The sequence below is a fragment of the Enterobacter cloacae complex sp. 385G4 genome (assembly GCF_057320665.1).
On the sequence record NZ_JBXWDD010000010.1, the window covers coordinates 1 to 111,272 of the forward strand.

The window sequence follows — 111,272 nt, forward strand, 5'->3', positions numbered from 1 at the left end:
GTCTGTCCTATATGTGAAACTGGTGGCGGTTCCTATGTAAGAGCATCTGTAAACGGCGCTTATCGCAAAAAGGCCCATTTCAGGTTTGCGGGGGATGACGATATCAGCGCACATCACCCATCTTGTGATTTTTATGGCGATCGGCTTTCTAATGAGGTCAGTCAACATCTTGTATCGTTCACTACGGAACGCACTAAAATCACTCATGTGATCAGAAAGATGGTGTGCGCAGGCATTCAAGAAAACATCTTCACGCAAGAGGCAATGCGCAATATGAGGCAATGGTTCTTTGCTAAACGTTGCGAGTCAGCTTTCGAAATTGTCTTGAGTGAAGAGCAAATCGATTGGCTGGCCTATATCGTTGAGCTGCCTGTTTATCCATATGCGTGGCCCAGAGATGAAATTATACCTTTCCATCCAATGCAGGCTATCGTGCCTGGTTTCGATTGGGGTAAGGCTATTGCGAGAGAAACGGTAAGATTGCATCAAAAGACGTTGAAGCGACTGGAAGAACTAAACCTTCACCGGAAGCACATTGTGGAACTGCAAAGTTATGTCTCAAAAACCAAACATGCCACCCTTTTAGACCCTGAGCTATTGAAAGAAGAGTATGCAAAGACCCTTCAACTAAACTCTTTCATTATCAATAACTACATAGAATTTCAGAATAAATCGGTTAAAGACAGAGCAAATGGAGAGGAAAAGTTGCTCGCATTTTCAGCCTTGCTGTTGTTCGTTGCCGACTGGGATATCGATGAGGCAATTGCGAAGTTTTCTGTCATTGCCAATGTTCGGCACGTAGAGGATTTGCTTGCCGGCAACTTCATGGGCTTGAACCCTTATTTTAAGTTTTCAATTGCTAATACTGCCAAAACACTACAGGACAACTGGCCGATTGATTATCGGGAACTGGAAGAATGGCAGGTCGAACAGTCTATGAGAGAGGCGTATGTAGAGCACAGTTTGAAGTTAGCGACGCCTCTGCCTCAGTTAAAGCCGGATTTATACGTGACGAAGCATTTAGAATTTGAGAGAAGAGAGGCTGAGTCAGAGCGCTGGATAGCTAGTGTTCTCTCTAATAGTTAGGGCGTTTATCTGAGTAAAACACAACCCGTTGACATTGGCGGTCACAAATTGAGGATTTCTATAAGAGTCCGTTGATCGCCACTTTCCCCACCCCTCCAACCTACTCCAGCCCAGGCGTGACAAGGCATTTAAGCCAATTACACCCATAAGAAAACAAATAAATAACACATCAACGTAAAGTCAACGCTTTCCCCTGATTTGGTCTAAAAAGTTGATGTTTTCGCACGCTATCTCTTATACCCAAAATCCTGCGCACCAGAATCCATCTCCCTGCGACCAAAACGTCAAAAACGACTCGTGATACCACCCAAAAACAGACACGCTCAGAAGCGCTCCCGTTGCGTTATATTGGGCATCTAAACAAGTTGTTTTCAGGTACAAGAAAACAAGTTAACCACACCCATAGGAAACCCAGAGACGCCATTACTCACAATCCCGGAAACATCCACCTCTTCTTGTCAGGCTACCGAAAAGACCCACCTCTTTGCCACAGGCTACAGACCACCCACCTAATCTTCCCAGGCTACCGAGAACGCAGCTCGCGCACGCAAACCCCTACACGCCATTGCCCAATACACGGAGAAGAACAGCCAGAACGAAACCCCGGACAAACCCAGACCAGAACAGGAACCGTCGCAATCTCGCTTACCCACCATTACCCCGAAAGAGAACGCAAATTCCTGAAAAGCAGGGAACGCCATTACTTCATATGCGGAGAACAACAAAAGCGCCCTACTGCCATTACCCACACTCCCATCTCTTCACGTAAACGAAGAGAAAAGCGCACCTGCCATTACTCCATACACGGAGAAGAACACTCCCCAAAACGACGAGAACAACGAAACCACATACGCCGGTAGAGAGAACAAACCACCCATTTCACCCAAAGGAATACTCGCCGTATAGAGCGTTATCAGGGGGAAGGTTTGCACGTCCATAGGAGAGAAAATCCGTAGAGATTTAACTGGAGGTATAAGTGGGAAGGGGAAGAGAGGTATCGCTACTTTCTCCGTAGAAATTCAAGCCATAGTTTTCATCCCCCGTAACGTCCCTTTCCACCCCTTCGGTCAGCCTTCGGGCCATCCAGGGAAAAGGTCATGTCCCTTTTCAGGAACGGGGGCGTCGCCGCAGGGAAAAGGCTGGAGGTTTTCAGGGAAACGGTGGGAGTGCCGTTATACGAACCGGGAAAAGGCTGGCTGCCGGTCGGGAAACGGGTACATCCCGGTACAGAGCGAGGGACGGCTGCGGGAGCGGTGCGGGAAATCCTCGGGAGTGCGCCTTACTCTTCGCTCGCCTGAAAATCGCGGGGGAGTGTCGTTCCCTCTCGTGCAACTGCTGAACTCCATTCTGCCAGACCATCCTCGGGTCTCAAGCGATTTCAGTAGGTTTTCGGGGAGAAGAAAATTCTGCCCACCAGCCCTGCGGCGCGCGTAGAGCAGAAGATCGTAAATACTGGCTCCCGTGTCGTTCCCGGATGCTCACTGCCAAGCCTGGCTTTCCCGACATAAAATCCTTTTTCGCCTATGTCTTATTGCGATAATAACACCAACAAGAAAACAACGTGTTTAGACAAAGGGGAAACACATGTACAAGCATCTGAATATCAGCATCACTCTCTGTGGCGAGGAAGAGTCCCCCGAGTGTGAGATCTCCCTCGATGACGTTATCCGTTCCCAGGATGTTGCTGGTCGCGTGGCGACGCTCATCTCTGAAGGATATAGAGAAGGGACGTTTGATTTCCATATCGAGGACAACCCAATGCCCGTCGCGTGGAACTGCACGACGTCAGAAACGAAGTTAGGGTGAAGAGATGATTAAGATGCCTGTGATGGTTGAGGTGTGGAGCGTGGATTCCCTGGCTGAGTGTCTGGATGCTGTGGGGCCGGAGTTGTACCGCAAGTTGTGGTCTTTCGTCCCGGCTGAAGGGGAATCACCCAAAGGGAAGGATATCTGGCATCTGCTCAGTGAAGATGAACAGCGGGAGCTGGTGGACGCGGTACACATCGAGTTCCCGGACGACGAAGATTAAGAGTGAGGCCACCAGCACGGTGGCTTTTTGCTGTTTGCAACCTCCGGGGCAGCGCAGCACCGTAACGCTATGCTTTGTAGCCGTTTTCTCGCTGGTATTATTTACACCAACAAGAAAACAAGTTGTTTACGGAGTGAATTATGAAAAACGCGATGATCACCAAACTGAGCGCGGGCCAGCCACGTAAAGAAAAACCAACCGTAATGAGCCAGCTGACCCTGCTCGATATCATCGCCAACGGCACTGCCATTCGCCTGTTCAAAGAGACGCTGGTCTCGTTCGACAATGGTTCCCGCACGCGTTACGTAATGAGTGTGCGTCGCCAGAGTGGAAGAGGGTGGATGGCAAAACAGATCATCTGGCCAGAAGGAGAGCTGGAACAGGCGCTACTGGAGGCGAACAAAGTAGCCCAGCAAGAAATCCAGCGTGCCTCTCTCCTGGCGACAGCCTGACATGTGCAAAAGCGATTAGTCGTCCCTACGACAGCCCCGTCCATCCTTCGGGGCTTTTTTGCTTACCTGTATTGTAAGTGCTTACCTATGACAATAATATAATCAGGTCAACAACAGGGAGACCAAAAATGACTGTAATTCGTAAAAACCTGGTTCTTGATTTGTACTATGCGTCAGAAACAACCTCAGGCGGAAAAGTTGCAAAACTGACCGCTATTCTGCGTGACAGCACGAACGGGACTGAAGTGCTCACCACCACCCTGATCCGCACCGGGACAGAAGAGGATTGGGTGTACACCGTAGGCTTCCAGAGCATCAGCGACGCATCCGAACCAATGCTGCTGAAACTGGAAACGTATTTCCGCGGCGTAGACAAAGAGATGTTTGAGAAGATGATGGTGAAAGCAGACGAGCTGTACACCTCCTACTTGAACCCGAGCAACACCTGGCTTGGACAATACGGTCTGCGCATCGTGTCCAACGAACCGGTTGAAAACTACATCCCGGAAAGCGTATTCGCTTAATCCCTCCAATGGCGCGTACCCCGCGCCATTTTCTTATTCCCGATAACAAAATGTTTTTTGCCTTATCCATAGTGCGATAATTACACCAACAAGAAAACAAGATGTTTACGCATTGAGGATATGCACATGACCGATTTCACTATCTCCCCTAAAGCTGAAAACGTATGGCTGGAATCCTGGCTCGACCTGTCGCCGGAAGAACAGCAGGAAATGGATCACGTTGAACAGGACGAACAATGTGATGCCCGCTTCTTCCGCTTTGAGGACAGCGTTTATGATATTGCCGACTTCATGCGCGATGACCGCTTCCCGGACTGGCACGCAGGCTACCCATTAAATGCCTTCGCCATGCTGATGATCCGCGTGGATGGCTCCGGCGATACCATCGACGTCGGTTTGCTCCACTAAGAGAACGAGGCCACCCATGCTGGTGGCCTTAAATGACCATCCTGTTTCCCGCAGGCTAAAAACACCCACCTCTTGTCGCCAGGCTACCGAACAACCCTCCGACTCCCTGCCGGCCACCAGCTGCCGGAACAGAACGCTTGGACGCCTTATGCGCGTAGCGATAATTAAACCAACAAGAAAACAAGTTGTTTAAAGGATTATCACCATGAACTTTATCGCTACTGTTAACACCCCTGCGCATGGCCATATTTCTGTGACGTTCTCTGATGACGAGAAAAGCGTGCTGGGCGCCTGGCGTGACAATGTAACCATCGAGCTGTCCGGGAAAGAGAAACAGCAGATCACCAATGACATTATCTGCAACCGTCGCCATAAACGCGTATTTGAAAAAGCGTATGTCTCCACTTCGGGATTTGGCGTATTCATCTTCCCGGTACGCAGCGGTCGCTTCTGCCAGTCAAAACTCATCGAGTTCGCCACGCAGATCGCGCTATGGGTTAAAACAGAATCCGGGTTCGACTTCAGCGAACAGGAAGCAGTGGGGGAGGGGATGCGTATCGCCAACAATGCCATCAAGTGCAAAAACGTCACCTACGAAGCAGGAATCGACTCGTGGAGTGTCTCGTGCGGGGAATACGTGAAAGAGGTGTACGGAAAGAACCGCATTCACATCCTGACTGGCAAGTAAGAGGGGAGGGGCTGGAAACGCCCCTTTCTTTTCGTCCACCAGCTGCCGCAGGGATATTCAGAAACGGCCAGAGGGCTGTCCGGGGAACCGAAGGGAAACGGCCAGGGAATTTTCGGGAAACGGCTGGGTTTGCCTTTATGTAGAAAACAGAGCGGGAGAAGCCCAGAATCCTGCCAGAAAATATCGCAGGGGCGCTGGGGTAACGCTGGTGGAGTTTCAGCCCCTGAGCCATCCAGATAGCTTTCGCTATGTGATTATGTGAATCCGTGGGTAAACCACTGCAAGCGCGTACACGTCGCGCCAACGTGCCAATGATACGCGAGCGCCCACGGATAGCGCCAACATTGCCGACACGTCCCGAAGGATAGCGCGGATCACGTCGCCAGCTATCGCCAGACGATCACGCCCACGACACGACAAAATAATCCACGCGCTAAAACGCTGTAAAACGCGCTATAACGTGTTTTTTTTGTGGTTAATGGGCATATACCACCACACATAAAAACGCGTTAAATTGGCGCATTTATGGCGCTTATTTTGGGTCTGTTTTGGCTGACTTCAGACAATAAAAAACGCGCCAACAATGGCGCGTTATGGTGTGCGGATCTTGAAACGAAAAAAGCGCCCATAGTGGGCGCTTTTGTTTAAATGCTGTTTTGCAGTTTTCCGATCATTTCAGACAAGCGCAAATATTCACGCTTGCGCTTACAGTCTCTTTTACTGTTAAGCAAATCAGAAAACGTAAAATTTAATTTGTCACGTTGCGCTTTTAAGTCGTCGATTAATTCAAGTTTATAAGCGCGATATTTTGCGCGATATTCCGCGCGGATCTGGTCATAACTAATCATGATTTTTATCCTTAAAACTAGCGCCCATAGTGGGCGCTATATCCATCTAATTACGCTTTGAAAGCATCAGCCAGATAGTTATAAAAATCATTCTTGATAAAGCGATATTGTTGCGATCCGTTTTTAGCAGCGCCCATTCCTTTGATTTTCTCGACCAGTCCGAGACGTTCACACAAATTGATAAGCTGATTGGCTTGAGTGTAGCCAGCGTCTAATTTAATCTCACATGCTTTTTTAGCTTCATTCATTAAATCGAATACAGCGCCATTTGTGAATGTCTCCATTTCATCATTAATCATTTCGATTAATGCGAATACGCGAGATCCGGACATATCAGCGACGGAATAAACGCATTTGCCAGACTTGATAGATTTAACCAGATAAACCAATTTTTCGAGTGAATAGCTATTGGTCATAGCTTCGCGGAAAAACACTTCTGGCGCTTGTTTGCTTGCTTTAATCGCGTAGTAAAAGACACCAGCTAATTTCTCATCATTAACAGCGTTTAAAACGTTGTTGGTGAAGTATGCAAGTTTGGTAGTCGCTGCAAGCATGTTAGCTTTATCTGCTTTTGTGTGCGTACCATTCTGATAATGATTGTTATAAGTCTGAGTAGCATTATTGGCTGCAACTTGTAATTCATTAGCGATAACTACAGCAGCGTCGATGATGGATTTTTTAGAGATAGCAACGTTAGACATGATATTAATCCTTATGTAATATTGATAACTTAATTTGTTATTTGTTTATCGTTAGCGTGTTCGCTTTCGATGTGACTAATTATCGATATACAGAAATTAAAATCAAGAGTTTTTTACACGGGAACGAAAAAAATTTTCTTCAATAAAAATCAAAGTCTTAGAAATAAATCGCGTTTTCTCGAAGGTGTTGCCTAAATAAATTCCCTATTCGGTCATTCACCCTTATATATTTAAAACGGAATCGGGATTAGGGGAAATAAATATAACGGGAAATGACACATAAAATAATAACCGGACTTAGCCGGTTATTACCCTTATAGATTTAAAACGGTAAAATCCGTTCGACCCAATCGAACATGACGACTGTCTTCCGACCGTCCCCCATGTTGAGCGTGACCTGGCAAGCGTCAACGCCTGAAGACACACCCTCAATTTCACGGCCATCCGCCATGTAGACCCTTATAGACTTCTGCATCTCATGAGCCTGGCGACAAATTTTGAAGAAATCACGGCGAGATGGCCGATTGTCCACATAGTCTGGGTGTACCGTTGTCCGACCCGTGAAATCGTGCGCAATGCCTTCTGTCACACCTGATTCAATCGTACTGATTCGCTCAAGTGGGAGCCTTATACGATTTTCTTTGTCGAACGGGGCAGGGCAAAGATCGACTTTGTTGCGCGACGACATGAGACCCTGAACGTACATGCAGAACACCTGACCATCTTCCATCGTGACCCTTACAGGAATGAGAGACTTACGCCAGAACATCAGCGCCTTCTCCACGTTGGTGTAATCGCGCGGCCAGACTTCTGCAGGAATCCCGTAGGTGATGTCAGTAATATTCGTCATATCGTCACAGTGTCGTTGGTAGGATATCGATGTCACCTGCGTTGCTGGTGAACACCCGGAAGACTTTCGTCTCGCCAGCTTTGGTGATGGTCTCGCGTTCCTGACGAGCAGGGTTCAGTGCGCACAGCCCGGCGCCTTCCAGTGAAGCGCCAACAATCCATTGCCCGGCATCAAGATGGAACGTCGCTTTTTCACCGGTCTCAAGTTTCGCAACCGTCTCACCATTGATGAAGATGGATGCGTCACAGCCCGCACCTATCATACCTTTGTCCCTCATAACCACCAGCGTGGTTGGTGCAGACGTCTGGTATTTGAAAACTCTGGCCTGCGGAGCCGGTTTTGCATCAGCTACAGACACAGGGCGGGATGAACATGCACTCAGGAGTAAAACGGGGATGGTAATCAGTGGAAGTAGAACGTGTTTCATGGCTTGAACTAAATCCTTATCACTTCAACGAACAAGGCGTCTTGCGACGCCCTTAATGCTTAATCGAGACGTTTGAGAATATCGGCCAGATCTTCTTTGGTCATGCCAGAGGATTCGTAAATCTTCATGACCTTTTCACGGGCCTTTGCAGAAGCCTCTAATGACGTAGCTGCCTTATCAAAATCAGCCATCGTCATGTTGGACAGCACCAGATTGATGATGTCTGCCTTTGACAGCTTAATATTGCGTTCACGCAGTCGATTCTGAAAGGTTTCCAGCTTGTCGTTTGCTTTTTCGGTTAACTGAACCTGGCAGTGTATAGCGCGTTTCTCGCTCATGCTTACTCTCTATTCAAAACAGTGAAATCGAATGTGCTACCCACCGGCAAAACGCCCTCGGCAAACCCAGGCGTCGTGTCGATAATGTGCTTCCGCTCATATGAATGCGACATGAGATATTTGTTGCTCACGTCGATAAAGTCGGTAATAAAGCACACGTTAGCCTGATTCTTTTTGGCTCGAAGACCGCGACCAACACGTTGGCGCATCTCAACTTCGGCTTTGCCGCCACCACCCAGAATCACCGCCCCTACGCTTGGAACGTCGACACCAACATCCAGAATGGTTGAACCAATCAGAACATCTATCTTGCCTGCCGCCAGACTGTTGAGCTTTGCTTGTCGGGTAGTCTGGTTTGATTCTCCGTAGATGAAATCGACCTTCAGGCCGCTTTCCTTCATCATTTCCATCAAAATCTGACCATGACGCTTCAAACGAACCAGCGTCATACAGTTCAGACCGTGACTTTTGTACATTAACGCTTCGCGCACAATAGCCTCGTTGCGGCCCAGATTGTAAACGATGCCTAACTGATAGGCTTTCTGGTAAGCCGTACTCATTCCAACCCGAAAGTTCAGGTGTTTCGAAGCAAGTTCGGCCCTAATCCGCACCTCGTCTGGAGTGTACGCGATTTTATGATATAGAAAGTATGGTTTCGCTAAAATACCTCGATCGATCAAATATTTCTCCGTTACCTTTATCTCAATGCGGCCGGCAACGGCCATGAGACGCATATTTGCCTCGGTCGAGTCCTTCATGAACGGCGTAGCTGTCAGCGCCAGACGGTAATCGGCATTGATGCACAACCTGGCGATATCGTAGAAGTTTGAACCAGATGATTCGTGTGCCTCTTCCAGAATCAGCAGAGAAACGCTGGACAGAAAGCGCTTAACCAGTTCCCGGCGCTTCAGGTGGTACTGTTTTTTCTCCGGTGATGCGTCGCGCGGTGGTTCTTCGAGAAAACTGGCCAGGGTCTGCACCGTGGCAACGTTGATATGGCGCGAGACCTGGAACTCACCAGATCCAATCACCCCAACTTTCTGACCTTTCAACCACGGCTCGCCATTCTCCGCGCGGTAGTCGATGGATTTCTGGAAGTTCTCTGCCATCTGGAACATCAGAACCGAGCGCGTGGTTAAAAACAGCGTCATACGACCAATGCGAGCAGCTGCCTTACACGCTACGTTCGATTTACCGCCACCCGTCGCAATCTGGGCAATCATCATCCCTTCGCGCACCAGTGTTTCCACAGTCTGATCCTGATACGCATAGTCCGGGTTATACGGAAATGGGTTAACTACCGGGTTCGGCTTGCCAAGCGCGGGGGCCTTTTCCTTGCGCACATGCACGCATTTGATGCCAGCTTTCAGAAGGTTGGCCGCTACTGGCTTCGCAAACCCAGCCGGGAACGCGTTTTTGCTCCAGTTGAACATCGTGCTGGTTCCTTTCCAGTCACCAGCCTCCACTTCATAGCTCAACATCTCCTGAACGAGCCGTTTCACGTTGTCATCAGCGCCAGAAATCAGCGCATTGACTGCATTCGATACAATCCGAACTGTCATAAACCTCTTTCCTTCGTGCCTTTTGTATGGTAATTGGCTATTATGGTAAGTAAGTACTTATACAATGGATTGTATCAGAATTATGGATGTGAAAATTACGATTCTGCAGGTGGAAGTCGCGAACCTGCGTCCGAATCCCTGGAATACCAACTCCGTTGGGGCGCAAAACTTCGAAAAACTGAAAGGCTCTATCGAAAAATTGGGCTTTTTTAAGCCAATTCTGGCGCGGGAGCTGGACGGGGGCGTTTTTGAGATCCTCGGTGGCGAACACCGCTGGCGTGCCGCGATGGAGCAGGGCATTTCAACGGTTCCCGTCATCTCCGTGGGCAAAATTAACGACCTGGTGGCCAAACAGATGTCCCTGGTCGATAACGAGCGCTACGGCGAAGACGATCAGGTCGCTTTGCAGCGCTTAATCGAAGAAATCCAGTCTGAAATCGACTACCGGTTGTCCGATATCGCCCCGTATGACGACGAAATGGCGGCAACACTCGCCAAAGCGTCAGTTATCGATCTTGAAGCGCTGGAAGCGCTCTCCCGTGGCGATGACGAGCCGGTCGATGAGGACAAACGCGAGAAAATCGAGCGAGTCGGCGCTGAACACCAGACGATGCGCTTCAAAGTGACGTTTGATGCGTCAGATCGCGTCGCCGACACCATCAAAACCATCATCAAAGAGCAGGGAATCAATACCGGTAACGAAATGGAGAACGCCGGGGAAGCCCTGGTGTGGCTGGTCGACTACTACAAGGAGCGTATGTAATGAGCAAAAACTTTGAAATCGTCTATCGAAACCCGGCAGAACTCATCCCGTATGAGATGAACGCCAAAAAACATGACGAACAGCAGATCCGCGACCTGGCGGCCGCCATCAAAAAGCGCGGGTTTGACCAGCCGATCACGGTCGACAAGCACGACGTCATCATTACTGGCCACGGTCGTCGCGAGGCGGCACTTCTGGCTGGTCTGGAGCGTGTGCCGGTCATCGTTCGCGACGATCTGAGCGAAGAAGAAGTGAAGGCGAAGCGTCTGGAAGACAACCGCCTGGCCAGTATTGACTACGACGCTATCAAATTGCAGCAGGAACTGGAATCCCTGGTGTTGGGTGACGTCGAGGTCTTCGGTTTTGAGGAGCGCGAGCTGAACGTGCTTGTCGGCAGCATGACCGAAGAGATGGAAACCGGCTCTCTGGTGCTCGATCTGGGCGAAGAGACGGAACGCCAGAAAGAAGAGCACACCGAGATCAGTCGCGAAGTAGCCTCTGAAGAAGTCCGCGTCATCGACGTATTGGGCTTTAAAACGCTCCCTGCTGGCTCTGCCATTGTGGTTGGGGATTTGCTTGCCCACATGGAAGAAATCACGGGAGAGAGCGGGGTAGACGCTTTCGTGGCGTATGCGGAGAAAGTTTCTTCTGGGGAGCTGGCTGCATGAGCAAATACACCATCAACGTATCGTTTCAGACCCGCGTGAACAAAACCACGCGCACGCTGGAGATTGCCGAATCGTTCGGTCTTGGCCTTGACGAAAAAGAGTGGACGCTTTACGACAATCTGGAGCTGGAAGTGAAGCAGGGCGATGTGGTGTACATCACCGGCCAATCCGGTTCCGGTAAATCCGTTGTGCTGCGCGAGCTGCAACGCCAGATGAAGGATGAAGGGCTTTCTGTAGCCTCCATCGATGACTTTACCTTCGACAATGAGGTTAACGTCATCGACCAGCTGGGCAAAACCACCAGCGAAGCGCTGGGGCTGCTGTCTATGGCCGGATTGAATGACGCCTATCTATTCGTGCGCAAGCCATCCGAGATGTCTGACGGCCAGAAATACCGTCTCAAGATCGCCAAGCTGATCGAGTCAGGTGCAAAAGTCTGGGCAGCCGACGAATTTGGCGCTGTTCTCGACCGTGTAACCGCCCAGGTTGTGGCGTCGAACCTCCAGCGTGCCGCCCGTAAGGTTGGTGCGACGGTAATGGTGGCGACGACCCACGAAGACCTGAAGAACGCGCTGCGCCCGGATATGCAGATCACCAAGCACTACAAAGAACGCGTGAAGGTGGAATATGCCTGATTTGAAGATCGTAGAGCTGAAGCCATCGAAAGAGGCTGACAACAACAACGTTGAAGTCATCCGCCTGCTGGAAGAAGCACTCCAGTACGCCAGAGAAGGCAAAAGCCAGAGCCTGGCGCTGCTGATGATTAACAACGACGGCAGTGTTCTGGATTGCTGGCATAACGGTGGGCGTCCATACGTCATGGTTGGGGCGATGGAATCGCTTCGCCTGAACTTCATCAATGCCAATATCGAGCGCAGGTGATCGACATGACAGACATCATCATCAAACGCTACCGCCCGGAAGAGTTCCCGCGTCATCTGGACTTTCTGGAGCGTATGACCGTTACCAAAGGCACGGTTGAAGACTGGCACGCGCTGAAGTCGCTGCACTACAAGACGGATGGTAAGCCGTTCGCGCCAACGTATTATCGCTGCGAACTGGACGACCGGCTGGTGGGCGTCGTGGTTATGGCTTACCCGAAACTGCTGCTGGCGCCTCGCCATCGCATGTTTCCTAAGCTGAAGCCAACCACCAATACCACCGTGGCCAACCAGTATTGGGGGCGGTACGTGAACAACAATTTTGCGGTGATCAGCCGTTCCGTTGTGGACACTCAGTACCGCGGCGTCGGCGTCTCCTATCGAATGATTAACCTGGTTAGCAGGATGCACGACCGGCCAATCATCGAGATCCAGTCGTCGATGAGCAAATACAACCCGTTCGCCATGAAAGCAGGGTTCCAGTTCATCCGTCCGGAGCGTCCGAAGAGCTATGAGAGTGCGTTGCGCGTCTTCCAGCGTCATTTCCGTTCCGACCCTGGTGACAACGAAGCGATCGTCAAAGAGCTGTTCGCCATGAGTGAGTCTCGCCGTCGTCGTGCGCTGCGTGATCTGGTCGCTGACTACCACAAGAACAGTTCCCTGGCCAAAGCCGGGCGTAATCGTGGCACGACGATTCAGGACATTGCCGACAGTCTGGTGGACGAGGCCAGCATCGTGAAGCTGCTCAAGGACATTCACAACCTGAGCTTCACGTCTCCGCTGTATGGCGTGTACCGAAACCCGGACTTTGGTCGTCAGCTGCCGGACACGCTGCCACTGCTGGCATTCGACAAACAGCCTTTGAATAAACCTCTTGAAATTGCATTACCGGCATAAGGATTTGCCATGACGTTGACCGACAAACAAAAAGACATCATCAAAACCATCAATTTAGGCCATGAGCGTGGGCATCTGCTCGATCTGGACGAGCTGCTTGAAGTGCTGCCGTACAAAACGACCAAACAGAGTATGCAGTTCTCTATCCGCGCACTGGTGAAAAAGGGGCTGGTGGAGAAAGGAATGTGCCGCCAGCGCGGTGATTCCGGCTACCACCGTCGCACGCTGGGACTGACCACTTTAGGTCGTGCCCGAGCCAAATTACTGGTGATGTAAGTCGGTCTGGGAGCCTGTTTGAGAGCCTGCTTCCGTATATATAAATACTAAGTGACTTATTAAATATATACGGAAGCAGGTTCTGAATACTCCCCAGCCCGGTTTTAAACACCCAGAAAACAAATTGGTTAGGCACAGAATTAAACAAGTTGTTTAGGAGCGCAAGGATGCGCTCTGAGTGTTTTAGAGGGATCTATGACTGTAGAAAAAGACGAGAGCAAAACTCGCCTGACACCAGCTGAGTGGGCAGAAGCCGAAGCGAAGTGGACTTCCGGCGAATACACACTCTCCAAGCTGGAGGAGGAGTACGGCATTCGTCGTGAAACGCTCTCCAGACATTTCAAAAAGCGTGGATTAGAGAAAGGCGCGGACTCCGTTGGGAAGATGGTGCGCGAGTCGCTCAAATCCGACGCAGAGCTGCGTGCGAAGGCGCGTGCAGAGAAAATCGAAGAGCGCCGGACTCGTTACGACGATTGGGCGTTCGCACTCGGTCGTATGGTGATGCATGAGGTGGCCACAGCCAAGAAGGACGGCAGACCACTGGCAGCCATCGAAGATGACCTAAAGAGTCTCCAGCGTGCCAGCGGCACACTCGCTAAGTGTTTCGAAATATCCTCGAAAGCGCTCGGTATGGATCGCGCAGAGAACGAAGACGACGAAATCCCGAACCTGGTATTTGGCGAACTTACGCCTTCCCAGGTGGCGCAGCTGCGTAAGGAAGATGATGAGCCGGATCTGATTGATGACGATCTGCTTGAGTCACTCGAAGAGGAAGCACTGAGCGAAGCAGAGGGCGATTCTGACGCGTCTGGTGATGAAAGTGATGGGAGCGTCTAACTATGGCCATCCCGTCGTCTCTGAGTCTCGTACAGCTGCATTCCGGGCAGATGCAAGTCTTTCAGTCGCCACATCGTTTCAAAGTGGTGTGTGCGGGTCGGCGCTGGGGTAAATCCCGGTTGTCGATCTCCACCATCATCCGCGCGGCAGCCAAAGAGAAAAAGCAACGTGTCTGGTACGTCGCACCGACTTACCAGATGGCTCGCCAGATCTTGTGGGATGACCTGCAGGAAGTTCTGCCTCGTAAATGGGTTCGTAAGAAAAACGACACCACGATGACCATCGTGCTGAAGAACGGCTCTGAAATCGCGCTGAAAGGTGCGGATAAGCCCGATACGCTTCGTGGTGTGGCACTGCACTTCGTGGTGCTCGATGAATTTCAGGATATGAAGCCTGACACCTGGTACAAGGTACTGCGTCCGACACTGTCCTCTACCCGTGGCGGTGCGCTGATCATCGGTACGCCAAAAGGCTTCTCCGAGTTCCACAAGCTGTGGACTATCGGTCAGAACAAAGATTTGCAACGCAAAGGGCAGTGGAAGAGCTGGCAGTTCGTTACGGCCGATTCTCCGTTCGTACCGAGCGCGGAAATCGAAGCGGCGAAGAACGATATGGACCCTAAATCGTTCGCGCAGGAATACCTGGCCAGCTTCGAAAACATGTCCGGACGCGTTTACTACCCGTTCGACCGCAATGTGCATGTGAAGCCACTCCAGTTCAATCCGAAACTGCCGATCTGGGTTGGTCAGGACTTCAACATCGACCCTATGTCATCGGTCATCCTGCAGCCGCAGCCAAATGGTGAGCTGTGGGCCGTGGACGAGGTTGTGCTGTTCTCTTCCAACACGGCTGAAGTGTGTGATGAGCTGGAGCGTCGTTTCTGGCGCTGGAAGTCTCAGGTCACTATCTTCCCTGACCCGGCAGGTGCGTATCGCCAGCACGCACGCGGTGAATCGGACGTCGATATCTTCAAGGAAAAAGGTTTCCTTCGAGTCGATTATCCGAAGAAGCACCCGCCGATCGCAGACCGTGTTAACGCAGTGAACCGCATGTTGATGAGTGCCTCGGGCGAAACCCGGTTGTACATCGATCCGAAGTGCAAACACCTCATCGACTCGCTGGAGAAGGTGATCTACAAGCCAGGCTCACGCGATATGGATAAGACTGGCGGCATCGAACACAGTGCGGATGCGTTGGGTTATCCGGTTCATCGTAGGTATCCGGTGAAAAATCGTGTTATTCTTGGTGGATCTAGATAGGTAAGTGCTTACCTAAACGCAAAGGAAAAGCAAATGGAATTGACTGACAAGCAAATCAAAGACCTTGTGGCACGACGCCACCCTGAATATGAGAAGAAAAAAGAACATTGGGACTTCCTCGCCAGCACCTACGCTGGCGGGCGTGCCTGGTTCAACGACAATATCTTCCGTTACTTCAAAGAGGGCGATCAGGAGTTCAAAGAGCGCCTGGAACGCGCTTATCGCTTCAACCACACTCGTGAAGTGGTAAACCTCATCAACAAATACCTCTTCAAAGAGGTCATTCACCGCAACACTGATGAAGCGCCGGAGCAGATCCGCAATTTCTGGAAGCGAGCCACGCGCCAGAACACCTCCATCGATGCGTTTATGGCGGCTATCGATCTGCAATCATCCATTTATGGCCGTATCTGGGTTGTCGTGGACAGCACCATGAACGTCGATGTTGAGTCTGTTGCAGACGAGAAGAAAAATGATGCGCGTGCCTACGCTTACTGGATTTCGCCGCAGCAGCTGCTTGATGTTGCTTGGGATGAAGACGGCAATATGTTGTGGGCGCTGATTGTTGAAATCGCGCGCGACGACGAAGATCCGTTCACTTCAACCGGGCAGGAATACCAGCGTTATCGTCTGTGGACGCAAAACGAGTGGTATCTCTTCCGTGAAGAAGTGAAGAAAGGTTCCGGAAATAGCGGTCGTCGTCAGGCCAAAGTCGTTCTGGAGGATAGCGGCCAGCACAATCTGGGCGTGGTGCCGGTGTTTCCGGTGGACTGCATTGGCGAAAGCGAGTCTCCGTATTTCAGCCCGTCGTTGATTGACGATATCGCCTATCTTGACCGCGCCGTGGCCAACTACCTGTCGAACCTTGACGCGATTATTCAGGATCAGACATTCAGCCAGCTGGCGATCCCGGTTCAGTCACTGCTGCCGGGCGATGAAAACCACACCAAAGTGCTCGAAATGGGGACAAAACGCGTCTTCACCTTCGACTCTGAGAGCGGTAATCAGCCATTCTACCTGTCTCCAGACCCGAAACAGGCTCAGATGATCATCACCACGATTAAGACGGTGATTAACGAGATCTACCATTCCGTTGGTGTGGCAGGTGAGCGAACCAAGCAGGATAACGCACAGGGCATCGATAACTCTTCGGGCGCAGCGAAGATGTACGACTTCCAGCGCGTTAACAGTCTGCTGGTGACAAAAGCAGAGCGCCTCGAAAGGGCAGAGCGCCAGATGATGCAGCTGGCAGCGAAATGGATGGGTGTCGAACTGGATGAAGACCACTCTCTGATCGCGTACCCGGAAAGTTTCGACATTCGCGGTCTGACTGACGAATTTGCCGTTGCTGAGAAACTGTCTCTGCTCCAGGCGCCTGATTCTGTTCGTCGTCATCAGATGGAAATGCTCATCGAGAAGGTCTTCCCGAACATTTCCGAGGCGATGCAAAAGGAATTTCAAAAAGATCTCTTGAAATTTCCTCCAAAAAATGATCTTAATACCCTTGAAAATAAGTCAGTACTTACTTATGATCGAGATGCAGCCCAAGAAAGCGGGCAAGATCAACCCAGAGGGAATGGGGACTCATCTACTCAAGAGACCGAGTGATAAGTAACGAAAAGGAATTTCTATGAATCTGTGGCAAATGCTTATGGCCAATGGTGGCCTGATGGATGTAGCTGAAGCGCATGAGCGCGGAGGTGCTGGTGGCGGTGCTCCTGCTGGAGACAATGAACAGGGCAATCAAGACCCAGGCAAACAGGGCGAGCAAAAAGAGCAACCGAAGGGTGACGACGACGAGTATGCCGGTATGACTCAGGAAGAGTTGCTGGCAGAACTGCGTAAGTCCAAGAAAGCCGGTGCTGACCTGCTGAAAGAGAACATGAAGCGCAAGGAGAAAGAGCGCACATTGGCCGATCAGCTGGCTCAGTACGGTGATATTGACCCGGCGCGTGCTCGCCAGCTTCTCGAAGCTGAACAAGCCGCAGAAACCGCACGTAGGGAGGCGGAGCAGGCTGAACTGGAACGCCGTGGTGAGTTCGATGCTGTGAAAAAGCAGATGATCGAAGCGCACCAGGCTGAACTGGCACAGCGCGACGAACGCTACTCCACTCTGGAGAGCGAGAACGCCGCACTGAAGGCTCAACTGGTCGAAATGACTGTTGGCGCTTCCTTCAGCGGCTCTGCCTTCCTGCGTGACAAAGTTCTGATGACTCCGGCTAAGGCTCGCGTTATCTACGGCTCTCATTTCGAAGTGGGTGAAGACGGTAGTGTTGTGGGCTTTGATAAGCCAGCCGGTCAGAAAGAACGTGCAGTTCTGGTTGACGGTGAAGGCAAACCGTTACCGTTCGAATCCGCGATTGAGCGCATTCTGCGTGCAGATCCGGAAGCTGACGCACTGTTGCGCAGCGAAGCCAAGCAGGGTGCTGGTTCCAATAGCAAACCGACCCACAAAGTAAACCAGCCGAAGAGCAAGTCGACTATGGATAAGTTGACCTCCGGTCTGGGGAAAATCGGACTCAAGTAACATCTTAAATCATAGGGAAATGAAAGATGCCATTACTGCGTGATGAAGCTGAAAAGCTGTCTAACAACGAACTTGAGCAGGGTGTGATCGAGACCATCATCGATCGCGATGACCTGTTCGCTGTTCTGCCTTTCATGAAGATTAATTCTAAGGCATACCTCTACAACCGCGAAGCTACCCTGAGCGAAGCAACCTTCATCGATGTGAACGACACCATCACCGAAGGCGCTGCAACCTTCACCGAACATGTTGCGAAGCTGCGTATCCTGGCAGGCGACGTAGACGTCGACAAATTCCTGGCGACCACTATGTCCGACACCAACAACCAGCTGGCAATCCAGGTTCGTCAGAAGGTGAAAGGTCTGGCTCGCGCATTCCGCCGCAACCTGATTCTGGGCGACTCCAGCACCAACAACAAAGCGTTCGACGGTATTCCGAAGCTGATGCACGACGATCAGAAGATCGACATCGAAGGCGCTTCCATGACCTTCTCCATGTTCGACGAGCTGGTCGACGCGGTGAAAGATCTGGGCGCAGACTGCATCATGATGCGTTCCGAGCACCTGCGTGCTTACCGCGCTCTGCTGCGTACCGTTAGCCTCGGCCCGTCCGAAATCATGATGGAAAACTTCGGCCGTCCGATGCTGTGCCACAACGGTGTACCGTTCATCGTGAACGACTTCATCCCGACTGACGCGGGCAAAGCAAGCATCTACTGCCTGCACCTGTCCGAAGAGAACGGTGTGACTGGTCTGTATGGCGGTGAAAACGCCGGTATCGTTGTTGAGAACATCGGTACTGTTCAGAACAAAGACGCAACCCGTACCCGCGTTAAGTGGTACTGCTCTCTGGCGAACAAGCACGACAAGGCTATCGCCGCGCTGACCAACGTAAAAATTTGATCAGTATGGTAGGTAAGTAATTATCTACCGTTTAGGGGTGGGCTATACGCCCACCCTTTTTGTAGGAGCGAGAAATGCCAGAACAAAAGATGAAGATCACGGAAGAGGCGTTTGCGGATTTCACGGGGCATATGTGCCGTGCCGGATTCACCAATTCCATCTCCAACGAGCCTCTGAGCGAGCGCCAGCAGAACCATCTTGCGGCTTGCTTCCGGGCAATTCCGTTCACTCAGTCTGTCACCATTACACCGGCTGCGCCGTCCGTATTGGCGGGTAAAACCGTTCAACTTAGTGCAGGTATCACCATGAGCAAAAGCGCAGATTCATTCACCTGGACGTCGGCCAATGACCAGGTCGCCACAGTCAGCGGTACGGGTCTGGTTACTGGCGTGACTCCGGGAAAAGTGAAGATCACCGCCACCGGTAAGCAGACTCAGCTTTCTGCGTCAGTCGAAGTGACCGTTAAGCCTGTCAGCGTGGAGTCCGTTACGGTAACGCCAGACTCTACCTCTGTTGAGAAGGGGAAATCGGTCAAGTTGCGCGTTGATGTACAACCGTCAAACGCAACCAATAAAAGAGTCACCTGGACTTCCAAAAATAGCGACAAAGCGACCGTTGACCAGAACGGTAACGTAGCTGGCGTAGCCGTTGGTACGGCAACCATTGAAGTGGTTTCGCAGGATGGCAGCCATAAAGCTACTGCTACGGTTGAAGTCACTGAGCCTGTCGTTGCTGTTACTTGCGTCTCTGTCGATCCGAGCACCACCAGCGTTGAAGCCAACAAAACGGTACAGCTGACCGCGAACATCGAACCGGCTGGCGCAACCAATAAGCGCGTAACCTGGGCGTCAAAAAATACCGAGTTCGCGACGGTTGATAGCGCAACTGGACTTGTGACCGGTGTGGCTGCAGGTACTGCCACTATCGAAGTCACCACGGAAGACGGTAGCCACAAAGCCACTGCGACCGTTGAAGTGACCGCAGCACCGGCTGCGTAACCAACACATGGGCGGCGATGCCGCCCATTAAGTGAGAAGAAGAATGAAACCAGCAAAAATTCGTTTATTGGAGCCTCAATTTTTGGGGTACACGGGCATTCTCTGCGGTATCCAGTTTGTCGACGGCATCTCGGTTGCCGAACTGCCATTCATCGATCAGCAGCGGATTTGTGCCTCCATGCGTGCCACTACCGTTGAAGGCAAAAATGTATCTCCTTCTGCCGCGTACAGCAGCCGCAATGATTTAACTGCGGACGACATTGTCGAGACGGCGGCCCCGGATATTGTGCCAATGAAACGTGGTACGGCTGAAGTGGAAGCCAAACCGGTACAGCGCTTTACTCGTGAAGAGCTGGAGTCGATTGCGGACTGTGAAGGTATTGCGGGTCTGCGTCAGATCGGCAACCAGATTGGCGTGAAAGCCAAAGGTATCGTTGAAATGATCGAAGGCATCCTGAAAGCACAGGGCGGTGAGTAATGGCGCAGATCGACACGTACCGTAGCGGGGAAGCAGTTTCCCTGTCGTTTGCATTTAACGTTCTGGATATTGAGTCGGCCACGTATACCGTCAGAGATGGCGCAGGTGCGATCATCGTCGATAACGAACCTCTCGATATTACTGAGGGGCAGATGTCCATTCCGGTTGTCGTGTCGGCCGAACACAACCTGCTTTCAGATAAAGAGCGCGATCTGCGACACGTCATTGTCAAAGCGGTGGCATCCGGGCTGACGCATGAAGAGCGCAAGATGTACGTTCTGCTGAATAGCTTCGAGCTGTCAATTCCAGGCCAGTCATTCGCAACGGTCGCAGACACCCAGATGCAAGCTATCGATATGCTGAACGGCGACACCCTGTTAGCTGATGGCGAAGGGCTGATGCGCAAACGTCTCATTGAGGCCACCAGACGCGTCAAAACGCTGCCGTTCTCAATCCGCAAAGTCCTGCGTATCGACTTCGACCGGTACGATCGCCCGCAAAACATGCTGAACGTCTATGACATTCCGTGGGGCGCTGACGGGGCATATCGTCACGATCTGATCGATTGGGAGCAGATGACGCCTGAGAAATTCGACGAGTTCCCGGACTACTTCAAACAGGCATTAATGCTGGCCGTGGTTAATGAAGCCTGCGAAATCGCTAACGGCAATGACGTAGCGGCAGCCCGCGAGGACGGCATTCTGTCTGAGTCCATTGGTGAAACGACCAATATGTACCGCACCGGCAAAGCGGCAAATGTGCATGTGGCTCGCAGTACCTGGCGACTGCTGGTCAGTTACATCAATAACCGCATGATTGTTCGCCGTGCGTAACGCCAGTCGCATTATTTACTTCTGGTCGAAAGGCTCAAGACGAGCAATCGCGCCTTCGCCTGGTAATGAGTGCGGCTGCCAACCACAGGGAGAGTGCATGAACATTTCATGGCAAGCAGAGATAGCGATTTACCGTCTGGGTTCCAAGAACGTCTACGGTGAAGCGCAATTGCAGTTCGTCAGGAAGACGAACGTCGGCGTCGTTAAGTTTGAGCAAAGTAACGAGAAGTCATCGGTACGTGCGGACAGCTCCGGCAGTCGCGGTAAAGCGAATCTGGAATTGTTCGATGCTGTTCTGGTGATCCCACTTGAGGCCGCAGTGCAGCTTGATGACGTTCTCATTCTGGAGGGGCAAAAGCTGAAGGTATCCAGCGTGCATCGTCGCTGGGGACTGCGTGGGCGCCCAGGGCATCTGGAAGTAGGGGCAAACATATGGGTCTGAAGTACGACGCGCATCAGTTTAAGCGTGCTGGCGACAGGCTCAATAACAGCCAGAAAGCCTTTAAGCGTTATCTCATCCGTGACATGGAGAAGCTGGCGCGTCTGGTTGAGCGTCTGGCGCGGGCAATGGCCCCGCTGGAGACCGGCTCACTCGAAAGCGCGATCTTCGCGAGAGTGGTCAAAGAAGGCTATACCGGGCTGCGTATTGAGTTATCGGTATCTGGAGCCAAACCACGCGAAGGGCATCCGGGCGTTGAGGTTGGTGATTATGCGGAGTACATGGAGTTGGGCAAGTATCGTCTAGGCTATCTCTCCCGCATGAAGAGCGTCACCAACCCGCCAGTCGCTGGTGTGAAGCCACGAGTTGGGCCTTTGTTCCTTGAGAGAGCCGTGCAGATCAGTGAGAAGCAGTTCACTCAGACGATAGCAGAAGCGGCAAGGAAAGCAGGTTTTACGAGAGGTTGATGTGTTTATTGAAGCATTTGCGAGCCTGATGCAGAAGGCGAAGATCGGTACAGTCGGCACTGACATTTTCTGTCACTACATGCCAGCCAATGTGAAGTCCGGTGTTCTGTTGGTTACTCCCAATACGGGGATCACCATTGACCATGAGTTAAAAGGCTTCTATCACGACTCTTTCACCGTCATCGTGCGTAATGCGACGATCACAAAGGCGGTGGCGAAAGCCAATAAGATCATGGACATGTTCCCGGTCGAAGAAACCGTGTCAGAGGGCGTTTACTTCCGGTTGGTTCGGCCAATGTCGATGCCGATTACTTATCCCAAAAACGAAGGTTCGTTGATTGAAGCGGGTATCCCGATTGAATTTGCGGGCTATTTGTTGAATTAATAAAATAAGTAAGTATATACTTACCATTGGCACCATGAAGGTGCTGATTTAACGGAAAAAGGAGTTTTCCAACAATGTCCAATACCCATGTAAAAAACATCAAACTTGGCGCCTGCAAAGTGTCGTTTGGTGGCGTTGATCTGGGTTACACCAAAGGCGGTGTTCAGGTTGAAGTTGCGACCGAAACTCTGAAAGTCACCGTAGACCAGCTGGGGCAGACCACCATCTCCGAGCTGGTGCAGGGTCGTAACATCACTATCACTGCGCCGCTGGCCGAGTCTGTGTTGCAGAATATGGTCGATCTGATGCCGGGATCTACCCTGAGCGAAGAAGATAACTCTGTGACCATCACTTCCGCACAGGGCGTCAACCTGATCGACGTAGCCAAAGAGCTGGTTCTGACCCCGCAGGATACCACCGACTACGTTCTGACCATCCCGAAAGCTGCGACCGCTGGTAACTTCACTATGACCTACCAGTCTGATGATGTTCGCGTGTTCTCCGTTCAGTTCACCGCTTACCCGGATGACGACGGCGTGCTGGGGAAAATGAGCGGCCCAAAGCCGGTTAAAACCGTCTCTATCTCTCCGGAATCTCCGGAAGTTAAAGCCGGTGAGACCGTGCAGCTGACTGCCCAGATCACCCCTGCAGATGCCGGCGACAAAACCGGTGTGTGGGAATCCGACAATCAGGAGAAAGCCACCGTTGACCAGACTGGTCTGGTTCGCGGAGTAGCTGAAGGTTCGGCAAATATCTCCTTCACCAGCAATAGCGGCGGCAAGAAAGCGACCAAAGCAGTAACGGTTAATTCTGCCCAATAATCGCGACGTAACTAAGCAGAGGCTCAGGAAGAGCCTCTCCTTTAAAAGGACTTTAACCAATGACCAAATTACTCGATCTCGACTCCATTCTGCCTCCGAAGAAAAGCATCAAGTTCGGCGGTCAGGAATACCCAATCGTTGAAATGACTGTTGGCCTGTTCGTCTCCATCAAGCAGATGGAAGGCAAAGACCTCCAGAACATGTCGCCTGTTGAGCAGGTAACAGCTTACGCCGACCTGGTTCGCAAGGTCATCCCATCCGTACCTGATGCAGTGCTGGAAAAACTGACTGTTCCGCAGCTTCAGCAGATCTTCACCTTCGCTATGGAAGTGATTGATGAAGAGAACGAAAAAGCGGCTGGTGAAGGGGCAAAGTAGTTTCCCGCGATGAATCCGGGATAAAGACCGTCTCGATAGATCTCGGGTTCTATTTCAGTCGTGTAGTTGCTCACTACGCCGTGTCGCCAATAGAGCTGCTGGGCGTCCCTCTCACGATGTTCTGGATGCTCAGTCGCAACATCGACCGTCTACGTGCGGAAGAGGATGTCCGCAACCTACAAGTCGCTCGCGCTGCCCAGGCAGATGGAGAGGGCGTGAAGGCGTTCATGGAGGGTTTGCAACTCAGGATTGGAAGACCAGTCGTTACCGATAAAGTCTACGATCCACGTAAGGATAAGGCAGACCCTGACGCCAAAGAGCAACTGATGCAAATTTTTGGCAGAGGATGACAAGGGAATGTCACAAAACGTAGAGTTTATCCTGTCGCTGGAAGACAAACAGTTTACAGCGTCAATTGACCGGGCGGGTAAGCTACTTACCAGATTCGGAGAGCAGGCCACGAAGCCAGCTCAAAAAATTAATAGTCTGGAACGCTCGCTGGGTTCGGTCTCCCGCATCATCGGCGTTCTTGAATCTAAGCTCGATGCCACGGCAGACAAACTACAGGACGTAGTTGCCGGCTTCGAGCTTGTTTCTGATGCTTCTCGTAAAACGCGTAGCAATATCACCAGTCTCAACTCAGGCTTAAAAACCCTGGTTGAAAGAGTCGACCACACAACCTCATCCGTCAACAAACTGACTTCCACGCTGCGAAAGGTTCAGTCTGAACTCAATGAGTTTTCAGATTGGGCAACGTTTGCGAGCAAAAGCGCTGGCCGCTTTGGTACGGAGGTAAAGGAAGCCTCTGCATCCGTCAGCGGCATGAATACACGCCTTAACACCACAACTAAGCGATTAAGTAATTGGGGCGTCACGACCAACCAGGCTGCCGAAGGGCTTAAAAAGGTCCGCGATCAGATGGATGCGGTTATCAGTCGCCAGCAGCTGATTAGCAAGCCGGTACGTGTCCGGGCGACGGGCGATGGGAATGGCTCTGGTTATGGCGGAAATGGTCGCCGCGGCTGGTCTTCCGGTCATGGCGGCAGAAGCTATGAAGGAGGCATGTTCTCCGGGCTGCGCGGTAACATTTTTCTGTTGGGTGAGATCGGTGATGCGGCCCGAACAGTAACCGACATTCTTTTCGGTTGGCAGAAGCCGATTATTGAAGCCGCTGCCGAGATGGAGCGTATGCGCGTCATGCTGCGCGGTCTGAATAAGGACAAGGCCAACCCTGGCCAGGCGGCCGCTGACGATATGCAGTACATCGTCAATATGGCACAAAATGCCCCGTTCGCTATGCAGGCGCTGACCGACTCCTTCGTCAAATTCCGTTCGGCTGGTCTTGATCCTACTGACGGCTCTTTGAAAGCGCTGGTGGACTCGGTCGCACGTTTTGGCGGGGACAGTGAACTACTTAAACGTGCAGCCGTAGCTGTCCAGCAGATGTCCGGTAAGGGCGTCGTGTCGATGGAAGAACTGCGTCAGCAATTGGGTGAAGCCGTTCCTAACGCGATGAAAGCGATGGCAGACGCTGCCGGTATCACTATGGGGGAACTGACCAAAGCAGTTTCCACCGGTACAGTGGAAGCGAAACAGGCGCTATCGCTGATGTTTGTTGGGCTGCGTGCTGAAAATGAAAACGCGGCCAAAGACATGATGCAAACCTACACCGGTGCGCTGGCGCAGCTGCAAACCTCATTCACGTTGTTTGCTGATCGCATCGGTCAGGCGGGCTATCTGGATTCTCTTTCCAAGGGGATGAAAGAGCTGGCTTCCATCATGAACAGCGCAGAAGGCATTTCCTTTGCTAATTCTATGGGAGCTGGCCTTTCCACTGCTATTGACGCCCTGAGAGAGCTGGCTCAGTGGTTGGCGAAGAATCAGGAACTGATCATCAATCTCGGTAAGGTTGTGGCCGCGATGGTGGCTTTTAAACTGATGCGAGCCGGCATCATGGGCGTGATCGGCACAGCCGGACAGATGGTGAATACGTTCGCGACGATGTCGACTGTTCTCCAGGCGCCGTTCAATCTTGGCGCGACGGCCATTACCCGATTCAACCGCGCAGCTCGATTGGGTCTGGCCCCGATCCCATCACTCATTTTTGCCATTCGTGGTGCGATTACGGGTCTGCAGGGAGCATTCGCCGGACTGACTGCGTTCATCGCAGCCAACCCCATTGGTGCAGCATTTACCGTTGCTACCGTAGCTGTTGCCGGGCTGATCACGTATATGACCATGCTCCGCAGCGAAACGTCAAAAGTTGTGGACGAGATTCGCAAGATCCCGGAAGCAATGACGGCGGCCAAACGTGCGCAGATGGCAGAACGTGCAGGCAAACTTGAAAAAGAAATTCAGGCAGACCAGCAAGCCCTGAAAACGGGGCAAGGGCTGAACTATGTCTCTCGCACTGTCGGTGCTGTGACCGTTACTGAGTCGAAGGCTGATATTGAGGCTCGCCTGAAAAAGAATCAGGAAGAGTACAAAACGCTCACCGGCACGATCGCGCTTGGGGACGGCGCTGTAGCGAAGCGTCTGGCAAAAGAGGCTGCCGAATCCCAGATTGAAAAAATCCGCGCGGATAACCAGGTATTTTCCGCGACATTCGTGAAGGCGCGTCAGGATGCACTGGAACAGATCCAGAAAATCAATGACGACAAATCTCTCTCTGACGAAGAGAAGAAAAACCTGCTCAAACCGCTTCGCGAAACGGTAAACAAGTCCTATCTGGAACCAGCACAAAAGCTGGTCGACTCTTTGTCATCACGTAAGACTGCTACCGAAAAGCAGATTGCACATTTTAGCGACCTGCTGGAGAAAGCCAAAAAGGAGGGTAATACCGAGCAGGTACAGAAGCTGCAAGGCAGTATTCGCGGCTATCAGGAGCATCTGGAGGCGGTTGCTCAGGAACTGACTCAGGCAGAGTTTGAGCGTGATAATGCAGCCAAAACTGGTAAGGGCGTCCTTTCCAACCAGGGAACGGTTCTGGGCCTCGGGACGACCGATAAAGCTGCTCAGAAAGCTCTGGTTCAGTTTATGCGCAACCAGATGGATTCTGGAACGTACCAGCGAACCTTGCCAGACGGCACACCGATGATGGACTTTGAGGGTAAGCCGATTATTGGGCCTAAGCAGCTCAAGACTCAGCTGAACCTGCAAAAAGCCTCAAGTGCCAGTTCTCTGGAGAAAATGAGCGACGAGGAGCGAACCGCAGCTATTGCCGCTCTGACCAAAGCGCGTGAGCAGGACGCAGCAGCAGCAGAAAAAGCGGGCCAGCGTACAGCAAACGCTGCCCAGCGTGCAGCGAAGAAAGAAGAGAGTGCGCAGCGTAAACTGGCGGCCGGCTACCAGAAAGCATTGGATAAAGCCGATCAGCTGATGGGGCAAATGGGTGAAAGCTCTAAAGCGACCGTGTCGTTTGATCAGTCTCTTCGAAATACCACAAAATCACTGACTGACCTTGCTAACGCTGTTCCGAACGAGTTCATCACTCAGGAGATGATCGACAAGGCAAAATCTCGCCTGGCTGATCTGGCGAATGCGAGCGACGACTATCGTGAGATGTTCAATCGCCGCAACGTCGAGCAGATGATCTCTACCTGGGCGCCGGAGTCCGACTCCATCATTAGCGCAGGGTATACGAAGTCTCGTGAAGAGAAGGTGGCTGATTTCAACGACACCTACAATCGTAATCTGAAAGCTCTGATGGATCTGCGCGAACAGGCTTCCGACCCGAAAATCGTGGCCCTGTATACGAAGCAGATCAACCAGCTTGTTGCCGCTGGTAATACCGCGCTCATTAAAGAGACCGGGACTGCTACACAAAAGCTGGCGCTTGAATATGAAAACCTGGCCGAGCAGTTGGAAAGCAGCTGGAGCAATCTCTTCAGTAGCCTGACAGACACGCTCACCGACTTTGTCATGAAGGGGAAAATGGATTTCTCCAGCCTGGCCGAATCCATTCTCCGTGACATCACCAACATGGTTATTAAGACGCAGATCACTCTGCCGCTTATGAACATGCTGGGCATGGGGACGGCGGCGGCCGGCAGCTCTCAAAGCGGAAACCTGCTGACAGGCGTATCTTCAGCCGTCGCGAACCAGGGCGTCCGTATGAACGCTGTCAATGGTGACAAATCTGTAGGTGAAGCAACGAAGGAGACCTCCAGCTCTGTTTCTGGTCTGGGGCAGACGACCCAGCAGACAACAAATGCGATCGGCTCGGCAACGAACGCGATCGGCAGCTGGGTAAATGGATTGTTCACCAGTACTGAGGCCAAAGATGCCGAAACTAAAGCGGTGAAGACTTCGATCTTCTCTATGCAAAACCTCAGTTCTGTAACCGGTGCTCTTTCTGCCGCATTCGCCATGCTGGGCGCGAATGCATCGGGTTCAGGTAACAAGTGGTTGGGCTTTGGTATGACCATCGCCTCTGGGTTGGCGTCTGCTTGGGCAGGAGGTGGGTTTGACAGCGCATCTTCTGGCTCATCCAGCTCAACATCAGGTTTTAACAACCTGACCGGTTCAGCCGCGGATGGAACGAGTGGTATTCCAGATATTCCGAAGTTCGCTAACGGTGGCATTTTCGGCAAGGACGGCGTTGTTCCGCTTCGCGCTTATCAGAACGGCGGGATTGCCAATTCACCGCAGCTTGCGCTGTTTGGCGAAGGGGATATGAACGAAGCATACGTACCTCTGCCTGATGGACGAACCATTCCGGTTACGCTTAACACCGATGGGTTTAAAGGTGGTGGAAGCGTTGTGTCCCCGGTTTCCATTGCGATCAACGTCAACAGCGATGGAAGCACAACAGAGAGCGCTAACACAGAGAGTGCATGGAACAATGCCGCACAGCGAATGAAAGCGATCGCACTCGAAACCATCGCTCAGGAAAAGAGACCAGGCGGATCACTTAACCCGAACTCGAAACGTAACTAACCAATTGCTGCCCTGGCGGGCAGCATCACAAGGACGTGAAATGGAAAGAAAAACCTTCACTTGGTACCCGGATTACGAGTCTGAAAAAACCGTCAAACCGAATGTGACAGTTTTAAATTTTGGCGACGATTATGAGCAGCGCCAGAGCAAAGGGCTTAATCGCATTAAAGAAGAGTGGTCTCTAACCTTCACAAGAACACATGATGTGATTAACGCCATTGACGATTTCCTGACAGAGCGGGCCGCGGTCGAGTCATTTTATTGGACGAACCCGAGAGGCAAGAAAATCATTGTGGTGTGCGACAGCCACACGGTGAAACGCTATCAGGGGCATCTCTTACTCACAGCTACGTTCAGACAAGTGTTTGAGGGTTGATTTATCCTACTGGATAAGTAAGTGCTTATTTACTATTATTTGTAGGCGCTGACAGGATGTTGGCGCCTGTTAATTTCAAGGATGAAACAATGGGTATTAAAGCTGATATTCAAAGCTTGTCACCCTCCGCGCTCATTGAGCTGTTCGAGCTGGATATGTCGAACACCACTTCTGGGGGCAAGCTGTATTTTCACGCCGGCACGAACGAACTGATGGAGCCAGTCGTTTGGCAGGGGGTGACCTATGAACCGTGGCCAATCAAAGCATCAGGCTTTGATAAGACTGGTCAGGGTACTTTGCCGCGTCCAAAAATTCAGGTTTCGAACTTTGCAGGAACCGTCTCGGCTGAAGTCCAGGCCAATGATGATCTGGTTGGTTGTCGTGTAATTCGCAAGATGACGCTGGCTCGTTTCCTCGATGCGGCCAACTTCAAAGACGGCAACCCTACCGCCGATCCAAACCAGCATTTCCCGGATGAAATGTGGTTTATCGAACAAAAAACTCTCGAAACACATGAGGTTGTCGAGTTCGAGTTGTCCAGTGTGTTCGATCTAATGGGCGTGCAGCTGCCGTATCGCCAAATTATCAAAAATACCTGTCCGTGGAAGTACCGTGGCCCCGAATGCGGCTACACCGGTCCGTACTTCGACAAGAATAACCACCAAACCACGATGTCAGGCGCGGATTACTGCACGAAACGCTACGACTCATGCAACGCTCGTCGAAATTTCTTTGCCAATGGCGTTATCCATTTTGGCGGTTTTATAGGAGCAACGCGTTATGGGTAATAAAGCGCTCCCTGAGCTTGGTTCGGACGTTATGCAGCAAATCTATCTCTGCGCCATCAATCGCTACCCTAACGAAGCGTGTGGCTTTCTGGTGCGTACTCATGGCGATAAATATCGCTTTATGGAAGCTCGGAACGTGTCGGAAAACCCGCAAAACACTTTCGTTATTCACGTCGACGACATCATGGCCGCTGAAGATGCAGGCGAGGTGATTGCTATCTGGCATTCACATACTGATGAGTCTGCGGAAGCGTCAAATGCCGATCGTGCAGGCTGCGAAGCCACGGAAGTACCGTGGATGATTCTGGCTGTTCGCAAGAATGTTGAGGGGGATGCTTCTTTCCACTTTAGCGAGATGAACGTGATCACCCCGGATGGCTTCGAAATGCCCTATGTAGGTCGGCCGTATGTGTTTGGCGTTTTCGATTGCTGGATGTTGTGCCGCGACTACCTTAAGCGCGAGTTCGGCGTCGACCTTAACCCCAATGCCCATTTGCACATTCCATCGTGGTACACGGGCGACAACGACATTCTTGATCAGAACTATCGCAAAGAAGGATTAGTGCGCCTGGCCCCAGGGACGGAACCACAGCCAGGAGACATCTTCTTCATCCAGTACGGGAAGATGCCTGATCACTGCGCGGTCTATATCGGAGAGGGAATGATTCTCCATCACCAAATCGACCGTCTTAGCTGCCGGGCTTATTACGGAGGAATGTACCAGAAACATACGACGCATCACCTGCGTCATAGAGACTTACTCAAGGGAGATGAGACGTGTCTGAGTTAGTTCATGTTCAACTTGGCGGCCCGATGGCCAAACACTTTGGCCGCCACTGGCATTTGAAGGTGCGTAATACCAAGCAGGCGCTGGATTTAATCGACGCAAATCGACCGGGATTTAAAGCCTGGATGAAGCGCAACATTAAACGATATGACAGTTACCACATCCAGATCACCAACAAACAAGGCCACAAATGGTCTGTCGACGAAGGTGAGTACCAAATGATGGGTCAGTCTGAAAACATCGCGAAGATCCGCATCACGCCAGTTCCTCGCGGTAGCGGCGGCTCTGCATTTGGGTGGTTTCAGACCGTTGTCGGCGCAGTCCTGCTAGTTGCCTCAATCTGGGTTCCCGCCCTCGCACCGTTGGGATTGTCTCTGATGATGGGGGGTGTGGCGCAGCTGATCTCCCCACAGGCTACGAACGATAGCGTTCGGCAGGCAGACAATTCCAACTCGTTTTATTTCGATGGGCCGCAAAACACCACCAATCAGGGCAATCCGGTGCAGCTCATCTACGGAGAAGAAATTTTGGTTGGTTCGCAGGTTGTGAGTTCTTCAATCACTATCGACCAGCTTATGTAATAAGGGATTTTTGAACATGGAACAGTTCAAGAAGAAAAGACTTCCTCTCCTGATCGCAGGTGCAGGCGGTAAGAAAAGCAGTGGCTCAAGCCGCACACCGGTTGAAGCGGATGATACCGTTAACTCGCGTGCTATGGCATCCATCCTCGATCTGCTCGGGGAAGGTGTTATTGGTGGCCTGGTAGATGGCGCGAAGTCGATTTTTATCGATGATCTGCCGATCCTCAACGAAGACGGCTCTGCAAACTACAGCGGCATTACATGGGATTTTCGCGATGGCTCGCAAGACCAGACGCCTATGGCCGGTTTTGATTTCGTCGAGACGCCGAAGTCCATCAACATTCAGTTGAAAAAAACGCATGACGTTACGGTCTCCATCGACAACGATGAAGCCGATCGCGTTCGCGTCATCCTCAAGTTTCCTTCATTGCGTAGCGTGGATAAAAAATCCGGGGATACCAATGGTACGACCGTCCAGTACAAGTTTCAGATCGCCAACGGCGACGGAACATTCTCTGACGTGGTTGCCGAAGGAGAGAAAAGCGTTGAGATCTCGCTGACAGCGAAGAAAACAGGCGTTTACTACCGCAGCTATGAGCTGAAGCTGCCGAAACCTGGCCGGGCATATAAGGTTCGCGTCATCCGGCTTACTGACGACAGTAAAACTCAGTATCTGTATAACGACACCTGGGTTGACTCGATCGGTGAGATCGTTGATACGCCAATGAACTACCCGAACTCCGCTCTGGTGGGACTTAAGGTTAACTCCGAGCAGTTTGGTAGTTCTATGCCTTCTCGTTCGTATCTGGTTCGCGGTTTAAAAATTCGTGTGCCGTCAAACTACAACGAAAAAACTAACACCTATGAAGGCATCTGGGATGGCACCTTTAAGCTGTTGTCATCTTCGAACCCGGCGTGGATTCTTTTCGACGTACTGACAAACGCACGTTACGGCCTCGGGCAGTTCGTTTCCGAATCCATGATCGACCTGGGGCAGCTCTACCAAATTGGCCGCTATTGCGATGAAGAGATCGACGATGGTTTCGGCGGTAAAGAAAAACGCTTCGCTATCAACACTCAGATCACGAGCCGACAGGACGCTTACCGACTGATTCAGGACATCGCTGGAGCGTTCCGCGGTATGGTTTTCTGGGCTGGTGGTATGGTTAATGTCATGCAGGATAGCCCGTCTGATCCGGTAATGATGTTCACTAATGCCAACGTCAAAGATGGTTTATTCAGCTACAAAGGATCTGCTCGCAAAGACCGTCCTTCCGTTGCACTTGTAACCTACAACAACAAGGAAGATGGCTATAAGCAGAACATCGAATACGTTGAAGACCAGGAGGCGATGCGTCGCTATGGCGAGCGCAAAACTGAAGTCGTGGCGTTTGGCTGCACCAGTCGTGGCCAGGCGCATCGAGTCGGTCTGTGGCTCCTGTATACCGCTCGCATGGAGTCTGACGTAATCACCTTTACTGCAGGTCTGGATGCCTCTTTCTTAATGCCTGGCGAGACTGTTCTGATTCAGAACAAATATCGCGCCGGCAAACGCAATTCCGGGCGCATTATGGCGTTCAACAAAAACAGCATCACGCTCGATGCGCCGGTAACGCTGAAGAAAAGCGGCAGCTACATCCGTGTCATGAATCAGGAAGGTAAAATCGTCGAGAGAGACATTCTTGAGACCGGTGAGAACCTCACCAAAGTTACCTTCTCAAAATCGCTGTCGTCAGGTGACATGCCTGTGTTGAACGGCGTCTGGACTATCACCGAGCCAGATCTGGAGCCAATGCGTGTGCGTGTAATTAACGTTGCGCAAGGTGATGCCCAGGGATCTTTCGATGTTACGGTTGTCCAGAACAACCCATCGAAATACGAAGCCATCGACAACGGGGCGACGTTGATTCCGGAAAACAATACTGTTCTTGACCCGACTTTCTCGAAGCCGACAAATTTGCAGGTTACGGAAGGGACGTATATTTCCAGCCCGGGCAACCTTTCAATCAAGCTCATTGCTACGTGGGAAGGTAAATCTGCTGAATACTGGATCAGCTGGCGACGTTCTGATGCTAACAACGTTTCTAACTGGCAGTCGGCACGCGTAACGGAAGAGCAATATGAGATCATCAATATTGCTGAAAACGGGCAGTACGACATCCAGCTGTACGCAGTGTCGTTTAGCGGTAAGAAGACGGAGATTATCAGCACCGTATACAAAGTGCAGGGAACGATGACTCCGCCTGACGCCCCGACTGCTTTGACGGCCGTTGGCGACTACCGAAATGTGATTTTGAATTGGGTAAACCCAGACTCAATCGACCTCGAACATATCAACGTATATGCATCCCAGACTAACAATCTGGACACAGCCAAGCTGATCGCTGAGTCTGCCAGCACGACCTTTACCCATGCAGGTTTAGGGGATAGCGAGACCTGGTTCTATTGGGTACGCGCAGCCAATAAACGAGGCATGTTGAGTCCACCTAACTCTAATCTGGGTACAGAGGCTATGACGAAAGACGTGCTTTCTTTCCTGACAGGTAAGATCACGTCTTCTGAGCTGGGGCAGGAGCTGTTGGAGGAAATTGACACCAAAGCCTCTCAAGAAGCCGTTGACGCCATCAATAAGCAGATGGAGGAAAGCCTCAAAGAACTCGACCAGTCTGTTTCCGATCTAGACGGGAAGCTGTCAGAGACAAGCGAAAGACTTGAGCAGGCCCAGAATGACCTGAAAACAGAGGTGTCTGGCACGCTCGATAAGATTAACGAGGTGCTGAGTCAAGTCGAAGACTCAAACGCCGCCCTGGTTGAATTGCAGGAAACTGTGTCTGAACAGGGTAAAGCAGTGGCCGGCGCGGTTGAAGCGGCTCAAGCGGCTCTGGACAATTCATCTGCCTTAATTGCTGAAGAGCGAGAGGCCAGAGTAGAGGGTGACAAGGCGAACGCCAAGCAGATTGAGGCGATGAAGTCTTCTGTTGATGATAGCGTAGCCGCTGTAGAGGAGATGAAAAAGACCGTTGCCGAAGTCGAACGTGCCAGCGCAGAAGTGACGACTAATATCGAGGCATTGGCCAAAACCAACATCGACCTCGCGCTGCGACAGGACGAAGACCAGCATAAGCAGATGGTCAATAATGCCAAGATTGCCACCACTCAAAAGACCTTTGCTGACGATATGTCTGCGATGGCCTCCAAAGTGGAAGAGATCCGCGCAGAGATTGGTGAGGACATCCGGGCATCGATTACCGAAGAGACAACGGCTCGTGTTGAAGCTGATAAGGCGATCGCAACACAAATCACCAAGTTGGAAGCCCAGATCAATGATGATATTTCTGCGGCCATTGTTTCTGAGCAGGAGGCCCGAGCCACTGCGGATGAATCCCTGTCCAGGCAGATTACGTCACTGCAGGCGAAGGTAGAAGGTGACATTAGTGCGGCTCTTACCGAAGAGCAGATCGCCCGAGCTTCGGGGGATGAGGCATTATCCAAACAGATTACCAGCCTCAAGGCCCAGACAGGTGAGGATATTAAGGCGGCAGTTGCCAGTGAAACGAAAGCGCGTACTGACGCAGATAGCGCACTGGCAACTCAGATCAGCACGTTAAAGGCCCAGACTGCGCAGGACATCAAAGCAGCGGTTGCTACTGAGACTAAAGCTCGTACCGATGCCGATTCGGCGCTGGCCGGGCAGATCACAAGCCTGAAAGCCCAGACTGGCAAGGATATTAATGCAGCAGTTACGTCCGAGGCGAACGCCAGGGCAAATGCTGATGGGGCGTTGGGATCACGTATCGATACGCTAAAAGCCTCTGTTGACGGTAACTCTGCAACGATTAAACAACAGGCGACAGCTATTGCGGACACCAATAAAAAAGTCTCTACAGCCTGGACGCTTAAGATGGAGACATCGACAAGCGGTGGGCAGAAGTATGTTGCCGGCATTGCGTTGGGGATCGACAGCACTGGTCTGTCTCAATTCCTTGTTCAAGCCGACCGTTTTGGGTTGGTGAACTCAGTGAATGGAAAGGTTACAACGCCTTTCGTCATTGAAAACGGTGTGGCATATATGAGCGGAGCTTGGATACAAAATGGCACTATCGATAATGCAAAAATAGGGCAGTTCATTCAGTCTAACGACTTCCAAAGCGGTGTCAGAGGGTGGAATATAAACAAAAATGGCTCTTCTGAATTTCAGAACATCAAAGCCAGAGGGGAGATTATTGCAACAACGGGAAGGATGAGTAATGTCGTAATTGATGAGACATGTACTGTTAAAAAGCTATTCGCTGAAAACATCTATGGAGACATTATTACAGCATCATCCAATTTGACCGATAAGGTTTGGGGAAATGTTAGTGGCACTAGCTCAGGTACGCGTTACCCAATTGCAACCATACATGGTGCACCTTTCGAAAGAGTTTTTTTATTTTTAGGGACAACTGCTGCGCATACCATTTGGCGACAGAACGTTACAATTAGATGTGATGAGTCGATCGTTTTCCAATATGACACAGGAAACGATGGTTCAAGTGGCGATTCTACAAAAAAATGGAATAACTTGTTATTAAGGATACCGGCTTCGTCGTATGGCACGACCCAAAACCTGACAGTTCAGTTCCCAAACAGGGGCGATAAGGGGTATCTCCAGTTCACAGGAATTCTAATGCTATATAAAATTTCTGGTTCGGTGACAATTCATTAATTACAATGATAGGTATGTACTTACTTATGCGGGCGGGAATGCCCGCACTTTCAAGGAGCGAATATGTGGTACAGGGAAGGTACTATCACATTTACAAAGGGAAGTGACACACTTGAGGGCACTGGTACGTTTTGGAACGTCACTGCCAATGGTGTATTGCCGGGTATGATTGTCATCGGACCCGATAACAGGCTATACGAAATTAAGCGTGTGCTAAATGACACCCGCCTGACACTCATGGAGCAGTACACTGGTGAGACCCAGAATGAGGTCCCATGCCGGATCATCACTACCTATGAAGGCGATCTGACCCAGTTCAGCGCCCGCTTTACAGCATTGATGACCCGAATGTCAGCCGACTCGAAGACAATGAGAAGCTGGTTAACTGCCATTGATGAAGTGACACTCGAACGCGAGGATGGTACTGAGGTAACGGTTAAATCGCTCACCCAAATCGTCGATGAGCACAATGCCAACCAGCAATGGTACAGGGACAATGCGGATGCAATCGATGCCGCGGGCGACAAAGCTAAACAGGCCGCCGCCAGCGCAGCGGCAGCTGCCAATAGCGCAAGCACTGCCGGAACAAAGGCGACTGAAGCCAGTAACAGTGCCGCAGCAGCAGCTGCATCCGAAGGCGTTGCCAGCGAAGCCGCTAAGAGTGCAAAGACCTCCGAAACGAATGCAGAAAGCCATAAAGAGACTGCTGTAGCTTCAGCTGCCACCGCAACGGAGAAAGCCGTCGAAGCAGGGGCATCTGCTTCGAGTGCCGCAGCGTCAAAAAATGCCGCGAAAGCTTCAGAAACTAACGCTGCTGGCAGTGCTGTCTCTGCTGCGGATTCCGCGACCGCAGCATCTAATTCCGCCGCAGCTGCTGAAGTTTCTGAGAGCAATGCCGCCGCATCAGAAAGCGCAGCAGCGGGCAGTGCAGCCGCCGCTCTTGCATCTCAGAACGCATCCAAAACATCTGAAACAAACGCGGCGCAGAGCGCCGATGGGTCGGCCACCAGCGCTGCCGCGGCTAAAGTGTCTGAGACCAACGCTGCCGCCTCGGAAACCGCCGCCTCCGCGAGCAAAGTGGCTGCCGGTTTAAGCGCTGACGCGGCGGCGGGAAGCGCCGCTACAGCTGGTGAGTATGCTGATGCGGCAGAGGCTAGCAAAGACGCGGCCGCATCAAGCGCTGGTGAGGCTAAGAAGTATGAATCAAGCGCAGCCGCATCAGCTACAACCGCAAGTGATTCTCTGGCAAGTGTTGAAGCAAATGCAGCAGAAGCCGCTGAGTCGGCCACACTCGCGACAGCAAAAGCGTCCGAGGCCTCGACTTCGGCGGCTGAGGCCAAAGCATCTCAAACGAAAGCGAAAGCATCTGAGGACAAGGCCTATGAATATGCGCAGAATGCGCAGTCCAGTGTCGCCAGTGTGAAATGGAAGGGTACATCCGCCGAACTTGACTTGACTTCTGAAACGCCCAAGTGGGTAAAAATCTCGCGTGCGCGTATGCCGCAAGCGACCAGCACTGTCTACATCGAAGTGATCGGTGGCGCTGGTTATGAGGCCGATAGCCCAGGCCAGGCGGCGATGGCTGATATTGTCCTGCGAACCGCGGACGATGATCCGCGAGGTCTCAATGCGGTTGCCTATTTAACGCAGGACTCCGCCGTAAATAGCTTAGCTACCGTGAATACCGACGAAGATAATTACGACATCTTCCTCCATGTGGGAGCGGGCGCTAAGAAGTTGATTGTTAACCTACAATTCTCCGGCGCCGCGGTAGAAACACTGGATGTAATCGAGTCGGTTGACTCGTTGCCGGAAGGTGCGGTCGAGGGAACGGTATATCACCGAGTACTTTCAGACATCAATGGCTCCATCTCTGGCTCTTTGGTTGGAAATGCCGCTACCGCCACGAAACTGCAAACTGCAAGAAAAATTGCAGGTGTAAATTTTGACGGTTCTTCCGACATTAGCATCAGTCCAGCCAACATAAATGCAGCAGCAGCGGTTAGCGGTTGGCTGAATAGTGGAAATGGTTCGCCTTTTACAACTGCCCAATTCGTAACATGGCTCAATGAACAAGGTGCTTTTGAATACAAATGTTGGATCGCCCGGTGCTCATGGGCATACGCGGGCAACAATTATATTGACGATACCGGATGCGGCAGGATTGATCTCTCTGGGTCAGTAATTGAAGTTTTTAGTAATGCAAATACAAGTAGCTACACAATACGTGTCACAACCCCCACAACCACAGGGCATGGGGGAATTACTAACGCCGAGTTTATATACATTAATAATGGTGATGGCTACGCGCCTGGTTGGCGACGTTTGTATAATACTCGCAATAAACCTACGCCTGCCGATATTGGCGCTCTTGCTTCAAACGCTAATGCCGTATCGGCGAGTAAGTTGCAGACACCGAGAACCATTAACAACGTCTCTTTCGATGGCACGGCAAACATCAGTATCCCGACACTAGTTTCTCGTGGCCGAGTTACGGCATTGGGTGCTAACACTCAGGGTGCAATGCCTGGCATCCAGATGTATGAAGCCTACAACAATGGTTACCCCGTAGCGTACGGGAATGTTGTTCACCTCAAAGGTTCGGCAGCTGCTGGCGAGGGAGAACTTTTAATTGGCTGGAGTGGTACGAGTGGTGCCCATGCTCCGGTTTATGTTCGTTCGCGCCGAGATTCAACGGATGCCAACTGGTCGGCTTGGGCGCAAATATATACCACTCTCAATAAGCCAACCCCTACGGACATCGGGGCGTTACCAATTGCGGGAGGGGCTTTAATAGGTGCATTAACAACACCAGGCATGTTAACAACGGGTGATATTACTTTTAGGAATCTCGTTAACAGGCATATCCGTTTTGAATACACTAAAAATGATGGGACTACAGCAGTAGACGGATACATCTTCAAAGATGGAGTGGATCATTCTTCACGACGCCAGGGTATCCGCATCAACTGTGGAACTCCTAATAAAGTCTCTGGCAATACTGCTTCTTCCGGAGATTTTGTATTCGGTGAAGATGGCGTATTTACCCTCCCTGGCGGCGGCACCATTAATCAAGATGGTTTGAACCAAAATGTATATTGCATGAGTGCATTGAGCACGACTGCAACAGGTTCAAAAAACTTCCTGAGGAAAATGCGTGGCGGCAATGCAGATACTATATGGCATGAAACTGTTCAGGGCGGCGTTTATCGTTTAGCAACTGGTAATACAGACTCACAGGAAGAACTGCAAATTTCAACAGCGCAATATGCACGTTTCCGTGGCGAGGTTCAGGTCTCGTCAGTTAAAGGCGATGGGGGTCAATTCAGAGCAGTAAGCGGGAATTTTGGTTTCATTATCAGGAATGACGGCGGAAACACCTACTTTCTTTTAACTCCTTCAGGTAATGCATATGGCGGATGGAATGGTCTTCGTCCGTTAACCATCAATAATGCTTCTGGACAAATGTCAGTATCCAATGGGCTGTCTGTTTCTGGTGGGGCTGTTATTAATGGTGCGCTTGGAATAGGCGTGGCTAACGGGTTAGGGGGAAACTCTATTGTTCTTGGCGATAATGATACCGGATTTAAGCAAAATGGGGATGGAGTTCTGGATGTATATGCTAACAGCGCTCATGTGTTTCGGTTTATAAATTCAACCTTACAAAGTAATAAACCTCTTTCTGTTTCTGGCGACATTACCTCCAGTGCATGGGTTTACGCCAACCGTTTTGCCATTAATAGTGGTTCCGGCTCGTGGATTAGTATGCGCGATCAGAACGTTATCTTTGGACGTAATGCTGTGGCGACAAGTTCAGCACAGGCGTTACTGAGACAAGATCATGCCGATCGTAAGTTTTTCGTCGGAGGTCTGGGTAACAGCCAGTTCGGTTTTTACATGATAAATAACTCGCGTACTGCAAATGGTACCGATGCTCAGGCATTTCTTCAAAGCGATGGGGTATGGTATTGCGGCGGTAATGGTAGTTTCAATGATGTTTATATCCGTTCTGACCGTAGAAGTAAGCGCAATATCCGTAGAATTGATAGTGCGCTCGACAAGCTGGAGCAGATTGAAGGTGTTCTTTATGAGATTAAAGTTTACGACCGATACGAGCAGTCTGGTGGTCTGATCGCGCAGGATGTTCAAAAGGTGCAGCCAGAACTGGTAACGGTTGACAAAAATGACCAATCTGGGGAAGAGCGTCTGCGTCTGAACTACAACGGCGTCATTGGGTTGTTGGTCGAAGCGGTAAAAGAGCTGCGCGATGAAATCCGTGAAATCAAGGAGAGCAGATAATGGCGATTGGATCAGGATGGGTCGGATCTTCCGCAGTGAATGAGACGGGGCAACGGTGGATGTCAGCTGCCGGTAGAGCTGTTCAGGTTAGTCCTCCTTTCTGGATAAAAACCTTGGTAGGCAAGTCCAGAGAGCAGGTTATTAATGTGTCAGCGAACAACAACTATTCTTGGTCTACTTTGGTGAGTCAGATCAAATCATTAGGGGTGAAGGACAACGCTTTCAGGGTCAATATCACCGGAACCATTGTGTCCAGTTCCACCGGTGCGCCATGTCTCAATTTTACAAGCGAGCTTGCCGGCTGCGCTTATATTTTGCTTGTGATTAACTCGGGACAAATGGTGCTGGGGCGCGGCGGAAATGGCGGCGGCGGCGGAAATGGTGATGCCAACATCGGTAAGCCTGGCGGTCCTGCAATCACCAATGCCATCGGAACTAAACTTCGCATACAAAATAACGGCATTATTGGAGGCGGTGGCGGTGGCGGTGGCGCTGTAGGGGCTGGTAATAATAAACCAACATATTCAGGCGGCGGCGGTGGGCGACCATTTGGTATCGGTGGTACAAAAACCTTCCCCAACGGTGGCGGCAACGGTAGCAATGCTTCGCTTACGGCACCAGGTGCAGGGTATACTTCCACAAGCCTTGGAACATCTATTGGCGGGAGAGGGGGGGACTTGGGTTCTGCTGGTGCTACTGCTTCGCATTCTGGAGGTGGGAAAAATATCACTCCGTATGCAGGTGGGGCTGGTGGTGCTGCTGTTAATGGTAATGCCCCAACGTGGGTGACCGTCGGCACTATTTATGGAACTCGTGTTTAAACTTGATAATAAGTAAGTGCTTACCTACTAAAATATTTGATAATGTGTTATAAACCTGCCATCCCGATTTGACTTTTCATGGAGGAAATAATGTCGAACGAGATGGCAGGCGTAACGCCAGAGCAGGTAGAGCGCATTGCCGCGATTGTCGCCCGCGAGGTAGTCGGCAAATTGGGCAAAGAACTGCGCGAGGAGATTGGTCAGGAAGTTAACGATCAGCTTAAGACCTACTTTGGCGATATGACCCCGGCACAACACAGCATCCAGCATTCAAATCTGGACAAACTTCTTAATCGGCTCGACTCCATTTCCAGCGGGTTTTTTGGCGGCATTGTCTCAAAGATTACGTCGTTCCTGATTACCGTACTGCTGTTGGGGCTGGCCGCTTACGGCGTTAAAAATGGACTGCAATAAGGAGATCAAGGATGAAAACTCCAAGAGGTATTCGCAACAACAACCCTGGCAATCTTGATAAAGGTTCGCCGTGGCAGGGCTTAGTCGACAACCCTTCAGAACCGCGCTTCTGCACTTTCAAAGATCCCGTATGGGGGATTCGGGCATTGGCAGTTACGCTCATCACCTACCATGACAAACGTCGAGCCAAAGACGGCTCAAGCATCGACACGATCCGCGAAGTTATTGAGCGCTGGGCGCCTCCGCATGAGAACAACACTTTGGCTTATGTGAATGAGGTGGCCAAAGCTGTTGGTGTCACGCCGGACATGGTCATCGATTTACATGACTACGAGACCCTAAGACCGCTAGTAGAGGCGATCATCAGACACGAAAATGGACGAGGTCCGCTGAAAACACCAAATACCTGGTACGCATCCGAACTTATCGAAGAAGGTCTGCGACGTGCCGGCATCGTCAAACCGATAAAGACTGTAAAAGCTGTTCCCGTTACCAAAGAGACTGCCGGTGCGACCGTTACGGCAGGTATTGGCCTGGCGCAGCTGGCCGATGTTATGCCACAGGTATCGGTGGCAATGGACAAGGCACAGGGCCACATTACCAGCGGTGACACAATCCGCATCGTCTTCGGGATCGCAACTATCGTCGTGGCCGGCTTCATTGCCTGGTCGCAGGTTAGAAAGCATCAGAAAGGAATCGTCTGATATGTTCGGCAGCCTATTTTCGAAGCTAAAGATTGCTCTGATTACCGCGGCTGCCGTTCTTTTAGTGCTTGTAGGCGCGTATACGATGGGTGGTCGTGCGGCGCGGCAAGCAATGGAAGAAAAGGCGCGGCAAGACGACAGAAAACGGCTTCAGAACACAGTGGATATGAAAAATGAAACGATTAATGAAGTCAGGGCTAAGGATGCTTCTGCCATTCATCGCGAGCTTAGCGATAAGTGGATGCGTGATTAAACCCCAGACCGTGGGGGTACAATTCTGCGATGCCGCAAATCCTATCTATATGAGTAGAGAGGATTTTATGACCGAGGAAACAGAGCGACAGCTGCTTATCCACAATACGATAGGTGAAAGGTTGTGTAAGTGGGAGCACCGGAGCTGAGTCGATGATTTATGGGCGCCAGAAATTATGTGGCGCCCCCAATTTACCTTTTATCCTAAAGGTGGCATGTTCACCCGCATACACGCCTGTTCACGAAACCTCATGTTGAACCATTTAGCAATTTGATGTAGATTTATTAGGCATCCACGTAAGTGGGACACATACAAGCTACGCATACTCGTAGCCTTTAACCCCAGAAGGGGTGCCGCAATGACACTTGTGTTAACGGCTAAGGTGGACACATGCTGAACGAGAAACGTTCTATACAAACTATTCGCGATTGCACGAGTATTATCGAGACTCATGTGCTGCATCAGCACAAGCTCGAAGTACGTAAGCTCAATAACGACGCTATTGAACCTGAAGACTCACGCTTCATCGTTACCTTCAAAGACGATGTCGAGCGCGCTGGTGCAAGCGTGAAACCGTTGGCTGAAGCAATTTACCTGAATGGTCGTGTTCGTTTTGTAGTGAAGCCAGCCAAACAGTACCCTGAGCTGTCTCGTTTTATCGAGGCTTTTTCGGAGGTTATTGAACATTCTATTCGCCGCTTCTTGCGTAATCATGGTAGCATTGTCAGTACGGTTAAGGCTGATGACTCTGCTACAAGATGGCTCCTACACTAGATACCGCATATTCAAAAGATCTAAGCGAGTTTCCTCATCAAGGGGAGACTCGCGTTGCTCGTTTTGGCTTTCTCATTAACGAAGCCTCCCTCTATAAAATCTCAGAAATTGAAATCATCGAGCCAGAAGATGACATTTGCCTGTATGTCTCTATGGAGCGTGTCGGCGCGCGCGACCAGGGCGACCTGAGTGAATTTATCTTAGATCGAGCTGATGAAGATGCCCCTGAAGAAGAGATCATCAAAGAGGCGCTCCAGTCCGGACTGCTGGACGAAAGCAAAAACACGATCGCCGGCAGGATAGCTCTGCGTGGATATAGTTTTGTTGAAGACGGCAACGAGATCGACTGTTACCAGGTAGCAGGGGTCGAAACCGTCAGAGCGCTTCGTCAGCGAGGATTGTGTCACCGTACCTATCTTTTCCTTCTTCATTGGTACGAACATTTGGTCTGCGACGATAAACAAACCATTCCTGGCGCTAAGATCTGGGCTGGCCCTCTCATGCGTACCGGCGATGTGCGTATATACAATGCCAAAACAGAAACGTTCGAGGACGTGCTGGGTGAATACGGCATGGGAAAGAACACGGGTTTTTTGCCTTGGAATCGTGGGTTACTGCTCGATCCCGAACTCAGTTCATGGCTGCCTAACAAAGTTCAGGTCAATGTACAGAAGTTCATTGTTCTAATCATCTCTCGTTGCTCAAGAGCACCTGTCGGCCTATACACTAAATAAACAGTCAGGCGGCTGTGTGCCGCCTTCTCGCCAAAAGTTGTTTACCTCTTCTCATTCTTTATCTCAAGACCCCCTCTATCTCGATAATACCTACCATTTCACCTTTACACCGCAGCCGTAGGCATTTAGGCTATATCGCATATAAGAAAACAAGTTGTTTCATACGACAATAATTCACGCAAAGGGAACTATTCAATGACCAAGATCATTGTGGTTGGCGGCACGAAGGGTGGCCCGGGTAAATCGACCCTTGCCCAGCAAATAGCGGTTTGCCTGAAAGTAAAAAAGAAAAAGAAAACCCAAATTACCGACATCGACATCCAGCGCACCACTACCAGCTGGTGCGAAGACCGTCGACAGAATGAAGATCTCGATCTCATTCCTTTCGCTTACGTTCAGGAAGACGTCGTTAAGCATCTCAAATCGCTTCAGGGGCGCTTCGATTACGTGGTTGTAGACGCAGGGGGCTTCGACTCCGAAATCCAGCGACAAGCTATGCTGATGGCTGATGTTATCGTCATACCGCTGCGCCCTAAACGTCGTGACCTGAAATCGCTGCGCGACATCGACCCGATTATCGACAATGTACGCAATGTGAATGAGAAGGTGAAAATACGTGCCGTTATCAACCAGTGCCCGTCACTACCTTCCCAGGTGTCGCGTATTCTGGCCGCCAAAGAAATCGTTGAGACGTTTGGTATCGAAGCTGCACCGGTCAATTTGTACAACCGTAACGTTTACGATGATGCAGAAGAGGCTGGTCGCTCTATCTTTGAAATGACTGGCGCCGAACGCGACAAGAAGGCAGAAGCCGAGTTTGAACAGTTTGTTGATTATATCTTGAGTCTGGAGGAAGAGTAATGTCCATGAAGATGGGAGACCTTGCTAAGCGCAAAGAACCGGATGCTCCGGCCAAAAACAGCACGCCGTTGCGCCAGCCAGTCAGACCACAGGGCCGCCCGACTCGTGGGAAAGAGAAAATAAAGAGCCGTACCATGTCGCTGGAGGACGAATATTTCGATCTGCTGGAGATGATGAAATTCATCCCTCGCTTTGAGAAGTTCACCCGTTCTGACGTGATTCGTGCAGCCATTTACCATCTGGCAGAGAAGTCGCCGCAGGAAATCGAGGACATTGTGAAACTGAACGAGGCGATCACCGCTGCTGACGTCACGATGCGTACCGACGAAATCAAGCGCGAGCTGATGAAGAAAGGTTAATATAATGAAATTCCTGAATAGACATTTCGGATGGTTCGTAGGTCTAATGTTAGCCATTATAGCCGCCGTGATCTTTGGAAAGGTTATGGGGTTGTTGGGAATTTCAAACCAAGGTGTCATTTCTGTTATTGGCTCAATGATTGGTATGGTATGTAGTTTCTTGTATCGTAATACATTGAATTATATAAAATCAGAAGAGTACAGAATAAAATTACAAGAGATAAAAGCAAAGCATGAAGACAATTTAAAGAAAGAGCAAGAGCTTTTGAAAAGGAAAACTATTTCCGAGCTTTATCTTTTATACGAGAAAAAAACCTTCCTTAAGGTTAAGTTTTTATCGGTGCTGATGATTTTCCTCGGTGCTTCAGTGGGTTACTTTTGGGGCTTTAGCCCCATTGTAACTATTATCGGGATTGTGGTCTTTGTTTTACTTGAACTGAAAGAGCGCGTTCTGACATATCGTATTTCCAAAGGGTTTTACGGCAACAATAGTACAGAGGCCATACAGCTTTTAAAGTTTATCGAGAATAATATCGACAAGATCGATGATGGTGGCAGCGGCAGAAGGCGTAAAATATTTAATACCCCTGCCTCGGAAGAAATTCCAGGGGAAGAGTTGGGAAAGGGGGTTTTAGATGCCAGATCATGATTTCTTAAGCCGGAATTTAAATCGGGCAATAGATATTCTTTTTTTGGGGTATCCGCTTAGAACAGCTTTTGGAATAATAATTGGTGCTTTGTTTTGGGTTATTCTTCACATTTTAACCCCTTTCCTGTACGCCAAAGGTTTTGTTGTAGACTGGGTATACAACACTGGTTGTTTTGTCCTTGGCGTCTTGGTTATGAATGTGAAAACCATTATTGAGGCATTCAATGGTGATGCGATCAGCGAGAGTTACGGCAATGCTTTGAGAAACATTGATAAGCGACAGGATTTATCGGAGACTCAAAAAAGTTTCTACCGCAATCAGTTGCTGAATCAACACATTTCTAGTCTCACAGAAAAGCAGATGCAAGAAGTTGAACAAAGAGTTATCGAAAAATAGATAAAGGATTTTTATAACCTGCTTCTGTATATAAATACTTAGTTACTTATTATTATTTATACAGAAGCAGGTCTTTACTCAGCTGGCTTCCCAGACACATTCCCTTCAGTTGCCACTTCCAAAAGCTGTCTCCAGTCGTTATGATTCGTTCACTCAGATAAGTAAGTAACTACCTACCATAGCGAATCACATGAGCCAGATTTTCTTCAACACTATCGACAACGACCAGTACGCCTTCATGAAGGAGTGGGACACCGCTGTCATGGACAAGTGGGTGGCCGAAAACATCGGTCTTTCGCGCTGTAAGGATGAGGCCGAGTTGTATGACTCCAAGTGGTTCGACTACCGCGATATGCACCCGCTAATGGCGACATGTTTGTTCACCGAAGCATACAAGCGGCAGTACTCCTACATCATGCTGTCGCATGGACGTGAACACTTCGAGACAGCACCGTTTACAACTGGCCTGAAGCGTTTGCCATATCAGGAGCTATCCACAGCCAATAAGACCTCTCTCTGGAAAGCCAGGCAGTTCGCAGATCGTTATTGCTGCTCTTATGACTACTTCATCTCCACCGTTCTCTCCGCAGCTGCACGCCGGTTATGGGACAAATTACCTCGCCCACAACATCTCTGGCAGCCAGAGCTAATCGAGATATTCGAAGAGAAGTTAGCTAAACGCGCTGTAACCCGTCTGGATGACTCTCTGGTGAGTTTTAAGCATATGGGAGACATGCAGCAGGACCCGATTCAGGAAAGCTATTTTGAGTGGGTTCTGGAGCGTTTACGTGGCATCACCCGGGATAAGCGCATACGCATAATTTTTTCTGCCATCTGGCTCATGGAAGTTGTGCCTGAGCGAGTTATCTACGCCCACTTTCCGGAAGAACTGGAAGAAGCGCGGCGTTTCTGTTGATCCCCTATCTGGCTTTTTTAGCATTAGAAAACAATTTGTTTAAGAACTAAAGGAAAGCACATGACCGAACTTTGCCACACAGGACGAGGGTTGTCAGAAGAGTTCGATGACGACTTCCAGAACCGGCTCGCAGCCTATTTCTGTCGCGACCATGAGTTTCTAACTCGTGCAGGCGATTTGGTTGCACCTAACCAGTTCTCCAACGCTGCTAATGCCCTGCTGGTTAATATGGTGTCTGGCTATTACAGAATGTACAAAAGCGCACCTTCGTCGTCGGCCATCCTCGATATGCTCAAACGCGCCAAACGCGATAAGACGATCCGCGAAGAGCTGTTCCCCGATGTTGTTGAGGCGTTTAAGCGGATTCTCGCTGAGAAGCTGTCAGACACGGCGTACATGGTCGACCAGGTCGCAACGTTCGCCAAAAGCGTGGCGTTCGACGACGCGCTAATCAAAGCGGCTGAGATGAAGGAGAAGGGCGATTTCCAGGGCGCGATGGCAATCATGGCCAAAGTCCAGCAAATCGGCTCTAACGAAGCGACCGGCATCTACGATTACTTCTCTGAGTCAGCAGAGCGTTACAAGACGCGTGAGTACGAGGCATCCGACGATTACGTGCCAAACAGCATCACAACGGGTCTCCCCCTGCTCGATAAACTGCTTTACCAGAAAGGCTGGGCCAAGCGTGAAATGGTGCTGTTCATGGGCTTCGCGAAGTCTGGTAAATCGACGGCGATGGGTGAGTTCTCTGTCAACGCCACGCTTGCCGGTTACAACGTCCTGTATCTGTCGCTGGAAGTTCACACCTCCATTCTGTCAGATCGCTTTGACGCCCGTCTGTCTGAGACTGAAATGTCTAAGCTGGTGGAGCGCCGCGACGACGTCCATCGCAAACTTGCAGAGCTTGGCGCGACGAAAGGCGTGGGGAGCTTGTGGATTGTTGAACGACCGTCCGGAAGCATGTCGCCCGCAGATCTGGATCGTATGTTGGGCAGCATGAAAGCCAATGGCATGATCCCCGACATGGTCGTGGTCGACTACGCCGACCTGATGCGTGCCAGCTACGACCTCCGCGACGATCGCGCCAACATTCGCAGCATCTACACTGACCTGCGTGCGCTGTACGACAAACACAACGTTGCCGGCATCACTGCATCGCAGACTAACAGGGAAGGTGGTGCTTCAGAGGTGGCCACAATGATGCACGCAGCGGACAACATCGAGAAGGTGCGTATAGCTGACCTCGTTATCACGATCAACAAAACGGAAGAGGAAGAAGCGAAAGGCGAAGCGCGTCTGTACTTCGCTGGTTCACGTAACCAGAAAGGCGGCGTAAGCATCCGCGTTAAGCAGAACCTCGAACAAATGCGATTCATCGAACGCATTATGGACGTCCTCTAAAAAAGAAGGCGTGGGGAAACGCTCTCCACGCCGGTCTCCATAAGAGAACAAATTTTCTCTTTTGCCAAAGCCACAAAAGAAAAAAACACATGAGCCTTTATGGTATTCAAATGCCGAGGCTTATCAAGATATTACCTGTAAATAGTAGGGTTAAGAACGTGAGCGACTTGAAAGAATTACTGACCGAGCTGGATTTTGAGCAATGGCTCGATATGGAAGGAATCATCTACCGTCGTGGTGGCGTCAGTACTCGTGGCCGTGAGGTGAATATCAAGGAGTGCCCGGTATGCGGCAGCTCAAACTGGAAGGTTTATTTCAACCTGACCAATGGCGTCGGCAAATGCTTTGCTGGTGATCATCCCGAAGAGGTTCAGTTCAACAAGCTGGTTTTCCTCAAGCACTACAGCGGCAAATCCCGTCGCGATTTTGAAGAGTACGTTCAGAACGCGCTGATCTCACAAGGATGGGCGCCGAAAAAGGAAGAGGTCGTGCTGGTCAGCAAGGTTGAACTCGAAGGGCCAGTAGCTCTCCCGCGCCATTACGAACTCCCCATTGACGGTCGCCTTCCTGATTATCTGGTGGAGCGCCAGATTTCCCCGGAGCTGGCCAAATACTTTGATCTGCGTTACTGCGTCGAAGGCAAGCACGCATACGTCGATCCGTACACAGACCAGGTCAAAGGGCAGGTGTTTGATATGCGTATCCTGATACCGGTTTACGATCTGGATGGCGTGATGAAGACCTTCCAGGGGCGTGACATTACCGGTGCAGCAGAACGTCGTTACCTCTTCCCCATGCAGCTGCCGGCGTCGGGTAAGTTTCTCTACAACGGCCACAACGCAGTCGGAAAACAAACGGTCGTTGTGTGTGAAGGGGCATTTGACGTAATGGGCGTGAAGCGAGCCGTTTTCGACGAAGAGACGCTGCGGGATTACGTAGAGCCAATTGGCACGTTCGGGATGCACTTGTCCGGAAATATGAATGAGGACGCTGAAGATCAGTTGGGTGCGTTCCTGACGCTCAAGGCGCGTGGATTACGCAACATCATCATGATGTGGGATAGCGAGAAGCAAGCGATCCGCAACACCATGTCGGCGGCCAAACGTCTCGCCAGCATCGGACTAAATGTCAAAGTGGCCTGTCTGGGCGAGGAAGGTCTCGACCCTGGCGACGCGACGCCAGAGCAGATCCTCAAAGCCTACTATCGTGCAAAGCCCTACACCAAACAGCTTGAGCTGCAAAGTAAGGTGCTGGGTATCAAGGCTCTGGTGTAAATTAATTCGAAGCGGTCAGACGACGGAGAACATGGGAGCAGATGTCGTCAATCGCTTGGATAAACTCTACCGAGTTAAACGAGCCATCATCGTTCGGTATTAAGCTTTTAGGGTCGAAATTTTTCCAACCATCACTTTCGCTATAGGTAAAGCTCTTTGAGTCGATATGCGAAAATACCTCGATAGTGCTATATGGTTCGCCATCCATCCCTTCACCCGTACGAGCACTAATGTAGAATGGCGCAATAATGTCTGACATAGCTCCCTCGTTTTTCACGATTCGAACTCTGAGACCACCAGCTTCTAATTTTTGCCGAATGGAAGTTCGGCAAAATTCATCAAAAAATTCATTACCTTCGATGATAATAACATCATAGCGTTGTTTGGAATCAATGCCCAAAACACTAGGTAAAAAATCATTACTATGGAAGAGATGCCCTAAAAGGGACTTTAACTCTTCAGTAAAGTTGAATATCCGATTCTTTTCTGGATGAGTGTTGATAACCTCATAAATGAGACCTGAAGCGATGAGTTTGTTGAGCGATCGTAGATTTAGTCCATTTTTTTGGGAGGTGAGATCTACTTGCGCGGCTGCCGCTGATTTAAAGCCTCTGATGTGCGAGTTTGTCGTAATGTAGAGCTTGCGAGCATACTCAATATCGAAGCAGGTTAGCTCGCTCAATGTATGGATGAAAAACATTTTTTCATCGTCGCTAAGACTGCTTCGAGCCAGACTGACCGTTAGGCGGATATAGTATTCAGTTTTTTTATCTTCATCATCAAGCACCAGCTTTTTGACCAACGCTGAGAAATGTTCTCTGGATATATCAACCTCATCTTCGCAGATTTCACCTATTCCCATTATGTAGCGATTGAATCGGTCACGGCACATTTCAGCGTTTATCTCTGAAAACAGCTTAAACATTTGCTCTGCCGCCTGTATGTGAGGCCCTGCAATTGGCACCATTTTGGCAAACTCCAAAAAAGCATCTTTCAATCCCTTTCGGTGTTGCGTCACACCTTTAGATAACGTTGTCATAGTCGTAAGCCTAGTAGGACTTCATGATTTAATTCTTTGAAATCATATAAAAATGCCCCGAAGGCGACAACGGCCAGGTCAGTGTACTTATCCATTAAATGAAACCATGCCGCCAATGATAAGTAGATACATACTTATTTTTCTGTAAGAATATGCGCGACGAAGGAATTGAGGAACCTTTATGAAAGCAGATATTCAGAAGTCCGTTACCGAAATCATCGACAAATCAGGCGTAGAAATTGATACAGAAGAGCGCCAGAACATTATCGATGAGGCGCTCCAAACTGCGCTGGAACACATCGCCACGTCTGTGAGTACCGCCCCTCTTGGGGAAGGCTCGAAATACATGCGGGTCTGGGTTCGTTTTGGAGAGTCCCCAGAGCTGCCTGGTGTTAAGCAGAAACGCGCGGCACTCGTCACGTTCACTCGCGAGATGAAAGATGCAACGATAGAAGTACGCGCCGGTGCATGGTACGACGGCCGCGTTGTCTACACCAATCAGGCGGTGTGTGATGAAGGTGAACGGTTTGAGGATATTGTCGACGCGACTCTTCGCGCAATCAAAGGTAGAGCCGGTGTAGATGATGACCCGTCCATCGCGGCGTTCCTGAGCATTGTCGAACTGCCTGAAGTTACTGAACGCGTTACCGATCTGACAACCCCACCTGGTTTGCTGGAGTTGGTGGTCAGTGGCGATACCAAAAAAGCCGTTGAGCGCATTCGAGAGGTGGAATACGGCATCATCTGCGATATGTGCCGCAGCGACTTAGACCTTGTGCGCATCATTGTCGATGCGGGTCAGGCATGTGACGGTGTGCTCGCCAGTTTTGCTGGGCAGGTGGCACGCCTGGCCAACGAGCTGCCGATGATTAAACAGGAGGCAAAATCCTACGCCGCCCACCATGCCAACGATTTACTGGAGCCATACCGGTTCGAAGCCGCTCAGGACAAAATGACCGGCTGGGCGACCTGGTAAGCCTCGATAAACCATTTAGCCCCCTGGTGGGGCTTTTTAAAACTGTGCTCAATAAGTAAGTACACGACTACGGTTAGAAGCATGTCCACAAGAACAGATTTGTCGAAAATCCCGTCTATCTCCGGAAACAACGGTTATTCGCTGCGCTGCCCAGAAGTGAAGATCAACGGCCATGAGGCCCATTGCAGCTATACAGTCTGCCAGCACACCATCCTCGCCTACAAAGAGAAGCGTCTCCCGGCTACATCGTTCCAGTCCTGCGCTGCGGCCATTGCTGCTGGAAAATGCCAGGCGCTGAAGATGATGGTCGAAGAGATCCGCAAAGGTGAACAGCTCTACTTCATCGATATGACTGCGTTTATCAAAGAAGTGGAAGAGCAAAACGACCACGCCAGAACGCTTACCCGTAAGCGCAACACCATGACGATTAACAGTCTGGTTAAACGCACGAAGAAAACAGAACCAGCCAAACCCGAAACCACGTCCACCGATTCACTGGCGCCCGTCACTGATGTGTACGCGGCACTCATTGAAGAAGCAACCAAAGAAAACACATGAAAACTCCCGAGCGACCGATGGAGGTTAAACACTAATGGAAAAACTGATCGCCCTAAAGCACAAGCTGGATGCCATAAAAACGATGGGAACCAACGCCAAGAAAGAGGCGCTGGCCAACCTTGATGAATTTGAGCAGAGCATGGTCTCGCTAATGCTCAACCCATTCATTCGATTCGGTGTGAAGAAGTACAAAGTGGCCGAGCCACTCGATACTTCCGTACCCAGCGACCAGAAGGTAATAGAGCTGCTGGAGAAGCTGGCGGCGCGCGAACTGACCGGGAACGCGGCCATTACTGCTGTTGAATCACTCGTTGCCTCAATGTGCGCTGACGGGCAGGACGTGTTTCGTCGCTTCCTGCTGAAAGATCCGAAAGCCGGTGTCGGTATCAGTCTGTGCAACAAGGTGTTCGAAAACCCAATTCCGAAGTTTGAGGTACAGCTGGCGTCTCCGTACAAGGAGAAAGGCGACAAATACCCATTTAAACCAAATCCCAAGGCCAAGTGGCCAATGATCGGCAGCCTCAAACTCGATGGTCTCCGGGTTATCTGCGAAGTCATCGTTGACGAGGAAGAGGTGAACTTCCTGACGCGTACCGGCAATCCGATTACGTCACTCGATCACCTTAAACCAGCCATGCTGGAGCGAGGCAGGTTCTCCGGTTTCAAGCACATCTTTTTCGATGGTGAGGGTACTGCAGGTACGTTCAACCAGTCCGTGTCGGCGCTTCGCAAGAAGAACGTGAAAGCCATTGGTGCCGTTTACCACATCTTCGATTTCTTCTTACCGGAGTGGCGTGCTCAGGCAAAAAGCAAAGAGTACCTGAAGACCGGCATGAAGCTGAAAGAGCGCCTGGCTATGCTGGTGGCGTTGTTCCGCAACACTTGCGGGGAAGATTACGCGCAAGATGTCCACCTGCATCCGTTCTACATCATCCATAGCCATGAAGACTTTATCGAACGCTTCATGAAGCGCCTGGACGAGAACGAAGAGGGGGAGATGGGCAAAGATCCGGATTCTGTTTACGAGTTCAAACGCACCCGCAGCTGGTGGAAGCTGAAAGACGAGGATTCCGAAGACGGTGAAATCATCGACTTCGAGCCAGGCGACCCGGACTCAGGCTTTGCACATACGCTGGGCAAGATAGTGATTCGTCTGGAGAACGGCGTCATCGTTCGTGCCAGCGGTATCAAGCATAAGTACCTGGACGAGATCTGGAACAATCAGGAGAAGTATCGTGGACGCATCGTTGAGGTTCACTGCCATGAGAAAACGCCAGACGGTAGCTTACGCCACCCACGTCTGAAGTGGCCGAAATGTCTGCGAGATACCGAAGACCGTATTGGAGATAAAGACTGATGCTCGGCTGGATGATTGTATTTTTGGTCGTTGGCATTGTTATCGGCAGTCTGGTTACGTCCAGCTGCATCAACGATTACGTAAAAGCCGGTGTCATGCAGAGACGTGGCCGCATTTACCGCATTGTAGATATCACGTACACACTGAAGGAGATTAAGGATGATCATGTTAAGTAAACGGGAGAAAGAAACTCTGCGTGAAATCAGCCAGTGGAAGGAGTTCTACGCTAACTGGAAGCCAAAGACCCGCGCCAAACTGGAACGCATGAATCTTGTCGCTAACGTTTCGCCAAAGAGATGTGTGGAGAACTATCAACTCACTGAAAAAGGTCACTCACTGTTGCAGCAATTGACTGAGGCGGGGGCGTTCTGATGATTCCATACATCCTATTATCTTTTGCTGGGGGCGTGGCCCTCGGCTTCAGTATCTGTCGCGACCTGGTCAGGCAGGAACTGAAAACCAAAACGCTTCGCATCGGTAAGCGGCTGTATCGGGTTGTTCACGAGACGGGAGTACGGAAATGAGCAATTTGACCTCTTTCGACTGGTGGCTGGCAACCTACCTTGTAGCGGCCGGCTTCGGATATGCCTTTTACATTGGTCAGTTAATCGTAAAGCTACTGCTGATCAGATTTGCCAGTCATAAACGCATAGATGACGGTCTGTGCCGCCTGGGTTCTCTGCTGGAGACTCACTACGGCGAACTGAAGGAGAACGAAACTATCACTATTCAAGCGAAGCGTTTTACGGCCATCATCACGAGAACGCCGGAACAGAAGGTGAGCTTGATCAAAAAGATAGCAACTGAACGAGCTACAGAAAAATAAGTATTTACCTACTTATCTATTATGTATAAGATTCTTTTGTTTTCGTTGAGACGCGACTGTTTGAACGTTAAATATAACTGCAAACGAAGATACGTACCTGGCAGTAGCCTAAGAAGCCAAACACCAGCGAGGTCAGTTTCCAGCCTCGTCACCGAAATGGGACACACTGAGCGAGTGTGATTGCAGAACGCAGGATAGGGCATGTTGCACCACCCATGCCCTATTCGATGAAGTAACAGGATGGGCGGTTGGTTTCCTCATTCCATTCCATCATCCCGGTTTCAGCCAGCTGACCGTCCATCCTGTTACGTCATTTCCATTACTTATGTCGTTTAATCTTGGGTTAAAAGCGGCGACGTAACTCGGCTGGCTTGGTTAGCCAGCGCACAACGTTGAGGTCACTGTTTTTCTTTTAATCATACAGGTGATTCCACAGAGCTGTAGTGACTGATCAATATGTTGGGTCGAACATAAATCGGTTCAGTGGCCTCAACGTTGTGAAAGCAGGATTCTTTAACCCCCTGGTGAAATATTGTTGCCTATGTAGCCCCTGGTTTCACAACATGGATGATTCCATACATCCAATAAGATCGAAGAATCTGGCGGCCATCAACCGCCGAGAAGGATTCCAGATCTTCGCTCTATGTGAGCGAGCCACAAGCCTCGTCTGGCACTAACGTAAAGTGCAAGTTGCGGGAAAGTTCTTGGTTGCCTGGTTGTCCATGAACAAGTACCGCCGCGAAAAATGATGGTGTAGCTCAGTGGTAGAGCGGTTGACTGTTAATCAACTGGTCGGTGGTTCGAGTCCACCCACCATCGCCAACATAGCGCTGAACGGTTTGGAGTTCGCCACCACCGTCCGAACGGAAAGACTCCGCAAATGTCGCCAGACCGTTCAGCGCTGTGATAGACACGGCAGACGTTCTTAACCATTGCTTCTTAGCATCGTAGCAACTCTTTTTTAGCGCAAAAATTAAAGGGGCTTCGGCCCCTTTTTTGCTATATTGTCTCTTCGTAAAATAGCAGGGAGAGCGTAGATGTTTTGCCCTATGTGTCGAAAAGAAGTGGAAAAATTAGAGGACAGTCACTTCTTACCAAAACAAATTTATCGCCGTGCGCGTAATATGGTCGCAGAAGGCAAAAATTTGAACATGACAGACAAGGACGGTAATACCTATATCCTGTCAAAAGAAGTTAAAAGCTATTTGTTATGCAAAGATTGCGAAGGCAAGCTATCGAGGTATGGTGAAAACAGCTACGCCCGCATGTGCTTGCCGCCACTAAACCGCGCGGATGTTTCTAAATTCTTCAAAATAGCCAAAGGGAAAGTCATCCCATTTTGGAATAGCGCCAGTTTAGACCCCAAAATAGCACCTAACGTTTCCATCGGATCGGGGTTCTTGCAAGGCATAGATGCTGATAGCATTTACTACCTGGCGATCAGTATCTTATGGCGTGCTACCTTCGATGTTTGGAACGGTTGCATACCAATTAAAATAAATGAAGAAGCGAAAGAAGAGTTGAGAGCCTACTTGCTCGATCCTGAGAATAATGACCTGAGCTATAAGGTTGAAATCGCGCCTTCGTTTTGGTTTCCACGATACGGAACCTTCTTCCCTGTTGAGACGAAAAGACCTAACTTTTATTTTTTTTCTATATTTGAGTTCGACTTCTATATAGACCTTACAGCTAAAGTTAGAAAGCTATCTGACAATGTGCCTTTGCATGTTTTGGCCGATCCCTATCGTTGCAAGTACGCCTATGAAGCATTGAAGAGGACAATCGTGAAAGCAAAACCAAGAGGCAAGGTAGACAAGACTATCTCATGGTAGGTAATGACTTACCTATTATTTGTCGGTATAGTTCTTTCAGTTACTCACTTGAAAGGACTCAATATGGGAAACAAACGTAAACAGGCGCGTCGCGCAGCTCGTCAGGCACTGAAGTCAAAGCCACGCATCCACGGCTACGAAATTGACACAATCATCGTTGACGAGCTGGCTGTCGCCCCTGCTCTGCCACCAAAACCTAAACGCGACAACTCTCCCATCGAAGCGCGAAACGAGGCCCAGGCCCACTATCTTATCTCCCTCGACACCAAATCTCTGACGTTCGCCACTGGTGAAGCCGGTTGCGGCAAAACCTACCTGGCTGCAGCCGTCGCAGCGCAGCGTCTGCTGGATAAGGAAGTCGGGAAGATCATCGTGACGCGTCCGGTATTGCAAGCAGAAGAAGATCTGGGCTTCCTTCCGGGCGACATGAGCGAGAAGTTCGCTCCGTTCTTCCGGCCCGTCTATGACGTGCTACAGAAGCGTTTGGGTGGCTCATTCCTTGAATATTGCTTAAAGCCAGAGGTGGCCAAAGTAGAGATTGCCCCCTTCGCTTACATGCGTGGGCGCACGTTCGAGAACGCTGTAGTCATTCTCGATGAGGCTCAAAACGTTACAGCGTCACAAATGAAAATGTTCCTGACCCGTATGGGCGAGAACGTAACTGTCATTGTTAACGGGGATGTGACGCAATGCGACCTGCCAGGCAATGTTAAGTCTGGTCTGGAAGATGCACTGGAACGTTTTAAACCTTCCTCCCATGTTGGCCTTATTGAGTTTGCTACCGAAGACTGCGTGCGTTCTGAGCTATGCAAAGTCGCACTGGAAGCCTATCAGTAAGGGAAAGCCAATGACCAAAGAGTACCTGCCACACCAGAAACGTGTCATGGATGAACACGAAGAACTGTGTGGCCGCATCAAAAAACTGGAGGCGTTCATTGCCGGCGACGAGTTTGCTCGCCTGCTGTATGTCGACCGCATCATCCTAATTAAGCAACTGGACACGATGAAGGCTTATGACCTGATTCTTCGTGCCCGAATCGCTCGTTTTTAACGTAAGGAAACCAAAATGACCGATATGGATATCGAAAAAGAGATTGTGGCCAAAGGCAAAACGGCCGCGCGTGTTACCCCGGAACGCATCGAGAGTATCATTATCGAAGAGCATTACTTCACTGCCTATGACGGTATACGAGCCGCCAATATGGGGGTGAACACTGCCTGGACTGCTCATCCGTCTACAGATCTTCTGACCTTCTGCGTTCTTGTGCTGGAGAACGGCTTTACCGTAACCGGCGAGTCTGCGTGCGCCAGCCCGGAGAACTTTGATCCGGAGATCGGGCGTAAAATTGCACGCCAGAACGCGATTGCCAAAATCTGGCCGCTGGAAGGCTATCTTCTCAAGCAGCAGCTGCATGAGGTGAAGTGATGAAGGTCGTTATCTACGGACGCGATAATTGCTCATACTGCAAACGTGCGGTCGAGCTGGCGAAGCAGCTGCACGGCCACGGTTTTGGTGATTACGAATACATCGATATTGTGTCTGCCGGCATCGACAAAGAGAAGTTGATCGACCTGGTTGGCAAACCGGTGGAAACCATACCGCAAGTGTTCGTTAATGGTGAACCTGTCGGCGGCTATACAGAATTTGCTGCTTTTGCGAGCACTCTGTAATACAATACGGCTCCTTTTGGGGCCGTTTATTATTTGTCGCTTTCATCAACACAGCGTACACTTAGTTACGAGCCATTGAGTAGTTAAGAGGTTTTATGCGTTTAGAAAATTGCCTGGAAGATATGAGTGTCATTAGCAATGCCCTTGCTACTGTGACCTCTAACGCCTCGCGCTTTTCAACTGCAAAGCCTAAAGCTAAATCTGGGCGTGCCTTTATTGAGCCGCTTGGCTATCGACGCTTCCGTGGCAGGGTTAAGCACTCTGCGAAATTTGCTGGATTCAAAGAACAAGCCTATGTGAGAACCGCAGGTATCCCTGTTCAAGAGAACAGCGATGCTGCACAGCTGGCAGAGATCGAAAGCAAGCTCGCAGAATTGACGGCAAAACACGTTCGCCTGGCTCATGCCATCTCTGGATGGAAAGCGGAAAAGATTCGCACCAGCTTCGGTGAAAGCCGTTACGAAGAATTGAAGAACGTTGATCTGACCATTCGTGGTTTGGAGGGATTCGTTAACAAGTTGATTCGTGACTCTGAGCAACCTCATCCCTACTTGAAACGCCTGAGCGATTCTGTAACTGAGTATCGTTTGGCTATCTCTGATCTGCTATTGATTTTAAATCAGTGTTTTACCGACGTAGACATCATCGAATCGCAGACTGGCCTCATCGACGAGGACGTCTTCGCCAACTTCTCATTCCATTGAGGTTGATCGATGAAGGTCACATGGAACAGTGCCAGTTACGCCCAATTTTTACAGCCGATCTTCGATAAAACGCCTGATTTAAAGATCACGTTACTCAACGATTTCACGTCGCTTAAACAAGGCATGTACCCAACCGTATTCGGGAAAGATGGCCCGTATACGGCTCCGGGTGCTATTGTGTCCTCCCGCGTTTATCACGTTCATCTCTTATTCACGAAGCAAGAACGAACCAGTAGCCGCAACAGATTCAATTGCACAAGCGACCGCGCACTCGTTTACAGTCAACATGCACATTTCCAAGATGTGTATAGCCTATTGGCAATCTTTCCTAACAACGCACATCAGTATGCGAAAGATCCAAAAATTATGGCCGATATCGCTGCATACGCCGCTGCATTTCAAGCGCTCACTAATCCGTGACAATCACGCTAATAAAATCTCAGAATTTAAATTTCCAGCCTTAAATGATTCCATACCTATTAAGTATGGAATCATTGTACAAAACAGGCTATTTTATGGTTGATCATACAAAAACTTATGCCTAATATACTGTTTATAAATACAGTAAAAAGGCTTCACTCAGTGAGTGGACGATGAAAAACACCTTTGATAAAGCACGCGCAGCAGAAAACACCTCTCGGGAAGCCATCGAGTACCTCGAACGCGCTTCCGGTTTGTCGGCAGTGTCGACCGCCAAATTCGACGGTGACATGTCGTTTTCTTCCGCCTTCATGTTATTCACTCGCTTATCTTTACTGATAACGAGACGTCGACCTGAAATAGCCGTTCATTGTGTTTTGATACATGTAATGCCGCATATCTCTGATGTAAAGGTAAGTGATATAAGTAGGGTCTTGGTCAACCAGCTGGTGAACCCACTGATACTGGAAGGCAAGATCGTCCAGGGCAGACGCGTGTTCTCCCTGATGAAACAGTTCCTGAGCTGGTGCGCTTTTCAGGGGCTGATTGATACATCACCGTTGAATGATATGTCGCTCAATAGAGTTGCCGGTGGCGCAAAGCCAGTGCCGCGCGAACGTAAACTGACCGACGCCGAGGTCTGGGTATTCTGGAACGTCTGGGATTACTTCAATGTGTGCGAAGGCACAAAGTGGGCGGCCAGGCTCTGTCTTGTCGCTGCCAGACGCCCCGACGAAGTGCTCCGCGCCAAAAAGGATGAGTTCAACCTTCAGCGCGATGTATGGAATCAAGGTACACGAAACAAATCGGCCAGACAGCACGCGCTGCCGTTAAGCCCATTGATGCGTCAATGCGTGGAAGAGTTGTTCGAGTACGGGAAAGGCAGCCAGTGGCTCGTTCCTTCGAATAAGAAGAAGGGCGTGGATACGCCAATGTCTAAGGTGGCCATTGCCCAGGCACTGAGAAGGATACTGGAACGACCTGAGTTGATGGAGGTTGAGTCATTCACCCCACGCGATCTGAGACGTACAGCGCGTAGTTATTTCCCTGCTCTGGGGATTAATCAGGAGGTGGCCCGTAAGATTATGAACCACAGTCTTGAAGGGATAGATCGCGTCTATGATCGCCACGATTATATGGATGAGATGCGAGACGCCTTGAATAACTTCTCAACGTACATCGCATCTATCGTTAATCAAACAGACTTAGACGAGATAGACCACAAATTCAAGGGAGATCGTCTAGCCACGGAGCTTATTCGTGTAAATTTCTCACAGTGACTTGATGGCCTCTACCACCTTTTCTGACGCACCCTGTTGACCGTCAAAACGGTTACGGAACGCTTCTAGAACGAGTTTTTCATCAGCGGAGAGAGGTGCAGTGCCCTCTTCGCGAAAAAACTCAAGCAGCTCAGGATGACGTTCTTCCAGAACCATCAGCATCAGTCGAACCGGATCTGCATCCAGCGCTTCGGCTAATGCTCGAACCTTATCTACTGGAAGTGGGATTTTGCCGCTTTTGATGAGAGAGAGATTGTTGGCGTTCTTGTACCCAACCTCTTTGGCAATGGTAGCCTGACTTTTAGGCGAGATTGTGATTAACGAGTCAATGTAAGCTGCGTAGCGACCTTGTTTGATCTCTGTTTCGTTGGTAGCCATGTAGTGAACCTTGCGTGTTTTGTTTATCTCTGGTAAGTGCTTACTGATATTACAGCAAAGGCCAGGGTTGTAAAGACTTATCTATTTAATTTCGGTAGGCACAAAATCCCGGCATACCGCCATTATACTATGGTTTTTAGGCGATTTGTCACTATTCGCTTACAGAAATAAGTAAGACGTATCTGATATAGTTGCATTCCATATTGATACAATAGGTAGTAGTATTGCCGAACTTTCAAATGTGTTCAGTTGGATGATATGAAATGAAAAATATAACTTCTAAATTGACCGCCCTTGAGGTTGGACACGCATATGCGATTGGACTGGATGGCGTCGCGACGATCCTGACAGAACTAGAATCTGAAGAGCTTCCCGTGGAAATGGTTGATACGACGGTTTTCACTTTTGAGCTAAAAAATAAACATTTCACTCTCATCAATACCGGTTGCGGCTCCCTTGCCGTGAGAACCATTTAAAACACATTCCTGCCTATAGATGCCTGTACGAACAGCTTAGTTGCCTGTTCGTACAGTGATAAATTACGCACATCAGAAAACAAATTGTTTTAATAACAAGGAAATTCTCATGTCCAAAGCCATGACCAGATCTGTGCTGAAAGAGGTACAGGACTTTCGCGACTGCGTAAAACGAGTTGTAGCGATGCTATCAGGCAAACAGATACCTGTTGCAGAGCGAGGCAATGAAGCATATGTCCGCTACAACCGGCGCGGCGAACCAGTGCTGGTAAACATCCCATCTATACCGGACGACGCGTCACCAACCCTCATGAACGCAGTACGTGGTTTTCTCGACCATGAGGTAGCCCATATCCTCTTTACTGATCCGAAAGTCGCAATGAAGATGCGCGAGAAAGGAAAGGCTCCGTCTACCGGGCTTTGGAACGCGCTGGAAGACGTTTTTATTGAACGCAGAATGGGACAGGTATTCAACGGAACTCGTCGCAATTTGCTGGCCACACAGAACCTGGTGATCGACAAATACTTCAAGGGCAAAGTGTCAGAGGCGGTTTCAATCTGCCACGGCAACCAGCGTGAATTGTTCCTGAAATTCTTCCTTTGCCCGGTCGTTCGCGCCTGGGATGGCCAAAGCCCTTTCATCGACTTTATGGAAGAACACTGGCACCTCATCGAGAAGCCTGTGGCCTTGCTCAAAGAGCATGGTATCGACGTGGCCGTTCGCAATATGTCGAACACAGAAGACTGCGTGAAGGTAGCAGCTGCTATCGCCCAAATCATGCAGGATATGAAAGACAAGCCAGAGGGCAAATTACCAGAGCTTAAATCGTCTGCTAGGAAGCCGTCGAAGAGTGAGGATGAGTCAGAGGAAACCCCAGAAGCCGGTGACGAACCGACTCATAGTGAATCAGCACCAAAGCGTACCAAAGGCGAAGACGACGACAAGGAAGAGCAAGAAGATGATGCCTCAGAAGAGGAAGAGTCTGGGGATTCTGATTTGCCCGAATCAGTAGATAAGGACTTACCTACAGAGGATAAAGAAATTAGTGATACAGAAAGTAAATATACAGAAGCAGGCGAAGAGGAATCAGGAGACACCCCAGAATCCGATGATGCCGGCATGGAATCAGGTGATTCTGATGACGAAGGTGGTAGTGATGACACTGGCTCTCCAACGCCTGGTGATGGCATTCGCGAAGACGCCGATGACTCCGATGGTTATGGCTCTGGCGCCGCTGGCGATGGGGATAGTGATAGTGATGACGGCGAAGAGGAAGATGATGCCGCCGATCAAACAGACGGCGAAGGTAAAGAAAATGAGGATGCTGCGGAAGCGCCTGAAGACAGTGAGTCAGGCTTTGTTCCTGCTCCGGATGAAATGACTCTGGAGGACGCACTCAAGGCGCTCGACGAGATGGAAGACGGAACAGGCGAAATGACCGAAGACGCACTGTCGGCCACCATCAGCAAAGAGCTTATGAGCACCTCACTTTCTGAGTATCGCCCATACGATCGTTCATACGACTTTATCGGGTTGATTGATGAGGCTGAAGAGCATGTAAAGCGCACCAGAAAGACGTTCGGCGCAATCCCGATGCACTCACCGGTCGATCGCTACCGCATGGTTCCGGAAGGCAGAAGGCTCTTTGAACTGAAAATCGAAAAACATCTGTCTGCAGGCGTTTCTTCGACTCTGGCCAAAGACCTGGAGCGAGCTATCGCCAGCCGCAATCGAGTTCAGTTTATCCCAGGCCAGAGACGTGGGCGGATACATGGCGCGAACCTGTATCGTCTGGCAATGAACGACGACCGCGTGTTCCGCAAGAAAGAAGACCACAGAGCGGTGAACGCGTGCGTCCAGCAAGTGATCGACTTGTCCGGCTCAATGGGCGGCAGGAAGATTCAACTGGCACTCGCCAGCGCCTACACCATTGCGGATGCTCTGGATCGTATCAATGTGCCTAACATCATCACCGGCTTTACCACGTTTGGTAGCCCAGATTATGAAACCATGTCGAAGCGCGGGTTTACTCGTTTCGAGGCGCTAATGCTGCCCATTATCAAAAACTGGAATGAGAAAGCTAACTCTCCAGAGATCCGCGCCCGCATGGGCTGCGTGTGTGAGACGTTCCCCCTGCTCAATAACGTCGATGGTGAGAGCGTCGCGCAGCTGGCGACTCTGTTTGCAGGGCGAATGGAGGACAAGAAGATCATGCTGGTTATGAGCGACGGGGCGCCATGTGCTGCAGGCGATGGATTCCATCAGCATTTGCGAACCGTCACCAAAGAAATTGAGACGTTGAGTGACATCGATTTGATGGCTATCGGCGTTCTGACCGACGCACCACGGCGTTACTACAAAAATTACGCACTGGTAAACAGCGTAGAAGAGTTAGGGCCGTCAGTCGTCACAGAGCTATCTCGTATCATTCTTGGGTAATTGCTTTACCCGTAAAAATAAGTAATCACTTACTATACAGCCTATTATATTTATATAAGATATACCCCACGAACGACAAACAGTAAGGAAAAACACATGACCGCTACTGCACTACAGCAAGAAGAACATTTGCCGGAAGCCATCGTCTGCAAGTGGTGTGGCAAATCCTTTCATTACCTGAAATCCCATATCTCTATGGGCCGCTGCGAGAACATTCCTGAGTCCGCGAAAGGTCTGGACGTGGACGAGGTGGTGAAAATGTACACCACTGCGTTTCCGGATGAACCAACGATCTCTCGCACGGCACTGGCCAAACTCAATGAGAAGCGTGCCGAAAAGCATTCAGGCGAAGGAAAAGTAGCGGAGATTAGCGCACACCCGGGCTACGCAGGAACGGTCGAATACAAGACCGAACTGGTGGCCGCGCACGAGCTGCTTGGCGTAACGATCAAAGAGCTGGGAACGCCACGCGGAAAACCACTACAGGTGACAGTCAATGTCAACACGCCATATCCGGAGTTCGTACCGGAAGCGAAGAAGAACTATGTGTATGGCGACTTCGACCTGATTAAAGACATCTTCATGATGCTGGAAATCGGAATCCCAGGCTATCTCTGGGGTCATGCAGGAACCGGTAAATCTTCTCTTCCTACGCAGCTATGCGCCCTGCTGAATCGACCACTGATCCGCGCCCAGCATACGGCGTCTATGGAAGAAGCACACGTTACAGGCCAGATCCTCGCTCGCGATGGCTCCACCTACTTCGAGCCGGGTTTGCTGGCGCTGGCGATGAAAAATGGCTGGGTGTACCTCGCTGATGAATATGACTTCGCGTTCCCGCAGATTCTGGGTGTGTACCAGCCAGTTCTTGAAGGAGAACCGCTGATCATCAAAGAGGCAACTCCGGACTGGCGCCGTATCACTCCGCATAAACGCTTTGCCTTCATTGGCACTGGAAACACTAACGGCTCTGGCGACGAAACGGGTCTCTATCAAGGAACGAACATCCAGAACGCGGCGAACTTCTCGCGCTTCGGCATTGTTTCGAACGTGAAGTACATGAGCACTAAGGCTGAAGTCAACATGCTGGCTGAGGCTGGCGTCATCCGCGAATACGCCGAGAAGATGGTGAAATTCGCGAACCTTGTCCGTGAAGGTTATGAACAGCATCTGATCAGCCAGCCAATCGGCCCTCGCGAGCTGCTGCTGTCCGCAAAAATCGGAATGATGCGCGGTGATTTCTCTGCCGGCATCGAAAAGTCGTTTATCAATAAACTTCCATCCACGTCTGCACAGGCAGCGCGTGAAGTGGTTCAGAAGATCTTCGGTTAATCGTGCGTAAAGGATGTTTCGGCTCTCTTATCGCAGCGTCTGAAACTGGCCGGGCTTGTCTGGCGTGTCCGGATAGGCCCGAGTGCCACCAGTCAGCCAAAGAGGTTGCGATTTCGATGTATGGGAAGTTCGTTGGCTTCCCCAATGACAAAATCAAGAAAACCAGAAAGGTAAAAACACATGAAGGCTCTGATGGTCAGAACTGACTTCTCCCTGGGAGAGTCGGCTCTAAAAGCAGAAAACGCGGTGAAAATCGCGAGAGACGCTGGCTACACCGCTGTCATTTCCGCTGACAGCATGAACATTGCCAGTGTGATCCCCTTGCAACGTGCCGCTGGCGACGACATGGCGGTTATTTGTGGTGTTAAGCTGAATGTTGTCGACGATCCGACATACGAGCACCGCGCCCGCCTTGCGAAAGAGTCAGGGGGATGTATGGAATCATTGGTACGTGATCGCAGCTACTGCTTCACGGCACTGATAAAGAACGAGCAAGGTTATCGCGACGTGTGCGAACTGATGACCTTAGCCAACAAGCGCGAGCAATTCTACTTTGTCCCGCGTCTGGCGCTTGACCAGCTGGCGGCCGCATATGCCAAAGGCAACATCATCCTGCTGACGTCTGACATTGGCAGTGTATTCCAGCGCCGGGACTTCGCAAAGATTATCGGGACGCTGGTGACAGCTGGAGGACGCGATAACTTCTACAGCGTGGTTTATCCGCACCCTACCCCATTCTACGACCAGATTAACGTCCGGGCGATGAAAGTGGCGAGCGCACTGAAAATAGAGCCAGTGGCGTTCTATCCCGCTTATTACGAAGCGGTCGACGACGCTGACATTAAAGACATTGCGCACATGGTTACGAACAACATCAAAATCGACCAGCCGCATCGTCTGCGTATTCCCCACCAGCGAGATAACGCCGTTAATGGTCGCCGCCATCTCCTTGAAGCGCTGAAAGCCTTCTCCGTTCGAATGGATGTGCCGGTAACAGCTGCAATGGCCTCAACAACGCAGGACACCATTATTGAAGCCTGCACATGGCGCTGGCATGAATTGTCACCAGCACTGCCCAAGATGGCAGACGACGAGCCTGCAACGCTGATGAAGCTGGCTGTCGCGGGGCTGCGCAAGCGTCTTACTACCAAAGAGTTTGGCTACACACCACCGGCTTCTGAGCACCGTGTGTATGTTGATCGCCTGAAGTACGAAATGGACACTCTGACCCGCCTGGGCTTCTGTGGTTACTTCCTGATGGTGCGCGACCTGATGAATCACAGCCGTGAAACTGGCATTCCTGTCGGGCCAGGTCGTGGTTCCTCTGCCGGTTCTCTGGTAGCGTGGTGCATCGGCATAACCAACGTCGATCCTATCCGTCACGGTCTTCTGTTTGAGCGTTTCATTAACCCTGAACGTCTCGACTTGCCGGATGCGGATCTGGACTTCAGCCAGGCACGTCGACATGAGGTGATCGAGTATCTGAATGAACGCTATGGCGAAGATTACGTTGCAGGTATTCCGAACTTCACCTATCTGGGCGCGGCTTCGGCGCTGCGTGACACTGCACGTATTTACGGTGTCGACGCTGCGGATATGGCGGTATCCAAAGAGTTCAAGAATCTGGAAGACGATAGCCTGTCACTGGAAGAGCTGCGCGAGCAACTGGCCAGCCTGGACAAATACGCCACGAAAAAACCGGAAGCGTTCAAAGCGGCGTGTAAGCTGCAAAACCTAATGCGTGGTTTTGGCCGTCATGCAGCGGGGATGATCGTCGCTGGCGTTCCATTGGTAGAGCGCACGCCCGTCGAGCTGCGTGGCAACGCTCGCTGTATTGCGTTCGATAAACGTTACTGCGAGGCGATGGGGCTGATTAAGCTGGACGTTCTCGGTCTGGCAACGCTCGATCTGCTGGATAGCGCTAAACGCTACATCAAAGAGAGTACCGGGGAAGACATCAATCTCGATGCCATCCCACTGGACGATCGCAAGGTTCTGGATGGGTTCGCTGCAGGGTACACGCAGGGCGTATTCCAGCTGGAGTCCGGCCCCATGCGCAAGCTGCTTAAAGATCTGGGCAGTGGCATTGAACCAATGAGCTTCAAAACCGTTGTCGCCACTACCGCACTCTTCCGACCAGGCCCGATTCAATCCGGCATGTTGGACGACTATGTCTCCGTGGCCAAAGGCTTCATGGCTCCACAGTCGTTGCACCCGGTACTGGACGAACTTACCGCGGAAACCAACGGCGTGATTCTGTATCAGGAACAGACGATGAACGCGACACGATTGCTGGCCGGCTTCACGATGGCCGAAGCTGATGGTGTGCGTAAAGCGATCGGTAAAAAGGATATGGAAAAGATGAAGAGCATGGGCGAGAAGTTCGTCGTTCAGGCTCAAGCTGGTTGGATCGACGTTGAGATGGAAGACGGCACAACGCAGCGTATTCACCGCGCGGAACACTTTAAATGTGAGGACGGCGCACTGCGGACGGTCGAAGAAGCGCTGGAGGCTGGTGTGAAATTGCCTATGGCTGCTGTACGCGTTACAGGGTCACAACCGGGCTTGTCTGAAACGAAAGCGAGGGAGATCTGGGCTGCCTTCGAGAAGAACGGTGCGTATCAGTTCAACAAATCACACTCCGTTGCCTACTCGCTGATCAGCTATCAGTCTATGTGGTTAAAGACACATTACCCTGCTGAGTTCTTCGCTGCTGCGCTCACCATTCTGGGAGAGGATAAGCACCAGGGGCTGGTTAAGGATGCGCTGACCTATGGCATTCGCGTATTACCACCAGACGTTAACGTGTCATCTAACCGAATTGAGATCCGCACGCTGGAAGACGGCAGCCAGGTACTGTATGCGCCATTCTCTGCTGTGAAAGGCTGCTCTGAGAACGGATGCCAGGCCATCATGAGAGCGCGTGAGAAAGTTGGCGGCAAATTCGAGTCACTTGAGCAATTTGAGGAAGCGGTCGAGAAGCGTGCGTGTAACAGCCGGGTACGCGAGTCACTGCAAAAAGTAGGTGCGTTCGCATCGATTGAGCCTGGCAGTCTGCCAGCGACAGATCCGGAACGACTGCGCGACCAGGCAGAGTTGATGGGCAATCTGGTGATCGACGCTGTAAAAGCCTCTCGACCGTTCGAGATGAACCCTAAGCGCTCTGCTGAAGTGAATGTACTGATGACTCGCATGGCGGCAGAAATGGGTCTGGGAGACGACCTGATCCGCCCAAGCATTGGCATTAAGCCGAAAATCATGATCATTCTGGACAACGCGAACGGCAATGATGGGCGTACCGGCTACTTCATGGAGAACGGCTACGACGACTTTAAGGCGAAGTTGCTTACTGCAGGCGATCTGCGCATGGGCGATCTCTACGTCACCGGCGTGTGCAAAAAGGTAAAGGACAAAGAGAAGGATTACACCAAAGACGAGATCGGCCAGTTCACCGACTTTATGCGTGAAGAGATCAATCTGGTGCGTCCGACCTATGTGCTGACGTGTGGCAGCCGGGCGACGTCGCTCTTCAACAACAAGAGCAAACCATCCGACCTGGTTGGACGCAAAGAGTATCTGCCAGAGCTGGATGTGACCGTTTTCTACGGATTTAACCCGAACATTTTGTACTTTCGCCCAGAGGAAGGCGAAAAGCTGGAAGCAATTCTGGCAGAGGTAGCGGAGACTATTAGCAAATGAACAAAGAGAACACCATGAACGAGGCTCAGAAGATTGCACAAGCGCTGGCGGCTATCCCAGCAGATTTTCGGGATAAGGCAGTTGCAGCCACCATGCGGTCGCAGTTCTGGGAAATCATCGACTGCCCGGTCACGTTAGATCTGGCGCTGGCGCTCAAAACGCAAGATCCGAAGGCGTGCCAGTATCTGCTGGAGATCTACGAATCGGATAACCCAGAGGAACAGCTGGAGGCGTTCAAAGTGTTCCGCAATCGGCTGGTACTGAAGGTGGCCAAAGAGTTTATGGAAGTGAACAAGATTGGCGATGTGAGACAGTACAGGCTGAAGCGCCAGACCAGAGTCACGCTATCCAATATTTTTGGTAAGAAAGTCGCTTAATGAAATGGCCCGATTCTTTCGGGCATTTTCATTAATAGTTATATATGTTATTTCTTATGATCTCTTGAATTTGCACATTGACGGGGAAACAGCTTTCCATTTCATCTTTAAAAATAGAACTCTCACCTCTAAAGTGATATGCCAAATTTGAGAAGTAATCTAGCAGTCGGTCTAAATGAAGATCGCATAGTTCCATATATTCCTGAACTACAGGGTATTGCATGACAAGTAGTTTATTATCAGTTTTAAGTCTTAAAAATTCATCATAGTCATTAAGCAATCTATTCAAGGAATGAGGATAGGTCTCCCAGGCAACAGGGAATTTAAAATCCTCTTCCGGCAAACCTGATTCTTCAATTTCTTCATTTACTTCGTTAATGACTTTCATAAGTTCATGTTTTGAACTCGTTGCCATCTCAACAACTTCCTTGTCAAGCTCGGTCATCCATAGCTTCGACCAATCCTGCTTGTGCATTGGACGAAGACGATGCTTGTGCGATTCAAAGATAATATTAGTTTTTGAATCCTTATTTTTTCGTGCCTTCTCAGAATAGTTATCAAGGCTTTCACTATCTAAATGACGCCAGTATATTTCAGGCTCATCTTTAATATTCATTTCATTAAGACTTACAAGCACAATTACTACCGGCTCATGTTGAGAACTCCAATAGCCAAGGTTATCAAGACCAACTCTAACACTTAAACTTTCTTCCATCTGTCTTGAGGTAGTTTTAACCTGAACAGAAATAAAAGCCCCTGTTGATTTGGTGTCATCTGCAAACATTTCAACCTGAGCATCAATTCCCATGTCAACACTCAATAGTCGACAAGGCCAGCCAAAGTATCGTGATATCCAGTAGGCGAATAAATACTCCCCGGCATGTCCGTAGGCACTGGATTTTGGGTAAATCATCGCCTCTTTTGGTGACTGGTTGTTTGTCTTTGGTGATTTCATTTTTAATTCCTTGTTAAAGCTCAATCTTCCCCTTTCGCCCCAAAAATGTCTACCGCCAATCATGGCAGTAACCCTCCATTTGTTTGATATAATCAGATACACAAAAGTAAGTTGGAACCTATCAATATGAACACCGATATCTACGAAAAAATCATGTCCGACCTGGAGTTCGACCGCGACAATCTGGAGGAAGTCTGGCGTCAGCAACCGCGCCTCTTGATGGAGTACGGCTCTAAGCTGGCGCGGGCAGAACGAGAGGTCGCAGATGCAAAACTCTCCCTTGATGCGATTGAGGCGAAAATCTACGACAACGAGCGTAAGAACCTGAGCATGAACGGAATTAAGTTCAATGAATCCGTACTGGAGGCGAAGGTTAGAACTAACCCACAATACCTCGCAAAGCGCCAGAAACTCGACGAAGCACGGCACATTGCAGATCTGTACAAGCACGCTGTAGCCGCCTTCTCACACCGCCGCGACATGATTGTCCAGGCGTCCAAAATGGCTATCGTAGAGATTGAACGTTTGGGCGCCGAACGTTTCCACCCCCCCCGTTAATTTATGCTAGATCGTAAGTAAGTACTGATCTATCATTCTTTTCGCTCGAAAGAGCCAAGAGTAAACGAAAGCCCAACGCGCATAGCGCCAATGGCCACAATCACAACAAGGAGAAATACATGTCTAAGTCATTACTTGATCTGCTTAACAAGACCCGTGGCGATATTGCTTCTAAACGTGGCAATAACGTTGATGTGACCCGTCTGAAAGACGGCAATAACTATCTGCGCATTTTCCCGAACAAGGACGACCCGAATGGCCTGTTCTTCCAGACTTTCGGTATGCACTACGTTAAGCATCAGAATGAGGAAGGCAAAGATGTAACCACCGCCTACATCTGCGAACAGCACACCCACGGCCACGCTTGCCAGCTGTGTGAGATGGTTATGGAAGGTCGTGCTCGCTTTAAGGGCAACAAAGCGATGGAAGAGCGCATTAACAGTATGCGTGCTACACCGCGTTATCTGGTCAACGGTGTTCTGTCTGCGCGCGAAGACTTTGCAGACGCAGAGAAATGCCAGCTGATTGAGCTGCCGTCTACGGTCTTCGACGATATCTGCAAAGTGATGTCCGAAGATATTGCGGATGATATCGGCAACCCACTGAGCAAAGAAGAAGGCTATGCGTTCCTGATTAAGCGTACCGGTTCCGGTCGTGACACCAAGTACGACGTATCCCCGAAACGTAAAGTCTACAAAGGCGACATTCCTGAGAAGCTCTGGACTACCCAACACGATCTGATCGCATACGCGAACCAGGCTGACGAAACCCGTCTGCTGTCTACTGCTCGCACTATGGGTCGTCTGATTGGTATTGCGGCTCCGGCAGCAACAATGTCCTCTCCGGCCATTTCTTCCGCTGCGAAATCAGCTGCTGCTGAACTGCCAGGCTTTGGCTCTATCACTGGTCATACGGAAGGTGCAGCTGCTGTCGCTACAGCACACACTCCGGCTCCAGAGTCCACCAGCCTGGTTGATGAAGAGATCCTGCGTGCCGCTGAAGCTGAGTTCAAGCCGGAAACTAAACCGGAAGAAGTTAAAGCTCCGGAAGCCGCCGCAGCTGCAAGTGCTTCAGCATCTGCTGCCGCTGCATCTGCACCAGCTGACGAAGGTCTCGACGACCTGCTGGCTGAACTGGACGCTCTGTAATCCCATAACGTGACCAGTAAGGCGTCTACGGACGCCTTACTTTTTGGAAGGAGTGTACCGGTGAATTATCTCTTTGTGGACGGTAACAGCCTGGGCTATTACCACCAGCAATCCGACAAATTACACAACGGCGAGATGGAAGTTCAGGCGGCTTTTGGCTTCGTGAAGAACGTTCGTCGTTACGCCTCAATTCTCCATGCCCGCCCAATGATCTTGTGGGATGGATTCAGCGACAAACGTCGCGACTTCTACCCGGAGTACAAAGCGAATCGCGATGACGACCCGGATATGAAGAAGATGAAAGAAGGCTTTGCCATCCAGAAGCCGTACATCTTGAAAATGATGACCGCGCTGGGCGTTAACCAACTCATTGCAAAGGACGCAGAAGCGGACGACCTGGCTGGAATGCTGGTCTCTCGCCTGGCTCCGCAGCCGACCGTCGATCACATCTACCTGCTGACTGGCGATGGCGACTGGCTCCAGCTGGTTCGCGAGAATGTGAGCTGGGTAAGCCTGCGTGAAGATGCCAAGCACAAGCAGGTGAACTTCGAACAGTTCGCAGAGTTGACAGGTCTGCCAACACCACGCGCGTTTCTGGAAGCGAAAGCGTTGCAGGGCGATAACTCGGACAACATCAAAGGCGTCGGTGGCATTGGTGATGGTGGCGCGAAAGAGCTGCTTCATGAATGGGGAAGCGTGGCCGCAATGGTACGCGGCATTAACGACGGCTCTATTGTCATCAACAAAGGTCGCTATAAGACGGCATTCAACAAGCTGGCAAAGAACGCCTTCAACGAGAAGACGGGCTGCCGGATGCTCGAAGCCTTTAAGCGCAACATGATGCTGATGAACCTTATCGACACAAAATTCCCACCCAGCGAAATCGAGTCGATTAAAGGCGCACGCGACATGAATGCCTTCGAACAGATGTGTTACGAGCTGAATTTCCGGTCGTTTCTGGAAGATCTGGAAGTGTTTGTTCTGCCATTTGAGAGGTACTGCTGATGCTGAAATCCATCATTAATGGCGGGGCAACTACGCCAACCATGCTGGCTAAGGAGATTGTCTTCTGCCACGGCGAGCACGCTGTGGTGGCGCTGCCGAACATTCTGGGCGCTGCTGGCATTTCTGCTACTGAGCGTGAGTTCGCGCTGGTCAGCGAGCAGGTCGTGAAGATCATCGCTCGCGTCGCCAAACACCTGAACCACGACGCAATCAAGTTTGACGAAGCCGCTGCTTCGAAGCGAATCAACGAATCAAAAGGAGCCTAATCATGGCAAAAGGCAAATCCGCACTGGCACTGGCGCTGAAAAAGAAAATCGGCAGCAATGACGAGATCCAGAAGGTCTCCCACTGGATTGACTCCGGTTTCCCTCCACTGAACAAAGCCATTTCCGGACGTTACGACGGTGGTTTTCCGTGTGGGCGTATCGTTGAAGTCTTCGGGCCACCAAGCGCCGGTAAAACCTTTTTGGCGACGGCTGCAATGGTGTCAGCACAGAAACAGGATGGTCTGGCCGTATTCCTTGACCACGAAAACAGTTTCGACGTTGGTCTGGCGGTAGCGAACGGACTGAACGCCGACGAAGACGACGGTCAGTGGGTCTACAAACAGCCGGATACCTTCGAAGACTCCGTCGAGCTGATCGGCACAATCCTCAAGCTGGTGCGCGACGAAGAGCTTATCCCGGAAACAGCCCCTATCTGCATCGTTGCCGACTCTCTGGCGTCGATGGTTCCGAACTCGAAGGCTGAGAAGTTCGACAAGATGGCAGAAGGCACTGCGAAGGACAAAGATCAGCTGAACATGAACGACAACACGGCGCTGGCGCGCGCGACGAGTGCGAACTTCCCTACTCTGGCGCTTTGGGCGCGTAAGTACAACGCGTGCATCATCTTCTTGAACCAGGTACGTACCAAAATTGGCGTGATGTTTGGCGATCCGACTACGTCTCCGGGTGGCGACTCTCCGAAGTTCTACGCGTCGGTGCGCATCCGTCTGGGCGCATCCGTTATGAAAGATGGCAAAGAGAAGATCGGACAGGACGTTGGCGCCGAGTGCATTAAAAACAAAGTCGCACCTCCGTTTGGCAAATGCTCATGGAAATTCTACTTCGACCCGACTCGCGGGCTGGACGTCATCGAATCGCTGGTTGAGTACATGCTGGAGGAAGGATACCTGCCCAAGAACGCCAGCGGACGTGTGGAAATTGGCGATAAGAAATACACCAAATCGCAGATCGTCGAGATGTACCGCGAGAAGCCACTTCCGGAAATCATCGCAGCACTCCAGGCGATAGACGAACGGCGAGCGAAAGAGTCGTCCCCAGCAGAGACAGAAGAAGCGTAATCACAAGGCGTCCGTTGGACGCCTTTTTTATACTTGAAAATATATAAGTACTTACTTATCATTTCTACACCAAAACGACAAAAGGAAACACATGATCAAGGGTTATCTCATGGCTGTTTCAGCGGTGATATCAGTCTGCTTTATCTACGGTTTACTGGTTCCATCGCTTATCTCAGCTAAAAGCGATCTGGCCTTATTTATCGGACTTGCCATCGCTGTAGTCTTCCCGGTTGCCTTGTTAAAAGCTGGCCGCAGGTATATCAACTCACTCAATAAAACTAAGGAGAAGTAAGTAATGAAGAAAGGTTTACTGGCGGTGGTTTTGGCTGCTATTTGCACAATGGGTCTGACCGGCTGCGATCGCGTGGAACCGGGATACGTTGGCATTAAGGTAAACAAATTGGGTGAAGACAAAGGTATCGGTGAAGTTGTCGGCGTTGGCCGTCAGTGGACTGGTCTGAATACCGAGCTGTACACCTTCCCCACTTTCAAACAGATGAAAACCTACGATGAGCCGTTCACATTCCAGATGAGCGACGGTACAGCCATCGGCCACAAAATTGGTGTGGCATATCTGGTTAATCGCGACAAAGTAACTACCGTATTCCAGACCTATCGCAAAGGTGTTGATGACATTACCGACACTGATCTGCGCCAGAAGATTGCGGACTCACTGAACCGTCTGGCCAGCCGCATGACTACCGACACGTTCATCGACGGTGGCAAGGCGTCTCTGCTCGACAATGCGCTGAAAGACATTCAGGCAGAAATGTCACCGGTAGGTATTGAGGTTATTAGCCTGTCATGGGTGGGCAAACCAGACTACCCGGACACTGTCATCGAATCTATCAATGCCAAAGTGACCGCGAACCAGAAAACGCTCCAGCGCCAGCAGGAAGTTGAGCAGCGCAAGGCAGAAGCGAACATGCTGCGTGAACAAGCCGAAGGTGAAGCCGACGCTATCCGCAAGCGTGCTCAAGCAGAAGCTGATGCCATCAAGTTGCGCGGTGAAGCATTACGTCAGAACCCGAACGTCATGGAGCTGGAAGCCATCAACAAATGGAATGGTCAGTTGCCTCAGTACATGACTGAAGGGGCTAATACTCCGTTTATCGCGTTGAAGTAACAGCCTTTTCAAAGATACGGCGTCCACTTGGACGCCTTTTTTATTTCCGTATTATCACCAACAAGAAAACAAATTGGTTACTAATACGGAATTACCATCCGTAGAAGTACAAAGTGACAACGCCACATAGTTGTTCGGCAACGGATGAGAAGGAGATCGGGAATGAAAAATTACAGCGAGATGACGGACTTTGAGATTAACTGCCTAGTCGCGGAAGCCACCGGCCATCGACCGCTTATCTCACAATATGGCTGGAAAGGCTCACAGGAAGGCGATTACACCGCAGTGGTCGCCATCGGCCCGAACGGAGCCGGAACCTTCGACTGGTGTAACGATCCGGAAGATGCGTGGGACATTATTTACCGACACAGAATCGGCGTAATCCCCGCCAGACAGCCAGGTGAGTGGAGAGCGGCCCACAGAAAGGTGGATAGCTCAACGCCACAACATCTGATCCAGAACCCTAACCCTTTCAGAGCGGCAATGACCGTGTTCCTTTTAATGCAGGAGAAAAAGCGTGAAGAAACTGTATGACGCGGCCAACGCTGCGCTGGATGTCGTGGATACCGAAATTGCCCAGGGCTTCCCGGAGCCAGAATGGGCGACGCAGCTGCGTGAGGCAATTGCAGAGATGAACGCACGGAACCTTCAAAAGATGAAGCCGACTGGCAGCGTTTCATCAGAATGTACGCGGAAGAGATTGGCCCGACGCCAACCGCTGAACAGGCCATGCTGCTCAAGTACTTCAAGGAGGCTGGAGAGAATCTGCCGGTTGATGATACACCGCACTGGTTTCACGCCGCCTGGCGTAAGTTCGACGTGATCTACACCCGCGGTCTGGGAAGCAAAGATATGGTCGTCTGGCATCTGATGCACATTGATAAAGCTGTAGACCGCACGCTGGAGAAGTTCTTTCCTCCAGCCTGAACACAATGATTGTGCGCCGCATGGCGCACATCAATATAAATAAGTACTTACCAACAAGGAGAAAACACATGAAGATTTTGGTTCGCATTTCAGCCAGCACCGACTATGACGTTTACCCGTTGTTCATGGTCAAGAGTGATGGGCTGAACGATGAAGAAATTCAAGCGGCAATTGATCGCAATCTCGTTGAGTACACAGGCATGGATGCAGATTCTGTGTATGTCGATGATGACGGTGTTTGTTGGCACAACGGTAGTTGCTGGTACGTCGACGACACGATGCCGGTAAGCGATGAAGACGCGGCTCATCTTGAGCGTATCTTAGGCATCAGCACTTTTGAGTGATATTTACAGCAAAAAATATATAAGTTAGCATCTACCTATCATGAAAACTGTATTAGACACTTTATTACTTATTGTCTCGATAGCTTTTGTGCTCGATTGCATCTTCACCGGAGCAATCCGTAAAGCGCTGGCGCCTGTTAATGGCGCGATGGTTAATGCGCTGGCCGTAGTGCTGGTATTCGACTCAGCATTCGGCGTTATCAAAGGAGTCGTGGCATGAAGAAAATAGCCCTGGCTCTGGCGCTGCTCTCCCTCCCTGTCTACGCGGACACGCACGTCTATGAGTGTGAGATGTCAGTGGCCGAAGTGAAAAACGACGTGATCCGCAATGTCGTCAAAGCCAGCTACGGCGCGATGGTTGTGGACAGCGGCGAACAGTTTTATGTTGTGCGCGATGATCGCGTCCTGTCTTCCCCCTATCTCACCAAACGTAACGGCAAACTGTCTGGCGTGGGTGAAGATAAGTTCGTTTACAACAAATCAGGTGATGTCTACGGCGTTCACGCGAAGAACGCCAGCTACCTTTTCGATGACTGCAAGGAGGTTCGTTGATGGCGGTTACACTGGCAGGTCTGGAAATCGAAAAAACAAGCGGCTACTGGCGTGCCAAAGGGTTTAAGCAACCCGGCGAGCTGGAGCGACTCGAACGTGAGGACGGCTTCATTGTCCACCAGCGTCGTGAATGGCGCATGTACGATCCGGAAACAGGTAAGCTCACGACGAAGGCCGGGACACTCTGGGGTCTGCTGAAGAAAATCCACTGATAACACTAACCACTGCGGTGAGTAGCCAGCTCACCGCGTGCGTATTCGGCTCATAACCACTGTAGTGAGTAGAACACCTACCGTGACATTCTGTATCCACTGTAGTGAGTAAAGCGGCGTTTATCAGCATCGCTATCCACTGTAGGTGGTAAACAGGCGTTCATTCGCAGCAAACAACCACTATAGAGAGTGATGGAATGCGTTCTCTAGCGGGTATCCACTATGGAGAGTAAACCTTCACTGTTTTCAGCGGATATCTACTCACTACAGTGGTTAGTAAATCCAGCCAACCGATTCTGCTCTCCACAATGGATAGCCAATAACGAAGGGAACAACGATAACCACTATAGAGAGTGGATTTAACAAGATACCCAGTGACCACTAACCTCGCAGCCCTTGTCTCATCTAGGTTTGTAACCACTAACATTTATTTTGTTATTTGAGCGCCACTGGCTACAGTGGTTACTCTTCGGTTGTTGTTACTCACTACAGTGGATAGCGGATTTCAGTTAAACAAAAGGCTCACTACAGTGGATAGTGAGCCTTTCTACTCTCTACAGTGGTTGGGCTATTTGCGAGCTTTTGCCTTGCGCAGCTCTTCGAGAATCGCCAGTTCTTCCTTGCTCAACATGACCATCTCGCCGTCTTTTTCTTCAGGAACAACATCGATGATGTCCTCCTGATCATCACCAGGCAAGCTATCTTTCTGCTCTTCTGGTTCTTCCGGCGCAGCTTTAGCTGGTGGCAATGCCGGGCGTAACTTCGGCCGCCTATAGTGGATGATGAAGTAGACTGAGCTGCCGCGCTTCACTTCGGTGTAATCGAGATAGCCGATCTCCCGCAGCTGCTCCATCGCTTTCCTGACCGTCGCGTTCTGGGTGATGGTGCGGCTGGTTAAGTTAAGTCTGGCGCGTAAGCGAGCCAACGAGATTGGTGCCGGGTCAGGTGGCAAACTTTCGATGAAGGTGTAGAGCGCCTGCGCGGATTCTTTTCTGGAGAGTTCGTTGATTGCCCGGAGTTGCAGAAGAACCTTTTTGTCGAACTGGTAGAGTTCGAAAATCTTAGGATCAGCCTGCAGCGAGACCGTGTCGTTCTTTGTGCTGTACTTTGCTGTCTGCACAAGGTGCGTCACGTAATACTCATCAGAGCTTTTACTGCGGAATGAGATAGTGTTTGTGGCAATACGAGTTAGAGAACTGTCCAGGCGCTTACGTAACTTAGCGGACGATCTGGCCGTTGGTATGCCACAGAGCCTGACGAACTCGACGAACGGTAACGTGACAGTGTCGCCAACAACCTTGTGCTTGGCGAACGCGTGGATGATGCCTACCCACGTTTTGAAGTCGTTATCCATATCCAGACGAACGCCGGAGATCCTTATGTCCTCGTACCCTTCGGCTTTGGCCAGAGACAGCTGTTTGAGTTCAGCAGAGGCGTCCATAGAGACCATTTGCCCCTTTCTGCCCCTGGCGGTCGATTTCAGCGTCGGAACGAAGAGACCAAGACGCATCAGAGCAACAGGCTGAACTGTGTTGTTGGTGTTAGGAACTAACGTAACAACTTCACCGGTCTTTTTGTCTGTTTCTGAGAATGCTTCAACGATCGCTATGTTTTTATTGCCGTTTTCGCTCATTCCAAGTGTCTCTTTTTATTCGACCGCTTTGGTGGCCTTTGCTGATTACAGTGGATAGTAGCACTCATCACAGCGGTTATCCTACCGCCTATAGTGGTTTTTCTACTCTCTACAGTGGTTGGTTTGCTCTTCATAGTGGCTGATCTACTCTCTATAGTGGATAGTGATCACCTCTAAGGCCATGTGGCACAACGGTTTGCAGGGTGCGGGGATCTTTTTGGGTCTTTGTGGGTCTCTTTGGTTCCCTTTGGGATCTGAATTACTGGATCGGGCCTGTGTATAAAAATCAGGTAATTGCAAAACCAGCCATCACTCCCCTTCTGGGGATAATGTGTGGTCGAAACAAACACGCCTGAACGCAAAACTTCCAACATCTCTATGAATATCAGCCACCTGACGTAGAAACACAGGCACTGAGTTATCCAGTTAAGACAATGTCTCCTGCTCACTACAGTGGATACCGACCACTCTCCAGAGAGGTTGTTTTGCTCTTCATAGCGGTTATTATGCTATCTACAGAGGTTACTTTCCTCCCCATAGTGGATAGTAACCCCCTCCCAGGCCAGTAACCGCAACGGCTGGAGACGATCGGGGATCTCTTTTGATCTTCTGTAGGATCTCTCTGGGGATCTAATTATTGGATCGGTCCTGTGAATAATGGGTATAAGTAAAACAGGCATTTGCAAACATCGGTGCGCCTTGTCAGTTATCGTTGCCCCGGACATAACTATTTGAATAAGAATTATGGATCTCAAACGCACGCGCTGGGTTCGCCGTCTTGAAGATGGCTCCTACACCATTGAATCGAACACTAGCCTGAACAAACAGAAGTTGCTCTGCGACCTGTGCGGCATTGCGTCGAAGTGCCCGATTAATGAAACCCGGCTCAAACTCCACGACGCCGGTGCGCACTTCCATCTGAACAGCTGCATACGTTACGTGCCACTGCTGGCATTTCGTAAACCGATCATCGGATTAGACGCTCCCTACTTCAACACACTCCGCTCTGGTGTAACATGGCGAGACCGGGTCGAACCTGGCAAGCTCGTTTGTCTGGTTGAGGCTGATACTGGAAATATCATCCGGTTCGGGAGAGTCGAAAAGGTCTACTCCGGCCCGGTGGATGAGATGCTGCGGAAACACAGCCGGTTTAACCATCTCTGCATGGGTGGAGAGAAGATCGAGAAGGTTGGCGAAGTGATCCGCAAATCCTACGGACACTTCCTGAACGACGACAGCCTTCTCACGGCCATCTACATTCGCCATGTCGATCGGGAGTTCGATACGGAGTATCACAGTGCTGAAGAGTTGAATCTTGTCGACCCTCGCCCAAAAGCTGGGGTAATCGACATCAGCGTAGCGCGTCAGAAGCCCCCTGAGACGTTTTAAACGTAAACTCATGGTTTTACCGGGGCATAAAATATGGTGTCTTAGAAAGACACTGAGAGCTTTAGGGATTAATACATGAGTGAATTTTATTCAAGGGCAGCAACTGTGGCAGACATGCCATTTATCATGGGTGAGTTCGAAGACGGCGCACGCAAGGGTCACTTCTACGAAGAGATCCTCACATCAAAGGGGGGTAAAACCTTTGAGAAGCAGACCAGGCTGGCCATCCAGACGAACGAGCAGGGCCAATACTCTGGCCATTATATCTACATCCTGCTGCGCCGTTCTGATGACAAAAAAGCAGGGCTAATCTGGTTCTGTGCCGCACTCGATCCAACCGGTACGCCACGACTTGAACTCCGTGCCGCCAGTATCGTCAAAGAGCTGCGCGGGAAAGGCTATGGGTCAATGCTGGTGTCCGACATGATCGATTCAAACCCGAGCCAGCCGATGATGGCGAAGTGCTACGTCAAATCCTCGCAAATGGCCGACATGTTAAAACGCAGAGGTTTTCACCTTTTCGACACGTCACCCAAAGGCACGCAGATGCTGTTTCGCGATCCAAAGTAAAAAGCACCCCATACGAGGTGCTCCTGAAGAATTAATCGCAAGTTGTTTTGCCAGTGCCGTCTGGGTATACGATGGATTCGCACGACTTGCCGTTCAAGAAGCTGTAGCTGCGAATAGTGCCGTCAGGATCGCGTTCTGTGTAGGACTCCAGCTTCTTCGGATCAGCGTTCTTACGGCGCACTTCTTTCAGCTCATATTGGGCCTTGTACATCTCCTTGTAGGCTTCCTCTATGCGCTTCATCTTGATCTCCTTTGCCTCTTTGCTACCGAGATAAGCGGCCATTTCAAGATCACAGTTGAAACGGATTTTTGGGAATGAAGGCGCGTATTTACCCATGACTTTGGTTAAATCATTGTCGTTGGAGACATAATAGGCATGGCTTCCACACAATTTGTCGGCTCTGTCTTGGGCAATAGCTACGCTTGAAGTGGAATAAATATCAACGTACCCGCCAGCTAACTTTTCATCTTGAGGCGGCTTTGGCACGCATCCGATCAGAGCAACGGCCATCGTCCCTATAATTACGCGTTTCACCGTCCGTTCTCCTTTTTCGTTTAGTTGTCATCAATGAGTGACTGCGATTATAGAGTGGCTTGTAACATTTAGAAATCTATGCCGCTTCATAAAATAGGTATTCACTTACTTATATAATTTGTCATAATCGTGTGCCTGTAGATTTTCTTCTGTGCCGTGTTGTCTGGGTTGCTCGCCTCTCAAACACGCTTAACATCTGTATCAAAATAACCACAAAGGAAAAGACACATGACATTGCCATACGGGGTGATATCAGATCCCCATTATCATCGTTGGGATGCTTTTGCGACAACAAACGCTGACGGGCTGAACTCTCGACTGGAGATCCAACTGGACGCCACGAAAGAAGCAGCCAAAGCCATGAAAGCTGCGGGCTGTAAGTACATGCTGGTGGCTGGTGATACTTTCCATGTTCGTGGTGCTATATCACCTTCCGTCCTGCATTTCGTGACTGAAACTTACGAGTGGATCATCAAAGAGTTGGGCCTCGAAGTGGTAATGCTGGCCGGCAACCACGACCTCGAAACCAACGATTCCGTATACAGCGCCAATGCAGCGGCCTCTCTGCGCTCAATCGGTGTGGAAATCGTCTGCGGCAAACGTCCTCACTCCATCAAAATGGGCGACGTTACCGTCCATCTGATTAGCTGGCGCAATAACCACGCAGAGCTTATCAGCGACCTCAAAACACTGCGTTCCGGGCTGGATGGCGACAACCACGATGTTGTTGTGCATACCTCAATCAACAAAGCGATCCCCACCATGCCTGATGTCGGCATCGACGCACAGGAACTGAAAGATATCGGCTTCCGTTTGTTGCTGTCCGGACACTACCACAACCACAAAGAAGTGCTGCCTGGAGTGGTGAGCATCGGGGCGCTGACGCACCAGAATTGGGGCGATGTTGGCTCGCTGGCTGGCTTCATGATCGTCAACCCTGACGGCACATTCACCCACCACGAAACCTCCGCACCCAAGTTCGTCAACCTTGAGGACGATGTGGAAGACGACCAAATTCGCGGTAACTACGTGCGCTTCCGTGCCGTTGTGGAGAGCGATGAAGAGGGCATCAAAATCCAGAACGTCCTGAAAACAATGGGCGCGAAGGGTGTCGTCTGCAACTTCATCCGCAAGGCATCGATGATGGAAGGCACTGCCAGTACTGCGGAGACCAGCAAAATAGACAGCCTGGGCGAGTCCGTCGCGGCGTACTGCAAGATCGTTCACGACACTGACGGCGGCTTCGACCTGAGCAAGCTGGACATGCTGTGTCAGGAGATCCTGACCGAAGCGGAGAGTGCGGAGGCAATGTGAGTACGAGCCATTCTGGGAGCTTTCGGGACTTCATCTCCACGATGAAAAGACTTGAACGAGGCCAGACGGTGATGTTCCACAAGCCCTACCCACCCAACGGAAACCCTGTGGCGTTTTATCTGGGAAGACTGAGCAAACAAGGCGTACTGAAACGCCGATCTTTCCCAGCCCACACGGAGTTTCAACTGCGAAAAGGCCAGCATTTGAATCAAAAAGTTAGAGGCATTGTATGAAATTTCTAAAGCTCCAGGTTGAGAACTTCATGGCGTTAGCCAGCGCCGAAGTTGAGTTAGACCAACGCGGTCTGGTGCTCATTCAGGGTGTTAACAGTGGCGACTCTTCCGCTGCCAGCAATGGCGCGGGCAAATCGACTTTGATGAACAGCCTGATGTGGTGTCTGTATGGCGAAACTGCGCATGGTGTCAAAGGTGACGACGTGCTCTCTACAGGCCACGAGAAAAACTGTCGCGTGATGGTGACTGTTGAGGATGAAGGAAAGCGTTACGCCATCATTCGCCACCGCAAACACAAAGAGTTCAAGAACCGGCTGATCGTCCGTGGCGAAGACGGTGATATGACCAAAGGCAAAGACACACTGACGCAGGAGTTCGTTGAACGCCTGATTGGTGCATCGAAAGAGGTGTTCATGGCGTCCATCTACGCCAGTCAGGAAGCAATGCCTGATCTGCCGGGTATGTCCGACAAGAACCTCAAAACCATCGTTGAAGAAGCCGCTGGCGTCGACCGGTTAACGCGAGCCTATGCCATTGCTCGCGAGCGTGCTAATGCAGCTGCCGCACGCATGGATGTTACCAAATCCAAAATGGACGCCTGTCTCACGCTTATCGAGACCGCGCAGTCAGAGATTGAGGCGGCCAAAGCGTCCTCTGATAGTTGGGAGCGCGATCGCGGCGAACGTCTGGACAAGGCCCGCGTCGATTTGGCTGGCGCGGAGGTAACGCTGTCCGAAGTCGTGATGGAAATTCGCTCGCTGCCGGAACAGATCCGGGATACGGAAAACGCGATTGCTGGCGAACGCAGCAAGCTGGCCTCCAAAGAAGAGCATGACGCCAAACTGCTGAAGGTGCGCGGTGCGATTACGGAGATCCGCTCAAGCATCCGCACTTCAGAAGCGGCACAGAACGAGTCCATGAACCGTGCTCGCTCGTTTAAAAGCAAAGCAGAAGAGGTCAACACAAAGGTCGGAGCACCTTGTGTTACGTGCGGAAAGCCCTACTGCGAAGAAGATTTGTCCACCGTGAAGGAGAGTTTCATTGAACAAGCGCGTAATGAGATCGGCCAGGCGCAGGCATCAGCAGCGGCAGTGGCTCAACACAAAGCTCGTCTTGAGAAAGCGCTCGGCATCGAGTCTGCACTGGTCGCAGCCACACCCGACGTCTCAGAAATCATCGCCAGAATCGAACGCCTGACCAATGAGCTAAGTGCGCTGCGTCATCGCGAACGTGAAGTTGTGGCCGTCGAAGCGATGGTGGCGCGGGCGCGTACTGACGTGAATCGCATCATGGCAGAGGTAAACCCATTTCTGGCTGTCATTAAGCGCCATGAAGACAACCTGGCTGCCAATAAATCTAATCATGCAGTACTTAAAAAAGAGTTAAAAAGCATTCAGGAACAGGCTCTGTTGCTGGAGAAAGCTCGCCAGGTTTACTCCCCAGCTGGCGTGCGTTCACACATCCTGACTTCTGTTACGCCTTTCCTGAACATCAGGACTGCGGAGTATCTCAACACGCTGTCGGACGGCAATATCGTTGCCGAATGGTCGACAATGGAGACAACGAAGAAAGGCGAGTATCGCGACAAATTCAATATCAGCGTAACCAAAACAGGCTCCAGCAAATCCTTCCAGACGTTGTCTGGTGGCGAGAAGCGTAAGGTACGCATTGCGTGCTCTCTTGCTTTGCAGGATCTGGTTGCCAGTCGCGCCAGTAAGAATATCGAGCTGTTTATCGGGGATGAAATTGACGACGCGCTCGACACTGCCGGTCTGGAGCGTCTCATGGGGATTCTGGAAGCCAAAGCGCGTGAACGCGGCACAGTGATGATCATTTCCCACAAAGAGATGAAATCGTGGTTCCGGGAAACCATCACAGTCGAAGTCAAAGAGGGTCGCAGCTATGTCGTTTAACTTGAGCCGAACGCAGTTTTTGCAGATGTTTGCCGTGATGCAGTCTATAAAGCTGATAAACCACCATACGGCAAAAGCAGCTGCGCCTGCACTTTTGTGGAAAAACGAAAACATCAATGACGACCAGTTCTCGGTATTAACCAGTCTGTTGTCATCGACTCCGTTGATGCCGAGTTTGTCTATGCTGCCGTCAGGAAGCACTGCGCTGATCCTTATTAATCCATTTACGGAAGGTGGATATCTCCCACATTCTGGGCCGGGGTTCGTTGTGATTGCTGAAACCGGAACGCTGAACATCCAAGAAAATGCGCTCTTCAATGCGATGGAGACGCACATCAGCACCGCATTCACTAATCTGATTCGACACGCTAACGCACGCGCGGATCACGTTGCAATGCCGGGTGCTGCTTTCGCCAGCTTATCTGTTGACTATGACCGGCACGCGCCAATTTCAAAGCGGGCGAAACTCTGCTTTTACGAGGAGGGATGTGAAGTAGCGATTATTGAAGTACTTCTCCCCCATGTATTCAGCGCGAATGAAACGGCTGCACGCCATCTGATCGACATCATGCGGCATTTCATCGGCCAGAGCATGATCGATGCGGACATTGCTGCAGGCGTTCTAACCAATGATAGCATTCACGTTGTTAGCGACATTCCGAAGCCGCCAACTCGCGAGCCGGAAAAGACACTTGAACAGAAACTAATGGAATGCCCAACCTGGGCTACGTGGTAAGGAGACCAAAAATGAGTAAAACCATTCGTGTGGTCGGCGTCGACCCTTCAATGAGCAACTTTGGCCTGGCGATTGGCACGCTGGATCTGGAAACGGATAAGCTGGACATTCATGGCCTGACATTGGTGGAAACCAAAGCTGGCGGCAACAAGAAGACGGTTCGCGTAAACAGCGACGATCTGCGCCGCGCTAATGAAATCTGGCGTACCGCCAAGCCCATAATCGAGCAGGCTCATATGGTGTTTTGCGAATTGCCGGTTGGTAGCCAATCGAGTCGCTCTCAGACCTCATACGGCATCTGTATTGGCGTACTGGCGTGCGTGGATAAGCCACTGATACAGGTCACGCCAAACGAGATTAAGCACTATGTCGGGAATAAGCTGACCACGTCGAAGGAAGAGATCATTCAGTGGGCTACGCAGAAGCAGCCAAACGCCCCGTGGTTGCGCCGTAAGCAATCTGGTAAGGAAGTGCTGGTGAATAAAAACGAGCACCTTGCGGACGCTGTCGCGTCGATTTACACCGGTATGCAAACAGATCAATTCCGTCAGGTTCGCGATGTTCTTGCAGGAATTTTATAAGTCGGTAATTGATAGGTAAGTACTTATCTATTAACATGAGGCCACTATATTTAGTGGTCTTTTTTATTGGGTGATACATGATAAGCATCGTAAAACGTAACGGTTCCACTGAGCCGTTGTCAGAGGAAAAATACAACCGCGTTGTGATGTGGGGAGTCGAAAACATTCGCAACGTTAGCGCGTCTGCTGTCGCTATGGGCGCTGCTGCCAGCATTTTCGACGGAATGACCACCTGCCAGCTGCATGAGGCGCTGGTAAAGTCCGCTGCCGATCTGATCTCTCCGGAAACCCCGAACTACTCGCAGGTTGCCGCGCGACTGAGCCTGTTCAAGATCCGCAAGGACGCCTTCGGGCAGTATGACTACCCGAATTTCTACAATCACATCGTCAGCAACGTCAGCCGTGGCGTTTACGATGAAGACCTTCTCAAGTACTACTCTCAGGAAGAAATTGCCGAGCTGGGCGTGTACATCAAGCCTAAGCGCGACGAATACTTCGGCTATGCCGCAACCGTGCAGCTGGCGAGCAAGTATCTCGTTCAAAACCGAGTAACTGGCGCTATCTACGAAGGGCCACAGCAACTCTACATGCTGGTCGGCATGTGCCTGTTCCAGAATTGGGAAGATGGCTGCGCCGGTAAGACGCGTCTGGAGATGGTCAAAGGCTTCTACGATGTGACCAGTACATTCAAGCTGTCTCTGCCAACGCCAATTATGGCCGGCGTGCGCACCCCTACTCGCCAGTTCTCTAGCTGCGTGCTGATTGAAGCAGCTGATAGTCTGAAAGGGATTAGCGCTGCGTCTTCCGCAATCATCGACTACGTGTCACGTCGCGCGGGCATTGGTATTGGCTTTGGGCGTCTGCGTGCGCTGGGCAGTGAGATCCGCAATGGCGAGGCCACCCACACTGGCGTTATTCCATTCCTGAAACACTTCCAGACAGCTGTGAAATCCTGCTCTCAGGGCGGTGTTCGCGGCGGCGCTGCTACAGCGTTCTATCCGATCTGGCATCTGGAAGTTGAAAGTCTGCTGGTGCTGAAAAACAACCGTGGCATTGAAGAGAACCGCGTTCGTCATCTCGACTATGGTGTGATGATCAACCGTCTGATGTATCGCCGCCTGGTGCGCAACGAAAACATTACGCTGTTCAGCCCACACGAGGTGCCGGGCCTGTACGACGCGTTCTTTGTTGATCAGGACAAGTTCGAAGAGCTGTACCTGAAGTACGAAGCCGACGAGAGCATCCGTAAGAAATCTATCCCGGCCGTCGACCTGTTCTCTACGCTGATGCAGGAGCGTGCCTCTACTGGTCGTGTTTACATTGCCAACGTCGACCACATGAACGATCACGGCGCATTCGTTCCGGAAATTGCACCGGTACACCAGTCCAATCTCTGCATGGAGATCACGCTACCGACCAAGCCACTGGCGTTCACTGACGATCCAAACGGGGAAATCGCGCTTTGCACTCTGTCTGCGTTCAACCTGGGCGCGATCCGCACGCTGGACTCACTGAAAGACGTGGCGTTTTACGCTGTGGCGGCACTGGACTCTCTGCTCGACTATCAGGACTACCCGATGGCTGCTGCAGAAATCCCGGCTAAAGCTCGTCGTAGTCTGGGTATTGGCGTGACCAACTTTGCTTACTATCTGGCGAAGAACGGCTTTAACTACTCTGACGCTGCGGGCAACCAGCTGGTTCATGAGACCTTCGAAGCCATTCAGTACTACCTGCTCGATGCGAGCTGCCGACTGGCCGAAGCGAAAGGTGCATGTGACTGGTTCTCCCACACCAAATATGCACAGGGCCAGCTGCCAGTCGACCACTATCGCAAAACGCTGGATACCAACCCGGAGACCTCTTTCGAGCTGAAAATGCCGTGGGAAGAGCTGCGTGGCCGTATCCGTGAGCATGGTCTGCGTAACTCCACTCTGACCGCCCAAATGCCGTGCGAGACGTCCAGTCAGATCACCAACTCCACCAATGGTATTGAGCCGCCCCGCGGCCCGGTGTCCGTGAAGTCTTCCAAAGACGGCATCGTGAAGATGGTCGTTCCGGACTTCGCGCAACTGAAAGACCAGTACGAGTACCTGTGGGATATGCCGGACAACCGCGGCTATCTGACTAAGGTGGCCATCATTCAGAAGTTCTTCGATCAGGCCATCTCTGCGAACACCAACTACGACCCGACTCGCTTCCCTGGCGACAAGGTTCCAATGATGAAGCTGCTGGAAGACCTGCTGTTTGCGTATCAGCAAGGTGTGAAGACGCTTTATTACCACAACACGCGTGATGGCGCTGGTAAGCGTGATGACGACGATCAGGTGTCCGAACCTTCCGCTGCGGAGGTTGTTGAGCCAGAAGATGAGTGCGATGGCGCGTGCAAAATCTGATGAGCGTGGGGAGAAACCCCCACCTTTTCATTGAGTTGAGTACCTTATTTAAACCAATAAGATAACAATTTGTTTAAAGCCACTCGATAACATTCAGAGGGAAACACATGACTTATTCTACTTTCCGTTTGGGCGCTAACGACGCAACGAAGGAACCTATGTTCCTCGGCCAGTCTGTCAACGTAGCACGCTACGATCAGCAAAAGTACCGTGACTTCGAAAAGCTGATTGAGAAACAACTCTCGTTCTTCTGGCGCCCTGAAGAAGTCGACATTACCACTGACCGCATCGACTTCAATACCAAGCTGCAAGAGCACGAACGCCATATTTTTCTGAGCAACCTGCGTTACCAGACGCTGTTGGATTCCGTTCAGGGTCGCAGTCCAAACGCAACACTGCTGCCGCTGATCTCCATTCCTGAGCTGGAGACATGGGTTGAGACCTGGTCGTTCTCTGAGACGATTCACAGCCGCAGCTATACCCACATTATCCGCGGTATGGTGGATGACCCGAGCATCGTTTTCGACGGCATCGTCACGGACGAAGAGATCATCAGCCGGGCTGTAAGCATCTCAAGCGAATATGACAGGCTGTACGAAATGACCTGCGCTCGCCAGCATCTTGGCGAAGACGAATTTGAACGGCTGTATGTCAGCGAGTTTGATGGCAAGCCCTACCCTCTCCAGCGCCAGCTGTTCCGAACACTGGTGTCGGTGAATGCACTGGAGGCGATTCGCTTCTACGTGAGTTTTGCGTGTACGTTCGCCTTTGGTGAGCGGAAGCTGCTGGAGGGCAACACGAAGATCATGCGCTTTATCGCGCGTGACGAGGCTTTGCATTGCGAAGGTACTGAACGCATGATCCGCTTTATGCGTACCGGTCGTGAAGGTCTGTTGTGGAAGATGATTGCCGCAGAAGAAGAGAGCTTCATCTATCAGACCATGATGGACGTGGCCGGGCAGGAAATGCGCTGGGCTGACTATCTGTTTAAAGACGGCTCAATGATTGGCTTGAATGCCGACATCCTCAAAAGCTATGTGAAATACCGCACCAACCTGGCAATGCGTCGTCTTGGGCTGCGACCGCTGTTCCCGGAAATCAAAGACGATCCACTGGTATGGATGAACAAATGGCTGCTGTCAGACACCCTGCAGATCGCTCCGCAGGAAGCTGAACAAAGCAACTACCTCGTTGGCCAGATTGACTCCGCTGTCGATCGCTCCGGCCTGAGCCAGTTCGCAGACCTTTAAGCCGAGTTTAACCACTTTGTGGCCTGGCGCTGCTGGGTCACAATTGACGTATCAAATGAAGTCCAAAGGAAAGAAAGAAGACATGAAATTTACGAAACTGACCGATCATCTGAAACTTGCCGCAGACAAACTCGTGGGATTTAAGCCAGAGCCTTACGAGTTGAATCTCGGTTTTGGCAAGGCAACGGAAAGCATCTACCTGATGGTTGACCAGTTCCACACACTGTTTCAGCACCCACGCCGTGCCATTCCAGATCCGGCACTACTGCGTCTGCGTGCCAAGCTGATCCACGAAGAAGCTGTTACCGAGGGCATCCCGGCAGCTAAAAACGGGGACATGACGGCGCTGCTGGATGCGATGGCTGACTTCCTTTACGTGGGCGTCGGCACAATGGTGGCCATCAAAGGCGGAATCTCTACGGGCATGAGCTACTACACCCAAGAGCAGAGTGTTGATCGCTTCATCCACACCATCATGGTTCCGGGCAACACGGTCTTTGACGATATGGCCATCCCGTTTGAAGAAGCAAAAGAAGCTGCATTAATGCTGAATGCGCTGGCTGACAAACTCGAAGCGAAGCCGATAAGCGATTCCGAATTGGTGCAGGAGCTGCGCCGCGTGATGAACAAAATCTACGTTGCCTGCATGATGACCTACCGCCTAGCTGATTTTCTCGGTATCGATATTGTTGAGCTGGTGGCAGAAATCCATCGTTCCAACATGACCAAGCTGTGGCCGGCTGACGCCGAAGAGCGTCGTGTGGCGGTAGAGAATTGCAAATACGACAAGGAAGATCTGGGCTTCCGCCACGCTGAAGGGACTGACATGATGATTGGCTTCAGAGTTTCTGATGGCAAGATCCTCAAATCCCCAACCTACAGCGATGTGGATCTGACTCGCTTTGTTGAGAAGGCGAAAGCCTCATTTCTTTACGAGATGGTAAAAAAATAATTGTAAGTATATACTTATAATTATATATTGCCTGGGCGTGTTTTATTGTCCAAGTTCTTAATTGCTCATTGCAATGGTGGCCTAAGAGCCACCATTTTTTTTACTCCCCTCCTAGCCTTACACACTTCTGACAGATAAACTTGTATAAATAATATGTATGTACTTACTTATCCTTGTGTGAGGTTGATTTTGTCTATCCTACTGAATCGAGACTTTACGAACGGTCAGTTTGCCAGTGGTTCGTATGCCAAAGTGGTTGAAACGGTGCTCAACACTGGCGTTCACGCGGGTGATCGCACCGGAACCGGCACAAAAAGCGTTTCATATGTCCCTTCCTACTACATGCTGACGGGCGGCTCTGTTCCACTTATCTCCGGAAAAGCCGTCAACCTGAAGCCGTTACTGGTTGAGCTGGAGTGGTATCTCAAAGGAACGGGCAACATCCAGTTCCTGAAAGACAATGGCGTCAAAATCTGGGATGCCTGGGCTGATGAAAATGGCGATTTAGGCCCGGTCTATGGCAAACAATGGCGTCGGTGGGAAGATACCCGCATCGTGAGCCATAGCGAGTATTTGAGCAAAATCGACACGTTCCGTGAGCGCGGGTACAAGGTCGAGGGGTATCTGGGCGTAAGTGAAGATCGCGTTGTGTTGTCCCGTGAAATCGACCAGCTACAGCGTATCGTTCACACGCTTCGCACCAACCCGACAGATCGTCGCATCCTGCTGAATGCCTGGAATGTTGGCGAACTGGAAGATATGAAGCTGCCGCCATGCCATTTCGTGTTTTCACAGTGGAGTCGCGAGCTGGACTTTGAGACTCGACTGACGATGGCCACCGACATTGGCATCCAGCACAACCGCCACGGCCACGAATCCATTTACACCCAGATGCTGTGTCTTCTGGAAAGAGATGGCGGCATTACTGAGAACATGCTGGACGAGCTGGGCATCCCGAAACGCATTCTGAACTCATGTCTGGTGCAGCGCAGCGTCGATACCTTTGTTGGTATGCCGTTCAACATCGCCGGTTACGGCATTCTCACCCACTTCCTCGCGAAGATCACCGGCCACATGGCTGGCGCATTCGTGCATTTTGGCTTTGACGTTCATCTCTACGACAACCACATGGAAGGCGTTGAGGAGCTGATGAAGCGCGAGCCGCCCAAAGAGTCCGACCCGGTTGTCATTTTTCCGCATGAATGGGCCGAACTGGACGACTTCAAATGGGAAGGTGTGCAGGTGTGCGGCTACAGCCCTCTTCCGTGGATCAAGGTTCCAGTGGCGGTGTGATATGGCCAGAGGGATGTATGTGTTGTGTGAAATTGAAGGTGTGCTGGCGAGAGCCAGCCATCGCAAAGCAGTGTCTGATGCGGATGCAGGCGCTCTCATTGCCGGTGATGAACTCATCTTTCCCACCAGCCGCATGTTGCGTGGTTTTGCTCGCTCCGGTGCTGAAGTGGTGCTTATCAGTAGTCGTCCGGAAGCGCTCGAAGGCCCAACCAAACGCTGGCTGAAGGACTTCGGCATTGATTATGACTGGCTCCACCTGGTTCCGCGCGGTGTCAGTTTTGAAACCCATATCAAGCGCACGCTGGCAGAGCACAAAGGCGACTTACTTATCGCCGCACTGGTTCATGATCCGCGTCTGCGTTCTGCGCTGGCAGATTCTCACCAGCGACCAACCATCTATGAGGTAAGCCAATGAAGATGATTGCAGCTGTCGGCCGCAACTATGAAATCGGTATTGGCAACGAACTTCCCTGGCGTTGCCCGACCGATCTGAAACTGTTCAAACAACTCACCAAAAACGCCACTGTCGTGATGGGACGCAAGACGATGGAAAGTCTCAAGCGCCCGCTGCCAGAGCGCCATAACCTCGTTTTGACGCGCTCTCGTGGGTATATCCCCAATGGTTTCTACCCCGCTGGCATCGATGACGTTTTGAGACTGCCAGATCCGGTCTGGGTGATTGGTGGCGGGCAGATTTACTCGCTCTTTATGCCACACGTAGAAGAGATCTGGCTGTCGCATATTGGCGTGGATGTGCCGGGCGCGGATGCGTTCTTCCCGGCGCCAATGATGCGTTCTTTAGGGTTCGTACCAGTCGAAACGGCTTATACCCAACGTGCAAATGAGGATGAGCCTGGCTTTTTGCAGATCGTATACAGAAGGTCGTAATGGATTACCGGATTGGAATCACTGGCGCACAGGGCAGTGGAAAAACAACCCTGGCAAGGTACATCGATGCGCATTATGGCATTCCGTATGTGGATGCCGGCGTTGGCAAGCTGATGAGCTGTCTGGGGGTGAAGGTTGGCGAGCGTTTGCCCCTTTACGAACGTCTTCAGGTTCAGATGGAGATTGCCAGACACATCGAGATGATCACCCGCGGCGTTGAAGGTTTTGTTATCGACCGCACGCCAGCCGATGTCATGGCTTATACGCTTGACCTGGTCGGCCAGACCAACGAAGACCGCTGCATCGAGCTGGCTCTCGACATTGAGCAGTTTTGCCACAAAGCGGCCATTTCCAACTTCAATGCTATCGCGGGTCTTCGCCCGGGCGTTGAGCTTTCCAGCAAAGATCTCGCGCGTCCCCAGCGAGGATCGCTTGACCGTCTCTATGTTGCTCGCATCGATGCACTTATGTGCGGTGAGCTGACGAAAATCAACACGCTTCCCCAAACCGGCGATCTGCAGGTGTTCGTTATTTCTGAAAAGTGCCGCACAGTTGAAGCGCGAGCCAGATCGGTATTGCGAGTGCTGGACAGAGCCGCTGAAAACATCGAGCGCCGTATAACAGGACGAGTGACCTTCCACTGAATGTTGCTCCCCTGTTGGGCAGTGTGACAATAAGACACGCGAAATGAATCGAGGAAAAACAGAATGATAGACGAACTTCCCCTCTCGGATGAATTAGATCGTAAAGCGATTGAAGCACTGATCCGCATTGCTGACGAACAATCCCGCTCTTTGATGAGTGAACGTGAAGCACGTCTGGCTATCCGCGCAGTGTTTGAGTCCGTTCAAGGGCTTGTTGGGGAAGAGGTTGGCGAAGCCATCAATGTGGCGATGTCGCAGTTCAATGGCGGCACCAAGCGCCCTCTGTTTCCTATGCACCTCAAACTCTCAGGCGGTACGGTTCTGTACGTGTCCGTTTGCCCGGAGACCAACCAAATCCAGATCCTCAACACATCAACGGGCGAATGGCGCGAGCCGGTCGTCTGCGAAAGTGGCGAGGACGCACTGAAAAAGGCTGCTCAGTTTGTGCGTGGCGCACTGCTGAAAGGCGCGAAGAAGCTGTAAGGAGTACGAATGACCACGATTGTCGGTGGCGTCGATATTGAGTCCACAGGGCTGGACTTCACATCCGGCCACAAAATTATCGAAATCGCGATAACCCGTTATGAACTGGAAACCCAGAAGCACATCGACAGCCTTGAGATGCGCTTCAACCCGCGTCGCAGTATCGATCCGAAGGCGCAGGCAGTGCATGGCATTTCACTGGAAGATCTGGCGACGGAACCGCTACTGGCTGACCACGCAGGCAAGATTGCTGCGTACATGGGCGCATGTAGCGCGTTAGTCGCCCATAACGGAGAGGCTTTTGACCTTCCGTTCATTCGCCACGAGTTCGGTAGCTATGGGGTGAAACTGCCAGATATCCCTCTGGTTGACTCCATGCTGGATGGCTTGTGGGCTACCGAGGATGGGAAGCGCCCACGCCTGGAAGAGCTGGCGTTCTCACTTGGGTTCACTTACGACCGTGAGAAGGCCCACAGCGCTCTCTACGATACTGACCTGATGATGCAGTGTTTCTTCAAAGCCCGAGAGAAATACGGCTTCTTCAAACTCCCATTCGAAAGCGCCTGATGGCGCTTTTTCTTTGCCTTCAGTTCTTCTAACTGCCTGTAATTATGACTTTTCCGCCTGATAGGTTTTGCCAGAATACGCTCAACCAAAACGCGGAAACGCACCAACGAAAATATAAGGAGTTAAAAATGAGCGCAGTTACAAACACTGTTAAAAACGATGACCTGGACGAACTGACTGCAATGTTGAAATCTATCGATGAACCAGTGCAGAAAGCTGCGAAAATGAGCGGTGTCGACGAGATCGACGATCTTCTCTCTGGTCTGGATGATGCAATCGCAAAACCAGTAGAGGCGGTGGCGGATGAAGTCATGAATGCCAGCTCTACCGGCGATCTGAGTAGCGTTCTGGAAGAGCTTGAGATTGAGCACGAATCGGTGAAGGTCGAGGAACCAGAGCGTGACCTTGTTGCGGAGATAGTGAACGAGCCAGCGCCTGAACTTGACGCTCGAAGTACTGAGACTACCGGTACAGATCCAACCTCTTTACCTTCAGTGGCGTCAGAGCCTAAACCTGAAGAAGAGCAGCCAAAACGCCAGAAGGCAAAATCAGAGCGTACCCCGGCCAAACCTCGCTTCACGCTGGAAGGTAAGGACGAATCGTTCTATGCGACAGCCGGTCTGGAAAGTGAGAGCTTTACTGCCGCATTCGAAGGGGCGCCAGTCAAAGCGAAAGACAAGATCTTAAACCTTTTGAACTGGTTTAGTGGTGGGCCGGAAATCAGCGTCTACACGGTAATCGCAATGCGCCATATCCTTGACGCGAACACGGCGACCAGCAATAGCATTAAACTGGCGCTAATGAGCAACCCGGAGAAACCATATCCGCTCAACACCGCTTCGACTCAGGCTGGCCAGATGATGGCTGTGTTTCCAGCTACTGGCATTGCCACCAGGGAAGGTGGAAATCTAACCCTTAATAAAGAGTCGCCGATCGTCAAAAAATTCATAGCGGAGTATTCCATTGGATGATGTTCCCCTACCCGATATAAAGCCCCCTGAGAGCTTTAGGACGCTGGGTAAGCTAATTGCATACCCAGCATCGATAAAACGCGCCAGAGAGCTTCCCGTTTGCGAATCTGGCGCGTTCTTCTTTGTTTGCTATCCGTTGGATTAAATGAAAAAATAGGTAAGTATTTATCTATCAGAGCAAAGTAATGATCGCAGCCGAAAAAATCAAAAAGCGAGAGCGTGATGCCTCTCTTCGCGACCTTTGGCGCACACCGCAGTGGTTGTTTGTCGCCATCCAACGTTACATAGGCGTAAAGTTCGATGTGGACGTCGCCTGCAACAAAGATAATGCTCTCCTGCCGAACTTTATCGGTGTTGAGCGTGATGCGCTCAAGTGCAGCTGGGGAGAACCTGGCACTGTGGCGTTCCTTAACCCGCCCTACTCCAAAATCACCCCCTGGATAGACGCAGCCATTCGCGAGCAGGCGCGTGGAGTGACGACAGTCATGCTGATACCACAATCCCTCGATACGCAGTGGTACGAGCGTGCGGCTGAATGCGCCAACGAAACCGTCATCTTGTCTGGCGGCCGCGTGGCGTTCGTTGAGCCGGATGTTGAACTTGGGCTGGTGGAGGTGAACATCAACCCTGGTGGTAGCATGTTGCTTATCTTCCGTGGCTACTGTCAGGAAGCTGGGCACACCATCAGCAAGATACCGCTGGCGGTGATGAAAAAGCTGGGTGGTTATGATCCTGCCAATGTTGTCAGGAAGAAGAGACCACGTAAAAAGGCAGCGTAAACACCAGTCTGGGAGTTAGTTTGAGAACCTGCTTCCGTATATATAAATAACTAAGTACTAATTATTAATATATACAGACGCAGGCTTTTTAAGACGTGATTTCCAAACAACTCCCAGACCGTTTTACACCTCCAGAACCCACTGGAACCCCTCTCCAGACGCTCTAGAATCGATTTTATGAACCACAGTAAGGAAAACTATCATGGTATACCCGACGAACGTCGTAGCGCTCGTTGAGAGCGATTTTCTGGCCAAAGTGCGCGACATGATGAAAGATCGCGATAAGGCTTTCAGTCTCTACGAATGGTCGCTCAAGTGTCTTCATTCAGGCGAGCACAAAGAGCTGGTGGAGCAGCTGTTAGGGGAACTCATCAATGAGGTGTTTGCCCTGAACGTCCAACTTCATGGTCGAGAAAATAATCAATCGAAATAATCGGTAAGTACTTACCATTTAAAACGCAGATCGCCAGTGATAAAATCTACCCGCTTTCCGGATTGATTCCGGCAGCTCGACCTGATGGGTGGGGGATAGCGTCACTGGCGTCAGGTTTAAAAAGCTCACTACCAGCGTAGAACCGGCACCGTTTAGGGGTTGGGGAAGGGGGAACCAAAGTGAGCAGAGAGAAGGGTCACTTTATGATTGTCGAGTCTGGAGTATTTCGAGAGGTTGAATCCAGTGCTCCCCTTCATAAAGTGTGGGAAGATCTCGGTTCTGGGGTGCTGTCATCCATAACTTCCCAAGCCTAAGCTGGCAGTAGACTTAGGTCATAACTTTTCAGGTTATGTAACGACCAGGTTGGTGAGGAAATTTTGTACTCACCTCCCTGGGAGAGTATTACCTGAAAAGACAACCTCTCACTTCGTTCGAGGTGAACTTCACTCACTTCGTTCGTTCAGTTCAGGTTTTATTAAAACCTGTTCTGGGAAGTAAGTTTTTATTTTCTAGAAAATTTTTAATATTTACATGCACGCGTGCGAGGGAAAAAATCGCCCATTGTAATGTCTTCAATGTGCCAAAAGCGGAAGTTGAGCATTAGTGAGTGCTAATGGATATTTGTCATGGATGAGGAACGTCGGATCGTTACCAATAGACAAACCTCCACCCCAGGAATTATTTTATAAGAAAGAAATATTAATCCAAAAGGACCTGGTCAATTAATGCGCCGTAAAAATGTGAACGATTATCAAGCTTTTATCGCCGTGGCCCGAGAAAAAAGCTTCACTAAAGCGGCCGCTCAGTTAGGTGTCTCACAGTCGGCGCTGAGCTACACGGTGAGGACTCTAGAAGCTGACCTTGGTCTTCGTCTTCTTACCCGTACCACGCGTAGCGTTTCTGTGACTGAAGCTGGCGAGCGGCTACTTTCCCGTATAGGACCCCATTTTGACGAAATTGAAAGTGAGATAGCTGCGCTGAGCGGACTACGAGAAAAACCAGCCGGTACTGTGCGCATTACTGCCGTTGAACACGCCGCCGATACAATTCTCTGGCCTAAACTTGCCCCGGTGATGCTTGAGTATCCCGATATCAACATTGAAATTATCAGCGAGTACGAACTCAAAGATATTGTCGCTGAGCGTTTTGATGCCGGAGTTCGTTTGGGCGAACAGGTTGATATGGATATGATTTCCCTGCCCCTTGCCAGGGACTTCCGTTTTGCGGTGGTCGGAGCGCCCTCTTATTTCATGGGGAAGACCTACCCGGGAACGCCTCGTGATTTAAACGACCATAACTGTATCAGATTACGCCTGCCCACTCATGGCGGATTTTATACCTGGGAGTTTCGCAAGGATGAGACTGAAATTAAGGTCCGTATCGATGGACGAGCGACTTTCAGCACAATAAATATGATGAGGCAGGCCGCCCTTGATGGACTGGGACTTGCTTATCTGCCGCTGGATACCGTGGAGAATTATCTTGAAAACGGGATGTTAGTCCAGGTGCTGACAGACTGGTGCCCACCGCGTCCCCCCTATCATCTTTACTACCCCAGCCGTCTACAGCATTCTCCGGCATTTGCACTTGTGCTCGAAGCACTCCGCGCCCCATAACCTTTAAGCGCTGTTTGTCCTGGTCCATATGGAACTCAGTTTCTTATAACCCTATTAATAAAACCTCCTTCTAAGCCCATGCGAAATTAAGCATCTAATTTCTCAATACTAAAGAGATTAAGATGACGGCTGAAACTATCTGTGTTCTTTCAGCGGCCAGGGCCGTCATCGTGTAAATGAAGGAGTCTTGCAATGAGTAAAAAAGCAGGCGGGTTAAGCCGCCGAAATTTTATCCTGACGAGTTCAGTGGCTTCAGCAGGATTATTGATGGCGGGTCATGCTTCAGCCCTGCTCTCACCAACACCTCGTACATCTGGCACCACGACACACGTAGATGGCGTCACAGTCAGCAGTGTCCTGTTCCGGAACAATGAAATAATGATGTCCGGAAACGTATATGTACCCCCGGACTTCAGCGAAAACCGTCAATACGCTGCTATTGTCGTTGTCCACCCTGGTGGTGGCGTTAAGGAACAGACTGCGGGACTTTATGCCCTCAAACTGGCTAAAGACGGATTTGTCACCCTGGCGTTTGATGCCTCTCATCAGGGGGCAAGTGGCGGATTACCACGCTTTATTGATGATCCCATGAAGCGAGTCGTCGATTTCTATAGCGCAGTCGATTACCTGACCACTCTTCCTTATGTCGATAATAATCGTATCGGCGCATTAGGCGTTTGTGCAGGCAGTGGTATCACGGTTAAAGCGTCGATGACGGAACGTCGAATCAAAGCGCTGGCAACAGTCAGTGCTGTGGATGTCGGAGCCGCAACCCGTAAGGGTTGGGAGGGAACAACATCAGAATCTGAACTCATTCCAACTCTGGATGCGGTTGCAAAACAGCGCACAGTCGAAGCAGCAGGCGGCGCACCGGTTTATGTCAACTATGTGCCTAAATTGGGTGATGCCAGTGCTCCAAAAGATCTTCAGGAAGCTGCGGACTACTATCTGACCGAACGCGGAAAATATCCGACTTCTACCAATCAAATGCTGATGACAAGTATCAGTACGCTGGCGTCTTTCACCGGATTTGAAGGGGCTGATGTCTATTTAACACAACCACTACTGATTGTAGCCGGTAGTAAAGCAGGATCGCTCTGGCACAGCCAGGAATTACACAACACTGCGGCCTCTGTCCAAAAAACGCTGCATATCATTCCGGGTGCAACACATATGGACCTCTATGATGGTCAGGGTGCAACGGTTGCAGCGAGTAAGCTGGCTCCTTTCTTCAAGAAAAATCTCGCATAGGTATGACTTTCCATGAAACAAACTCCACTACTTGAAAGATTTCCACTTGGAAAAGGTGTGACGCTGCGCAACCGTATTGTGATGGCCCCGATGACGACCTGGTCGGGTAATGATGACGGCACGGTATCTTATGAGGAAGAAGCATATTATCGTCGACGCGTTCAGGACATCGGGCTGGTCATTACTGGCTGTACACATGTTCAGGAAAACGGCATTGGGTTTACGGGAGAGTTTGCTGCGTATGACGACAAATTTATTCCCGGTTTAAAGCGCCTTGCTATTGCTGCTAAAAGCGGTGGAGCACCGGCAATCTTACAAATATTCCATGCAGGTGTGAAAACCAGCCCTGAACTGGTTTCGGATATTGTAGCCGCAAGCGCTATTCCCGGTGACGCCGGTCCTTTCGCACCGTCCGTTACCCCTCGTGAACTGACATGCACTGAAGTCGAAACTGTTATTCACGATTTCGGGGAAGCAACTCGTCGTGCAATAGAAGCAGGATTTGATGGTGTTGAGTTACATGGTGCTCATGGTTTTTTACTTCAGAACTTTTTCTCACCTCATTCCAACCGTAGAGAAGATCAATGGGGCGGCTCCCTTAAAAACCGTATGCGTTTCCCGCTCAGCGTCATTGAGAGTGTGCGTAAAACGATTGCTGAGCATGCAACCGATCCCTTCCTGATGGGATACCGCATTTCACTGGATGAGCATTACGAAGATGGGTTGCGCATTGATGAGTCGCTTCAGCTGGTTGACCGCCTGGTCGATGAGGGTATTGATTATCTTCATGTATCACTCGGTAATGCACTTGAAGCCAGACCCGTTGATGCACCGAATGGCCCCAAAATCATAGAAATCGTGCGCGATCACCTTGCTGGACGTATACCTCTGATTGTTGCCGGGCAGTTGCGAACGCCAGAGCAGGCCGAGGATGCTGTAAAAGCAGGGGTATCTTTGACGGCAGTAGGTCAGGGTATGGTGATGAACCCAGACTGGGTTAAATTCGTTGATGGCAAAGCTGAAGGAAAAATTGCTCTCAGTATTGCTGCATCAGACGTAGAGCAACTTGCTATACCCCAGAAACTCTGGCGTGTAATTGAGGAAACGACTGGCTGGTTTAACATCCGTTAAATACGGCCTGGCCGTAATATGACAATTAGAATCAACTTGCCTTCATAACCTGGAAAGTTCTTACATGGCCGGATTTCGGGATTAACTGGGTGACGGCCATGTAAATTTTATCTTATTCCTTTAAATCCTCTTCACACTAAAGGAACATTATTTCAGGCATAACATCCGCTTTTCGCTCACAGCGGACCTTCAGCCCACTAAGCCCGACCGCGTCGAGTAATATGCGGACAGACTGTAGTGCTAACTGCATTGTAGCTGTGAGATTTCACCATCGATGGCTTCTATAACCTGTTTATAGCGCAGCATGACCTCTTCATGAATCATCATTAATCCGCGGCCGTACTCTGTGGCTAGGATTGTGTATCTTTTTAGGTGTGCAAGATGCTCTTTGTTGCCAGTAATGTCACTTGCAACCTGCGTGGAGTCCAGCCGTTCGATAAGTGCATTATTACCGCGATAGGAATCAATTAGGCTTCTTGCGCTTGTATAAAAAGCCACAATTTTTGAGAGTGTTTCTCTATGAACTTCAGGTAGGGATGCCGAATTGGCTTCATAGAACGTGAAGTAGTTTTGAGTAATGGGGAAAATGTTATCGAACGGTGAGTTCCGGTCGTATTTTTCGATTTCCTCTGCCATTCTGGCCTGATACAGTTTAATCAGTGAGTCTATTTCCTCTCTGACACCCAATAGCGTTGTGATACGCTTCTCTCTGGCCGCTGTTGCCTGCTGTTTTGCCTGCTGTTTCACTTGAGCTGTCACTCCTTTCATCGTGAAACACCCGCCTAAAAGAGCCGCTAAAAATGCGGAGATGAGATCTGAATATTCGTGCCAGAAGGCTAGCATGGCTAAAATTCCATTGGGTTAAATCATGTCTATTTAACCACATCATGATACGAAGATACCTTCCAAAATGTTGCCATGAACTCATCTGTTGTCGCCTGGGGTATTAGCACTGTGCTCTCTCGTTATCCAGGGCTTGGTCCAATCCTCTCTCATGGCAGATCTATTGAACGGCCAGCAATGATCGCCGCCTACTTCGCAGCTGATATGCCTCACAAGCGTGACATTGGATTTTTGCCACAAAATGATAAGTAAGTATTTACCTATTATTTAAAATCAAGTATCTTACCGTTCGTCAGGATGACGAAGTACCGGTTAGGTACTGTTCCAGGATGGAACGCCAAAAGGCGGCTGGCTTGGCCAGCCGCAACTCTTTCTGACACTGAATGGAATCCAAATGGCACGTCAAACGCCTTTCACTTCTTTCAATAAACGTCCCCGTTCAATTCGCCTGGTTCTGGCCGAGCTGTTTAGCGGTCGTGTTTCTGCACGCCTTGCGGAACTGGAAGAACGAGTGTTTGAGCTGGAGAAGCGCATTGATGCGCAAGCTACCGCCATAGCAAATCTGGGCGCGACAGTAGGCATGGAGAAGGTGCGTGATTCCGTCGCCTCTCGTGTGTTGCGTGAATCCCAGGCACACAAGGACAGTTCTCATGGAAAATTTTCAACGAAATCGACTGAAGCCAATGGCCTACGGAGTAATTTTAGCAACCCTGGCAGCGGTAGCCGTACCAGCCGGTCAGAGTCTGTTGATACCGGACACAACTACTTCCACCACAACCTTGCAGACGACACCCCTGCCAGAACGACCTCCTGTCTCTCTGGATGGGATGCTGCTGGACACGATTCCAGCTCGACCTGCAACTCCGGATCTTCCTTCTGCTGTGACTGAGGCTATTGCATGAAATGGAGCTTCCAGAAAGTCACCGCGATGATTGTTGGCCTGGCCATTTTTCTGCTTGGTGGCTGGATCATGAATCTGGTGAAACTCGTGAACGGTGGCGATCTGCAGTTTGATGCCGGAATGACACTTGCGCGTGTCGTGGGCATTTTCGTTGTACCGGTGGGCAGCATTCTCGGGTTCTTTTGATGCTGAATCCCTTTTCGGCACTGTTAAAACAAATTGTTTAGCTAATTAACCAATGAGAGTTAACAACAAGGGCCACTTACGGCCCTTTTTACACTGAATGGAGAATGTATGTTTGAGGCAACTGCACACACTCCCACCACTACAGGCTTACACGCCAAACCATCGATGACCAGTCAGGAGATCGCCGAAATGGTCGGCAGTCGCCATGACAGCGTAAAACGCACCATTGAAAGACTCGCTAAATCCGGCGTTATTACTTTTCCACCAATGGTGGAAAAGCCCACTGCCGGGCGTCCGGCTACGTTTTACTTGTTCGAAGCCGAACAGGGTAAGCGCGATAGCATCGTTGTCGTGGCACAGCTTTCTCCTGAATTTACCGCACGCCTTGTTGATCGGTGGAGAGAGCTTGAGTCCATGTTTGCCGACCGCGGAACGCCTGCTATTCCACGTACCTATAAAGAGGCTCTGGTTCATTTGTTACACCAGGTCGAGGAAAACGAGCGTCTGGAGAAAGAGAACGAAGCGTTAGGCGTTGCACTATCTAACGCAAAACCAAAAGCCATTCTCATGGACACCATTTGCGGCACTGCTGATGAGCTTTATGGGCTGAATGAAGCTGGTCGCATTCTCGGAACGTCCGGGGCTGTTCTGGGTGCGCTGATGGACTCGCTGGGTGATGTGTACGTTAAGCGCAAATACACCACTGTTAACCGCCAGTTCCTCAAGATCTTCATTGACCGCGGATATGGCAAAAACGTTGTCATCGGAAACGGACGCAACCAGGCCAAGTTCACCTTTAAAGGACTTTGCTTTGCTGCCGTGAAGCTAATTGCTGCCGGGAAAATTACCGCCAGCGCCATTGAGTATGAGCCGTGTCGTGAGCATGTCGAACGTGAAATGAAGGAACCCAAACGTCTTCATTAACCGTCAGTGTGGGCGTCCGCCTTTACGTAGCGTTTGCCCACCTTTTATGTCACGTCACAATAACGCCATCAAGAAAACAACTTGTTTAAAGACATAAGGAAAAAACACATGTGCGAAAAATGCAAAAAAACTAATGCCAAAGTTGAAAGCGTGATTAAAAAAGTTGGTGCGGCTGAACTGGTTGAGATCATGGGTCTTGTGGTTGGTCACGAAGACGACGCCTCCCCTATCGACCGCCTTTTCAGCGTTCTCAAGTTCTCAAGCATGATTGATGATCCGATTGAAATTGTGATGCTGGCGCGTCATTTCGGCGAAGCGTATCTGGAAGAGAAAGAGCGCGCCGACAAACTTCAGGCAACGCTGGAAATGGTAAGCAAGCCGAAGTGCTCACCGGATTCAGTCAAGGCAGATGAAACCAACGCCAGCAAAGATCGCGAAATCGCCGGGCTGAAGTCTTCTCTGGCGATGTTGCTGGCCGCCTTCAAACTGATGTCTTCCCAGGCTGGGTTCAAAATGCCTGAGCTGAACAGCGACGATCCGATGGCCGTTCGCCAGCTGCTGGGGGCAATGGCCGACCAGCTTGACGACACCAAGAGCCGTCTTGAAGACATGATGCGCGAGCTGACCCATCGCCACGACCTGAACAAACAGCCGCACAAAACGCAGCACGTACACCACTAATTTCTCACCTGCCGACAGGGGGCGAAAGCCCCCTTTTTTACGCCTTAAATCAGCTGCAACGCCTGTAAATGCTGCTTTTACGCCTTTTCAACTTTGGGAAAATAACACCAACAAGAAAACAATTTGTTTAATGGTGCAATCATGAATGCAGCCCTTTCCATCATTGACGCTATCACCCCAAACACTGATATCGACTACCGGCAGGAAATGAACGTCATCCACGAAATTGTGGCCGAGTGCGAGAAAGAGATCGCATTCATGCATCAGGTTCACGACTTCGTTTATGGCGACGAACGCCACAACATGATTAACCGCCTGCTGCGACTCAACCACCGGCCGGATGACGAGCGCACACGCTTTAACAGAGCCTGGCTGGATAAGGTCGACCTTGAATGGGTGAAACAGAATATCTGGGCCGAGTACTGGAAGAAGGTCACGGATATGACAAACGTTCTGCTGATCATGCCAGCTTCCCGCCGCGACGAGTGGCGTGAGCAGTTCATCGAGGGCAAGCAGGAGACCATCAGGACTGACAGAACCGGCTACCAGATGAAGGTTAAGGAGTTCGTTGGCGTGCCGGAGTTCAAAGCAGAAACGGTCATCCCCACGATGCTCAATCTGCTGAATGACAGGCACAAATATCTCTCTGAGCGCGTGTATGGCTTGTTTAAGGCGCTGAGTCCTGCCCACAAGACCAATAAGACGAACGGCTTTAGCGAGCGTCTGATCATCGCCAACTGCATTTCCGAGTTCTGGCGGGACAGCGTCAGCGTGAACTACCGAAAAGAGGACTACATCGACGACCTGCGCGTCATGCTTCATTTCTTCGCGCACAAGGAGTTCATCACCATCAACCGCACAACTGAGATGCTATCTGCTGCGTACCGGGCAAACGACTGCCAGACCGGTGACTGGATGAATGTCGACGGAAACCTGATGCGCGTGAAGATGTTCAAGAACGGCAACGTTCACTTTGAAATACATCCTGACGTGGCCTGGAAGCTGAATGAGGTGCTGGCTTACAGTATGCCTGCAGCAATCCCGGCGCCATGCCGTACTGCACCCAAAACACGGGCACCAAAAGAGTTCGGGTTAATCCAGAAGACGATCTCCGAGCCGGTTCGTACCGCGCTGCGCGACGGGCGATTCAGCAAAGACAAAGGCGTCTGGTACTTCTCTGATTCCAACCTACAGAAGTCACAGGTGGAAGAGCTTGAGCGCACACTGAACTTCATTGGCGGCGTGCAGGAGAAAAAGCACTGGCAGTTCCCGTATGAGATCGGCCATACGCTCAATACGATTGTGGCCACCGGCTTAATACCGGATACAAAATCACACCAGTTCTACCCTACCCCGCGTTTGATAGCGGAGTACGTTGCCAGAGCCATAGAGCTGAAGCCAGGTGAGAAGCTGCTGGAGCCTGAAGCCGGGCGCGGAGATCTGCTGGCATGCATCGACGCCAATCCGGAAGACGTTACCTGTATAGAAGTCGCACCTCTCTTCGCTGATATCCTGCTTGGCAAGGGGTACACAAATACGGTCTGCTGCGACTTCATGAAGTGGTCTGAGGACAATGCAGGCTATCAGTTCGACAAAATCGTCATGAACCCGCCCTACTCTCTTGGCCGTCACAGAGAGCATACGCTGGCCGCGCTGGAGCATCTTAAAGTCGGTGGGAGACTGGTGGCAGTACTGCCGGGTGATGCGCCAGTTCTGAAGTGGATGACTTTGGATAATTTCGTTTATGCCAAAGGGAAGTCGTTTACTGACGAGTTTGAAGACACCGGAATCACTGTCAGCGTATACGTTTTCAAATGCGTAAAATGATAGGTAAACACTTACCTAATTTATGTAAGAATAGAGCCACTTTATCAGAGGTAAACACATGAGCGAAAAATCGAGAATTACATTCGCCAGCGTTGATCAGGCGAAGCTGCCATTTAATTTAGTGCTACAGGGGAACGCAGGAACGCCTGCCGGAACCATCATAATCGACAAGGAGCTTGTGACGTTCGAAGGTAACTTTGATGAATCGGCGCAGGTTTTTATCGATCATCTGGCACGCCGTTGGAGCCAGCAGTGGAGAGACCTTGAGAAACGCGCCAATGAGTTTGACCGGTTCATGGACGCAATTGACACAGCAAAAGAGGCTCTGGCTGCCGGTACTCCGTTAGATCTGGAGTCGCTTTTCAAAGGAGAAATGGCCTCTGCGATGTTCGCCACCATGTTCGCAGGTGAGTTTGTCCGCAGCGGCGCCAGAAATTATCTGGAGCTTGGGTACAACGTTCCTGAAATGGGCGAGTTTACCGTCACCATCCAGCGCAAAGAAGGCAAGACGCCAGGCGAACGTATCGCTGAACTTGAGGCCGTTGTGGATCAGCGTAACGGCGAGTGCGTCCGTTTGATCAACGAACGTGATGCGCTGCGCGAAGAACAGCTGAACAAAGGCTCGAACACACGCGCGGCCGCAGACATCTACTTCCAGTTGGTTGAGGAATGCCAGATCCCGCCAGGCGGCTCTTTGGTCGAGTATGTCCGCGAATTGCAGGAGAAAGCAGAGAGGTGCGCGGCATGAATGACCTGCTTGTCGAGCGAGTCTCCGCTTTTGTTAAGTCTCCGCTGGATAATCCCCTCACCCGTGGTGAGCAGATGGAGCTGGCAAGGTGGTTTCTGCATATCCATGAGCAGATGGAAGTTTTTAAACAGTTGCCGGATCTGCCCATTACAGACGGCCATGTTCAGCAGGTGATTAACAGCCACGAAAAAGGCTGGGCGATGATTGTGCCGTGCAAAATTACCTACGAGCTGGCTAAGGAAGTGCAGGCTAACAGAGCAAGGAGTAAGGAAGAGTAACTATGAAGTTGGGTAATGCCGTTTCGCTGTTTTTTACAGCATTACTGGAAGGTTTCAATTATCGCTTTTGTCCGGTCTGGGATAAGGCGCTGGATACGCTTATTGAGGAAGGAACGCTGCTTGAGGTGCGAAATGGGATCGCTCTGTTTGAGCGCGACGCCCAGCTATATGAAGTGTTCGTCGGGGCTGGCTTCAACCACTTCGGGCATCTTATTAGCTTGAATACCAAACCCATCGACGAGAGCGTCATGCGCCGTCCGTCGTTCCGTGTAATGGATAAGCTGCAACGTCATGTAAATGCCGAATTACTCCGTGTAGCCAAAGAAAAAGAACGAGAGCTACAGGCGATGATTGGATCGCTTATCGCTGAGTAAACAAAAGGCCACTCTTGTGGCCTTTAACAATTTGTTTTCTGCCTTTTCTTATCTTTGAAAATAACTACATCCAGAAAACAACGGAGTTAAGAATGTCCCGTATTTCCAAAGCCCATATGTTTGCCGCTGGCGCTCATGGCGGCGTTGGCCAGAAAAGAAAATATACCGGTGAAGATTACATCAACCACCCGGTTGCTGTCCGCGAGATTGTTGCCTGGCATGGTGGAACCGTGGAGATGCAGATCGCGGCGCTTCTGCATGATGTGGTCGAAGACACCCATGTCACCATAGAGATGGTTCGTGAGCACTTCGGTGAGCACGTAGCCGAAATGGTTCTGGCTCTGACCAACATTGCCAGACCAGAAGACGGCAATCGAATACAGCGCTTCATCATCAACGTCCGGGAGCTGGAGCAAAGCCTCGACATGCAGACGCGCATGATCAAGCTGGCTGACCTGCTGGACAATACCTCTTCTATCGTGAGTCGCGACCCTGAGTTTTCAGCCATCTACCTCGCAGAGAAAGAGCTGATGCTGGCCGTACTCTTTGACGGCAAGGAGATTGGTGCCGATGCCGGTGTTGTCGAGTACCTGGAGAAAAAAGGCATAGAGCATTCGTTGCTGATAAACGCCCGGGCGATGGTGAAGAAAGGCATTGCCAGTCTGCAACCGGTACACACCAAACGTTATGAAAAACACAAAGCGCTGATCTGGGGCGCGTGGGAGGCTGCATGAAGGTCGAAAAAATAGATGTTCTTTCCTTTGTGCTGACGGATCTGGAGCGTCTCGACCCGGTACGCGTAATGATTGAAAACTACGAGCCGGGCAAGGGAAGAGTCACCATCACCTGCTATGGGAAAGCATGGACTGCTGCCTGGTTCGCGATGGGCGGGGATGACGTGCAGACGTTTATTAAGATAGTGAGCAACGATTATTTGATTGGTTGCCTCGACCCTCAATTGCTGAGTACGGTCGACGATGACAACGACGCAAACCTGCTTTTCGTGAAGTCCGAAATCATAAAGTTGCGCAGGGAGAGAGAAATCGACGCAGAACAGGCCCGCAATATGTGGGACGAGGCAGAAAACGCTGATGACGTAAAAGAAAGTTGCTGCTGTTTCGGTGTCGGTAACGAACTGCTGAGTCTGTTTGGTGACGATCCGTGGTATGCCGGTTGGCCAACGGTGCCAAACCCCAGATACCAATACCTGGAACGTATCGTGAACGCGGTACGTGATGGGCTGAAAGAGTTGGACAAATCAGATAATAAGTAAGAGGCATCGTGATGAGAGAGAAAATCAAGAACCCGGTCGTCGTACTGTATAAACGGGAAACCAGCGATTCGTATGCGGTCGCCATTACTGACGGCAGCCAGAACATGCACGATGGTCTGCTGATGGCTTCCGTGTCTCCGGATGAGGCGGACAACTCTTTCGCTGTCTTCGCGATGGTCGGTTACTACATGGCCGCTGAAATCGAGGCGCTGCGCAAGCGTGTATCCGAACTGGAGGCCAAATCCAGCGCCGAAGAAGCCCCGAGTGTGGCAATCACTTTACCTGCAAATTTGAGTACTGAGGACTTGCGATGACGGTTTCTCTTGTAGACAAACGACGTAGTGGACAGCGTATCCCTGGTCTTGATCTTGCTAACGGAACCTGGTTTACGATACTGGACATTCCGGGCATGGAGAGTCTGGTCAACCAGAAGCATACCAATGACCCTCTTAATGTGACGCCAGCCAAAGCGAAAAAGATGGCTGATATTGTCGAAGCGTGGACACCACCAGATGGATGGTCGGGAGACGAACCAGAGAAGATGAAGCGCTATATCGTTGAGTTTCTTCGCGGTTGTAATGGATTCAGAAGCCACTAAACAGAAATCAAAAAGGCCACTAGTTGTGGCCTTAAACAATTTGTTTTATAGCTGGTGAAATTAATGGAACCCCAGGCGAACTAAATCCATTGGGCAGAACAGACCCTCCACACCTTCGATAGACACGCAGTCAGAACGGCGTAATTGTTCTTCTGATTTGCCTTCTCCGCAGATTTCCTTGATGACTCCCGTTGCACCATTCGTTGCCACCATCACTCGGCTGCCGGTAGTGATAGCGTTACGGTTGCGATCATAGGTCTTCATCGTTTCCTCCTTTCACTTGGGTCAAATCAGGTTTCAAAAATTGCCGCTTTTCATGTATGTACGGTTTGCAAAATCTCAAGTGCCGAAACAAATTGTTTTCACCAGCTTGTTATTCCCTTAACCCGCAAAGTTGACCGGTATAGTAATAAATACTACTGTTTATATATACAGTATTGAGGGCGGAAAAATGGGACTCAAAGACTCAAACTATCAGATCGTCTATAGAGGCGAGACTCTTCAAAATTTCAAGCCGGGGCAGTACGTTTTCTTTCAACGATTGAAGGAGTATGGCGGCGGATACTGGTTGGGCAGGACTCATGAAGATGGGTTCGAGTTTTTGCTGGAAGAACCAATCTCGCTGGGAAGAGGTCTTGAGTTTCTGATAACGCACTCGAGCGTGGAGGCCAGATTTATGGAGTTCGTCGACGATGCGGACGACTTCAAACTCACCTAATCATCACTTAAACATCTTGTTTTCTGCCTTTTGTTATTTGAGATAATAACGCCAACAAGAAAACAAGTTGTTTAAGGAGTTAATCATGTTCGGAACCGCAAAAGACATCATCGAGAAGCTGGAGAACTACCCAGAAGACGAGCCGCTGCTGATGGTGATGTGGCACAAGGAAGATGTAGGTGAAGTGCGACCAGACCTGACTGACGAACAGTGCGTTCAGGTTTTGCGAAAAATCAAAGAGTGCCATGACGCCAGCGTCGGCGTGAATTGGGATGTCATTTCTGACACGGCCGACACTCTGTTTCCAAAGGAGAAGGCATGATGCTGAAAATCACCGAATCGTATAAGACGGCGGTGATCAGCACCGCCCACGTTACACAGCATGACTCTGAGTGTCTGCCTAATATCTGTTTCGACCCACTAACAGATCGTGGACTGAATTGGGTACACGGCACGGAGTACGGATGGGTTGTCCGCGCAGGTATGCGTGGCAACGACTGGAAAGAAGAGCTACGTGATTACGGCGTCACATGGCAAACCATCGAGAACATTCAGAAGGTACTGGATGCCGGCTATGACGCGGTTCACTTCGATTGCGACGCCGAGCTGGTGGACGGATTACCAGCCTGGGACTGGTAGGAGATGATTATGACGACGGTTGAAGACTTGATAAATGATGTGTTGGTGAATTTAGGGAGGACGCCAGACGAGCTGCTAATAGCAACGGTTTTCGATAGTCTGCCAGACGATGTATGCAGATTGGCGAAAGAGTGGGGATGGTGTGATACAGAAGTGCGTGAAAGGGTGTACGCTGTGGCGTGGAAAATAATCAATAATTAGCTATCAGAAGTATGGCTTACAAGGAACCGCAAATGACAGACACAGCATATTCAAAAGCTCTGCAAAAAGAGGTAGATCCGGAGCAATATGTAGCATTGTTGGGTTTAGATGACAGCACCGTACATGCCTTTGCTCGTGAAGATATCGTCTGTCCTATATGTGAAACTGGTGGCGGTTCCTATGTAAGAGCATCTGTAAACGGCGCTTATCGCAAAAAGGCCCATTTCAGGTTTGCGG

The 111,272-nt window shown here is 50.6% G+C and carries 127 protein-coding genes, 1 tRNA gene and 3 pseudogenes; 118 read left to right on the top strand and 13 right to left on the bottom strand.

The window, feature by feature from the left end; genetic code table 11:
* The 7 genes from AC2FAJ_RS19750 to AC2FAJ_RS19780 all read left to right on the top strand — a co-directional run.
* On the top strand, positions 1–1,086 hold a 1,086-nt coding region (locus AC2FAJ_RS19750), incomplete at its 5' end, for a hypothetical protein (RefSeq protein WP_485454438.1).
* 1,584 nt (positions 1,087–2,670) lie between these two features.
* Positions 2,671–2,892, top strand: a complete 222-nt coding sequence (locus AC2FAJ_RS19755) for a hypothetical protein (RefSeq protein ID WP_131381296.1) — start codon at positions 2,671–2,673, stop codon at positions 2,890–2,892.
* A 7-nt stretch (positions 2,893–2,899) separates the two neighbouring features.
* Positions 2,900–3,115 carry a hypothetical protein gene (locus AC2FAJ_RS19760; protein ID WP_160859106.1) on the top strand — a complete coding sequence of 72 codons (216 nt, stop codon included), beginning with the start codon at positions 2,900–2,902 and terminating at the stop codon, positions 3,113–3,115.
* 140 nt (positions 3,116–3,255) lie between these two features.
* Positions 3,256–3,567 carry a hypothetical protein gene (locus AC2FAJ_RS19765; RefSeq protein ID WP_006812530.1) on the top strand — a complete coding sequence of 104 codons (312 nt, stop codon included), beginning with the start codon at positions 3,256–3,258 and terminating at the stop codon, positions 3,565–3,567.
* 128 nt (positions 3,568–3,695) lie between these two features.
* Positions 3,696–4,091, top strand: coding sequence for a hypothetical protein (locus tag AC2FAJ_RS19770; RefSeq protein WP_063946418.1), 396 nt, complete (start codon positions 3,696–3,698; stop codon positions 4,089–4,091).
* A gap of 126 nt (positions 4,092–4,217) precedes the next feature.
* Positions 4,218–4,499 (top strand): hypothetical protein, encoded by a 282-nt coding sequence (locus AC2FAJ_RS19775; protein WP_023180884.1) that lies wholly within the window; start codon positions 4,218–4,220, stop codon positions 4,497–4,499.
* 205 nt (positions 4,500–4,704) lie between these two features.
* Positions 4,705–5,187 (top strand): hypothetical protein, encoded by a 483-nt coding sequence (locus AC2FAJ_RS19780; protein WP_023316004.1) that lies wholly within the window; start codon positions 4,705–4,707, stop codon positions 5,185–5,187.
* Positions 5,188–5,831: 644 nt separating this feature from the next.
* Here the strand turns inward: AC2FAJ_RS19780 and AC2FAJ_RS19785 are convergent.
* The 6 genes from AC2FAJ_RS19785 to AC2FAJ_RS19810 all read right to left on the bottom strand — a co-directional run bounded on the left by AC2FAJ_RS19785 (position 5,832) and on the right by AC2FAJ_RS19810 (position 9,913).
* Positions 5,832–6,035, bottom strand: coding sequence for a hypothetical protein (locus AC2FAJ_RS19785; protein ID WP_016051712.1), 204 nt, complete (start codon positions 6,033–6,035; stop codon positions 5,832–5,834).
* A 50-nt stretch (positions 6,036–6,085) separates the two neighbouring features.
* Positions 6,086–6,736, bottom strand: a complete 651-nt coding sequence (locus AC2FAJ_RS19790; protein ID WP_040110254.1) for a hypothetical protein — start codon at positions 6,734–6,736, stop codon at positions 6,086–6,088.
* A gap of 322 nt (positions 6,737–7,058) precedes the next feature.
* A complete protein-coding gene (locus tag AC2FAJ_RS19795; RefSeq protein ID WP_006812523.1) occupies positions 7,059–7,586 on the bottom strand; it encodes a transcriptional regulator in 528 nt (175 codons plus the stop codon).
* A 4-nt stretch (positions 7,587–7,590) separates the two neighbouring features.
* Positions 7,591–8,013: a hypothetical protein gene (locus tag AC2FAJ_RS19800; RefSeq protein WP_000683475.1), complete on the bottom strand. Its 423-nt coding sequence runs from the start codon at positions 8,011–8,013 to the stop codon at positions 7,591–7,593.
* Positions 8,014–8,072: 59 nt separating this feature from the next.
* Entirely contained in the window at positions 8,073–8,351 is a 279-nt protein-coding gene (locus AC2FAJ_RS19805; RefSeq protein ID WP_001291547.1) for a hypothetical protein, read from the bottom strand.
* Between the two features lie 2 nt (positions 8,352–8,353).
* Positions 8,354–9,913 carry a DEAD/DEAH box helicase gene (locus tag AC2FAJ_RS19810; protein WP_006812522.1) on the bottom strand — a complete coding sequence of 520 codons (1,560 nt, stop codon included), beginning with the start codon at positions 9,911–9,913 and terminating at the stop codon, positions 8,354–8,356.
* A gap of 59 nt (positions 9,914–9,972) precedes the next feature.
* On the opposite strand from AC2FAJ_RS19810, the pseudogene AC2FAJ_RS19815 reads away from it, so the two are divergent.
* From AC2FAJ_RS19815 to AC2FAJ_RS20010, 40 genes and pseudogenes are all read left to right on the top strand, one after another.
* A pseudogene (locus AC2FAJ_RS19815) lies at positions 9,973–10,676 on the top strand (ParB/RepB/Spo0J family partition protein).
* Positions 10,676–11,344: a ParB/Srx family N-terminal domain-containing protein gene (locus AC2FAJ_RS19820; RefSeq protein WP_213845502.1), complete on the top strand. Its 669-nt coding sequence runs from the start codon at positions 10,676–10,678 to the stop codon at positions 11,342–11,344. Before AC2FAJ_RS19815 ends, AC2FAJ_RS19820 begins: the two are co-directional and overlap by 1 nt.
* Positions 11,341–11,979: an ATP-binding cassette domain-containing protein gene (locus tag AC2FAJ_RS19825; RefSeq protein WP_006812519.1), complete on the top strand. Its 639-nt coding sequence runs from the start codon at positions 11,341–11,343 to the stop codon at positions 11,977–11,979. The genes AC2FAJ_RS19820 and AC2FAJ_RS19825 overlap by 4 nt, the downstream gene beginning before the upstream one ends.
* Complete coding sequence (locus tag AC2FAJ_RS19830; RefSeq protein WP_485454439.1) at positions 11,972–12,226, top strand: hypothetical protein; 255 nt, start codon at positions 11,972–11,974, stop codon at positions 12,224–12,226. The genes AC2FAJ_RS19825 and AC2FAJ_RS19830 overlap by 8 nt, the downstream gene beginning before the upstream one ends.
* 5 nt (positions 12,227–12,231) lie before the next feature.
* The gene (locus AC2FAJ_RS19835) at positions 12,232–13,122 is read left to right on the top strand and encodes a hypothetical protein (protein ID WP_002211789.1); all 891 of its coding nucleotides are present in this window, start codon (positions 12,232–12,234) and stop codon (positions 13,120–13,122) included.
* A gap of 9 nt (positions 13,123–13,131) precedes the next feature.
* Complete coding sequence (locus tag AC2FAJ_RS19840; RefSeq protein ID WP_000176291.1) at positions 13,132–13,398, top strand: hypothetical protein; 267 nt, start codon at positions 13,132–13,134, stop codon at positions 13,396–13,398.
* 195 nt (positions 13,399–13,593) lie between these two features.
* Positions 13,594–14,235, top strand: a complete 642-nt coding sequence (locus AC2FAJ_RS19845) for a DNA-binding protein (RefSeq protein ID WP_000215412.1) — start codon at positions 13,594–13,596, stop codon at positions 14,233–14,235.
* Between the two features lie 2 nt (positions 14,236–14,237).
* Positions 14,238–15,494 carry a phage terminase large subunit gene (locus AC2FAJ_RS19850; protein WP_002211787.1) on the top strand — a complete coding sequence of 419 codons (1,257 nt, stop codon included), beginning with the start codon at positions 14,238–14,240 and terminating at the stop codon, positions 15,492–15,494.
* Between the two features lie 33 nt (positions 15,495–15,527).
* A complete protein-coding gene (locus AC2FAJ_RS19855; protein ID WP_115387000.1) occupies positions 15,528–17,102 on the top strand; it encodes a phage portal protein in 1,575 nt (524 codons plus the stop codon).
* Between the two features lie 22 nt (positions 17,103–17,124).
* Positions 17,125–18,021 carry a DUF6651 domain-containing protein gene (locus AC2FAJ_RS19860; protein WP_040110314.1) on the top strand — a complete coding sequence of 299 codons (897 nt, stop codon included), beginning with the start codon at positions 17,125–17,127 and terminating at the stop codon, positions 18,019–18,021.
* A 26-nt stretch (positions 18,022–18,047) separates the two neighbouring features.
* Positions 18,048–18,923, top strand: coding sequence for a major capsid protein (locus tag AC2FAJ_RS19865; protein ID WP_040110313.1), 876 nt, complete (start codon positions 18,048–18,050; stop codon positions 18,921–18,923).
* 74 nt (positions 18,924–18,997) lie between these two features.
* The gene (locus AC2FAJ_RS19870; RefSeq protein ID WP_485454440.1) at positions 18,998–19,921 is read left to right on the top strand and encodes an Ig-like domain-containing protein; all 924 of its coding nucleotides are present in this window, start codon (positions 18,998–19,000) and stop codon (positions 19,919–19,921) included.
* Positions 19,922–19,964: 43 nt separating this feature from the next.
* Positions 19,965–20,399, top strand: a complete 435-nt coding sequence (locus AC2FAJ_RS19875) for a hypothetical protein (protein ID WP_000801184.1) — start codon at positions 19,965–19,967, stop codon at positions 20,397–20,399.
* Entirely contained in the window at positions 20,399–21,232 is an 834-nt protein-coding gene (locus AC2FAJ_RS19880) for a hypothetical protein (RefSeq protein WP_485454441.1), read from the top strand. The genes AC2FAJ_RS19875 and AC2FAJ_RS19880 overlap by 1 nt, the downstream gene beginning before the upstream one ends.
* Before the next feature lie 97 nt (positions 21,233–21,329).
* Positions 21,330–21,674, top strand: a complete 345-nt coding sequence (locus AC2FAJ_RS19885; protein WP_001027662.1) for a hypothetical protein — start codon at positions 21,330–21,332, stop codon at positions 21,672–21,674.
* The gene (locus tag AC2FAJ_RS19890) at positions 21,665–22,138 is read left to right on the top strand and encodes a hypothetical protein (RefSeq protein ID WP_000523626.1); all 474 of its coding nucleotides are present in this window, start codon (positions 21,665–21,667) and stop codon (positions 22,136–22,138) included. The genes AC2FAJ_RS19885 and AC2FAJ_RS19890 overlap by 10 nt, the downstream gene beginning before the upstream one ends.
* Position 22,139: 1 nt before the next feature.
* Positions 22,140–22,523: a minor capsid protein gene (locus AC2FAJ_RS19895; RefSeq protein WP_000469441.1), complete on the top strand. Its 384-nt coding sequence runs from the start codon at positions 22,140–22,142 to the stop codon at positions 22,521–22,523.
* A gap of 74 nt (positions 22,524–22,597) precedes the next feature.
* Positions 22,598–23,344 (top strand): Ig-like domain-containing protein, encoded by a 747-nt coding sequence (locus AC2FAJ_RS19900; RefSeq protein ID WP_052930817.1) that lies wholly within the window; start codon positions 22,598–22,600, stop codon positions 23,342–23,344.
* A 59-nt stretch (positions 23,345–23,403) separates the two neighbouring features.
* Positions 23,404–23,721, top strand: coding sequence for a hypothetical protein (locus AC2FAJ_RS19905; protein WP_000163862.1), 318 nt, complete (start codon positions 23,404–23,406; stop codon positions 23,719–23,721).
* Positions 23,722–23,846: 125 nt separating this feature from the next.
* A complete protein-coding gene (locus tag AC2FAJ_RS19910; RefSeq protein ID WP_000952684.1) occupies positions 23,847–24,071 on the top strand; it encodes a hypothetical protein in 225 nt (74 codons plus the stop codon).
* Between the two features lie 7 nt (positions 24,072–24,078).
* On the top strand, positions 24,079–28,659 hold the full coding sequence (locus tag AC2FAJ_RS19915; RefSeq protein ID WP_485454442.1) for a tape measure protein: 4,581 nt from the start codon (positions 24,079–24,081) through the stop codon (positions 28,657–28,659).
* A 40-nt stretch (positions 28,660–28,699) separates the two neighbouring features.
* Positions 28,700–29,035 (top strand): phage tail protein, encoded by a 336-nt coding sequence (locus AC2FAJ_RS19920; protein WP_063133979.1) that lies wholly within the window; start codon positions 28,700–28,702, stop codon positions 29,033–29,035.
* Between the two features lie 89 nt (positions 29,036–29,124).
* A complete protein-coding gene (locus AC2FAJ_RS19925) occupies positions 29,125–29,823 on the top strand; it encodes a phage minor tail protein L (protein ID WP_485454443.1) in 699 nt (232 codons plus the stop codon).
* On the top strand, positions 29,816–30,613 hold the full coding sequence (locus tag AC2FAJ_RS19930; RefSeq protein ID WP_485454444.1) for a C40 family peptidase: 798 nt from the start codon (positions 29,816–29,818) through the stop codon (positions 30,611–30,613). The genes AC2FAJ_RS19925 and AC2FAJ_RS19930 overlap by 8 nt, the downstream gene beginning before the upstream one ends.
* The gene (locus AC2FAJ_RS19935; protein WP_046622159.1) at positions 30,601–31,191 is read left to right on the top strand and encodes a tail assembly protein; all 591 of its coding nucleotides are present in this window, start codon (positions 30,601–30,603) and stop codon (positions 31,189–31,191) included. Before AC2FAJ_RS19930 ends, AC2FAJ_RS19935 begins: the two co-directional genes overlap by 13 nt.
* A gap of 16 nt (positions 31,192–31,207) precedes the next feature.
* Entirely contained in the window at positions 31,208–35,896 is a 4,689-nt protein-coding gene (locus AC2FAJ_RS19940; RefSeq protein WP_485454445.1) for a phage tail tip fiber protein, read from the top strand.
* A gap of 63 nt (positions 35,897–35,959) precedes the next feature.
* Positions 35,960–40,195: a tail fiber domain-containing protein gene (locus tag AC2FAJ_RS19945; RefSeq protein WP_485454446.1), complete on the top strand. Its 4,236-nt coding sequence runs from the start codon at positions 35,960–35,962 to the stop codon at positions 40,193–40,195.
* Positions 40,195–41,016, top strand: a complete 822-nt coding sequence (locus tag AC2FAJ_RS19950) for a hypothetical protein (RefSeq protein ID WP_046622154.1) — start codon at positions 40,195–40,197, stop codon at positions 41,014–41,016. The genes AC2FAJ_RS19945 and AC2FAJ_RS19950 overlap by 1 nt, the downstream gene beginning before the upstream one ends.
* A 90-nt stretch (positions 41,017–41,106) precedes the next feature.
* Positions 41,107–41,430 carry a hypothetical protein gene (locus AC2FAJ_RS19955; RefSeq protein WP_046622152.1) on the top strand — a complete coding sequence of 108 codons (324 nt, stop codon included), beginning with the start codon at positions 41,107–41,109 and terminating at the stop codon, positions 41,428–41,430.
* A gap of 11 nt (positions 41,431–41,441) precedes the next feature.
* Positions 41,442–42,134, top strand: coding sequence for a membrane protein (locus AC2FAJ_RS19960; protein WP_046622150.1), 693 nt, complete (start codon positions 41,442–41,444; stop codon positions 42,132–42,134).
* A gap of 1 nt (position 42,135) precedes the next feature.
* The gene (locus tag AC2FAJ_RS19965) at positions 42,136–42,387 is read left to right on the top strand and encodes a hypothetical protein (protein ID WP_199160343.1); all 252 of its coding nucleotides are present in this window, start codon (positions 42,136–42,138) and stop codon (positions 42,385–42,387) included.
* A 390-nt stretch (positions 42,388–42,777) separates the two neighbouring features.
* The gene (locus tag AC2FAJ_RS19970; RefSeq protein WP_058662226.1) at positions 42,778–43,161 is read left to right on the top strand and encodes a hypothetical protein; all 384 of its coding nucleotides are present in this window, start codon (positions 42,778–42,780) and stop codon (positions 43,159–43,161) included.
* Complete coding sequence (locus AC2FAJ_RS19975) at positions 43,146–43,895, top strand: hypothetical protein (RefSeq protein ID WP_126511219.1); 750 nt, start codon at positions 43,146–43,148, stop codon at positions 43,893–43,895. The genes AC2FAJ_RS19970 and AC2FAJ_RS19975 overlap by 16 nt, the downstream gene beginning before the upstream one ends.
* 195 nt (positions 43,896–44,090) lie before the next feature.
* Positions 44,091–44,756: an AAA family ATPase gene (locus AC2FAJ_RS19980; protein ID WP_199160384.1), complete on the top strand. Its 666-nt coding sequence runs from the start codon at positions 44,091–44,093 to the stop codon at positions 44,754–44,756.
* A 5-nt stretch (positions 44,757–44,761) separates the two neighbouring features.
* Positions 44,762–45,115, top strand: coding sequence for a hypothetical protein (locus AC2FAJ_RS19985; protein WP_165592365.1), 354 nt, complete (start codon positions 44,762–44,764; stop codon positions 45,113–45,115).
* Positions 45,116–45,119: 4 nt separating this feature from the next.
* Entirely contained in the window at positions 45,120–45,764 is a 645-nt protein-coding gene (locus AC2FAJ_RS19990) for a hypothetical protein (RefSeq protein WP_199160383.1), read from the top strand.
* The gene (locus AC2FAJ_RS19995) at positions 45,751–46,161 is read left to right on the top strand and encodes a hypothetical protein (protein WP_059468723.1); all 411 of its coding nucleotides are present in this window, start codon (positions 45,751–45,753) and stop codon (positions 46,159–46,161) included. The genes AC2FAJ_RS19990 and AC2FAJ_RS19995 overlap by 14 nt, the downstream gene beginning before the upstream one ends.
* 190 nt (positions 46,162–46,351) lie before the next feature.
* Positions 46,352–47,077: a hypothetical protein gene (locus tag AC2FAJ_RS20000; protein WP_059468722.1), complete on the top strand. Its 726-nt coding sequence runs from the start codon at positions 46,352–46,354 to the stop codon at positions 47,075–47,077.
* Positions 47,078–47,167: 90 nt separating this feature from the next.
* Complete coding sequence (locus AC2FAJ_RS20005) at positions 47,168–48,478, top strand: DnaB-like helicase C-terminal domain-containing protein (RefSeq protein ID WP_485454447.1); 1,311 nt, start codon at positions 47,168–47,170, stop codon at positions 48,476–48,478.
* A gap of 158 nt (positions 48,479–48,636) precedes the next feature.
* Entirely contained in the window at positions 48,637–49,752 is a 1,116-nt protein-coding gene (locus AC2FAJ_RS20010) for a DNA primase (protein WP_199160381.1), read from the top strand.
* Position 49,753: 1 nt separating this feature from the next.
* Here AC2FAJ_RS20010 and AC2FAJ_RS20015 read toward each other — a convergent pair whose 3' ends face one another.
* A complete protein-coding gene (locus AC2FAJ_RS20015) occupies positions 49,754–50,791 on the bottom strand; it encodes a hypothetical protein (RefSeq protein WP_199160380.1) in 1,038 nt (345 codons plus the stop codon).
* 181 nt (positions 50,792–50,972) lie between these two features.
* On the opposite strand from AC2FAJ_RS20015, the gene AC2FAJ_RS20020 reads away from it, so the two are divergent.
* From AC2FAJ_RS20020 to AC2FAJ_RS20090, 15 genes are all read left to right on the top strand, one after another.
* The gene (locus AC2FAJ_RS20020) at positions 50,973–51,767 is read left to right on the top strand and encodes a hypothetical protein (RefSeq protein ID WP_199160379.1); all 795 of its coding nucleotides are present in this window, start codon (positions 50,973–50,975) and stop codon (positions 51,765–51,767) included.
* Positions 51,768–51,848: 81 nt separating this feature from the next.
* Positions 51,849–52,325, top strand: a complete 477-nt coding sequence (locus AC2FAJ_RS20025; protein ID WP_199160378.1) for a hypothetical protein — start codon at positions 51,849–51,851, stop codon at positions 52,323–52,325.
* 34 nt (positions 52,326–52,359) lie between these two features.
* A complete protein-coding gene (locus tag AC2FAJ_RS20030; protein WP_199160377.1) occupies positions 52,360–53,682 on the top strand; it encodes an ATP-dependent DNA ligase in 1,323 nt (440 codons plus the stop codon).
* Positions 53,682–53,858, top strand: a complete 177-nt coding sequence (locus tag AC2FAJ_RS20035; protein WP_023180936.1) for a hypothetical protein — start codon at positions 53,682–53,684, stop codon at positions 53,856–53,858. Before AC2FAJ_RS20030 ends, AC2FAJ_RS20035 begins: the two co-directional genes overlap by 1 nt.
* Positions 53,842–54,054 (top strand): hypothetical protein, encoded by a 213-nt coding sequence (locus AC2FAJ_RS20040; RefSeq protein ID WP_485454448.1) that lies wholly within the window; start codon positions 53,842–53,844, stop codon positions 54,052–54,054. Before AC2FAJ_RS20035 ends, AC2FAJ_RS20040 begins: the two co-directional genes overlap by 17 nt.
* A gap of 148 nt (positions 54,055–54,202) precedes the next feature.
* Positions 54,203–54,508 carry a C-type natriuretic protein gene (locus AC2FAJ_RS20045; RefSeq protein WP_485454449.1) on the top strand — a complete coding sequence of 102 codons (306 nt, stop codon included), beginning with the start codon at positions 54,203–54,205 and terminating at the stop codon, positions 54,506–54,508.
* Between the two features lie 747 nt (positions 54,509–55,255).
* Positions 55,256–55,330, top strand: a tRNA-Asn gene (locus AC2FAJ_RS20050).
* 242 nt (positions 55,331–55,572) lie between these two features.
* Positions 55,573–56,340 carry a hypothetical protein gene (locus AC2FAJ_RS20055; protein ID WP_196345758.1) on the top strand — a complete coding sequence of 256 codons (768 nt, stop codon included), beginning with the start codon at positions 55,573–55,575 and terminating at the stop codon, positions 56,338–56,340.
* Between the two features lie 63 nt (positions 56,341–56,403).
* A complete protein-coding gene (phoH, locus tag AC2FAJ_RS20060) occupies positions 56,404–57,177 on the top strand; it encodes a phosphate starvation-inducible protein PhoH (RefSeq protein WP_136342877.1) in 774 nt (257 codons plus the stop codon).
* Positions 57,178–57,187: 10 nt separating this feature from the next.
* Entirely contained in the window at positions 57,188–57,391 is a 204-nt protein-coding gene (locus tag AC2FAJ_RS20065; RefSeq protein WP_048231983.1) for a crAss001_48 related protein, read from the top strand.
* Between the two features lie 15 nt (positions 57,392–57,406).
* Positions 57,407–57,766, top strand: coding sequence for a Gp49 family protein (locus AC2FAJ_RS20070; RefSeq protein ID WP_485454450.1), 360 nt, complete (start codon positions 57,407–57,409; stop codon positions 57,764–57,766).
* Positions 57,766–58,011: a GrxA family glutaredoxin gene (locus AC2FAJ_RS20075; protein ID WP_485454451.1), complete on the top strand. Its 246-nt coding sequence runs from the start codon at positions 57,766–57,768 to the stop codon at positions 58,009–58,011. The genes AC2FAJ_RS20070 and AC2FAJ_RS20075 overlap by 1 nt, the downstream gene beginning before the upstream one ends.
* Positions 58,012–58,106: 95 nt before the next feature.
* On the top strand, positions 58,107–58,715 hold the full coding sequence (locus AC2FAJ_RS20080) for a hypothetical protein (protein ID WP_410734386.1): 609 nt from the start codon (positions 58,107–58,109) through the stop codon (positions 58,713–58,715).
* A gap of 9 nt (positions 58,716–58,724) precedes the next feature.
* A complete protein-coding gene (locus AC2FAJ_RS20085) occupies positions 58,725–59,135 on the top strand; it encodes a type II toxin-antitoxin system YafO family toxin (RefSeq protein WP_410734385.1) in 411 nt (136 codons plus the stop codon).
* A 173-nt stretch (positions 59,136–59,308) separates the two neighbouring features.
* Positions 59,309–60,415, top strand: a complete 1,107-nt coding sequence (locus AC2FAJ_RS20090) for a tyrosine-type recombinase/integrase (protein WP_072105570.1) — start codon at positions 59,309–59,311, stop codon at positions 60,413–60,415.
* On the opposite strand, the gene AC2FAJ_RS20095 is transcribed toward AC2FAJ_RS20090, so the two are convergent.
* Entirely contained in the window at positions 60,407–60,793 is a 387-nt protein-coding gene (locus tag AC2FAJ_RS20095) for a transcriptional regulator (RefSeq protein WP_022649892.1), read from the bottom strand. The two genes, AC2FAJ_RS20090 and AC2FAJ_RS20095, sit on opposite strands and share 9 nt — an antisense overlap.
* Positions 60,794–61,056: 263 nt before the next feature.
* On the opposite strand from AC2FAJ_RS20095, the gene AC2FAJ_RS20100 reads away from it, so the two are divergent.
* From AC2FAJ_RS20100 to AC2FAJ_RS20120, 5 genes are all read left to right on the top strand, one after another.
* Positions 61,057–61,269 (top strand): hypothetical protein, encoded by a 213-nt coding sequence (locus AC2FAJ_RS20100; RefSeq protein WP_004110118.1) that lies wholly within the window; start codon positions 61,057–61,059, stop codon positions 61,267–61,269.
* A 109-nt stretch (positions 61,270–61,378) separates the two neighbouring features.
* A complete protein-coding gene (locus AC2FAJ_RS20105) occupies positions 61,379–63,709 on the top strand; it encodes a cobaltochelatase CobT-related protein (protein WP_485454452.1) in 2,331 nt (776 codons plus the stop codon).
* Between the two features lie 96 nt (positions 63,710–63,805).
* Positions 63,806–65,041 (top strand): AAA family ATPase, encoded by a 1,236-nt coding sequence (locus AC2FAJ_RS20110; RefSeq protein ID WP_042863512.1) that lies wholly within the window; start codon positions 63,806–63,808, stop codon positions 65,039–65,041.
* 180 nt (positions 65,042–65,221) lie between these two features.
* Entirely contained in the window at positions 65,222–68,740 is a 3,519-nt protein-coding gene (gene dnaE, locus AC2FAJ_RS20115; RefSeq protein WP_072105568.1) for a DNA polymerase III subunit alpha, read from the top strand.
* Positions 68,737–69,117 (top strand): hypothetical protein, encoded by a 381-nt coding sequence (locus tag AC2FAJ_RS20120; protein ID WP_485454453.1) that lies wholly within the window; start codon positions 68,737–68,739, stop codon positions 69,115–69,117. The genes dnaE and AC2FAJ_RS20120 overlap by 4 nt, the downstream gene beginning before the upstream one ends.
* A 31-nt stretch (positions 69,118–69,148) precedes the next feature.
* On the opposite strand, the gene AC2FAJ_RS20125 is transcribed toward AC2FAJ_RS20120, so the two are convergent.
* The gene (locus AC2FAJ_RS20125; protein ID WP_052255174.1) at positions 69,149–70,072 is read right to left on the bottom strand and encodes a DUF4365 domain-containing protein; all 924 of its coding nucleotides are present in this window, start codon (positions 70,070–70,072) and stop codon (positions 69,149–69,151) included.
* Between the two features lie 126 nt (positions 70,073–70,198).
* Here AC2FAJ_RS20125 and AC2FAJ_RS20130 point away from each other — a divergent pair, with 126 nt between their 5' ends.
* From AC2FAJ_RS20130 to AC2FAJ_RS20190, 13 genes and pseudogenes are all read left to right on the top strand, one after another.
* On the top strand, positions 70,199–70,630 hold the full coding sequence (locus AC2FAJ_RS20130; RefSeq protein ID WP_485454454.1) for a hypothetical protein: 432 nt from the start codon (positions 70,199–70,201) through the stop codon (positions 70,628–70,630).
* Positions 70,631–70,749: 119 nt separating this feature from the next.
* Positions 70,750–71,778 carry a regulator gene (locus tag AC2FAJ_RS20135; protein WP_252107785.1) on the top strand — a complete coding sequence of 343 codons (1,029 nt, stop codon included), beginning with the start codon at positions 70,750–70,752 and terminating at the stop codon, positions 71,776–71,778.
* A gap of 60 nt (positions 71,779–71,838) precedes the next feature.
* Positions 71,839–72,783 carry a 5'-3' exonuclease family protein gene (locus AC2FAJ_RS20140; RefSeq protein ID WP_022649902.1) on the top strand — a complete coding sequence of 315 codons (945 nt, stop codon included), beginning with the start codon at positions 71,839–71,841 and terminating at the stop codon, positions 72,781–72,783.
* Entirely contained in the window at positions 72,783–73,049 is a 267-nt protein-coding gene (locus AC2FAJ_RS20145) for a hypothetical protein (protein WP_000920226.1), read from the top strand. Before AC2FAJ_RS20140 ends, AC2FAJ_RS20145 begins: the two co-directional genes overlap by 1 nt.
* A gap of 2 nt (positions 73,050–73,051) precedes the next feature.
* Positions 73,052–74,128 (top strand): recombinase RecA, encoded by a 1,077-nt coding sequence (locus AC2FAJ_RS20150; protein WP_001051805.1) that lies wholly within the window; start codon positions 73,052–73,054, stop codon positions 74,126–74,128.
* A gap of 91 nt (positions 74,129–74,219) precedes the next feature.
* Positions 74,220–74,420 carry a hypothetical protein gene (locus AC2FAJ_RS20155; RefSeq protein ID WP_000589750.1) on the top strand — a complete coding sequence of 67 codons (201 nt, stop codon included), beginning with the start codon at positions 74,220–74,222 and terminating at the stop codon, positions 74,418–74,420.
* 3 nt (positions 74,421–74,423) lie between these two features.
* The gene (locus tag AC2FAJ_RS20160; protein ID WP_059306406.1) at positions 74,424–75,254 is read left to right on the top strand and encodes an SPFH domain-containing protein; all 831 of its coding nucleotides are present in this window, start codon (positions 74,424–74,426) and stop codon (positions 75,252–75,254) included.
* A 162-nt stretch (positions 75,255–75,416) separates the two neighbouring features.
* Complete coding sequence (locus AC2FAJ_RS20165; protein WP_004110046.1) at positions 75,417–75,788, top strand: DUF2591 domain-containing protein; 372 nt, start codon at positions 75,417–75,419, stop codon at positions 75,786–75,788.
* A pseudogene (locus AC2FAJ_RS20170) lies at positions 75,772–76,181 on the top strand (DUF7238 family protein). Before AC2FAJ_RS20165 ends, AC2FAJ_RS20170 begins: the two are co-directional and overlap by 17 nt.
* Positions 76,182–76,249: 68 nt before the next feature.
* The gene (locus AC2FAJ_RS20175) at positions 76,250–76,525 is read left to right on the top strand and encodes a hypothetical protein (protein WP_485454455.1); all 276 of its coding nucleotides are present in this window, start codon (positions 76,250–76,252) and stop codon (positions 76,523–76,525) included.
* 40 nt (positions 76,526–76,565) lie between these two features.
* A complete protein-coding gene (locus AC2FAJ_RS20180) occupies positions 76,566–76,745 on the top strand; it encodes a hypothetical protein (protein WP_004110036.1) in 180 nt (59 codons plus the stop codon).
* Entirely contained in the window at positions 76,742–77,077 is a 336-nt protein-coding gene (locus AC2FAJ_RS20185; protein ID WP_199160248.1) for a hypothetical protein, read from the top strand. Before AC2FAJ_RS20180 ends, AC2FAJ_RS20185 begins: the two co-directional genes overlap by 4 nt.
* On the top strand, positions 77,077–77,289 hold the full coding sequence (locus AC2FAJ_RS20190) for a hypothetical protein (protein WP_199160247.1): 213 nt from the start codon (positions 77,077–77,079) through the stop codon (positions 77,287–77,289). The genes AC2FAJ_RS20185 and AC2FAJ_RS20190 overlap by 1 nt, the downstream gene beginning before the upstream one ends.
* Positions 77,290–77,857: 568 nt before the next feature.
* Here the strand turns inward: AC2FAJ_RS20190 and repA are convergent.
* On the bottom strand, positions 77,858–78,922 hold the full coding sequence (gene repA, locus AC2FAJ_RS20195; protein WP_199160246.1) for a replication protein RepA: 1,065 nt from the start codon (positions 78,920–78,922) through the stop codon (positions 77,858–77,860).
* 744 nt (positions 78,923–79,666) lie between these two features.
* Here repA and AC2FAJ_RS20200 point away from each other — a divergent pair.
* Together AC2FAJ_RS20200 and AC2FAJ_RS20205 are read left to right on the top strand one after the other, a co-directional pair.
* On the top strand, positions 79,667–80,311 hold the full coding sequence (locus AC2FAJ_RS20200) for a hypothetical protein (protein WP_485454456.1): 645 nt from the start codon (positions 79,667–79,669) through the stop codon (positions 80,309–80,311).
* Between the two features lie 114 nt (positions 80,312–80,425).
* Positions 80,426–80,881 carry a GNAT family N-acetyltransferase gene (locus AC2FAJ_RS20205; RefSeq protein WP_233154615.1) on the top strand — a complete coding sequence of 152 codons (456 nt, stop codon included), beginning with the start codon at positions 80,426–80,428 and terminating at the stop codon, positions 80,879–80,881.
* 31 nt (positions 80,882–80,912) lie between these two features.
* On the opposite strand, the gene AC2FAJ_RS20210 is transcribed toward AC2FAJ_RS20205, so the two are convergent.
* On the bottom strand, positions 80,913–81,416 hold the full coding sequence (locus AC2FAJ_RS20210; protein WP_485454457.1) for a hypothetical protein: 504 nt from the start codon (positions 81,414–81,416) through the stop codon (positions 80,913–80,915).
* 228 nt (positions 81,417–81,644) lie between these two features.
* Here AC2FAJ_RS20210 and AC2FAJ_RS20215 point away from each other — a divergent pair, with 228 nt between their 5' ends.
* The 20 genes from AC2FAJ_RS20215 to AC2FAJ_RS20310 all read left to right on the top strand — a co-directional run bounded on the left by AC2FAJ_RS20215 (position 81,645) and on the right by AC2FAJ_RS20310 (position 100,844).
* Complete coding sequence (locus tag AC2FAJ_RS20215) at positions 81,645–82,730, top strand: metallophosphoesterase family protein (RefSeq protein WP_006812554.1); 1,086 nt, start codon at positions 81,645–81,647, stop codon at positions 82,728–82,730.
* A complete protein-coding gene (locus AC2FAJ_RS20220; RefSeq protein WP_000107766.1) occupies positions 82,727–82,963 on the top strand; it encodes a hypothetical protein in 237 nt (78 codons plus the stop codon). Before AC2FAJ_RS20215 ends, AC2FAJ_RS20220 begins: the two co-directional genes overlap by 4 nt.
* Positions 82,960–84,876 (top strand): AAA family ATPase, encoded by a 1,917-nt coding sequence (locus AC2FAJ_RS20225; protein ID WP_396525387.1) that lies wholly within the window; start codon positions 82,960–82,962, stop codon positions 84,874–84,876. The genes AC2FAJ_RS20220 and AC2FAJ_RS20225 overlap by 4 nt, the downstream gene beginning before the upstream one ends.
* Entirely contained in the window at positions 84,866–85,612 is a 747-nt protein-coding gene (locus tag AC2FAJ_RS20230) for a hypothetical protein (protein WP_485454458.1), read from the top strand. Before AC2FAJ_RS20225 ends, AC2FAJ_RS20230 begins: the two co-directional genes overlap by 11 nt.
* Before the next feature lie 11 nt (positions 85,613–85,623).
* Positions 85,624–86,193, top strand: coding sequence for a RuvC family protein (locus tag AC2FAJ_RS20235; protein WP_004110012.1), 570 nt, complete (start codon positions 85,624–85,626; stop codon positions 86,191–86,193).
* Positions 86,194–86,270: 77 nt separating this feature from the next.
* Positions 86,271–88,586 (top strand): class 1a ribonucleoside-diphosphate reductase subunit alpha, encoded by a 2,316-nt coding sequence (nrdA, locus tag AC2FAJ_RS20240; RefSeq protein ID WP_485454459.1) that lies wholly within the window; start codon positions 86,271–86,273, stop codon positions 88,584–88,586.
* Positions 88,587–88,693: 107 nt separating this feature from the next.
* Positions 88,694–89,836 (top strand): class Ia ribonucleoside-diphosphate reductase subunit beta, encoded by a 1,143-nt coding sequence (gene nrdB / locus AC2FAJ_RS20245; RefSeq protein WP_485454460.1) that lies wholly within the window; start codon positions 88,694–88,696, stop codon positions 89,834–89,836.
* An 82-nt stretch (positions 89,837–89,918) separates the two neighbouring features.
* Positions 89,919–90,788 carry a pyrophosphohydrolase domain-containing protein gene (locus AC2FAJ_RS20250; RefSeq protein ID WP_485454461.1) on the top strand — a complete coding sequence of 290 codons (870 nt, stop codon included), beginning with the start codon at positions 89,919–89,921 and terminating at the stop codon, positions 90,786–90,788.
* A gap of 189 nt (positions 90,789–90,977) precedes the next feature.
* Positions 90,978–92,081: a thymidylate synthase gene (locus AC2FAJ_RS20255; protein ID WP_072105598.1), complete on the top strand. Its 1,104-nt coding sequence runs from the start codon at positions 90,978–90,980 to the stop codon at positions 92,079–92,081.
* A 19-nt stretch (positions 92,082–92,100) separates the two neighbouring features.
* On the top strand, positions 92,101–92,496 hold the full coding sequence (locus tag AC2FAJ_RS20260) for an HAD family hydrolase (protein WP_160859100.1): 396 nt from the start codon (positions 92,101–92,103) through the stop codon (positions 92,494–92,496).
* Positions 92,493–92,969 (top strand): trimethoprim-resistant dihydrofolate reductase DfrA51, encoded by a 477-nt coding sequence (gene dfrA51, locus AC2FAJ_RS20265; protein ID WP_000781812.1) that lies wholly within the window; start codon positions 92,493–92,495, stop codon positions 92,967–92,969. The genes AC2FAJ_RS20260 and dfrA51 overlap by 4 nt, the downstream gene beginning before the upstream one ends.
* A complete protein-coding gene (locus AC2FAJ_RS20270) occupies positions 92,969–93,613 on the top strand; it encodes an AAA family ATPase (protein ID WP_063946405.1) in 645 nt (214 codons plus the stop codon). The genes dfrA51 and AC2FAJ_RS20270 overlap by 1 nt, the downstream gene beginning before the upstream one ends.
* Before the next feature lie 63 nt (positions 93,614–93,676).
* A complete protein-coding gene (locus tag AC2FAJ_RS20275; protein ID WP_485454462.1) occupies positions 93,677–94,096 on the top strand; it encodes a hypothetical protein in 420 nt (139 codons plus the stop codon).
* A gap of 9 nt (positions 94,097–94,105) precedes the next feature.
* Positions 94,106–94,663, top strand: a complete 558-nt coding sequence (locus AC2FAJ_RS20280) for a 3'-5' exonuclease (RefSeq protein ID WP_000208226.1) — start codon at positions 94,106–94,108, stop codon at positions 94,661–94,663.
* Between the two features lie 128 nt (positions 94,664–94,791).
* Complete coding sequence (locus tag AC2FAJ_RS20285; RefSeq protein ID WP_485454463.1) at positions 94,792–95,634, top strand: hypothetical protein; 843 nt, start codon at positions 94,792–94,794, stop codon at positions 95,632–95,634.
* Between the two features lie 185 nt (positions 95,635–95,819).
* Positions 95,820–96,413: a phage N-6-adenine-methyltransferase gene (locus tag AC2FAJ_RS20290; protein ID WP_004109976.1), complete on the top strand. Its 594-nt coding sequence runs from the start codon at positions 95,820–95,822 to the stop codon at positions 96,411–96,413.
* A gap of 202 nt (positions 96,414–96,615) precedes the next feature.
* The gene (locus tag AC2FAJ_RS20295; protein ID WP_000262979.1) at positions 96,616–96,846 is read left to right on the top strand and encodes a hypothetical protein; all 231 of its coding nucleotides are present in this window, start codon (positions 96,616–96,618) and stop codon (positions 96,844–96,846) included.
* Between the two features lie 725 nt (positions 96,847–97,571).
* Complete coding sequence (locus AC2FAJ_RS20300) at positions 97,572–98,462, top strand: LysR family transcriptional regulator (RefSeq protein WP_485454464.1); 891 nt, start codon at positions 97,572–97,574, stop codon at positions 98,460–98,462.
* A 192-nt stretch (positions 98,463–98,654) separates the two neighbouring features.
* Positions 98,655–99,713, top strand: a complete 1,059-nt coding sequence (locus AC2FAJ_RS20305) for an alpha/beta hydrolase (RefSeq protein ID WP_225759046.1) — start codon at positions 98,655–98,657, stop codon at positions 99,711–99,713.
* Between the two features lie 12 nt (positions 99,714–99,725).
* Complete coding sequence (locus AC2FAJ_RS20310) at positions 99,726–100,844, top strand: NADH-dependent flavin oxidoreductase (RefSeq protein WP_485454465.1); 1,119 nt, start codon at positions 99,726–99,728, stop codon at positions 100,842–100,844.
* A gap of 240 nt (positions 100,845–101,084) precedes the next feature.
* Here the strand turns inward: AC2FAJ_RS20310 and AC2FAJ_RS20315 are convergent, their stop codons facing one another.
* On the bottom strand, positions 101,085–101,687 hold the full coding sequence (locus AC2FAJ_RS20315; RefSeq protein WP_131352147.1) for a hypothetical protein: 603 nt from the start codon (positions 101,685–101,687) through the stop codon (positions 101,085–101,087).
* 394 nt (positions 101,688–102,081) lie between these two features.
* On the opposite strand from AC2FAJ_RS20315, the gene AC2FAJ_RS20320 reads away from it, so the two are divergent.
* The 12 genes from AC2FAJ_RS20320 (at position 102,082) to AC2FAJ_RS20375 (ending at position 109,477) form a co-directional block, all read left to right on the top strand.
* Positions 102,082–102,576, top strand: coding sequence for a hypothetical protein (locus AC2FAJ_RS20320; protein WP_024144956.1), 495 nt, complete (start codon positions 102,082–102,084; stop codon positions 102,574–102,576).
* 9 nt (positions 102,577–102,585) lie between these two features.
* Positions 102,586–102,774, top strand: a complete 189-nt coding sequence (locus AC2FAJ_RS20325; RefSeq protein ID WP_000872126.1) for a hypothetical protein — start codon at positions 102,586–102,588, stop codon at positions 102,772–102,774.
* Positions 102,775–102,882: 108 nt separating this feature from the next.
* Positions 102,883–103,698: a Rha family transcriptional regulator gene (locus AC2FAJ_RS20330; RefSeq protein WP_048231951.1), complete on the top strand. Its 816-nt coding sequence runs from the start codon at positions 102,883–102,885 to the stop codon at positions 103,696–103,698.
* A 108-nt stretch (positions 103,699–103,806) separates the two neighbouring features.
* Positions 103,807–104,379 carry a hypothetical protein gene (locus AC2FAJ_RS20335; RefSeq protein ID WP_016051690.1) on the top strand — a complete coding sequence of 191 codons (573 nt, stop codon included), beginning with the start codon at positions 103,807–103,809 and terminating at the stop codon, positions 104,377–104,379.
* Between the two features lie 141 nt (positions 104,380–104,520).
* Positions 104,521–106,206 (top strand): DUF4942 domain-containing protein, encoded by a 1,686-nt coding sequence (locus AC2FAJ_RS20340; protein ID WP_485454466.1) that lies wholly within the window; start codon positions 104,521–104,523, stop codon positions 106,204–106,206.
* A gap of 58 nt (positions 106,207–106,264) precedes the next feature.
* A complete protein-coding gene (locus AC2FAJ_RS20345) occupies positions 106,265–106,954 on the top strand; it encodes a hypothetical protein (RefSeq protein ID WP_485454467.1) in 690 nt (229 codons plus the stop codon).
* On the top strand, positions 106,951–107,232 hold the full coding sequence (locus AC2FAJ_RS20350; RefSeq protein ID WP_006812541.1) for a hypothetical protein: 282 nt from the start codon (positions 106,951–106,953) through the stop codon (positions 107,230–107,232). The genes AC2FAJ_RS20345 and AC2FAJ_RS20350 overlap by 4 nt, the downstream gene beginning before the upstream one ends.
* Before the next feature lie 2 nt (positions 107,233–107,234).
* Entirely contained in the window at positions 107,235–107,606 is a 372-nt protein-coding gene (locus AC2FAJ_RS20355; protein WP_410734410.1) for a hypothetical protein, read from the top strand.
* A 92-nt stretch (positions 107,607–107,698) separates the two neighbouring features.
* A complete protein-coding gene (locus AC2FAJ_RS20360; RefSeq protein WP_410734409.1) occupies positions 107,699–108,340 on the top strand; it encodes an HD domain-containing protein in 642 nt (213 codons plus the stop codon).
* Positions 108,337–108,879 carry a phiTE_072 family protein gene (locus AC2FAJ_RS20365; protein WP_485454468.1) on the top strand — a complete coding sequence of 181 codons (543 nt, stop codon included), beginning with the start codon at positions 108,337–108,339 and terminating at the stop codon, positions 108,877–108,879. The genes AC2FAJ_RS20360 and AC2FAJ_RS20365 overlap by 4 nt, the downstream gene beginning before the upstream one ends.
* Positions 108,880–108,890: 11 nt before the next feature.
* Complete coding sequence (locus tag AC2FAJ_RS20370; protein WP_176206723.1) at positions 108,891–109,193, top strand: hypothetical protein; 303 nt, start codon at positions 108,891–108,893, stop codon at positions 109,191–109,193.
* Positions 109,190–109,477, top strand: a complete 288-nt coding sequence (locus AC2FAJ_RS20375) for a DUF7739 domain-containing protein (protein WP_000218758.1) — start codon at positions 109,190–109,192, stop codon at positions 109,475–109,477. The genes AC2FAJ_RS20370 and AC2FAJ_RS20375 overlap by 4 nt, the downstream gene beginning before the upstream one ends.
* A 60-nt stretch (positions 109,478–109,537) precedes the next feature.
* Here AC2FAJ_RS20375 and ydfZ read toward each other — a convergent pair whose 3' ends face one another.
* A complete protein-coding gene (ydfZ, locus tag AC2FAJ_RS20380; protein WP_006812537.1) occupies positions 109,538–109,741 on the bottom strand; it encodes a putative selenium delivery protein YdfZ in 204 nt (67 codons plus the stop codon).
* 187 nt (positions 109,742–109,928) lie between these two features.
* On the opposite strand from ydfZ, the gene AC2FAJ_RS20385 reads away from it, so the two are divergent.
* The 4 genes and pseudogenes from AC2FAJ_RS20385 to AC2FAJ_RS20400 form a co-directional block, all read left to right on the top strand.
* Positions 109,929–110,195 carry a hypothetical protein gene (locus AC2FAJ_RS20385; RefSeq protein WP_485454469.1) on the top strand — a complete coding sequence of 89 codons (267 nt, stop codon included), beginning with the start codon at positions 109,929–109,931 and terminating at the stop codon, positions 110,193–110,195.
* An 85-nt stretch (positions 110,196–110,280) separates the two neighbouring features.
* Positions 110,281–110,517: a DUF1380 domain-containing protein gene (locus AC2FAJ_RS20390; RefSeq protein WP_040110258.1), complete on the top strand. Its 237-nt coding sequence runs from the start codon at positions 110,281–110,283 to the stop codon at positions 110,515–110,517.
* On the top strand, positions 110,514–110,834 hold the full coding sequence (locus AC2FAJ_RS20395; protein WP_485454470.1) for a DUF5983 family protein: 321 nt from the start codon (positions 110,514–110,516) through the stop codon (positions 110,832–110,834). Before AC2FAJ_RS20390 ends, AC2FAJ_RS20395 begins: the two co-directional genes overlap by 4 nt.
* A 233-nt stretch (positions 110,835–111,067) precedes the next feature.
* A pseudogene (locus tag AC2FAJ_RS20400) lies at positions 111,068–111,272 on the top strand (hypothetical protein); the annotation flags it as partial.

Excerpts from the sequence above, each read along its gene's own strand:
- AC2FAJ_RS19755 (WP_131381296.1), top strand. The coding sequence starts at position 2,671 with ATGTACAAGCATCTGAATATCAGCATCACTCTCTGTGGCGAGGAAGAG.
- AC2FAJ_RS19765 (WP_006812530.1), top strand. The coding sequence starts at position 3,256 with ATGAAAAACGCGATGATCACCAAACTGAGCGCGGGCCAGCCACGTAAA.
- AC2FAJ_RS19770 (WP_063946418.1), top strand. The coding sequence starts at position 3,696 with ATGACTGTAATTCGTAAAAACCTGGTTCTTGATTTGTACTATGCGTCA.
- AC2FAJ_RS19775 (WP_023180884.1), top strand. The coding sequence starts at position 4,218 with ATGACCGATTTCACTATCTCCCCTAAAGCTGAAAACGTATGGCTGGAA.
- AC2FAJ_RS19780 (WP_023316004.1), top strand. The coding sequence starts at position 4,705 with ATGAACTTTATCGCTACTGTTAACACCCCTGCGCATGGCCATATTTCT.
- AC2FAJ_RS19785 (WP_016051712.1), bottom strand. The coding sequence starts at position 6,035 with ATGATTAGTTATGACCAGATCCGCGCGGAATATCGCGCAAAATATCGC.
- AC2FAJ_RS19790 (WP_040110254.1), bottom strand. The coding sequence starts at position 6,736 with ATGTCTAACGTTGCTATCTCTAAAAAATCCATCATCGACGCTGCTGTA.
- AC2FAJ_RS19795 (WP_006812523.1), bottom strand. The coding sequence starts at position 7,586 with ATGACGAATATTACTGACATCACCTACGGGATTCCTGCAGAAGTCTGG.
- AC2FAJ_RS19800 (WP_000683475.1), bottom strand. The coding sequence starts at position 8,013 with ATGAAACACGTTCTACTTCCACTGATTACCATCCCCGTTTTACTCCTG.
- AC2FAJ_RS19805 (WP_001291547.1), bottom strand. The coding sequence starts at position 8,351 with ATGAGCGAGAAACGCGCTATACACTGCCAGGTTCAGTTAACCGAAAAA.
- AC2FAJ_RS19810 (WP_006812522.1), bottom strand. The coding sequence starts at position 9,913 with ATGACAGTTCGGATTGTATCGAATGCAGTCAATGCGCTGATTTCTGGC.
- AC2FAJ_RS19820 (WP_213845502.1), top strand. The coding sequence starts at position 10,676 with ATGAGCAAAAACTTTGAAATCGTCTATCGAAACCCGGCAGAACTCATC.
- AC2FAJ_RS19825 (WP_006812519.1), top strand. The coding sequence starts at position 11,341 with ATGAGCAAATACACCATCAACGTATCGTTTCAGACCCGCGTGAACAAA.
- AC2FAJ_RS19830 (WP_485454439.1), top strand. The coding sequence starts at position 11,972 with ATGCCTGATTTGAAGATCGTAGAGCTGAAGCCATCGAAAGAGGCTGAC.
- AC2FAJ_RS19835 (WP_002211789.1), top strand. The coding sequence starts at position 12,232 with ATGACAGACATCATCATCAAACGCTACCGCCCGGAAGAGTTCCCGCGT.
- AC2FAJ_RS19840 (WP_000176291.1), top strand. The coding sequence starts at position 13,132 with ATGACGTTGACCGACAAACAAAAAGACATCATCAAAACCATCAATTTA.
- AC2FAJ_RS19845 (WP_000215412.1), top strand. The coding sequence starts at position 13,594 with ATGACTGTAGAAAAAGACGAGAGCAAAACTCGCCTGACACCAGCTGAG.
- AC2FAJ_RS19850 (WP_002211787.1), top strand. The coding sequence starts at position 14,238 with ATGGCCATCCCGTCGTCTCTGAGTCTCGTACAGCTGCATTCCGGGCAG.
- AC2FAJ_RS19855 (WP_115387000.1), top strand. The coding sequence starts at position 15,528 with ATGGAATTGACTGACAAGCAAATCAAAGACCTTGTGGCACGACGCCAC.
- AC2FAJ_RS19860 (WP_040110314.1), top strand. The coding sequence starts at position 17,125 with ATGAATCTGTGGCAAATGCTTATGGCCAATGGTGGCCTGATGGATGTA.
- AC2FAJ_RS19865 (WP_040110313.1), top strand. The coding sequence starts at position 18,048 with ATGCCATTACTGCGTGATGAAGCTGAAAAGCTGTCTAACAACGAACTT.
- AC2FAJ_RS19870 (WP_485454440.1), top strand. The coding sequence starts at position 18,998 with ATGCCAGAACAAAAGATGAAGATCACGGAAGAGGCGTTTGCGGATTTC.
- AC2FAJ_RS19875 (WP_000801184.1), top strand. The coding sequence starts at position 19,965 with ATGAAACCAGCAAAAATTCGTTTATTGGAGCCTCAATTTTTGGGGTAC.
- AC2FAJ_RS19880 (WP_485454441.1), top strand. The coding sequence starts at position 20,399 with ATGGCGCAGATCGACACGTACCGTAGCGGGGAAGCAGTTTCCCTGTCG.
- AC2FAJ_RS19885 (WP_001027662.1), top strand. The coding sequence starts at position 21,330 with ATGAACATTTCATGGCAAGCAGAGATAGCGATTTACCGTCTGGGTTCC.
- AC2FAJ_RS19890 (WP_000523626.1), top strand. The coding sequence starts at position 21,665 with ATGGGTCTGAAGTACGACGCGCATCAGTTTAAGCGTGCTGGCGACAGG.
- AC2FAJ_RS19900 (WP_052930817.1), top strand. The coding sequence starts at position 22,598 with ATGTCCAATACCCATGTAAAAAACATCAAACTTGGCGCCTGCAAAGTG.
- AC2FAJ_RS19905 (WP_000163862.1), top strand. The coding sequence starts at position 23,404 with ATGACCAAATTACTCGATCTCGACTCCATTCTGCCTCCGAAGAAAAGC.
- AC2FAJ_RS19910 (WP_000952684.1), top strand. The coding sequence starts at position 23,847 with ATGCTCAGTCGCAACATCGACCGTCTACGTGCGGAAGAGGATGTCCGC.
- AC2FAJ_RS19915 (WP_485454442.1), top strand. The coding sequence starts at position 24,079 with ATGTCACAAAACGTAGAGTTTATCCTGTCGCTGGAAGACAAACAGTTT.
- AC2FAJ_RS19920 (WP_063133979.1), top strand. The coding sequence starts at position 28,700 with ATGGAAAGAAAAACCTTCACTTGGTACCCGGATTACGAGTCTGAAAAA.
- AC2FAJ_RS19925 (WP_485454443.1), top strand. The coding sequence starts at position 29,125 with ATGGGTATTAAAGCTGATATTCAAAGCTTGTCACCCTCCGCGCTCATT.
- AC2FAJ_RS19930 (WP_485454444.1), top strand. The coding sequence starts at position 29,816 with ATGGGTAATAAAGCGCTCCCTGAGCTTGGTTCGGACGTTATGCAGCAA.
- AC2FAJ_RS19940 (WP_485454445.1), top strand. The coding sequence starts at position 31,208 with ATGGAACAGTTCAAGAAGAAAAGACTTCCTCTCCTGATCGCAGGTGCA.
- AC2FAJ_RS19945 (WP_485454446.1), top strand. The coding sequence starts at position 35,960 with ATGTGGTACAGGGAAGGTACTATCACATTTACAAAGGGAAGTGACACA.
- AC2FAJ_RS19950 (WP_046622154.1), top strand. The coding sequence starts at position 40,195 with ATGGCGATTGGATCAGGATGGGTCGGATCTTCCGCAGTGAATGAGACG.
- AC2FAJ_RS19955 (WP_046622152.1), top strand. The coding sequence starts at position 41,107 with ATGTCGAACGAGATGGCAGGCGTAACGCCAGAGCAGGTAGAGCGCATT.
- AC2FAJ_RS19960 (WP_046622150.1), top strand. The coding sequence starts at position 41,442 with ATGAAAACTCCAAGAGGTATTCGCAACAACAACCCTGGCAATCTTGAT.
- AC2FAJ_RS19965 (WP_199160343.1), top strand. The coding sequence starts at position 42,136 with ATGTTCGGCAGCCTATTTTCGAAGCTAAAGATTGCTCTGATTACCGCG.
- AC2FAJ_RS19970 (WP_058662226.1), top strand. The coding sequence starts at position 42,778 with ATGCTGAACGAGAAACGTTCTATACAAACTATTCGCGATTGCACGAGT.
- AC2FAJ_RS19975 (WP_126511219.1), top strand. The coding sequence starts at position 43,146 with ATGGCTCCTACACTAGATACCGCATATTCAAAAGATCTAAGCGAGTTT.
- AC2FAJ_RS19980 (WP_199160384.1), top strand. The coding sequence starts at position 44,091 with ATGACCAAGATCATTGTGGTTGGCGGCACGAAGGGTGGCCCGGGTAAA.
- AC2FAJ_RS19985 (WP_165592365.1), top strand. The coding sequence starts at position 44,762 with ATGAAGATGGGAGACCTTGCTAAGCGCAAAGAACCGGATGCTCCGGCC.
- AC2FAJ_RS19990 (WP_199160383.1), top strand. The coding sequence starts at position 45,120 with ATGAAATTCCTGAATAGACATTTCGGATGGTTCGTAGGTCTAATGTTA.
- AC2FAJ_RS19995 (WP_059468723.1), top strand. The coding sequence starts at position 45,751 with ATGCCAGATCATGATTTCTTAAGCCGGAATTTAAATCGGGCAATAGAT.
- AC2FAJ_RS20000 (WP_059468722.1), top strand. The coding sequence starts at position 46,352 with ATGAGCCAGATTTTCTTCAACACTATCGACAACGACCAGTACGCCTTC.
- AC2FAJ_RS20015 (WP_199160380.1), bottom strand. The coding sequence starts at position 50,791 with ATGACAACGTTATCTAAAGGTGTGACGCAACACCGAAAGGGATTGAAA.
- AC2FAJ_RS20020 (WP_199160379.1), top strand. The coding sequence starts at position 50,973 with ATGAAAGCAGATATTCAGAAGTCCGTTACCGAAATCATCGACAAATCA.
- AC2FAJ_RS20025 (WP_199160378.1), top strand. The coding sequence starts at position 51,849 with ATGTCCACAAGAACAGATTTGTCGAAAATCCCGTCTATCTCCGGAAAC.
- AC2FAJ_RS20030 (WP_199160377.1), top strand. The coding sequence starts at position 52,360 with ATGGAAAAACTGATCGCCCTAAAGCACAAGCTGGATGCCATAAAAACG.
- AC2FAJ_RS20035 (WP_023180936.1), top strand. The coding sequence starts at position 53,682 with ATGCTCGGCTGGATGATTGTATTTTTGGTCGTTGGCATTGTTATCGGC.
- AC2FAJ_RS20040 (WP_485454448.1), top strand. The coding sequence starts at position 53,842 with ATGATCATGTTAAGTAAACGGGAGAAAGAAACTCTGCGTGAAATCAGC.
- AC2FAJ_RS20045 (WP_485454449.1), top strand. The coding sequence starts at position 54,203 with ATGAGCAATTTGACCTCTTTCGACTGGTGGCTGGCAACCTACCTTGTA.
- phoH (WP_136342877.1), top strand. The coding sequence starts at position 56,404 with ATGGGAAACAAACGTAAACAGGCGCGTCGCGCAGCTCGTCAGGCACTG.
- AC2FAJ_RS20065 (WP_048231983.1), top strand. The coding sequence starts at position 57,188 with ATGACCAAAGAGTACCTGCCACACCAGAAACGTGTCATGGATGAACAC.
- AC2FAJ_RS20070 (WP_485454450.1), top strand. The coding sequence starts at position 57,407 with ATGACCGATATGGATATCGAAAAAGAGATTGTGGCCAAAGGCAAAACG.
- AC2FAJ_RS20075 (WP_485454451.1), top strand. The coding sequence starts at position 57,766 with ATGAAGGTCGTTATCTACGGACGCGATAATTGCTCATACTGCAAACGT.
- AC2FAJ_RS20080 (WP_410734386.1), top strand. The coding sequence starts at position 58,107 with ATGCGTTTAGAAAATTGCCTGGAAGATATGAGTGTCATTAGCAATGCC.
- AC2FAJ_RS20085 (WP_410734385.1), top strand. The coding sequence starts at position 58,725 with ATGAAGGTCACATGGAACAGTGCCAGTTACGCCCAATTTTTACAGCCG.
- AC2FAJ_RS20090 (WP_072105570.1), top strand. The coding sequence starts at position 59,309 with ATGAAAAACACCTTTGATAAAGCACGCGCAGCAGAAAACACCTCTCGG.
- AC2FAJ_RS20095 (WP_022649892.1), bottom strand. The coding sequence starts at position 60,793 with ATGGCTACCAACGAAACAGAGATCAAACAAGGTCGCTACGCAGCTTAC.
- AC2FAJ_RS20100 (WP_004110118.1), top strand. The coding sequence starts at position 61,057 with ATGAAAAATATAACTTCTAAATTGACCGCCCTTGAGGTTGGACACGCA.
- AC2FAJ_RS20105 (WP_485454452.1), top strand. The coding sequence starts at position 61,379 with ATGTCCAAAGCCATGACCAGATCTGTGCTGAAAGAGGTACAGGACTTT.
- AC2FAJ_RS20110 (WP_042863512.1), top strand. The coding sequence starts at position 63,806 with ATGACCGCTACTGCACTACAGCAAGAAGAACATTTGCCGGAAGCCATC.
- dnaE (WP_072105568.1), top strand. The coding sequence starts at position 65,222 with ATGAAGGCTCTGATGGTCAGAACTGACTTCTCCCTGGGAGAGTCGGCT.
- AC2FAJ_RS20120 (WP_485454453.1), top strand. The coding sequence starts at position 68,737 with ATGAACAAAGAGAACACCATGAACGAGGCTCAGAAGATTGCACAAGCG.
- AC2FAJ_RS20125 (WP_052255174.1), bottom strand. The coding sequence starts at position 70,072 with ATGAAATCACCAAAGACAAACAACCAGTCACCAAAAGAGGCGATGATT.
- AC2FAJ_RS20130 (WP_485454454.1), top strand. The coding sequence starts at position 70,199 with ATGAACACCGATATCTACGAAAAAATCATGTCCGACCTGGAGTTCGAC.
- AC2FAJ_RS20135 (WP_252107785.1), top strand. The coding sequence starts at position 70,750 with ATGTCTAAGTCATTACTTGATCTGCTTAACAAGACCCGTGGCGATATT.
- AC2FAJ_RS20145 (WP_000920226.1), top strand. The coding sequence starts at position 72,783 with ATGCTGAAATCCATCATTAATGGCGGGGCAACTACGCCAACCATGCTG.
- AC2FAJ_RS20150 (WP_001051805.1), top strand. The coding sequence starts at position 73,052 with ATGGCAAAAGGCAAATCCGCACTGGCACTGGCGCTGAAAAAGAAAATC.
- AC2FAJ_RS20155 (WP_000589750.1), top strand. The coding sequence starts at position 74,220 with ATGATCAAGGGTTATCTCATGGCTGTTTCAGCGGTGATATCAGTCTGC.
- AC2FAJ_RS20160 (WP_059306406.1), top strand. The coding sequence starts at position 74,424 with ATGAAGAAAGGTTTACTGGCGGTGGTTTTGGCTGCTATTTGCACAATG.
- AC2FAJ_RS20165 (WP_004110046.1), top strand. The coding sequence starts at position 75,417 with ATGAAAAATTACAGCGAGATGACGGACTTTGAGATTAACTGCCTAGTC.
- AC2FAJ_RS20175 (WP_485454455.1), top strand. The coding sequence starts at position 76,250 with ATGAAGATTTTGGTTCGCATTTCAGCCAGCACCGACTATGACGTTTAC.
- AC2FAJ_RS20180 (WP_004110036.1), top strand. The coding sequence starts at position 76,566 with ATGAAAACTGTATTAGACACTTTATTACTTATTGTCTCGATAGCTTTT.
- AC2FAJ_RS20185 (WP_199160248.1), top strand. The coding sequence starts at position 76,742 with ATGAAGAAAATAGCCCTGGCTCTGGCGCTGCTCTCCCTCCCTGTCTAC.
- AC2FAJ_RS20190 (WP_199160247.1), top strand. The coding sequence starts at position 77,077 with ATGGCGGTTACACTGGCAGGTCTGGAAATCGAAAAAACAAGCGGCTAC.
- repA (WP_199160246.1), bottom strand. The coding sequence starts at position 78,922 with ATGAGCGAAAACGGCAATAAAAACATAGCGATCGTTGAAGCATTCTCA.
- AC2FAJ_RS20200 (WP_485454456.1), top strand. The coding sequence starts at position 79,667 with ATGGATCTCAAACGCACGCGCTGGGTTCGCCGTCTTGAAGATGGCTCC.
- AC2FAJ_RS20205 (WP_233154615.1), top strand. The coding sequence starts at position 80,426 with ATGCCATTTATCATGGGTGAGTTCGAAGACGGCGCACGCAAGGGTCAC.
- AC2FAJ_RS20215 (WP_006812554.1), top strand. The coding sequence starts at position 81,645 with ATGACATTGCCATACGGGGTGATATCAGATCCCCATTATCATCGTTGG.
- AC2FAJ_RS20225 (WP_396525387.1), top strand. The coding sequence starts at position 82,960 with ATGAAATTTCTAAAGCTCCAGGTTGAGAACTTCATGGCGTTAGCCAGC.
- AC2FAJ_RS20230 (WP_485454458.1), top strand. The coding sequence starts at position 84,866 with ATGTCGTTTAACTTGAGCCGAACGCAGTTTTTGCAGATGTTTGCCGTG.
- AC2FAJ_RS20235 (WP_004110012.1), top strand. The coding sequence starts at position 85,624 with ATGAGTAAAACCATTCGTGTGGTCGGCGTCGACCCTTCAATGAGCAAC.
- nrdA (WP_485454459.1), top strand. The coding sequence starts at position 86,271 with ATGATAAGCATCGTAAAACGTAACGGTTCCACTGAGCCGTTGTCAGAG.
- nrdB (WP_485454460.1), top strand. The coding sequence starts at position 88,694 with ATGACTTATTCTACTTTCCGTTTGGGCGCTAACGACGCAACGAAGGAA.
- AC2FAJ_RS20250 (WP_485454461.1), top strand. The coding sequence starts at position 89,919 with ATGAAATTTACGAAACTGACCGATCATCTGAAACTTGCCGCAGACAAA.
- dfrA51 (WP_000781812.1), top strand. The coding sequence starts at position 92,493 with ATGAAGATGATTGCAGCTGTCGGCCGCAACTATGAAATCGGTATTGGC.
- AC2FAJ_RS20270 (WP_063946405.1), top strand. The coding sequence starts at position 92,969 with ATGGATTACCGGATTGGAATCACTGGCGCACAGGGCAGTGGAAAAACA.
- AC2FAJ_RS20275 (WP_485454462.1), top strand. The coding sequence starts at position 93,677 with ATGATAGACGAACTTCCCCTCTCGGATGAATTAGATCGTAAAGCGATT.
- AC2FAJ_RS20280 (WP_000208226.1), top strand. The coding sequence starts at position 94,106 with ATGACCACGATTGTCGGTGGCGTCGATATTGAGTCCACAGGGCTGGAC.
- AC2FAJ_RS20285 (WP_485454463.1), top strand. The coding sequence starts at position 94,792 with ATGAGCGCAGTTACAAACACTGTTAAAAACGATGACCTGGACGAACTG.
- AC2FAJ_RS20290 (WP_004109976.1), top strand. The coding sequence starts at position 95,820 with ATGATCGCAGCCGAAAAAATCAAAAAGCGAGAGCGTGATGCCTCTCTT.
- AC2FAJ_RS20295 (WP_000262979.1), top strand. The coding sequence starts at position 96,616 with ATGGTATACCCGACGAACGTCGTAGCGCTCGTTGAGAGCGATTTTCTG.
- AC2FAJ_RS20300 (WP_485454464.1), top strand. The coding sequence starts at position 97,572 with ATGCGCCGTAAAAATGTGAACGATTATCAAGCTTTTATCGCCGTGGCC.
- AC2FAJ_RS20305 (WP_225759046.1), top strand. The coding sequence starts at position 98,655 with ATGAGTAAAAAAGCAGGCGGGTTAAGCCGCCGAAATTTTATCCTGACG.
- AC2FAJ_RS20310 (WP_485454465.1), top strand. The coding sequence starts at position 99,726 with ATGAAACAAACTCCACTACTTGAAAGATTTCCACTTGGAAAAGGTGTG.
- AC2FAJ_RS20315 (WP_131352147.1), bottom strand. The coding sequence starts at position 101,687 with ATGCTAGCCTTCTGGCACGAATATTCAGATCTCATCTCCGCATTTTTA.
- AC2FAJ_RS20320 (WP_024144956.1), top strand. The coding sequence starts at position 102,082 with ATGGCACGTCAAACGCCTTTCACTTCTTTCAATAAACGTCCCCGTTCA.
- AC2FAJ_RS20325 (WP_000872126.1), top strand. The coding sequence starts at position 102,586 with ATGAAATGGAGCTTCCAGAAAGTCACCGCGATGATTGTTGGCCTGGCC.
- AC2FAJ_RS20330 (WP_048231951.1), top strand. The coding sequence starts at position 102,883 with ATGTTTGAGGCAACTGCACACACTCCCACCACTACAGGCTTACACGCC.
- AC2FAJ_RS20335 (WP_016051690.1), top strand. The coding sequence starts at position 103,807 with ATGTGCGAAAAATGCAAAAAAACTAATGCCAAAGTTGAAAGCGTGATT.
- AC2FAJ_RS20340 (WP_485454466.1), top strand. The coding sequence starts at position 104,521 with ATGAATGCAGCCCTTTCCATCATTGACGCTATCACCCCAAACACTGAT.
- AC2FAJ_RS20345 (WP_485454467.1), top strand. The coding sequence starts at position 106,265 with ATGAGCGAAAAATCGAGAATTACATTCGCCAGCGTTGATCAGGCGAAG.
- AC2FAJ_RS20350 (WP_006812541.1), top strand. The coding sequence starts at position 106,951 with ATGAATGACCTGCTTGTCGAGCGAGTCTCCGCTTTTGTTAAGTCTCCG.
- AC2FAJ_RS20355 (WP_410734410.1), top strand. The coding sequence starts at position 107,235 with ATGAAGTTGGGTAATGCCGTTTCGCTGTTTTTTACAGCATTACTGGAA.
- AC2FAJ_RS20360 (WP_410734409.1), top strand. The coding sequence starts at position 107,699 with ATGTCCCGTATTTCCAAAGCCCATATGTTTGCCGCTGGCGCTCATGGC.
- AC2FAJ_RS20365 (WP_485454468.1), top strand. The coding sequence starts at position 108,337 with ATGAAGGTCGAAAAAATAGATGTTCTTTCCTTTGTGCTGACGGATCTG.
- AC2FAJ_RS20370 (WP_176206723.1), top strand. The coding sequence starts at position 108,891 with ATGAGAGAGAAAATCAAGAACCCGGTCGTCGTACTGTATAAACGGGAA.
- AC2FAJ_RS20375 (WP_000218758.1), top strand. The coding sequence starts at position 109,190 with ATGACGGTTTCTCTTGTAGACAAACGACGTAGTGGACAGCGTATCCCT.
- ydfZ (WP_006812537.1), bottom strand. The coding sequence starts at position 109,741 with ATGAAGACCTATGATCGCAACCGTAACGCTATCACTACCGGCAGCCGA.
- AC2FAJ_RS20385 (WP_485454469.1), top strand. The coding sequence starts at position 109,929 with ATGGGACTCAAAGACTCAAACTATCAGATCGTCTATAGAGGCGAGACT.
- AC2FAJ_RS20390 (WP_040110258.1), top strand. The coding sequence starts at position 110,281 with ATGTTCGGAACCGCAAAAGACATCATCGAGAAGCTGGAGAACTACCCA.
- AC2FAJ_RS20395 (WP_485454470.1), top strand. The coding sequence starts at position 110,514 with ATGATGCTGAAAATCACCGAATCGTATAAGACGGCGGTGATCAGCACC.